A 110,618-nucleotide genomic window follows, 5' to 3' on the forward strand; every position below is an offset into this window, starting at 1 on the left:
CGTGGAAATCCTCGTGGACGAGGGCATTTCCAAGCGCCTGGATAACAAGCAGTGGAACGGCATCGTGCGCAACTTTACCCAGCAAGTCCGCCAGGGCCAGACCTTGCAGGGCTTCCTCGACTGCATCGAAGCCAGCGGCGAGCTGCTCAAGGCCCATGTGCCCCTGACCCAGGTACGCAACGAATTGCCCAACCGCCTGGTGGTGCTCAACTGAGCCCGCCGCCGGCGAACAGGCCCCGAGTCTTGCACCGCCCTTGAGGGCGCCTTCGCTGGCAAGCCAGCTCCTACGGCGGTGCGATATCGGTGTTGTTCATGCAGGAGCCGGCTGGCCGGCGAATGGCCCCTGAGCCCGGCACCGCCCTCGGGCGAGGATTTTTTACCGTCGGGTGAATAACTTCGTGCCCCGACGCGGCTTGCTCCCTAAAATACCCGCCACTCCCTGATTCACACCCCGCATCGCCCGAGGCACCTGCCCCCATGTCTGTGACCGCACCTTCCGCCCGCCCCGCGCCGGATCATCACGCCCAGTTCCTGCAATTGCTCGACACCAGCCTTGCGCAAAACGCCTTTATCAAGCTGGTACTGGCCAAGCACGTGGGCCCGGAGGCGGAGTTGCAACGCCTGATCATCAAGCAGCTGACGGTCAAGGAGCAGCCGTGCCTGTCCTTCGTCTATCGCTACAAGACCCGCGATATCACCAAGAACTTCCCCCTGGACGAAGGCATCGCCGCCATCGCCGAGCTGCTGCCGGCGGCGTTCAAGAACGCCCACCTGCTGACCCTGACCGACGAAGTGCAGCTCGAATACAGCAAGAAGGGCAAGAGTTCGCTGTTCAAGGGCAAGCCGCAAACCCAGCGCGATGTACCGTCGGCCGAGCACAACCGGGAGAAGAACCGCTTCCTCGACCTCAGCCGGCCGTTTCTCGCCGATCTTGGGGTGACCAACCAGCAGCACGAACTGATCCCGGCCATGTCGCGCAAGTGGAAGCAGATCAACAAGTTCATCGAGGTCTTCAGCCACGCCCTGGGCAGCTCGCCGATCAAGCTCGACCAGCCAGTGCGGGTCGCGGACTTCGGTTCCGGCAAGGGCTACCTGACCTTTGCCATCCATGACTACCTGCGCAACACCCTCAAGGCCGAGGGCGAAGTCACCGGCGTCGAGTTGCGCGAGGACATGGTGACCCTGTGCAACGCCGCCGCGCAGCGCCTGGAGCACCCGGGCCTGGTGTTCAAGTGCGGTGACGTGCGCAGCGTGGCCCCTAGCCAGCTGGAGGTGATGATCGCCCTGCATGCCTGCGACATCGCCACCGACTATGCGATCCACACCGGCATCCGCTCCGGCGCGGCGATCATCATGTGCTCGCCGTGCTGCCACAAGCAGATCCGCCAGCAGATCCAGAGCCCGGCGCTGCTCAAGCCGATGCTGCAATACGGCCTGCACCTGGGGCAGCAGGCAGAAATGGTCACCGACAGCCTGCGAGCGCTGTTCCTCGAAGCCTGCGGCTATGAAACCAAGGTCTTCGAGTTCATCTCCCTGGAGCACACCAACAAGAACAAGATGATCCTCGCGGTCAAGCGCGCCGAACCGGTAGACCCGACTCAACTGCTGGCCAGGATCGAAGAACTCAAGGCCTTCTACCAGATCAGCGAACACTGCCTCGAAACCCTGCTCAAGGCAGACCAGCAGCTGTAAGCGACAAGCGGCCAGCCGTAAGCGAGAAACCTGCAGCCAGCCACTTGCAGCTATCCACTTGCCGCTTGCCGCTGTAGTAAGCGGCTATTACCCGGACTGGCGCAATGGGACTACCTTGAGTACTTCTTCCGCCCACGTCTTTCCCTGAAAGGAGTCCACTCCATGGCCGCGAAAAAGATCCTCATGCTGGTTGGCGATTACGTCGAAGACTACGAAGTGATGGTGCCGTTCCAGGCGCTGCTGATGGTCGGCCACACGGTGCACGCCGTGTGCCCCGACAAGCGCGCCGGGCAGACCGTGCGCACGGCGATCCACGACTTCGAGGGCGACCAGACCTACAGCGAGAAACCGGGGCACCTGTTTGCCCTCAACTTCGACTTCGCCCAGGTCAGCTCCGCTGATTACGACGCGCTGCTGATCCCCGGCGGACGTGCTCCGGAATACCTGCGGCTGAACGCCAAGGTGCTGCAACTGGTCAAGGAGTTCGACCAGGCCGGCAAGCCGATCGCCGCGGTGTGCCATGGCGCGCAACTGCTGGCCGCGGCCGGCATCCTCGAAGGCCGCGAGTGCAGCGCCTACCCGGCCTGTGCCCCGGAAGTGCGGCTGGCGGGCGGCACCTACATCGATATCCCGGTGACCGAAGGCCACGTCCAGGGCAACCTGGCCACCGCCCCGGCCTGGCCGGCGCACCCTAGCTGGCTGGCCGGTTTCCTGGGCCTGCTGGGCACCCAGATCACCCTGTAAGCGAGGACCACGCCATGTGCGAGCTGTACGTCAAGGCCGACCCGATTCTCTACGAGTCCCGTTCCCGCTCGCTGCGCATCTGTGGCGTGGTCACCACCTTGCGCCTGGAAAACCAGTTCTGGGACATCCTCAGCGAGATCGCCGAAGCCGACGGCATGACCACCAACCAGCTGATTGCCAAGCTGTATGAAGAGGTCATGGATTACCGTGGCGAAGTGGTGAATTTCGCCTCCTTCCTGCGGGTCAGTTGCACCCGCTACCTGAGCCAGCGTCGCACCACCGCGCCCGATCTCAGCCTGGTGCGGCGCAACGCACTGTAGCCGCTGCCGCAGGCTGCGAACGGCCAGCAGGGACGCGGGTTCTCAAGGCCGCCGGAGGTTTGGCGGGCGATCGCCAAGCAAGGTCCTGCGGACCTTTGCGCAGCCTCGCAGGCTCGGCAGCGGCTACAGGGTTCAGCTGATTTTGCTGAGGAAGCCCGGGAGTTCCGGTTCCGGGAGCACCGAGAGCACCTTGAGGCGTTGCAGCATGCGCTGGCCGGCGCGTTGCAGGTGTTCGCGAAGGTTCAGGGCGGCGGCGTCGAAGGCGCCGTGCAGCAACAGTTCGAGAATCAGTCGGTGCTCGGCAAGCATCGCCGGGTCGGCGCCGATGCCCAGCAGACGGTAGAAGATCCGGTTGATGATCATCGGGCTCTGGGCCTGGCGGATCAGCGCCGCCATCTTGCGGTTGTGCAAGCCGCTCAGGCAGTGCTGGTGCAGGTCTTCTTCCAGGCGCTCCAGCACCTGCAGGTCGCAATGCTCGGCCTGTTGCGCCTGGGTCACCCGTTCCAGCATCTGTTCCAGCCATTCACGGCCCAGGCCCGGCGCGCTCTGGCGCAGGGCTTCGGGTTCCAGGCAGGCGCGCAGTTCGTAGTCTTCGGTGACTTCGCGGGCGGTCAGCGGCCCGGCCAGCCATTGGGAGTAGGGCTCCTTTTCCACCAGGCCGCGGTCGCGCAGGCGCATCAGCGCTTCGCGGACCACCGCGCGGCTGACGCCGTAGTGCTCGGCGGCGGCCTGTTCGTCGAGGCGAAAGTGACCGAAGGCGATGCAGGTGGAGAGGGCGCTGCCCAGTTCTTCGTAGATCCGTTCCCCCAGGGGCCGGGTGTCCACCAGTTCTTCGTCGCTGGCCAGTCCCAGGTGGGCATGGCTCAGGGGCAGGCGCAGCGGTTCGATTTCCAGGCCCTGGGGGTTGATCAGGTAGCCGCGGCCGTCAAAACGGCTGATCAGGCCTTCGCCATGCAGCAGGTCAAGGGCCTTGCGCACCGGCACCCGGCTGGTGCCGAACAGTTCCGCCAGCGGCGCTTCCAGCAGCACCAGGCCCTGCAGGGCGGTGCCCTGGAGGATGGCGTCGCGCAATACCTGACGGATCATGGCGTAGCGCGATGCGGTGCGCGGGTCCTCTGCTGACACTGCTTTCATCGGTTCCTCTAGGGGCTGGGCGGCGATGGCCGGGGATTCTCTCACAGTTGCCGAGTGTCACTGAGTGCCACGTTTGGCTGCCCCGTCCTGGGGCCGTCAGGGCTGAGTTGTTACCTTTCTGCACCAAAATGTACTTTTTCATAAAAGATACATTATTTCATTGGCGAAACCAGGCACGAGGATTTTCTCCATCGATCGCCTCGTGGTCTGTATCAGCAACCCACTCTGGCTCGATATTGCAGAGGGATTTGCGAGTTTTCAGAGTCGCTGGAGCGGTGCGCGTGCTCCTGAGCTGGCACGGAATCTGCTCTGGATAAAATGTACATTTTAATAATTAGTACATTTTATCGATTTGCGGAGTGAACCATGCACGCTGATTCGTTGAACGATGCCACGGCCATGGCCCAAGCCTTTGCCCAGGGCCGCACCGATCCGGTCCAGGTTCTGGAGCAGGCCCTGGCGTTGGCCGAGGCGACGCCCCATGTGTTCATTTCCCTGTGCCCGGCCCGGGCCCGGCGCGAGGCCGAGGCGGCTGCCGCCCGTTGGCGCGATGGCCAGCCGCTGAGCCTGCTCGATGGCGTGCCCCTGGCCTGGAAGGACCTGTTCGACCTCGCCGGCAGCATCACCACCGCCGCCGCCCAGGTGCGTCGCGAGGCACCGCCGGCCAGCATCGATGCGCCCAGCGTGCGGCAGTTGTGCCGCGCCGGGCTGGTCAGCCTGGGCAAGACCAACCTCAGCGAATTCGCTTATTCCGGGCTCGGCCTGAACCCGCACTTCGGCACCCCGATCAACCCCCACAGCGATGCCCAGCCACGGATTCCCGGTGGCTCCTCGGCAGGCTCCGCGGTGGCGGTGGCGGCCGCTATCGTGCCGATCGCCATGGGCACCGACACTGCCGGTTCGATCCGCATTCCCGCGGCCTTCAATGGCCTGGTGGGCTACCGCGCGACCTCCCGGCGCTATGACCGCGAGGGGGTATTTCCCCTGGCCGAAAGCCTCGACAGCCTCGGGCCGCTGACCCGCAGCGTGCGTGATGCCTGGCTGATCGACGGCCTGTTGCGCGGTGGCGATCCCCGGCAATTGCCGGCGCCCCGCAGCCTGGCCGGGCAACGCTTCTGGGTCGATTCGCAAGTGCTTGACGACAGCCGTACCCAGGCCGCCGTGCGGGCCAATCTGCGGGTGGTCATCGACAGCCTGCAACAGGCCGGGGCGCTGGTGGAACAACGGCCGCTGCACAGCCTGCAGGCGACGTTGCAACTGATCCAGGAACAAGGCTGGCTGGGCGCCGCCGAGGCCTTCGCCCTGCACCAGCCGTTGCTCGACAGCGAGTACGCCGAACAGCTCGATCCACGGGTCCGCCGGCGCCTGGAAAGCGCCCGGCAGATGCCGGCCAGCCAACTGCTGCGGCTTTACCAGGCGCGGCGCCAGTTGCAGCAGCAGATTCACGACGAACTGGACGGCGCCGTGCTGATCACCCCCACCGTGGCTCATGTGGCGCCGCCCCTGGCGCCTCTGGAGCAGGACGACGAGCTGTTTGCCCGGACCAACCTGGCGACCCTGCGCCTGACCATGCCCGGCAGTTTTCTCGATATGCCCGGGGTGGCCCTGCCCAGCGGCCGCGATGCCCAGGGCCTGCCAACCGGGCTGTTGCTGAGCCTGCCCCAGGGCCATGACCAGCAGTTGCTGAGCGCGGCCCTGGCGCTGGAGGCGGCGCTGCCGCGCTAAGCCCCGACGACTTTTTTCCAACAACAAGCAATCACTGGAGGCCGCTCATGGCTAAAGAAATTCTCTGTGCATTTGGTGTCGATGTGGACGCGGTGGCCGGCTGGCTCGGCTCCTACGGCGGCGAGGATTCGCCCGACGACATCTCCCGCGGCCTGTTCGCCGGCGAGGTCGGCGCGCCGCGCCTGCTCAAGCTGTTCGAGCGCTATGGCCTGCGCACCACCTGGTTCATCCCCGGCCACTCGATGGAGACCTTTCCCGAGCAGATGAAGGCCGTGGCTGATGCCGGCCACGAGATCGGCGTGCACGGCTACAGCCACGAGAACCCCATCGCCATGACCGCCGAACAGGAGGAGATCGTCCTCGACAAGTCCATCGAGCTGATCACCCGGGTCACCGGCAAGCGCCCCACCGGCTACGTCGCGCCCTGGTGGGAATTCAGCAAGGTAACCAACGAGCTGCTGCTGAAAAAGGGCATCAAGTACGACCACAGCCTGATGCACAACGACTTCCATCCCTACTACGTGCGGGTCGGCGACAGCTGGACCAAGATCGACTACAGCCAGCACCCCGACACCTGGATGAAACCTCTGGTGCGCGGCCAGGAAACCGACCTGGTGGAGATCCCGGCCAACTGGTACCTGGACGACCTGCCGCCAATGATGTTCATCAAGAAGGCGCCCAACAGCCACGGCTTCGTCAACCCGCGGCACCTGGAAGAAATGTGGCGCGACCAGTTCGACTGGGTCTACCGCGAGCACGAACACGCGGTGTTCACCATGACCATCCACCCCGACGTCTCCGGCCGCCCGCAAGTGCTGTTGATGCTCGAACGCCTGATCGAACACATCCAGAGCCACGCCGGTGTGCGTTTCGTCACCTTCGACGAGATCGCCGACGACTTTATCCGCCGCCACCCGCGCAACCGCTGATCCCGGCCACTTCATCGAGGCGTGATTGATGTCTATCTATAACAAGCTCGACCTGACTGGCTGGAAACCCCAGCAACTGACCCCGGACCAGGTGCGCTTCGCCACCTGGATCGCCTTCTTCGCCTGGGTCTTCGCGGTGTATGACTTCATTCTGTTTGGCACCCTGCTGCCGGAGATCGGCCGGCACTTCGGCTGGGGCGAGGTCGAGCAGGCCGAAATCGCCACCTGGGTGGCGGTGGGCACCGCGGTGGTGGCCCTGGCCATCGGGCCGCTGGTGGACAAGCTGGGGCGGCGCATGGGCATCATTTTCACCGTCAGCGGCTCGGCCATCTGCTCGGCGCTGACCGCCATCGGCGGCGCCTGGGGCAAGTCGCCGCTGATCCTGATCCGCTCCCTGGGTGGCCTGGGGTACGCCGAGGAAACGGTGAACGCCACCTACCTCAGCGAGCTGTACGCGGCCTCCGATGATCCGAAGCTGGCCAAGCGCCGGGGCTTCATCTACAGCCTGGTGCAGGGTGGCTGGCCGGTGGGGGCGCTGATCGCCGCCGGGCTGACCGCGGTGCTGCTGCCGATTATCGGCTGGCAAGGCTGCTTCATCTTTGCCGCGATCCCGGCCATCGTCATCGCGGTGATGGCGCGCAAGCTCAAGGAGAGCCCGCAGTTCCAGATCCACCAGCGCATCAGCCAACTGCGCAAAAGCGGTTCGGTCAGCGAGGCGCAGGCGGTGGCGCTGACTTACGGCGTGGACTACGACGAGCACAGCAAGGCCGGCCTGGCCGCGGCCTTTCGTGGCCCGGCGCGGCGCGCGACCCTGGTGATCGGCGCGGCGATCCTGCTCAACTGGGCGGCGATCCAGGTGTTCAGCGTGCTGGGCACATCGGTGATCGTCAGCGTGCACCACATCTCCTTCGAGAACTCGCTGATCATCCTGGTGCTGTCCAACCTGGTGGGCTACTGCGGCTACCTGAGCCACGGCTGGATGGGCGACAAGATCGGCCGGCGCAATGTCATCGGCCTGGGCTGGATGCTCGGCGGCCTGTCGTTCGCCGGCATGCTCTACGGCCCGAGCAACCTGCCGATGGTGGTGGGCCTCTACAGCCTGGGCCTGTTCTTCCTGATCGGCCCGTACTCGGCGGCGCTGTTCTTCATCAGCGAAAGTTTTCCCACCAGCATCCGCGCCACCGGCGGCGCGATCATCCACGCCATGGGCCCGATCGGCGCGGTGGTGGCGGGCTTCGGCGCCACCCAGGTGCTGTCCGCCGGTGGCGACTGGCAGACCTCGGCCCTGTATTTCGGCGCGCTGCCTTGCTTTCTCTCCGGTGCGCTGATGTTCGCCGCGCGCCATGTGCGTCCTGAAACCGTTCAATAAGGAAAGAGATCCATGACTCAACAAGTCGCCTTGATCACCGGTGCCGCCAGCGGCATCGGTCAGGCCCTGGCCGTGGCCTATGCACGGGCCGGTGTGGCGGTGGTGGGCGGTTATTTCCCCGCCGACCCCCATGACCCGCAAGCCACCCGCGAGCTCGTGGCCGAGGCGGGCGGGCACTGCCTGATGCGGCCCCTGGACGTGACCGACAGCGCCTCGGTGGACGCCCTGGCCGAGCAGGCCGTGGCGCACTTTGGCCGCCTCGATTACGCCGTGGCCAATGCCGGCCTGCTGCGCCGTGCGCCGTTGCTGGAGATGACCGACCAAGCCTGGAACGCCATGCTCGATGTCGACCTGACCGGGGTCATGCGCACCTTCCGCGCGGCGGTCAAACACATGGAGGAGGGCGGTGCCCTGGTGGCGATTTCCTCGATTGCCGGCGGCGTCTATGGCTGGCAGGACCACGCCCACTACGCCGCGGCCAAGGCCGGGGTGCCGGGGCTGTGCCGCTCGCTGGCGGTGGAACTGGCGGCCCGGGGCATTCGCTGCAACGCGGTGATCCCGGGGTTGATCGAGACCCCGCAGTCGCTGGACAGCCGGAACTCCCTGGGCCCGGAAGGCCTGGCCAAGGCGGCCCGGGCGATTCCCCTGGGCCGGGTCGGGCGGGCCGACGAAGTGGCGTCGCTGGTGCGCTTTCTCACCAGCGACGAGTCCAGCTACCTGACCGGGCAGAGCATCGTCATCGATGGCGGCCTGACGGTGCGCTGGCCGGACTGAGCTGCGGTTGCGACCTGTAGCTGCCGCCGAGGCTGCTCACCGCTCTAGCGCCAAACCTTCAACGTCCGCAAATCAGCCGCGCCCCTTCGGGGGCGTCCAGGGGCTGAGCTTTTTCAGGAGTGCTGCACATGCAACACCTGCACAACCGCCGCGCCGTGATCACGGGTGCCGGCAGCGGCATCGGCGCCGCTATCGCTCGGGCCTATGCCGTCGCCGGCGCTCGCCTGCTGCTGGCCGACCGCGACCCCGCGCGCCTGGCCGAGAGTGTTCAAGCCTGCCGCGAACTGGGTGCCGAAGTCGTCGAATGCCTGGCCGATGTCGGCAGCGTCGAAGGCGCCCAGGCCGGGGTCGATGCCTGCGTCGAGCATTTCGGCGGCATCGATATCCTGGTCAACAACGCCGGCATGCTGACCCAAGCCCGTTGCGTCGACCTCTCCATCGAGATGTGGAACGACATGCTGCGGGTCGATCTGACCAGCGTCTTCGTCGCCAGCCAGCGGGCCTTGCCCCACATGCTGGCGCAACGTTGGGGGCGGATCATCAACGTCGCCTCGCAACTGGGGATCAAGGGCGGCGCCGAGCTGACCCACTACGCCGCGGCCAAGGCCGGGGTCATCGGTTTCACCAAGTCCCTGGCCCTGGAAGTGGCCAAGGACAACGTACTGGTCAACGCCATCGCTCCGGGGCCGATCGAGACGCCGCTGGTGGCCGGCATCAGCAGCGCCTGGAAAACCGCCAAGGCCGCCGAATTGCCCCTCGGGCGTTTCGGCCTCGCCGATGAGGTGGCGCCCACCGCGGTGCTGCTGGCCAGCGAGCCGGGGGGCAACCTGTTCGTCGGCCAGACCCTGGGCCCGAACTCCGGGGATGTCATGCCATGAAGGAGGACTGAGCATGTGCGGCTTATGCGGGCTGCTGGGCGAAGACGTGCACTGGAGCGATCCGCTGGGGGATGAGCTGCCCCTGCGTCGCGAACGCTTGCGCAGAATCGCCGCGATCAATCGGGTACTGGCGCCGTTGCGGCTCAAGGTCGAAGACTTCCAGGGCTCGGCCTACTTGCTGCTCGGCGCCACTGGCCGCCAGGAGCTGGCCAGCGGCCTGGAGCAGCTGTGGAGCCTGGCCGAATCCATGCTCGGCCGACCCCTCGATCCTCTCGACCCCGTGCTTCTCAAACACCTGGAGCAACAGCCATGAGCATGCCGCTGAACGTCATCACCGGGTTTCTCGGCAGTGGCAAGACCACCTTGCTCAACCGCCTGTTGCAGGATCAGAGCCTGGGCGACACGGCGTTGCTGATCAACGAGTTCGGCGATATCGGCATCGATCATCTGCTGGTGCAGGAGGTCGCGCCGGACACCGTGCTGCTGCCCAGCGGCTGTGTCTGCTGTTCGGTTCGCGGCGAGTTGAAAGAGGCGCTGCTGGCGCTCCTGGCGCGGCGCAGCCGGGGCGAGGTCCCGGCCTTTCGCCGGGTGCTGCTGGAAACCACCGGGCTGGCCGACCCGGCACCGATCCTGGCCACGGTGAATAACGACCCGCAATTGCGCGGGCGGGTGCACATCGGCCTGCTGGTGACCCTGGTGGATGCCAGCCACGCGGAGTTGCAGGAGCGCCTGCACCCGGAGTGGCTGGCCCAGGTGGCGGCCGCGGATCGCTTGCTGCTGAGCAAGACCGATTGTGTCGACGAGGCGACCCAGGCGGCGTTGCGCGAGCATCTGCAGCGGCTCAATCCCGGTGCGCCGCTGTTGCTGACCCAGCAGATCCAGAGCGGTGACCAGCTGTTGCTGGGGGAGGGGCTGCGCGGTGCGACGGCCGAGCGGGAAGTGGCGCGCTGGCAATTGCAGCGGCCACTCAAAGCGGCTGCGCCACAGCATGGCGCGGCGCAAGTGTGCAGCCTGGAGTTCGAGCAAGCGCTGGATTGGGTGGGCTTCGGGGTCTGGTTGTCGATGCTGCTAAGATGCCACGGCGAACGAATTCTGCGGGTGAAAGGATTGCTCAATATCAACGCCAGCCAGGCCCCCATCGTCATTCATGGCGTGCAGCATTGCCTGCACGCTCCCGTACATCTGCCGCGCTGGCCCAGTGCCGATCATCGCTCGCGGCTGGTGTTTATCCTGCGCGGGCTGGAGCCTGAGCCACTGCGTCATTCTTTCGAGGTGTTTGCCCGCAGCTTCGCTCCGCTCGCTGGGGAGAGTGCCTGATGGCGGCGACGCAACCGGTCACCCTGCGGGTACTGGGCACCTCGGTGACCCTGCTCGAATCCCTGCGGCTGCGCGCCGAGCAGGACCTGGGCATTCGCCTGGTGTATCAGGTGCACGATGTGGAACAGGCCCAGCGCATCGCGGTGATGCAGCCGGACAGCTACGACCTCTATGACCAGTGGTTTCACAACGTCGATTTCGTCTGGCCGGCCCAGGCGATCCAGCCCATCGATACCCGGCGCATTGCCCTGTGGCACGAGATCAACGACCTGCCCAAGCGTGGACGCTTGTCGCCCAGCGATCGCCTGGGCAGTGGCAGCGTGCCCAGCGAACGGCTCTATGTGCAGCACGACGGCAGCCTGGGCAGCACGGTCAGCGAGCGCATCAGCATGCTGCCGCTGACCCACAACGCCGACAGTTTCGCCTATCGCCCGGAGCGCCTGCCGGCGGGGTTTTCCAGCGCCAACGAGAGCTGGGGCTGGCTGCTGGAACCGGCCTGGAGCGGGCGTATCGCCTTGCAGAGCGACGCCGCGATCGGCGCTCTGGACGCAGCCCTGGCGGTGCAGGGTTGTGGCCTGGAGTCGTTCAAGGACATCGGCAACCTGAGCATCGAGGAGATCGACCGGCTGGCGCAGATCCTGGTGCGCAAGCAGCGCGAAGGGCATTTCGCGGCGTTCTGGTCGGACGACGAAGAAGCTGCGCAACTGATGCTCAGCCCGCGCATCGATATCCAGAGCCTGTGGTCGCCGACCCTGATGCGCTTGCACCGTGCCGGGGTCAAATACCGTCTGGCGGTGCCGCGCGAGGGCTACCGCGCCTGGTTCGGCGGCCTGTCGTTGTCGCGCCATGCCCAGGGTGCGGTGCTGGACGCGGCCTACGCCTATCTCAACTGGTGGCTGTCGGGCTGGCCCGGAGCGGTGATGGCGCGCCAGGGCTACTACATCGGCAACCCGGCGCGTACCCGCGATCACCTGAGCAGCGCGGAATGGGATTACTGGTACGCCGGCAAGCCGGCCCGGGAAGAGTTGCCGGGCAGCGATGGCGCGCCGCTGATCGATATCGGCGAGACTCGCGACGGCGGTTCCTACCCGCAGCGCATGGGGCACATCGCCGTGTGGAACTCGGTGATGGACGAGCACAACTATCTGGTGCGCCGTTGGGGCGATTTCCTGCGGGCGGGCCGTGCGGCGGGCCGCGGCAAAGGCTGAGGGCTAGAGCCCCAGGCGTGCCAGCTGGCGCAGGTCGGCGATCACCGCCGGGTTGCCGCCTTCGAGCACATCCAGGCGCATCTGCGCGATCAGCGATTTGAGCAGCTCGGTCTGGGTCATCCGGGTGGCTTGCAGCAGGCGCGCAAGATCCTCGGCCACATAGTGGTTGACCTTCAGCGACAGGCGTTTCATGGCCTGCACGGCAGGCAACTGGCGGGCCTCGGCCTGCTCGACCAGGTACGCGGCGAAGCCGCTGTGCACCTGCTCCAGGGAAGATGCCGCGGGGGCGCTGAAGTAGTAGCCGAGGAACAGTTTGCGCATCTGCACTCCGGCATCCGGGACCACGCAGTGCATCGCCGCATCCAGTACATCGAGGTAGACCGCTGGCAGCCGCGCCTCGATGGAGGTCAATGACTGCTTGCGCGCTTCCTTGATCGCCGGTGTCGACTGGGGCGGAATGGCCACGGTGGTGGCGCACTGGTCGCAGACTCCCACCAGGATGTCCCGGGCCAGGCCGTTGCCGTCGCTGAAGGGGACGTCGCGCCGCAGGTAGGTGATGCCGACCACCTGTTGGCAATGCTCGCAGAGCGCCTTGCCCCGGTCGCCTTGCAGAAAGAGTTTCATGGGTTGCCCTCATCGGTGAACGCTGATGAACCACACATCTGGCTCGATAAAGTAGAACTTGATGTACCAGCCGGCCTTTTTCAGCACGTGGACCGCGATGCCCGGCACGCTGTGGTGGGCGCTGCAACTGTGGTCCTGGCCCTTGCAGGCGCCTATGACCTCGATCAGTTGACCGGCCGAGACTTCGCCCGTGGCCAGCAGGTTCTTGACCTCGATCGAACCGCGCGCGGCATGCAGATAGTTGCCGTCCTGTAGTGCATTGATCAGGTCCCGCCTGACCTTCCTGAAGCCTCTGTCCATGATGTCTTCTCGGTTGTACGACAACCGTCGTACATAATCAATGGGAAGTTGACTGAAAGCGCCCAAAGGCATTTCAGCGGTTTTCAGGGGGGCGTCGATCTTAGCCCGGCAGGTGCGGGCGGCAGGGCCGGGCTAACGGCTTGCAATACATCCGTGATGGCCAACGGCTGGCCTGCTGCGGTGCGTTCGCTGCACCGCAGCCCTTTATCGTCAGAAGAAGCGGGTCACGCTGATCTTGGCGTTGCGCCCCAGGCTGGAGGCGTTCTCGCCGCTCAGCGGTGGGCGATAGTCACGGTTGAACATGTTGTCCAGGGTGAAGTTGACTTCGGTGCCCTTGAGGTAAGGCTGCTGGGGTTTCCAGTTGGCGAACAGGCCGTGCACGTTGTAGCGGTCGTTCTTGTACTGGTCCCAATAAGAGTCGCCCAGGGCGCTGCCCGGGCCGCCGGAATAGATGTCGCTGGGCACCCGGTCGGTCTGGCGCACCCACTGGCCCTGCCAGCCCACTTGCGCATCCCACTGCGGAATCTTCACCCCCAGGCTGGCCACCCACTTGCGTGGCGGAATGTCCCGGGCCCAGACGTTCGGCCCCCAGGGATTGGTGTAGGCCCCTTCATGCTTGCCGGTGATCCACGAGTAGGACAGCGAGCCGAACAGGTAGGTCGAGTCGTAGAAGCTTTCCACCTCGAAGCCCTTGATGGTCAGGTCGCCGATGTTGCGATAGACCCCGATGGTCGGCTGGTTGCACACCTGGCTGATGCTCTTGCCGCTGCTGAGTTGCTCGGGGCAGCCGATCCCGAGGTTCTTCATGATTTCGTCTTTGATGGTGTTGTGGAACAGCGTGGTGCGCACCTGTACGCGGTCGGCCTGGGTGAACACGTCGGCGAAGCTGGTGATGTTACCGGCGCGCAACGCGGTGATGCGTTCCGGGTCGAGGTCGCGGCTGGTGGCGGAACGGGTGGAGGCGGCCGACTGGACCTCGTACTGCTCGTCGATCAACGGCGCGCGCCAGGTCTTGCTGTAGTCGGCGAACAGGGCGAATTGCGGAGTCACCGTCCAGAACGCCGACAGCCGAGGCGACCAGCCGGTGTAGGTCTTGTCGCCGTAATCGTGGCCCGCCACCGGGTCGGGGCTGTTGTAGATCGGTGCGTCGTTCTTCTGGCCGCGGTTGCGCACATGGTCGTAGCGCAGGGACGGGGTCAGGGTGAAGTCCCCCAGGGTGATGGCGTCCTGGATGTAGAAGGCATTGTTGTCGACCTTGCCGTGGGGCATGAAGCCCGGCTGGTAGTGGCCGTAGTTGTACTTGGGCACTTCATAGGTCTTGCCCGGCATCCACATGTCGACTTCGCGGGTGTGCTTGCGGATCTGGATGCCATTGGTCAGCGCGTGCTCCAGCGGGCCGGTGCTGAAGCGGCTGGTGTTTTTCAGGGCCAGGATCTTGTCGTCATAGCCCACGGTGATCTTGCGGCCACCGGAGGCCGGCTGGAAGAAGGCGTTCGGCCCGCGTTCGTCGGTCTGGTCGGTGGTGGAATCGGAGTACTTGGCCTCGAAGTCGATCCAGGGATTGTCCACGGGGGTGTACTGGTACTTGGCGATCCAGGTGGTGTCGATGGTGTTGCGCTGGGCCAGGAAGCGCCGGGTGGCGCCGTCATAACCGTACTTGTTGATATCGCTCTGGCTCGGCGGCGTCGGGTAGCTCTTGGCCGAGAAGGGCGCCCAGATGTCGCTGTTGGAGCGCATGTAGCTCAAGCCCAGGCGATGCTCGTCAGTCAGTTGCATGTTCAGCTTGAACAGCTCGCCTTGCATGTCCTGGGCGGTGTTGGGCAGGCGCTTGGGGTTGATCGGGTAGGCGTTCTTCGGGTCGGGCTGGGCGCTGGCGATCTTCATGTCGTCGCCGTCGCGCTTGGTCCAGTAGGCCAGGGCATCGAAGCGCTGATCATCGGTGCGGCCGTACACCGCGCCGGTGTAGGCCTGTTCATGGCTGTTGCTGCTGTAGCCGTACTTGAGCATGGCGCCGCTGTTGCGCCCGTCTTGCAGCAGGTCCGGGGCATCCTTGGTCTCCATGTGCACGGTGCCGCCGAAACCGCCGTTGCCGGTCTCGGGGGAGTGCGGGCCTTTTTCCACTTCGATGCGCTTGATCAGTTCCGGCTCGATGAACACCGAACCCTGCTGGTAGCGTTCGAAGCCGCTTTTGGTGGCGCCATCGACGCTCATCGGCACGTCTTCGGCATCCCCCAGGCCCCAGATGTTGATGGTCTGGCCGCCGGGTTTGAGCGAGCCGCCCAGGCTCACGCCGGGCAGGGTGTCGATCAGGCTGACCACGTTGGTGGCCTGGTGGCGATCGATTTCCGCCTGGTTCAGGGTCGAGCGACCGACACTGGCGGCGTCCACCTCGGTGCCGTTGCCGATCACGCTCACGGCCCCCAGTTGCAAGGCCGAACCGCTGCTCAGGTTGGTCTCGGCAGGGCGCACGATGTAGGTGTTGTCGACTTTCATCAGGTTGAACCGGCCGTCCTGCAGCAAGGTGCGGATCGCCTCTTCCGGGCTGTAATCGCCCTGCAGGGCCGGGGCCTTGGCGTTGCGCAGCAGTTGCTCATCGAACAGCAGCTGGATCTTCGCCTGCTGGGCGATCTGGCTCAGGGACGCGGCCAGAGGCTGCGCCGGCAGCTGGAAATGCAGCGGCCCGGCATAGGCTTGCAGGCTGAATGCCAGGCAAGCGGCGAGCAGGGTCGGGCGGGTACGGACTAACGGAACAGGCAAGAACGCGCGAAACATGACTTCCCCCAGAGCGGCTTAAAGGCCAGAAAGGCGCTGCGCACAGAGCGCAGACAGGAGGAAGACGCGGCAGTGAAAAAATACCTCATATGCGAATGCAAAATATTCTCATATGTCGTTCAGCGGGCTTCGATCTTCAACTGACCGTTGGCCTGAACCCGGGTTTTCACCGGAATCAGGGCGGGCAGGGCCTTGACCAGGGCATCCGGGTCGTTGACGTCGAGGTTGCCGGACACCTTGTAGGCGCCGATGGAGCCCTCGGCCAATTGCACCGGCTGCCGCCGGTAGAGGTTCAGCTCGTCCACCAGGCTGGCCAGGTCGCGGTTGCGAAAGGCCAGGCGCCCGCTGCGCCAATCGGCCACTGCATCGCTGTCCAGGGTCTGCTGGCGCAGGGTGCCTTTTTGCAGGTCGTAGGTGGCTTGCTGGCGAGCGCCGAGCAGGGTCAGCTCGCCGGGCCGGCCATCCGGACTGAAGGCCACCTGGCCGTGGGCCACGCTGACCACCAGTTGGCGCTGGCCACGGCGCACATCGAACGCGGTGCCCACCACCCGTACCTTGGCCGCGCCGCTGTGCACCCACAGCGGCCGCTCCTGATCGGCGGCGACCTCCAGGAACAGCTGGCCCTGCTGCAGGTAGATATCCCGTTGCCGGGCGCTGAAATCCACCTTCACCTGAGTATTGGCATTGACGTAGAGGGTGCTGCCGTCCGGCAGCTTGAAGGTTCGCGCGCCCTGTTCCTGTGCCGCGATCTGCTGCCGGTACGGCGCCAGTGGCGTCCCCAGGTTGAGCGCCAGCACCGCGCACACTACGGCAGCCGCCACTGCCAGGGCCGGCCGCCAGTGGGAGGCCTTGCGTCGGGGGAGCGGCATTGGGCGGCTCAGTTGCTGCAACTGCGCCAGATCGACCCACAACTGTTCGAATTCGGCATAGGCCCGGGCGTGGGCCGGCTCACTGACCCAGTTGTCGAACGCCTTGCGCGTGGCCCGATCCGGATCATTGCGGTTACGGGCGAACCAACTGGCGGCCTGGGCATCGATCTGCTCGCTGTCGAGGTCGTCCTGTGGGCCGGAAAAGCGGGTCATTCAGGCTGCTCCTTGCCATTTTCTCGTTGTAGGTGTTGCTTGCAATGCAGCAGGGCAAAGGCGATGTGCTTCTCCACCATGCTCACGGAAATCCCCATGCGCTCGGCGATCTGCGTCTGGCTCAGCCCCTCGAAGCGGTGCAGCATAAGGGCTTCGCGACGCCGCTGCGAGAGCTGGGCGAGGACTTCCTTCAATTGTTCCAGGCGTTGCAGGCGCTGGGCGGCGGGCAGTGGTTCGTGCTGTTCGTCGGCCAGGGGCTCAGTGTCCAAGGCGGATTCGGCATGGGCCGGGTGATGCACCCTGGAGCGCACCTGCTGGCGCCGCCAGTGATCGCGCAGCAGGTTGCGTGCCATCTGGAACAGGAAGGCCCGGGGCTGTTCGACCTGATCCCGGTCCCGGTAATCGAGCCATTGGGTGAACACGTCCTGGGTCATGTCCGCCGCGTCGCTGGCGTTGTCCGTGCGTTTACGCAGGAAATGCAGGATATCCGCATAGAACCCGCGGACGGAGTCCGCCAGTGCAGAGTCGGGCTTGGAGCGAGACATGGATATCCTTCTTGACGACGCGTTGAGCACAAGGTCGCAAATGATATCGAGAATTATTGCTATTTGTCACTTGAGCCGATTGAGCATCAGCCTTGGCCGTCGACGCTCCTGAGGGCAGGGCACGACCGGAGTGCTTGTTCGCCGGCAAGCCGGCTCCTACGGAGGTGGCAACCAACCCGGGAGTGTAGGAGCTGGCTTGCCAGCGAAGGCTCAGATCACGAAGAAGCCGTGGGTGCCGTCGCGACGCAGTTGTTCCACCAGGCCGAATTCCCAGTCCAGGTAGCCCTGCATGGCCTCCCGGGGATTGTCGGTGCCCTCGTAGGGCCGGCGGTAGCGGTCGATCCGCGGCGAGGCCAGTTGCTGACGGCTTTCCTCGACGGGCAGGCCGGCGTCGATCCAGGCCGTGGTGCCGCCGCTGAGCAGGAACACCGGGCGCTGGGTCAGGGCCTGCAACTGGGGCACCACAAAACGCGCCAGCAGGCTGCTGCCGCAGGTCAGCACATAGCGTTCGGGCTGGGGCAACCGGGCCAGGGATTCCTGCAACTGGCTGGGCAGCACCCACCAGGCCCCGGGGATGTGGCGTTGCACGTAGTTGGCGCTGGCGGTGACATCCAGCACCAGGGTGCCGGGTTGCTCCAGCCAGGCGGCCAGGGTCCGGGGGCTGATTTCTTCGGCCGGCGCGGTGTCCGGCAGCGGTGCCTGCCAGGCGCCGCGCACGCTGAAGTCGCTGGCGCGCAGGCCGTCGAGCACCGCCACCTGCCAGCCCATCTGGGCCAGCCAGGAGGCGCTCATGTTGGCCCGCACACCGTCGTCGTCCACCAGCACCAGGCGTGCGCCGCGCACGCTGGCGAAGTGATCGGTTTCCTGCACCAGTTGCCCGCCGGGCGTGGAGCGGGCACCGGGCAGGTGGCCGGCGGCGAATTCCTCCGGAGTGCGCACATCGAACAGGTAGTGGGTGCGCTTGGCATCGGCCTGCCAGCGCCGCCACTGGGCCAGGTCGATGCGCGCCACATCGGCCCGGTCCGCGACCGCCCGCGCCGCGGTTTGCGCTTCGGCCCGCTGCTCCTCGTCGACCGGGCGGAAGCGCCGATTCTGGCCGTGCTCCAGTTTTTGCCCGGCCAGGGTCCAGCCGATGGTGCCGTTGCGCAGGGCCGCCACCGGGTTGGGGATGCCGGCGTTGACCAGGGACTGGGTGCCAATGATGCTGCGGGTGCGTCCGGCGCAGTTGACCACCACCCGGGTGCGCGGATCGGGAGCCAGCTCGCGCACCCGCAGCACCAGTTCGGCGCCGGGCACGCTGGTGCTGCCGGGGATGCTCATGGTCTGGTATTCGTCGAAGCGCCGGGCATCCAGTACCACCAGGTCGGCCTGCTGGTCGAGCAGTGCCTGGAGTTCCTCGGCGGCCAGGGACGGAGTGTGGCGCTCGGCTTCCACCAGTTCGCCAAAGGCCTTGCTCGGTACGTTGACGTCCTTGAACAGCTCACCGCCGGCGGCGCGCCAGCCCTCCAGGCCGCCTTCGAGCAGGGCGACATCGCGGTAGCCCAGTTGCCCCAGGCGGGTCGCCGCGCGCTGGGCCAGCCCTTCGCCCTGGTCGTAGAGGGTGATCGGGGTGTCGCGCCGGGGGATGCGCGCATAGACCTCCAGCTCCAGTTTCGACAGCGCGATATTGGCCGCGAACAGCGGGTGGGCTTCGGCGAAGGGCGCCTCTTCGCGGACATCGATCAGCGCCAGTTCCTGGCGCTCGAGCAGGGCCTGACGAATCTGCGCCGGGCTGCGGGTAGGGAAATCGGTCATTGCAGGGGCTCCTTCGACAAGTCCCAGAGGTTAGGCAGCAAGCGGTTGGAATAACCGGAGACAAAGGGCTTCTCGTGACCGTCCGGAGCGTATACGGCACGGCGTACCGCACCGATATTGGCGCCGTACACATGGATGCTGATGGACACCCGGTCGGCGTAGGCGTTGGTCACCTGATGGATGTCGCCAATGCGCGGCGACACCGCTTCCACTTGCCCCGGCACCAGGCGAATCGGAGCCCCCGCAGGTTGCAGGCGGCCGTCCGCCAGGCGTTCGAAACCCTGGGAGTCTTCGGCGCCGCGGAGCATGCCGATCAGGCCCCAGACCCGGTGATCGTGGATCGGCGTGCGCTGCCCCGGACCCCAGACAAAGCTGACGATGGAAAAGCGCTGGCGCGAGTCGGCATGCAGCAGGAATTGCTGGTAGCGCTGCGGGTCGGGCTGGGCGAATTCATCGGGCAGCCAGTCGTCCTGGCTCACCAGACGCTGCAGCAGATCGGCGCCGTGCTCCAGTATCCGGGCCTCGTCGGGATGGCTGTCCAGCAGCTCGGCCAGGGCGGCGATAAAGTCCCGCAGGCGGGCCAAGTTGGGTGTATCGATAGCGACTGTTGCGGCGTTGTGGGGCATGGGCTCCCTCCGTGGACACAAGGCAAATGACGCAAACTACACGGGCGAGCTAAAAGGTATTATTCTTCTCTAACATTTTTCCAGTCATTTATTATGCGAAAAAAGAATGAAGATAGATGATCTGAACGCGTTCGTGGCGGTGATCCGCTGCCAGACCATCAGCCAGGCGGCCGATGCCCTGCAATTGACCCAGCCGGCCATCACCCGCCGGGTGCAGAATTTCGAGGAAGCCCTGGGGGTGGAGTTGCTGGACCGCAACACCAAGCCGCTCAAGCCCACCAGCATGGGCTTGCGGGTTTACGGCCAGTGCCTGGAAGTGCTGCGCAGCATCGATGCCCTGAACGAGCTGGTGGCCAATGACGGCGCCCCCAGCGGCGCCCTGCGCATCGGCGTGCCGCAGACCATTGGCGACGTGGTGCTGCTGGATGCCCTGAGCCAGCTGAAGAACCTCTATCCGCAGTTGCAGACCTCGGTGGCTACCGGCTGGGGCAGCCACCTGCTGAGCAAGGTCGAGAACGGTGAGCTGGACGTGGTGGCGGCGCTGTTTCCCGCCGGCAAGGTGTTCCCCGAAGGGGTGGTGGGGCGCTCCCTGGGCAGCATGAACCTGGTGGTGGTGGCGGCCAAGGTCGAGGTGCGCAAGCGCTCCTGCAAGCTGGCCGACTGCTACCAGCGCGGCTGGGTGCTGAACCCCGATGGCTGCGGTTTCCGGGCCGGCCTGCAACGGGCCTTGAGTGCCCAGGGCCTGACCTTGCAGATCAACCTGGAAACCTTCGGCACCGAGCTGCAACTGGGGCTGATCGCCAATGGCCTGGGTTATGGTCTGGTGCCGCTGCCGCTGCTGGAAAACAGCAGCCACCGGGACAAGCTGGAGATAGTGCCGGTCAGCGACTTCAAGCCGGTGATCGACCTGTGGCTGGTGCACCCGCGCTTCCTTGGCAACCTGCAGGAGCCGGTGAGCCTGTTTGGCGAAATGGTCGCTGCGCGCGTCGGCTAGCCGCGGGTGCGGGGCAAATCGGCGCCTGCTGGTTTATCCTTTGTTTGCATATATCTCTATTTGCTGAATGCATTTTTTGTATATTAAGTTAGAACCAAAACGAATTTCACGGACGTTTTTTATGTAGTTAGCATGGGGCTCGAACGCGCTGAAATAGGGATGTTGAAATGCCTGCGCAAGCCCCGCTCTCCTTGTCTGCCCGCTGGACCGAGCGCCCCGGAGTGAAGTTCCTGGGCAATCTGTCGCTGCGCCTGATCAGCCCGCTGTTGCTCCTGCTGCTCTGGGAACTGGCCTCCCGCAGCGGGCTGTTGCCGGCGCGGATCATCGCCGCCCCCAGCACCATCGGCGACACCCTGTGGCAGATGCTCGGCAGTGGCGAGTTGGGCGGGCACCTGTGGGTGTCCCTCAAGCGCGCCCTCAGCGGACTGGCCATCGGTGTCAGCCTGGGCACTGTCCTGGCCCTGCTGGCGGGGTTGTCGCGGCGCGGCGAGATCGCCATCGATTCGCCGATGCAGATGCTGCGTACCCTGCCGTTCCTGGCCATCGTGCCGCTGTTCATTCTCTGGTTCGGCGTGGGCGAGACGCCGAAGATCGCGCTGATCGCCCTGGGCACCACCTTTCCCATCTACCTCACGCTGTTCTCCGGCATCCGCAGCCTGGATCCCAAGCTGCTGGAGGCGGCGACCCTACTCGGCCTCAAGCGCTGGGAACTGGTTGTCCACGTGATCCTGCCCGGGGCGCTGCCGGCGTTCTTCGTCGGCCTGCGCTACGCCTTCGGCATCAGCTGGCTGGGGCTGGTGGTGGTGGAGCAGATCAACGCCAGCGCCGGTATCGGCTACCTGGTCAACGACGCCCGGGATTTCATGCGTACCGACGTAATCGTCATCTGCCTGCTGGTCTACAGCGTGCTCGGCCTGGGCATCGACGGGCTGGTACGCGGCCTCGAACGTTGCGCCCTGGCCTGGCGCCCGACCTTTATCAGGAACTGACCATGACTGTGTCATTGCCCCAACCGCGCCCTGTGCGCACCGCCGTCGAATGCCGCGGAGTGACCCGACGTTTTGCCGGGCAGGCGGTGCTCGACGGCCTGGACCTGGACATTGCCCCGGGGGAGTTCGTCGCCCTGCTGGGCAGCAGCGGTTCGGGCAAGACCACCTTGCTCCGGGCCCTGGCCGGGCTGGAGCCCATCGATGAGGGCCGCTTGCAGGTGCCCGCGGCCATGGCCGCGGTGTTCCAGGAGCCACGGCTGATGCCCTGGAAGCGCGTATGGCGCAACGTTGCCCTGGGCGTGCGCGGGGCAGGAGTCCGCGAGCGGGCCGAGGCGGCGCTGGGCGAGGTCGGGCTGGCCCATCGGTTGGGCGCCTGGCCCGGCACCCTGTCCGGCGGCGAAGCCCAGCGCGTGGCCCTGGCCCGGTCCCTGGTACGCGAACCGCAGCTGTTGCTGCTGGATGAGCCCTTCGCCGCCCTCGACGCCCTGACCCGGATTCGCATGCATCAACTGATCATCCGCCTGTGGCGGGCGCACACCCCGGCGGTGCTGCTGGTGACCCACGATGTCGATGAGGCCTTGCTGCTGGCCGACCGGGTGCTGGTGCTGGCCAACGGGCAAATCGCCGAACAACTGCCGATCCGCCTGCCGCGTCCGCGTCAGGCCGCCACTCCGGGCTTCCAGCCACTGCGCGCGCGGCTGCTGCAACTGCTTGGAGTCGAAACCGAGGCCGAGCCGGCCGTCGACCTTTCCCACCCCTTGAGCAGGACTGCCAGCCGATGAGCCTTTCCAGCGTGCAACCGTCTCCGTCCGTGTCCCGTCCCGTGCCTGATCCGGATTCCAGCGAGTTCGCCGACCTGCTGCAGCGGTTGAGCGAGGAGTTCGCCGCCACCGCGGCCCATTACGATCGCCACAGTGAGTTTCCCCACGCCAACCTGCAGCGCCTGCACCAGCATGGCCTGCTGGCCTTGACCGTGCCCCGGGCCCTGGGCGGCAGCGAGGCGACCCTGGCCCAGGCGCGGCGGGTGATCGGCGCCGTGGCCCAGGGCGAGCCCTCCACCGCGCTGGTGCTGGTGATGCAGTACCTGCAGCACACGCGCCTGCAACAGAACACGGCCTGGCCCCTGCACCTGCGCCAGCGCGTGGCCCGCGAGGCGGTGCACGAGGGCGCGCTGATCAATGCCCTGCGGGTCGAACCGGACCTCGGCACCCCGGCTCGGGGCGGCTTGCCGGCGACCCAGGCACGACGGGTCGAGGGTGGCTGGTTGCTCAGTGGGCGCAAGATCTACTCCACCGGCATTCCCGGGCTGACCTGGCTGGCGGTCTGGGCCCGCAGCGATGAGGCCGAGCCGCAGGTGGGCACCTGGCTGGTGCACCGCGACAGCCCCGGCATTCGCATCGAGGAAACCTGGGACCACCTGGGGATGCGCGCCACCGGCAGCCACGACGTGATCTTCGACGAGGTGTTCGTGCCCGAGGAACACGCGGTGGACATCCAGCCGGCCAATGTTCCGCGCCCCTCGGAGCTGGACAGCAAGGGCGTGCTCTGGCTGGCGGTGCTGCTGTCGGCGATCTACGACGGCGTGGCCCGCGCGGCTCGCGACTGGTTGCTGGGCTGGCTAGCCCAGCGCGCTCCGGCCAATCTCGGCGCGCCGTTGTCGAGCCTGCCGCGCTTCCAGGAACTGATCGGGCGCATCGACGCCTTGTTGCTGAACAACCGGGTGCTGCTGGATGCCGCCGCCGAAGGGCGGATCGCCCCGGGCGAGGCGACCCAGATCAAGTACCTGGTGACCAGCAACGCCATCAGCGCCGTGGAGCTGGGCATCGAAGCCATCGGCAATCCCGGGCTGGCCCGGGGCAACCCCATCGAGCGGCATTATCGTGATGTGCTGTGCAGCCGCATCCACACCCCGCAGAACGACGCGATCCTCGGCGCCGTGGGCCGCGCCGCCTTTGCCTTGCCCAGCCGGGGAGCCCAGGTGTGATGCGCATTGCCAGCCAGTTGGATGAAGCCTTCAACCAGCAACTGCGCCAGGGGTTGCCGGGTGTCGAGGTACTGAGCCTGCCCCGGGGGCTGCCCCGCGCGCTGCCGGGAGATGTGCAGGTGCTGCTGGCCGCGCCCCACGCTGATTTTCGTGATGCGCCAGAGCCGCCCGCGGGCTGGCCCTTCGGTTTGGGCTTCGTGCAATTGGTGACCTCGGGCCTGGATTATTTTCCCCGGTGGCTGTTCCAGGATCTGCCGGTGGCCAGCGCCCGGGGCAGCACCGCCGAGAGCATTGCCGAGTTTGCCCTGGCGGCGATCTTCGCCGCCGCCAAGCAACTGCCCCAGGTGTGGATCGAGCACGCCGAACACTGGCAGCAACGGCCGCTGGCCTCGGTGGCCGGCAGCACCCTGGGGCTGTTCGGCTTTGGCAGCATTGCCCGCGAACTGGCGCCCAAGGCCCAGGCCCTGGGCATGCAAGTGCTGGCCCTGCGCCGTTCGGCACAGCCGTTCGAGGTGCCCGGGGTTCAACCGGTGGCCGACCTGCATGAGCTGTTTGCCCGCGCCGATCACCTGCTGCTGGCGGTGCCCCTGACCGAGCACACCCGGCGGATCATCGACGCCGATGTCCTGGCGGCGGCCAAGCCGGGATTGCACCTGATCAATATCGCTCGCGGCGCGCTGATCGATCAGCCGGCGCTGTTGCAGGCCCTGGATACGGGGCGCATCGGCCTGGCCAGCCTGGACGTGGCCGACCCCGAGCCGCTGCCCGCGGGCCACGCGTTCTATCGCCATCCACGGATTCGCCTGTCGCCCCACACCTCGGCCAACTCGCCGCGGGTCTACCTGAATATCGCCCGTTTGCTGGGGCGCAATCTGCAGCGCTGGAGCGATGGTTTACCCCTGGAAAACCCGGTGGAGATCCAGCGTGGCTACTAACGCGCAGTTACAGCCTTGGCCTGCAGCGCTTCGTGTAGCCGCTGCCGCAGGCTGCGCAGGAGACGCAGGGGGCTTGAGGTCGCTGGAGGTTCGGCGGGAGATCGCCAAGCAAGGCCCTGCGGGCCTTTTCGCACAGGGTGTTGATGACAACTTCAAGGAGAGCGGACATGACCGCACATTTTCGTCCCGCGGTGTATGACTTGCCCCGCGATGGCCATACGGTGTTTCGCTGGGAGCACCCGCCGCAGCAGGCGACGGTCGAGCTGGAGCGTCGGCAGCGCAAGCAAAGCCTGGCCGCGGCTTTCCGGGTGTTCGCCCGGCTGGGCTTCGACATGGGCGGCGCCGGGCATATCACCGTGCGCGACCCCGGGCGCCCGGACCATTTCTGGGTCAACCCGGTGGGGGTGTACTTCGGCCATGTGCGGGTGTCGGACCTGCTGCTGGTCAATCCCCAAGGGGCGGTGATCGAAGGCGAGGGCGCGCTGAACCTCGCCGCGTTCGCCATTCACGCGGCGTTGCACGAAGCCCATCCCGAGGTGGTGGCCGCGGCCCATGCCCATTCGCTGCATGGCAAGGCCTGGTCGAGCCTGGGCCGTCTGCTGGATCCGCTGACCCAGGACGCCTGCGCTTTCTATGAAAGGCACGGGCTGTTCGACAACTTCTCCGGGGTGGTGCTGGAGGCCAGCGAAGGCGCGCGGATCGCCGCCGCGCTGCAGGGGCACAAGGCGCTGATCCTGCAGAACCACGGCCTGCTCACCGTGGGCGAAACCGTCGAAGCGGCGGTGTGGCGTTTCATCGCCATGGACAACGCCGCCCAGACCCAACTGCTGGCGGAAGCCGCCGGCACCCCGCGACTGATTCCCCACGAGGTGGCGCGCCACACCGCGCGCCAGGTCGGCAGCGAGTTCGGTGGCTGGTTCAGTTTCCAGCCTTATCGCGAGCGGATCGTGCGCGAAGAAGCGGACTTTCTCGATTAAGGATCCTTGCCCATGCAGCGTCGTCACTTTCTCCAACTCTCGGCCCTGGCCGGTCTGGCCGCCGCCTTGCCGCGCCTGGGCCTGGGGGCCTCGGTGGATCTGTCCGGGGTCACCCTGAATGTCGCCACCTACAAGGGCGCGGCGCCGAGCTTCTTTGCCGAGGCGGGCATCGAGCCGCCGCCCTACAAGGTCAGGTACGCCGAGTTCACCGGCGGCAACCTGAGCTTCGAGGCCCTGGTCAGCGGCACCCTGGACATCTCGCCGATGAGCGAGATCCCACCGATCTTCGGCATCAAGAACCAGGCCCCGGTGAAGCTGATCGCGGTGCTCACCGGCGACGTCAACAACCAGGCCTTCATCGTGCCCAAGGGCTCAGCGGTGCAGTCGGTGGCCGAGCTCAAGGGCAAGCGCATCGGCTACATCCGCTCCACCAGCTCGCACTACTTTCTGCTCAAGGCGCTGAAGGAGCAGGGCCTGGGCTTTGCCGACATCGTGCCCATGGCGCTGACCCCGCAAGACGGTTTCGCCGCCTTCCAGAACGGCGCCCTGGATGCCTGGGTCAGCTTCGGCTACTTCATCCAGCTGGCGGAACTGCGGGCCGGGGCCCGGGTGCTGAAGACCGGCCAGGGCTACCTGTCCGGCAACTACGTGATCGCCGCCAACCAGAACAGCATTGCCGACCCGCTCAAGCACGCGGCGATCACCGACTACATCCTGCGCGAGTACCGCGCCTGGCAATGGATCGCCAGCCACCCCGAGGAATGGGCGACCAAGAGCGCGCAGATCCTCGGCATGCCGCGCGAAGTGTTCCTCGCCCAGTACCGCGCCCAAAGCGGCCCGCGATTGCTGCAACCGGTGGACGACGCGGCGGTGAAATCCCAGCAGGACGTTGCCGACCTGTTCTTCGAAGCCGGCGTCCTGCCCCAGCAACTGGATGTTTCCGGCCTGTGGGACCGCAGCTTCCACTGGTCCTGACCCCTTGTAGGAGCCGGCTTGCCGGCGAATAGGTCCTTGAGCCTTGCATCGATCTCGGGGCCGCCTTCGCTGGCAAGCCAGCTCCTACGGTCAGGTGGGGCGATTTCTTTGATTGGCCAGGAGGCCCGATGTTTTCTCGAACCTTGCTCTGCCTGGCGCTGGTCAGCCCCTGGGCGCTGGCCGCCAGCCCGGCGCAATCGTTGCACCAGCGCCTGACGGTGCTCGACAGCCACCTCGATACCCCGATGCAACTGGCCCGCCCCGGTTGGGACATCACCCAGCGCCACGACTACCGGGACGATCTGTCCCAGGTCGATCTGCCACGGATGAAAGAGGGCGGCCTGGACGGCGGCTTCTGGGCCATCTTCACCCCCCAGGGGCCGCTCAACGCCGAGGGCCGGACCCTGGCCAGCGAGCATGGGCTGGCGGTGCTGGCGCGGATCCGCGACCTGATCAGTGCCCACCCAGATGACTTCGCCCTGGCCCTCAAGGCCAGCGATGTACCGGCCATCGTCGCCCGTGGTCAGCGGGTGGTGTTCATCAGCATGGAAAACGCCGAGCCCCTGGCCGCCGACCCGGCCCGCTTGCACACCTATTACCGCCAGGGCCTGCGCATGCTCGGCCTGGTGCACTCGGCCAACAACGATTTCGCCGACTCGGCCACCGCCTTGCCGCAGTGGCACGGCCTGAGCCCGGCGGGGCGCGAACTGGTGACCGAGGCCAATCGCCTGGGCATCCTGCTGGATGTGTCCCATGCCTCGGATCAGGTATTCGACCAGGTCCTGGCCTTGTCCAGGGCGCCGCTCATTGCCTCGCATTCCAGTAGCCGGGCGATCACCGCCCATCCGCGCAACCTGGATGACCAGCGCCTGCGCCAGTTGGCGGCCAGGGGCGGAGTGGTGCAGGTCAACAGCTTCCCCAGCGACCTGATCGACCACGCGCCCAACCCCGAGCGCGACAAGGCGCTGGGGCCGCTGTACCGCGAGTTCCGCCTGGCGGCGAGCCTGAGCCCCGGGCAGGTGGCGGACCTGGCCGAGCGGATTCGTCAGGTCGAGGCGCGTTACCCGCAGCCCAGGGCCAGCCTGGACGACTACATGCGCCACCTGCTGCACATCCTTGACGTGGTGGGGCCGGACCATGTGGGTATCGGTGCCGACTGGGATGGCGGCGGCGGGGTGCAGGGGCTGGAGGATGTGACGCAGCTACCGCAAATCACCGAACGCCTGCTGGCGGCGGGTTACAGCGAAGCGGATCTGGCGAAGATCTGGGGTGGGAATCTGCTGCGGGTGCTGGCTGCGGCGCAGGCCGCTAGCGCTGGTTAGGAGGCTGACTGTTTCAGGCCAGATGAAAGGCTTGTCTGATTCGCCAAATCGTCTGTTGCAGGCTTTCTGTCAGCCCTATGGCGGCAGGATCCACGTCTTGTTCGGCCAGTTGCAGCAGGAACTGCTGCAGATCTTCAGCTATCGGGCCGGGCAGCTGGGTTGAGTGGGGAGCAAGCAGGACCGAGAGGCTCAAGATATCGTTACGGTGTTTGCGAATGTTCTTGCTGTCGATCCGCTCCCCTTTGCCCAGACGCTCGGTCAGGTTCAGCCAGGCATGGGCCTTGAGGGGAATCAGCCGATCCGCCCCGATGTGGGTGATAGCGTCGATCTGCTGCATGCCGGCGAGTAAAAATTCGTAGTACTGGTCGTTGAGCAAGATGGCCGACAGGCTTGAGACGGCTTCGTCGACAGGAATAGGGCTCAAGGTCGCGTCCTCTGCCAGATCGATGCCTTGCGGGCTGCGCGAGAACAGTTCGATCTGTACAGGGAAGCGGGTATCGGCCGGCGCCATGAAACGATAGAAAATCGGCCTTTGGTCATTGCGTTGCTTGATCTGATAACCGCCGGCTCGTATGAACTCCCAGAACCGAGCGACAAACGAAGGGTCCAGCGCTTCGATGATCAGGACGATGTCCAGGTCTCGGGTGGCTCTGAACGCCTGGCCGGCTTCTTCCATGCTCAGGTAGGCGGCCACGCCTCCGATCATCACGTAGCGGTCTGTGTAGTCGGTGAAGTACTCACGGAAGCGATCCAGCCCCCTTACCATTTCAAGCCTCCTTCCACTTGGCTCAAGCCGATCTGGATCCGTTCATCCTTGCTGTCCTGCAAGCTCAGGAGCAGCGAGAAAGGATCGACACAGCCATCCTTTGTCCGAGCATAGACGGTGGGTTCGTAGGACCAGATCTGCAACGCGCAGACAGCGTCCTCGGGGGCAACTTCGCTCAGCGCCGGGGAGTCCTTCAGGAGCGTGGCCAGGGTTTCACTGGAGCAGGCGTAAACCGGCAGCCGGGGTTCCATCAGCAGGCTGTGCTTATTCAGCGCCGACTCGCCTGCCAGCAGCAGTGGCGTGTGATTCAAGTGCGGGATCTGGTTCAGCCACAGGGTCTTTTTCAAGGGGGAGCGCATGTGCTTCCTGGCGTCTTCCCAGAGTTGATGCGACGAAATCTGGATCTCGATATGGGCTTGCCGGTCGTTGTGGACCACGATCAAACCCAGGTCTTTCAGCTCTTTGACGGCGCGGGAAACGGTCATCTTGGAGTACTTGAACGGGTAGCCCAGCGTCGATTGGGACAACTGCAACGAGGGCGGCGAGGGGTTCATCAACAGGTGGATCAGCATGGCCTGGGTGGCCGGACTCATGAGCGTGATTTTTTCCTGCCGGGCGCGGAAGTACTCCCTCAGATCAAGCCCCAGTTCAGGGATGAACAGCTGGTTGCCGGGGACGATGAACTGCACGCCTTTGTCAATCAGGCGCTTGCGCTCATAGGAGGCCAGAGCCTCGGCCACGAAGATCAGGGGGGCCTGGGTCAGTTTGCGCAGCGTATCCATGTGCTTTTTCACCTCCGGCAAGCTGGCCGATTGCTGCGGGTTTTCCAGCAAGACCACGCAGGTTTGTCCGAGCAGGGTCATGTGCAGAAGGTAATAGTGGCTGGTGAGGTAGTAGGGAAGACTGGGGGCCTGATCCCAGGGACTGAAGCTTGGGGTATCGCCGAGCACGGTCTCGATGTAGGAAGCAAGCGCAGGCAGTTGGGGGGCCGCGTGCTGGAGTTCGGAGTTCATGGCGGGTGTCCTTTTAACATGATTTTTGAACGGTATCATTTGCAGTGTTACCGTTCAATAAATATGTTACAGACGGCTTTTTCCTGTACAGGTTCTCCGACCAAGGTGGATGGTCCTGCGACTGGCTAGTCACTGTCGTTCATGCGTCTTGTGCAATATCTACGCGGCTGAATATGAAACAAAGTAATATTTGCATATGCTTAAAATGTATTTCTCTTATTAAATGAGCGCCCCTAGGATGGCTTCCCATAGACCCAAGTGACTGCATAAGTCCGCGGGCTATAACCGAACGCACTATCCATCCGCAGCAGGGAGCGCTGGCATGCCACTGACCAGAAGACAATTGATCGCCCGTATCGCCGCTGTCGGCGGGGTCCAGGCGGCGAGCGCGGTCATGGGCCTGTTCGGCGGTTCGGGCAAGGCCGAGGCCTTCGAGGAAAACTATGCGTCGCTGCCCGCAGCCGCCGTGGGCAAGGGCGCTTCGGTGGTGGTGATCGGCGCCGGGATCGGTGGCCTGGTCAGTGCCTATGAGCTGAACAAGGCCGGGTTCAAGGTCACGCTGCTGGAAGCCCGGGACCGGGTCGGCGGGCGCAACTGGACGGTGCGCGGCGGCGATCGGGTGGAGTACAGCGACGGCAGTGTGCAGGTCGCGGAGTTCGACGACGGCTTCTACCTCAATGCCGGGGCCGGCCGTCTGCCCAGCCACCACCAGTTGATGCTCGGCTACTGCCGCGAACTGGGGGTGGAGCTGGAAGTGCTGGTCAACACCAGCCGCAATGCCCTGGTGCGCCCGGACCTGAACCAGCCGGCGTTGCAGATCCGCCAGGCGGTCAACGACAGCCGCGGGCACTTTTCCGAATTGCTGGCCAAGGCCGTCAACCGGCATGCCCTGGATCAGGAGCTGACGGCCGCCGATCGCAGCAACTTGCTGAGCTTCCTGAAAACCTGGGGCGATCTCTCGGACAAGCTGGAATACCTGGGCTCGGCGCGCTCCGGCTACAAGGTCTGGCCCGGTGCCGGCGACCAGCTGGCGCAGAAGAACGACCCGCTGCCGTTGCAGACCCTGCTCAACCCGGCGCTGACCACGGCGCTGATGATCGATGAATACCCGGAGTTCTCGCCCACCATGTTCCAGCCGGTGGGCGGCATGGACCGCATCCCCCAGGCGTTTGCCCGGCGTCTGCAGGGGCAGTTGCGGCTGCACAGCGAGGTGCGTTCGATCACCAATCACAGCGACAGCGTCGAAGTGGTCTACCTGGACCGGCGCAGCGGCCGCACCCAGAGCCTCAAGGCCGACTACGTGATCAGTTCCTTGCCCCTGCCGCTGCTGGCCAAGGTCGAGAACAACTTCAGCGCCCCGGTGCGCCAGGCCATCGGCGCGGTGCAGTTCGGCTACGCCAACAAGGTGGCCTGGCAGTCGCGGCGCTTCTGGGAAAGCCAGTACCAGATCTATGGCGGGCTGTCGTTCATCAACCAGGAAGCCTCCGGGCTGTGGTACCCCAGCGGCGGGTTCAACCAGGCCGAGGGGGTGCTGGTGGCGGCCTACAACAACGGTGAAACCGCGCGCCGCTTCGGGGAGAAAAGCCTGGCCCAGCAGATCGAGATTTCCCGTCAGGCGGTGGAGCTGCTGCACCCCGGCCACAGCCATGAACTGCGCAAGCCGCTGGTGATTGCCTGGGGCAAGATCCCCTACAACTTCGGCCCCTGGATCAGCCATGAAGTGGCCGAGCCGGACTACAGCCTGCTCAACCAGCCCCAGGGCCGGGTCTACCTGACCAGCGACGGCTTGGCCCACAGCGGCGTGGGCATCTGGCAGGAAGCCGCCGCCGGCGCCGCGCGGCGGGTGGTGCGGCACCTTTTTCAACGGGCGCAAGGCTCGTCGCTACAGCAAACGGCCTGAAAAAGCCGAGCACTCATAAAACAGCAGTCACCCATTGCCGGGTAGCGGACCTCCGAGGCTGGCAAACACAACCTTGGAGCGTCTTTGCATGTCTTTGAAAAACACCGTCGTAGGGCTGGGGCTGTTGTGCGCCGCCAGCAGCAGTTGGGCCGCCGGCATCCAGCGCGTGCCGTCCAGCTATCCCCATTCGCCGATCCTGCAATCGGTGACCTTGCCCGCCAACAGTGAGGTGACCTACCTCTCCGGCCTGCTGCCGGACCCGCTGGACCCCAAGGCGTCCAAGGAGCAGATCCACGCCGCGGGCAACACCGAGAGCCAGGCCCGTGAGGTGCTGCGCAAGGTGCAAACCATCCTCGCCAGCCAGGGTTTGACCCTGGGGGATGTGGTGCAACTGCGCATCTACCTGGTGGGCGATCCGGCCCTGGGCGGCAAGCTGGATTTCGACGGCCTGCAAGTGGCCTTTCGCGAGTTCTTCGGCACCGAGAAACAGCCGCTCAAGCCCGCCCGGACCACGGTGCAAGTGGCGGGGCTGGTACTGCCCGGTGCCCTGATCGAAGTCGAAACCGTCGCCGCCCGAGCGCGCTGAGGCGCCAGTCAAAGGATCTGAAGTCATGAGTATGTCCTTGCATAAAATCGTCCTCGGCGCCGCGCCCCTGAGCCTTGGCCTGCTGAGCCTGGCAACCCCGGTGGAGTTGCTGGCCGCCGATGAAACCCTCGGCACCGTGGTGGTCACCGGCGTGCGCGGCAGCCAGCAGCGCACCGTCACCAATAGCCCGGCGCCGATCGATGTGATCGACAGCGAACAGCTGCGCAGCATCGGTCAGAACGGCCTGAAAGAAATGCTCGGGCGCCTGCTGCCATCGTTCAACGTCCCCACCATCAACGGCGGCGGCACGGCGTTCCTGGTGCGCGGGGTGAGCATGCGCGGCCTGGGCGGCGATCAGGTGCTGGTGTTGATCAACGGCAAGCGCCGGCACAACTCGGCGCTGATCAACAACGGTGCGCGGGTCGGCAACGCCTCGGTGCCGGTGGACCTGGACCTGATTCCCACCGCCGCCATCGAGCGCATCGAAGTGCTGCGCGACGGCGCCGCCGCGCAGTACGGCTCCGACGCCATCGCCGGGGTGATCAACATCATCCTCAAGCGCAACGCCGAGGGCCTGACCTCGGACACCACCCTGGGCCAGTACTACGACGGTGACGGCACCACCGGCCACGAGGCCTTCAACTGGGGCAACAAGCTGGGGGAGGACGGCGGCTTCTTCAACCTGTCCTGGGACGCCAAGCTCCAGGAACCCTACGAGCGCTCCAGCGCCGCCAGCGGCCAGCTGTACTTCAAACAGGCCGACGGCTCGCCGGACCCGCGAGAAAGCAATCGCCAGGGCTGGGGCACCGAATACGGCCTGGGCCGCGACCGCACCACCAGCCTGGCCTACAACGCCGAGCTGCCCCTGGCCGACGACCTCAAGCTGTATTCGTTTTCGACCCTGAGCTACCGCAACAGCAACAAGAACCTGGGCCACCGCAAGCCCACCGACATCACCAGCCTGGCGGGGGTGCCCAATGCGCCGTACCCCAACGGCGGCCAGGCGCGACGCGAGATCCGCGAGACCGACTTCCAGGTCGCCGGTGGCGCCAAGGGCCTGGCGGGCGGCTGGGATTGGGACCTGTCGAGCACCTATGGCAAGGACCGCGGGGTGCTGGACACCGCCAACAACCTGAACATTTCCAACGGCCCCTACACTCAGCACGACTTCCACCTGGGCAATCTGGTGTTCGACCAGTGGACCAACAACCTGGACTTCTCCCGGGCCCTGGACATCGGCTGGAGCAGCCCGCTGGAGACTTCCTTCGGGGTCGAATACCGCTGGGAGAAATACGCGCTGGAGGAGGGCGAACCCAACTCCTACAACCAGGGCAGTTATGTGCCGGCCACCGGCCCCTTCGCTGGCGTGGTGCCGGACCCGGGGCTGTTCTCGGTCAACGGCACCACCCCGGAAGACGCCTACAGCCTCAAGCGTCACAGCGAGGCGGCCTATGTGGACCTGGGCCTGAACATCACCCCCAACTGGTACGTCGGCGCGGCGGCGCGCTATGAGAAGTACAACCTCGGGGTGGGCGATACCACCAGCGGCAAGCTCACCACCCGTTATGAGTTCATACCCGGCTACGCGGTACGGGCGGCGGTGAGCAACGGCTTCCGCGCGCCGTCCCTGGCCCAGAGCGTGTTCTCCACCACCAGCACCGTGACCCAGTTCGGCGCGGGCGGCACCACCAGCTCGGTGCGCACCAAACAGATGCGCCCCAACTCGCCGGAAGCCATTGCCCTGGGGGCCAAGGACCTGGAGCCGGAAACCTCGCGCAACTACAGCCTGGGCTTCACCGCCGAACCCACCGAGCGCCTGCGTCTGACCGCCGACTTCTACCTGATCGACATCGACAAGCGCATCCTCCAGACCGGCATCCTCAAGGGCCCGGCGGTGTCGCAGATCCTGGTGGAGAACGGCCTGTCGCCGAACCTCGCCGGGCAGTACTACACCAACGCCGCCGATACCCGGACCAAGGGCGTCGACCTGGTGGCCGATTACAGCCAGTCGTTCGGCGAGTACGGCACGGCCAAATGGAGCGTCGCCTACAACCACAACAAGACCAGCATCCGCGACCTGGCGGACACCCCGGCGGCCCTGTCGCGCCTGGGGGCCGGTTATGTGCTGTTCGACCGTCAGCAGCAGATCGACCTGACTAAATCCACGCCCAAGGACAAGTGGATCCTCTCCACTAACTACAAGGTCGGCGACTGGACCACCAACCTGCAGCTGACCCGCTTTGGCGAGTACACCGAAGGCTCGAACATCCCGGCCAACGACCGTACCTACAGCGCCAAGTGGATCACCGACCTGGACGTGGCCTACGACGTGACCCAGAACCTCACCGTGGCCGTGGGCGCCAACAACCTGTTCGACGTGTACCCGGACAAGATCGGCCTCAAGGCCTGGGCGGGGACCTATGAATACGGGATGTTCTCGCCTTATGGACTGGGCGGCGGCTACTACTACAGCCGCGTCAGCCTGGCGTTCTGAACGATGATCAAGCAGGCGAGCGAGCACCCTGTAGCCGCTGCCGCAGGCTGCGATCGGCTGCGCAGCAGACGGCGGCTGGCGATCCTGGCGCTGCTTCTGTTCGGCAGCCATGCCCTGGCGCAGCCGGCGCTGCGGGTGTCCAGCCAGAAGCAGTCGCTGAAGATCCTGCTCGAAGCCGCTGGCGAATTGGAGCAGGTGCCGTACCCCATCGAGTTCGCGTCCTTTGCCGCCGCCGCGCCCACCGCCGAGGCCCTGGCCGCCGGGGCGGTGGATATCGGCAGCCTGGGGGATGCGCCGTTCGTGTTCGCCGCCGCCGCCGGAGCGCCGATCAAGACCGTGGGGGTGATCAAGCTCAAGGTCACGCCCACGGCGGTGGCCATGCTGGTCAAGGATGACTCGCCGCTACGGGATGCCGCCGACCTCAAGGGCCGGCGCATCACCACCACGCGCGGCTCCATCGGTCATTTCCTGGCCCTGGCCGCCTTGCGTTCGGTGGGCCTGCACGGCGTGGATGCGCAGTTCATCTTTCTCCAGCCGGCCGAGTCCCGCAGTGTGCTGAGCAACGGCCAGGCCGATGCCTGGTCGACCTGGGACCCCTACACCAGCATGGTGCAGATGGAAGGTGGCACCCGGGTGCTGGTCAGTGGCGAGGGGCTGTTCGCCGGGCACATGCTGCTGGTGGCCAATGACCAGGCGATCCGCGACAAGTCGGCACAGATCGCCGATTTCCTCCGGCGCCTGGACCGTGCCTATGCCTGGGCCAACCAGCACCAGCGCGAGTTTTCAAAGATCCAGGCCGGTTACAGCGGCCTGCCGTTGGCGGTGCATGAACGCTCCAATCGCTACTCGCTGCCCCGGCGCATCGCCGTGGGCCCGGCCGTGGTCGAGGACGTGCAGCACACCGCCGATCTGTACCGTGAAGAAGGCATCATCCACCAGTCGTTCGATGCGGCGGCTTACATGGATGCTTCATTCAATGAAGTTGAATGAAGTGATGGCACTTTTATTAATTAAGCTCGGGAGGTGTTGAATAAATAAAGAGCAATGATGTGCTTCTTTTAAGTTAACTATCAGCGAATTTAATAATCCTCTGTCGGTACTTGCGAAAGTGCCGGTAATGGCCGCTATTTGCCTGTTTTTCGATACGTTTTTAAGTTTGGAGATTAGAGATAAAGGATATTTCACAAGGCTTTCGCAACTGCCTAAGGTGGCTTTGAAACAAATTATTACCTTCTGCAAAACCGCAACTTCGTCGCTACTTCCAGGGAATTAAGGGAGCTTGCATGTTCACAGTCACTACCGCCGACAAACTTGAAGCGCGGCATATTCTCGATGTCGTGGAAAAACGTTCTTATGGTGTCCAGCTCAAAGGCTTCTGCCCGCCGGACACCTTGCAGGTGGCGCGGGATCATCTGTACCGGCAGGAGCTGCGCAGTGCCTTCAGCCAGCAGCAGGAGTTCGTCCGGGTCGGCAAGGCCTATATCGAGATCCAGGACGAGCAGAGCCGGGCCGAATACCACGCCCTGGCCCTGCCCAACATCCGCAAGATCCGCAACCTGTTCCGGCCCCTGGCCTCGCCCATCGACGAGCTGCGCCTGTTGCTCGACGAGGTCTGGCCCCAGGGCGCGCACCTGCTGCAGGTGGACGGGCAGAAGTGCTTCGTCGGCATCGCCCGCTTCCAGGGCTCGGGGGTCGATCTCACGCCCCACACCGACAAGCTCGAACGCAATGCCCCCGAGGGCCACAGCCCGCAGTTGCTGACCCAGCTGTCGACCAACATCTACCTGGAGATTCCCGAGGACGGCGGTGAACTGGAGATCTGGGGCATCGAGCCCGACGAGCAGGAGTACAACCGCCTCAAGGGTGAACGGGCCTACGGCATCGAGCGCCACCTGCTGCCGCCGCCGGACTTCGTGGTCAAGCCCGAGCCCGGCGACCTGATCCTGCTCAACCCGCGGCTGATCCACGCGGTCCGCCCTTCGGCCAGCAGCACCCGGGTCACCCTCGGGGTCTTTATCGGTTACTACGGCGAACACCAGCCTTTGGCCTACTGGAGCTGAACTCATGAGCAAGGTGCAGGAAATCAACCTCAAGGCCTATTTCAACAAGGGCGGCGAGGAGCACGAATTCGACGGCAAGCGCGTGGTCCTGGCGGTCAGCGTCGGCCAGGAATACCACGAGGACCAGAAGCTGCGGTCCACCATCCACCTGATCAACCAGTCCGGCTTCAGCCACGTCAAGGTGGTGGTGGCCGACACCCTGCAACGCCACAACAAGCACGGCAAGTCACCGGGCGAGGCGCTGTCGGCGGCGATCCGCGACGGCGATGCCTGGCTGGCGCGCAACCAGAGCATCCTCGACGGCCTGCGGGTGCCTTACCACATCACCCGCTGGAACCAGGAGCTGGCCAGCGACCGCTATGCCGAACTGCGCCAGCAACTGGACCAGATCTATCAGCAGCGCGAGGAATTGCGCCAGGCCATCGACAGCACCATCAGCGTGTTCACCGAGCGCCTGCGCCTGCGGGATGAACAGGCGGACATCGAGCGGGCGGCGGCCCAGTGCCGGGAATACATCCTGGAAGAGATCCCGATCATCCTGCCGCTGTGGGCCGACGAGGGTTACCACTACGTGCTCTATCCGCAGCAGATGACCACCGCCATGGCCACCAGCCGCGAGCTGCTGATCGAACCCCACAGCCCGGACCGGGTGCGCTGGCTGCCGCTGAAGTTCAAGAAGCGCGGGATTCCGATTCCGTTCACCTTGCCCGGCGCCATCCACCCCAACTGGACCAGCGGCGCCATCGCCATCTGACCCACCGCAATCAATGTAGGAGCTGGCTTGCCAGCGAAAGCGCCCTTGCCGGCGATGCAGGACTCAAGGGCCTGTTCGCTGGCAAGCGGGCGCCTACAGAGCGGTTTTTTTGACTGACAAGGAGTTTCCATGAGCGTTTTTGCGCAACAGCAACGCAAGTGGTGGGCATTGCTCGGTGTGAGCATCGCCAGTTTTCTCGGCTGTGTGGATTTCACCATCGTCAACACCGCGCTACCGGCGCTGCAGGCCGATCTCGGGGCCTCGGTGGACAGCCTGCAGTGGGTGATCAACGGCTTCATCCTGACGCTGTCGAGTTTCATGGTGCTGGTGGGGCGCCTGGCCGACCTGCATGGACGCAAGCGGGTGCTGTTCATCGGCTTGAGCGTGTTCGGCCTGGCGTCCCTGGCGGCCGGACTGGCGACGCAGATCGACACCCTGATCGGCGCGCGGGTGATCCAGGGGCTGGCCTGCGCGGTGCTCTACACCGCCTCCGGGGCGATTGTCTCCAGCACCTTTGACAGCGCCGAACAGGGCAAGGCCTTCGGCGTGCTGTTCGGGGTCAACGGCGTGGGGCTGGCGATCGGACCGGTACTGGGGGGGCTGATCACCAGTGGTTTTGGCTGGCAGTGGATCTTCCTGATCAACGTGCCTTTCGTGCTGCTGAGCCTGGGCATCTGCAGTTTCAGCGTGCAGGAATCGCGCTCGGCCGAGGCCGGTGCGCGGCTGGATGGCTGGGGTGCCTTGCTGTTGCTGATCGGCTTGCCGAGCCTGGTGCTGGTGATCGTCCAGGGCGGGGCCTGGGGCTGGGGTTCAAGCCTGACCCTGAGCCTGATCGTCCTGGCGCTGCTGGCCCTGGTGGCGTTCCTGGCGGTGGAGCGACGGGTCGCGGCGCCGATCATCGACCTCAAGCTGTTCGCCAATCGGCGCTTTGTCGCCGGGGTCGCGGCCAGTTTCGGCCTGGCGCTGTTCTACTGCGTGGCGTTCTTCGTCATGCCGCTGTACCTGGCGCAGATCCGTGGCGAGTCGGTGCAGGCCAGCGGCTTGCTGTTGTTGCCCACCACCTTGGGCGTGGCGCTGCTGTCGCCGCTGGTGGGGCGGTTGGTGGACCGCAAGGGCCCGGCGCTCTTGATCAAGACCGGGTTGCTGCTGTTCGTGCTCTCGGCGCTGTTGCAGGCCGGTTTCGATCGCCAGACTTCACTGCCTTATCTGCTGGGGGCCTTCGTCATCATGGGCCTGGGCTGGGCCAGTATTCTCGGGCCGTCGACGGTGCTGGGGATTTCCTCGGTGCCTCAGGAAGTGGGCTCGGTGGCCATGGGCTCGCTGATGACCCTGCACAACGTTGGCGGTGGCGTCGGGTTAGCGCTGGGGGTGGGGCTGTTCCACCACTTTTCCGCGACGCCGCTGGACGATGCCCAGGGCGCCTTTCTCAACGGTTATCGCGGGGTGATGCTGTTCTTGGCGCTGGCGACGCTGCTGGTGTGGACGGCGGTGAGCCTGTTGCTGCGCGCCGCGCCGCTGCCGGTGGCGGCGGCCGAGGAGGGCGCCAGCCGTGGCTGAGCGCGGCGGGCAGATGGGGCTGGGGGCCTTTCTCTCCGGCTCCGGCGCCCACGGCGGCAGTTGGCGCCATCCCCGGGCGGATGCCGATGCCTCGTTGAATTTCCAGCGCTACCGGCACTACGCGCAAACCCTGGAGCGGGGCTGCTTCGACGCGCTGTTTCTCAACGACAACGTGGCGGTCGGGGATCTCGATCCGCGGGTGCTGGCCCGCAGTTCCCACAGTTTGCGCTGGGACCCGCTGACCCTGCTGCCGGCCCTGGCGGTGGTGACCCGGCACATCGGCCTGATCGCCACCGCCAGCACCACCTACAACGAGCCCTATAACCTGGCGCGCAAGTTCGCCTCGCTGGATCACTTGAGCGAGGGCCGGGCCGGCTGGAACCTGGTGACGGGGCTGATCGGCGGCGAGAACTTCAATCAACCCGAGCCCATGAGCCACGCCCAGCGTTATGCCCGCGCCGAGGAATTCTTCGACGTGGTCAGCGGCCTGTGGGACAGCTGGGCCGATGACGCCTTCCCCCGGGACCAGGCCAGCGGCCAGTGGCTGCGCCCGGAGCGGATGCACTTGTTGCAGCATCGCGGGCCGCACTTTGAGGTGCAGGGGCCATTGAACGCACCCCGGCCGGTGCAGGGCTGGCCGGTGATCGCCCAGGCCGGTTCCTCGGGCCCCGGCACTGAACTGGCGGCGCGTTGCGCCGAGCTGGTGTTCACCGCCCAGGTCGAGCTGGAGCAGGCCAAGGCGTTCTATCGCGAACTCAAGGAACGGCTTCCCGCTTACGGGCGGCATGCCGGTCAGTTGAAAATCTTCCCCGGCATCGCCCCCACGGTGGGCCGCACCCTCAACGAAGCCGAGGAAAAGTATCAGCAGTTGCAGGAGTTGCAGGACCCCCAGGCCCAGCTCAAGGCGCTGTCCTACCTGTTGGACCTGGGCATTGACCTGTCGCACCTGCCGCTGGACGCCCGGGTGCCGCCGTTGGCGGATGCGGCGCCTACCGAACGGCATAAGAGCCGTCGGCAACTGGTGGTGGAGCTGGTTCGCCGCGAGCGGCCAACGCTGGCGCAGTTGCTGCGCAGCCTGTCCGCCAGCGGGCACAAGGTGCTGGTGGGCACGCCGGGGCAGATCGTCGACGAGATGGCCAGCTGGTACGAGGAATACGCCGCCGATGGCTTCAATGTGCTGTTCACCCACCTGCCGGGGGCCATCGAGGATTTTGTGCAATGGATCACCCCCGAGCTGCAACGCCGGGGCCTGTTTCGCCAGCGCTACACGGGGCGCAGCCTGCGTGAACACCTGGGGCTGGCACGGGTGGAAAACCGATTTTTCAGCCACCGGGGCAATGGCTGAATCGCCGAAAGAGGCTTTACTCCCCAGGCGCAACGCCCATCGAAAACCCCAAGGAGCAACAGCATGTCCGGATGGTATGAGTTGAAGAAAAGCAGCAGCGGCCAGTTTCGTTTCGTGCTCAAGGCGGCCAACGCCGAGATCATTCTCACCAGCGAGCTGTACACCACGCGCGGAGCCGCCGAGAACGGCATTGCCTCGGTGCAGGCCAACAGCCCGCTGGAGGAGCGTTACGAGCGCAAGAGCGCCAAGGACGGCAAGCCCTATTTCAACCTCAAGGCGGCCAATCACCAGATCATCGGCAGCAGTGAAACCTATTCATCGGAGGCGGCCCGGGACAAGGGCATCGCCAGCGTCAAGGCCAACGGTCCGAGCCATAACATCAAGGACCTGACGGGCGTGTAAAACCGGTTCGACAAAGCCTGAGCCGCTCGGCCCGGTCAGGGGCCAGGCGGCGCCGCTATCTGCCCGGCGATAGCGGGACGTGCGCAATGCTGGCGAGCCCAGGTGCGAGTCCCTGGCGCGCCAGCCGATTGGCGACTGAAATATGGCGAAGTGACATTACTTGCTTTATCCTCCGCGCCCGTCACCGGGCGCTCGGCATGCCTGGCACCTTGGGTGACGTTATCGATCATTGTCCAAGGGATCTGCGACCTCATGATTCGCCCTTTCGTTTTACTCGCCGCGCTGCTGGCGCTGAGCGGTTGCTACAGTCTGCCTTCCACGAAAATCGCCGAGAACATGCGCCCGGATTCGCAGTCGGGGGTGGCCTATGTGGTGGGCGTGGTGGGTATTTGGCCGAAGGCGGTGCACACCGCCAACGAACAGATGCTGCTGATTCGCCCACGAGGCGGTGAGGGATTCGCCTCGGCACGCTTGTACAACCAGATCTACGGCCGCACGCCACGGGATGTGCGCGAGACCTGGCACGGCATCGGCAGCTTGTTCGTGATGCCGCTCAAACCCGGGCGCTACGAGATCTACAACCTGCACTTCGACCGCGGTAACGCCACCGCCTGGAGTCGCGAAGACTTCTCCATTCCCTTGGAACTGGAAGCCGGAAAGGCCTATTACGTCGGTGATTTCCGCGCCGGCTGCCTGTCGGCGACGGGGGCCAAGTGCGTGTTTCTGCACAGTGACCACCTGGAGCGCGACGCCGCCCTGGTGCGCGCCAAGTACCCGCAGGTGCCGAGCCTGCAGCGGGTCGATCTAGAGAAGATGGAAGACGTCACGTCGTTGATCGTCAAGGAGCAGGGGCCCAAGGCGTCGATGCTCAAGGCCATGCTGTCGGGGGATCTGTAATGAGCAGTCGGTTGTGGTTGTTGCTGGTGCTGATGCTGGGACTTGGCGGTTGCCAGACCAGCCATAGTCTCAAGCCGGCCGAGGTGGATTATCAGCAGCGGTTGCCGGCGATCAGCGTCAGTGTGATGGGAGCCATCCCTGCCGGCCTGATCCGTGACAACCTGCGTCGTCGCGGCACCTTCGAGCAGGTGCAGTCGGGGTTCAGTGCCGATGGCTACAACGTGATCGTGATGGCCAACAGTGATTACTTTGGCTGGCAGAACATTCCCATGGGGCTGCTCAGTGCGATGACCTTGTTTATCGTGCCGGGCCGGGCCACCTGGGACAGCCAGGTGATGTTCCACGTCAGCCGTGGCGACCAGCCTCTGGCCAAGTACCGGGTCAGCAACCACACCCGTTCCTGGCGCGGTTGGGCCAATCCCGATGGCGGTCAATACCAGCATGTGCAGCGCATCACCGACGAGTTCATTGTGCAGATGCTGCAAGACCCGCAGTTCAAGGCCCAGGCCCCGGTGGCGCTGAACCGCCACTGAGCCACGCGTGAACGCGGCCCATGCCAAAGCCCGGACGGTGTCAGCCGCCCGGGCTTTTTTGTCAGGGCTTCAACCCAGGGTCTGCAGCAGCGTGTGCAACTGTTGGCGACCGCCCTCGTTCAGGGCAAACACCGGCCGGCGCGGCTCGCCGGCGTTCAGCCCGGTCAGTTCCAGCCCGGCCTTGACCGTGGCCGGCAAGCCGCCCTTGAGGATGAAGTCCAGCAGCGGCAACTGGCGGTAGAACAGCGCCCGGGCCCGTTGCAGGTCTTGCTCGAGCACGGCCTGATACAGCTCGAGGTTGAGTTGCGGGATCAGGTTCGCCGCGGCCGTGCACCAGCCGCTGGCGCCGGCGGCGAAGGCTTCCAGGGCCAGGGGGTTGCAGCCGTTGTAGAACGGCACCTGGCCTTCACCCAGCAGGTGCAGCTTGTGCATGCGCTGGATATCGCCGGTGCTTTCCTTGACCAGGGTGACGTTCTCCACGGCGTGGAAGATCTTCAGGATCAGTTCCACCGACATGTCGGTGCCGCTGGTGGCCGGGTTGTTGTAGAGCATGATCGGCACGCCGATGCTGGCGCCGATGGCCTGGTAGTGGGCGAGGATCTCGGCTTCGCTGAGTTTCCAGTAGGAGGTGGGCAGCACCATCACCACGTCGGCGCCCTGGGCTTCGGCAAAGCGCGCGCGGCGGATGGCCTTGGCGGTGGTCAGGTCGGAGACGCTGACGATGGTCGGCACGCGCTTGGCCACGTGGCGGATGCTGAACTCGGCGACCTGATCCCATTCCGCGTCGCTGAGGTAGGCGCCTTCGCCGGTGCTGCCCAGGGGCGCGATGGCGTGGACGCCGGCGTCGATCATGCGGTCGATGGAGCGCCCGAGGGCGCCCAGGTCCAGGCCTTCGCCGTTGGCGCCGAAGGGGGTGACGGTGTAGCCGATGATGCCGTGGATCTTGGGGGTAGGCATGGTGCAACTCCTGCAAGGCATAAGGGGTGGATCAGTTCAGGCAGTCGGCGTGTTTTTTCAGGTTTTGCCGAGCGTAATAGTTGAAGGCGGCGCTGTGGCGCTTGGGCCTGGAGATCCAGTCGTGGGCTTCGCGGCCCAGCTCTGGAAGGATCGGCTTGATGGTGCCGGCAGCCATGGCCAGCAGTTGCAGCCTGGCCGCGCGCTCGATCAATTGAGCGATCACGCAGGCTTCCTCGATGCTCGCGCCGGTGGACAGCTGGCCGTGGTGGGAAAGCAGGATCGCGCGCTTGTCGCCCAGGGCCGCGGCGATGATTTCGCCTTCTTCGTTGCCCACCGGCACCCCCGGCCAGGCTTCGAGAAAGGCGCAGTCCTCGTACAGCGGGCAGAGGTCCATGTGCGACACCTCAAGCGGCACTTCCAGCATCGACAGCGCGGCAACGTGGGTCGGGTGGGTGTGGATGATGCAGTTCACGTCCGGCCGGGCGCGGTACACCCAGCTGTGGAAGCGGTTGGCCGGGTTGGGCATGCCGTGGCCTTCGAGGACCTCCAGGTCTTCGTTGACCAGCAGCAGGTTGCCGGCGCTGATTTCATCGAAGCCCAGGCCCAGTTGCTGGGTGTAGTAGGTGCCCGGTTGCGGACCGCGGGCGGTGATCTGCCCGGCCAGGCCCGAGTCATGGCCGTTCTCGAACAGAATGCGGCAGGTCAGGGCCAGCTTTTGCCGGTCGGTCCACGTATTATCCGCCAGGGTGTTTTGCATCTGGGTCAGGGCTTGCTTGACCAGCTGGTCTTTGGGCAGTGCTAATGTCTTGGCCATGTCGAAGGTCCTTTGAGAAGTGCAATGGACGTCGGATCTGCGTTTCACCTGCTGCTTGCGAGGTCGTTGGGTGAGTCGCGATGACACTTAAAAGGCTATATGACACTTTGTGTCATTGGCAAGCGCCAATCGTTGTTTTCTAGATGGATTAACCGTTCCAGATGTCTATCCGTTTGAAATTATTGAGAAAAAAACTTGGCGTGACCCTGGAGGCGCTGGCCGAAAAATCCGGGATGACCAAGAGTTACCTGTCGAAGGTCGAGCGCGGGTTGAACACCCCGTCGATCGCGGCGGCGTTGAAACTGGCCAAGGCGCTGAACGTCAAGGTCGAGGAGCTGTTCGCCGAGGACAGCCTCAGCCTCGACAGCTACAGCCTGGTGCGCAGTGACCAGCGCCAGTCGCTGGCGGCCAACGACCAGGCCCCGGGCTATGCGGTGCTGGCCCACCAGGTCAGCGAGCGCAACCTGCTGCCGTTCATCATCTACCCGGCCAAGGAGTTCAGTGACAAGACCTTCAAGGAACACCTGGGGGAGGAGTTCCTGTTCGTCCATGAAGGCCAGGTGGAAGTGGATTTCATGAACGAGCGGGTGATTCTCAACCGTGGCGACGCGCTGCACTTCAACGCGCAGAAACCCCATCGCATCCGTTCCTTGGGGGACGAGCAGGCGCAGTTGCTGGTGGTGGTACACAGCAGCGAAGAATAAGCCCTGTAGCCGCTGCCGCAGGCTGCGAACGGGCCGCAGGCCCGCGGCGATCCCAAGGACGCCCGCGCCCGGCGCGGTCAGCGCTCCACAGGCACCGACAGCGCCGGGTTGCCCAGGGCGTGGGTCTTGGCATCGAAGAAGCGCAGGCTCAGGTCCAGGCCTTCGAACAGCTTGGCGTAGTGGCGCTTCTGGTGCTGGATGAACGCCGCGCTGCGCGGGTAGATGGAGATCGCCAGGGTCGTGACGGCCGACTGGCGGAGCGCCTGCACCAGATGCTGGTCCTGGGGCCCGAGGTTGTGGCCGAAGAGGCACAGGGCGCCGCTGTGATCCTGCAACTGCTGGTAGCAGAACGACAGGTAGTCCGAGCTGCGAATGGTCTTGAGCTTGTCCGCCAGCGGCCCTTCGCTGACGAACAGCGGCACGTCATCCAGGGTCTTGAGGGTGTTGTTGATGGCGAAGCTGCCCAACAGGGTGCCTTCGGTGGCCGTCAGTTTGCGTGCGCTGCCATCGAGGTTGCGCACCAGGTGCAGGCCACCGTGCAGGTAGAGGATGCGGGTCGCGGCACGGGGTGTGGTGCCCAGTTCGAAGGCCGGATCGGCGCCGTGGAACAGGTCGTCGATGCCTTGGCTGTCATGCTGCACGGCCCAGTAATTGAGCAGGTCGTAATTGCTGGTGAACACCGTGGGGTAGCGCCGCAGTTCCTGGTTGATGGCCGCCAGGCTCTGCTCCTGGACCAGGCGCCAGGGAATGTGCACCGTGTGCACGGTATTGATCAGCGCTTCCTTGATCGCGTAGTAGCGATTGCGCGGCGCCGCCGAGCTGACCGCCAGGGCCTTGTTCACCCGGCTGGTGGTTTTCAGGGCGCTGAGCACCTGTTCGAAGCTGCGGGTCTGCAGGGCTTCGAACACGCTGAGTTCGGATGGGCTCAGGGGTTTTTCTTCCACGGTGCGGGCGTTTTCGAACAGCGAGTCGTAGGCAAAGTCTTCCCACACGGCGCGGCTGGCGCCATTGCCGATCAGCAGGCCGCTGAACGCCATGCTCGTGCCCAGGGCGTTCCAGTCTTCAAGTTCGGCGTCAAATTCCTGGAAATCCGTCATCGCGGTCATTGGTCTCAAGGCAGAAGGTGATCAGGGCGCCGACTTTATCACGACCGACCCTTGAGCCAGATCAAGATCGCCCGTGACCGATGAGTCGATCCTGTCGGGCATACACCGCATCGACACCCGCATTGGGCCTTCGCCCGGAGACTTCCTCATGAGCAGCACCTTCTTCATTCCCGCCGTCAACATCATGGGTATCAACTGCCTGGACGAAGCCATGGAGGCCATTCGCAACTATGGCTTTCGCAAGGCGCTGATCGTCACCGACGCCGGCCTGGCCAAGGCCGGGGTGGCCGGGATGATCGCCGAGAAGCTGGCCATGCAGGACATCGATTCGGTGATCTTCGATGGCGCCAAGCCCAATCCGAGCATCGCCAACGTCGAGCAGGGACTGGCGCAGTTGCAGCAGTCGCAGTGCGATTTCGTCATCTCCCTGGGCGGCGGTTCGCCCCATGACTGCGCCAAGGGCATTGCCCTGTGTGCCACCAACGGCGGACAGATTGGCGACTACGAAGGGGTCGACCGCTCAAGCAAGCCGCAGTTGCCGCTGATCGCCATCAACACCACCGCCGGCACCGCCAGCGAAATGACTCGCTTCTGCATCATCACCGACGAGTCGCGCCACGTGAAAATGGCCATTGTCGACCGTAACGTCACGCCGTTGCTGTCGGTCAACGACCCGGCGCTGATGGTGGCCATGCCCAAGGGCCTGACCGCCGCCACTGGCATGGACGCCCTGACCCATGCCGTGGAGGCCTACGTGTCCACCGCCGCCAACCCGATCACCGACGCCTGCGCGCTCAAGGCCATCAGCATGATCAGCGCCAACCTGCGCCAGGCAGTGCACGACGGCAGCGATCTGCAGGCGCGGGAGAACATGGCCTATGCGCAGTTCCTCGCCGGCATGGCCTTCAACAATGCGTCCCTGGGTTTCGTGCACGCCATGGCCCACCAGCTGGGCGGTTTCTACGACTTGCCGCACGGTGTGTGCAACGCCGTGCTGCTGCCCCATGTGCAGAGCTTCAATGCCTCGGTGTGTGCCCAGCGCCTGACCGATGTGGCCCATGCCCTGGGCGCGGACATCCGTGGCTTCAGCCCGGAAGAGGGCGCCCAGGCGGCGATCACGGCGATTCGCGCCCTGGCCCGGGATGTGGAGATTCCTGCCGGTCTGCGTGAGCTGGGGGCCAAGTTGCAGGACATTCCGCTGCTGGCGGCCAACGCCCTGAAAGACGCCTGCGGCCTGACCAACCCGCGTCCGGCGGATCAACGGCAGATCGAGGAGATTTTCCGTAGCGCGTTTTGAGGAACGAGTAGGTCCGTTTCGCTGGCAAGCCAGCTCCTACAGGTGAAGCGTTCACCAACGCGCCGGGGGCTGGCGGCGGGTATGGAAAATTCGCAGTATCTGTAGCCGGTCTCCCCGCACCCGATAGGGAATCAAGTAGGGCCACCCCGGTACCACCCACTCCCGGGTGCCGGGCAGGCGGCCTTCGCGGCCGCTTGAGGGGAAGCGGGCCAGTTGCTCGATACTGGCCAACAACGCCTTGACAAACTCCCCCGCGGCCCGGGGATCGTCCTGGGCGATATGACGCGCCTCGGCGTCCAGGTTGTGCAGGGCGCTACGCAGCCATTCAATGCGCATTGTCGGTCCACTGGCCAGTGACGGCCGCGACTTCTTCGGCACTGGCGAAGTCACCCGCATCGGCCTCCTTCAGTGCTTGCTGGATTTCCTCGATCTGCCAGGCTTCCCGCGCCAGGTATTCACGCAGGGCATCCACGGCGAGAAACGATTTGCTGCGCCCAGTGGCCTTTGCCAGCAGGGCCAGGGTTTCAGCGAGCTCATCGGGCAGGCGCAGGGACATGATGGACATGGCGGTCTCGTTGTAGTGGTGTGTAATACAACATACTACCTCGTCATACCTTGGCCTGGGGCCGGTCATTCGTCAGACCTGTGATTGTTACCAGGTAAGGCCACTCCGAAACGCCCGCTTCTAGCGTTGAAAGCGCCCGCGTGGCAGAGGATAGTGCGACCTGAAATCGCGCTGTATCCGCCTGTCACAAGGAGTCGTGAATGTTCCGTCGTTCTTCCCTGATCCCGCTGCTGGGCAGCCTGGCGTTGCTGGCCGGCGCCACCTCGGTGGCGGCGCAATGTCTGCCGCCACCGCGCAATGCCGAGGTCCCGGGCTTTTCCCTGTGCAAGGACTGGCCGGCGTTTGCCGACCAGAGCATCAGCCTGCTCTCGGAAATGGTTCCCGACCCCAGCGACACCGGCAACGGCGACGGCACCTACAACCTGCAACTGGCCGTGCTGGAGCGCAACAGCGGACAGGTCCTGGCTCGCTATGCGCAGCCTGCGGCCTTTGTTTCCGACGCGGTTCGCCTGGAGAGCGTCAAGCTCGACACCGGGCGCTTTCAATTGACGCCAGAGGTGCGGGCGTTCGGGGTCCGGGCCGGGTTCGAGGGCTCGTCCCGGGTCAACCCCTTCAGCCAGGTCTGGCTCAGCCTGTATGTGCGCGAGGGCAGCACCCTGCGCCCGGTGCTGGAGAAGTTCCTGGCTCACTCCTACAACGGCGAATGGGATGGCCAGTGTGCCGGGGAGGGGACGAAAACCACCCGTACCCTGGAGATCGCCAAGACCCGCAGCCACGGTTATGCCGACCTGATCGTGCGTTCGGTCAGCGTCAGTACCCGCAGTGAGCAAGTCGGCGACCAGTGCCAGTCCAAGTCCGTGACCGCCAAGCCGGTGCTCGTCACTCTGCATTACGACGGCCAGCGTTACGTGCTGCCCAATGGCTACAGCGGTATCTGAGGGAGTTTTGATGAAGTGGCTTGAGTCATGCGCCCTGGGCCTGGCCCTTTGTGTCGGGTTGGGGGGCGTCATGGCGGCGCAGGCGCGGCGCGACAACCGCAGCGAGGGCGCGTCGTTTTATTTTCTCGATCCCGATGGCCATCGACTGGAGGCACATGTCGGTGACTTGGCCTCGCGATTACGCACCTGTCGCGAACATCCTTATGCGGGAATGCGCTTTTACCCCAGCGACTGAGGCGCAACTGCCCGTGAGCAGCTGACGAAAGCTGCTGGTGGCAAGGTGCCTTGATCGTGCAGAATCCGCCAGATTCGTTCTGTGCCTGGCGTTCCCGTGAGGTGCATCCGCTCTGGAGTCTTGTCGATGACCTCATCGCTGTTGCTGGCCGTTATCGCCTCGGGTTTCATTTATGCCATCACCCCCGGACCCGGGGTCCTGGCGGTGTTCGGTATCGGTGCGTCCCGAGGCCGCAAGGCCGGCGCCGGGTTTCTTGGCGGGCACATGCTGGGGGATGTGCTCTGGTGCAGCACGGCGCTGATCGCCATTGTCGGCGCCCGGGAAATCGGCAGCGATGCGTTCAATGTCCTCGGCCTGCTCAGTGGCCTGTACCTGCTCTGGCTGGGAGTGCGCGCGATCCGCGCCCGTCGCGGCAACGGCGACGACCCCCAGGGCGCCGCGCGCCATCCGTTCTGGCACGGCGTGCTCTTCGGCCTGACCAACCCCAAGGCTTATCCGGTGGCGGTGGCGACGTTCACCGCCTTGCTGTCCAGCCGCGCCGAACTGCTCAGCTGGTCGATGCTGCCCGGCCTGATTGCCCTGAGCTTCCTGGGTGGCCTCGGCGCTTACGCTATTCTCATCGGCGTGGTCGGTGCGCGGCAGGTACGCAGTTGGTATCAGCGTCACGAGCTGGCGATCACCCGGGTCTGCGGGGTGATGTTCATCGGTTTCGCGATCAATGCCCTGCTGCATGCGGTGCCGGGGCTGATCGGCAACAAGGCATAACGCCGCTCGCGGGTTGCGAGGGTGTAAGGCCGGTGCTCGACACTGGCCGAACAGGCTCAAGGGATGGGTACTCAGCGTATTTTTCATGGGTAGTAGCTTTCTCTGATGGCAACCAACAACTCCGCGCCTCTGGCCAGTTTCATCGACCTGCTCCTGGATGCCGTGTGCGCCGTGGATATCGAGGGTCGCTTCGTCTTCATCAGCGCTGCCTGTGAACGGGTCTTCGGCTACACCGCCGATGAGCTGATCGGGCGGCGGATGATCGAGCTGGTGCACCCGGATGATCGTGAACGCACCCTGCAGGCCGCCCGGGAAATCATGGGCGGTGTGCCCAAGCCCAACTTCGAGAATCGCTACCTGCGCAAGGATGGGCGCGTGGCGCATATCCTCTGGTCGGCGCGCTGGTCGGAGGTGGACCAGTTGCGCATTGCCGTGGCCCGGGACATCACCGAACGCAAGCTGGCCGAGTCGAAACAGGCGGCGCTGTACGCCATCTCCGAGGCGGCCCACGCCACCGAAGACCTGCTGGGGCTGTTCAAGCGCGTGCACCGGATCATTGGCGAGTGGCTGCCGGCGCTCAATTTCGTCCTGGCGCTGTACGACGAGCGCAGCGACAGCCTGAGCTTTCCCTACCACGTCGACGATTGCGAAAGCAGCCCGGAACGGCCCGGAACCCTGATCGGGCGTTTTTGCGCCCAGGTGCTGCGCCACGGCCAGTCCCTGCTGCTGGCGCCCACCTGCCCGTTGAGCCGGGATCTGTGGAACGAGTTCGCGGGCATTCAAGGCCCGCGGTGCTGGCTGGGGGTGCCGCTGAATTCGCAGAAGGGCACCATCGGCGTGCTCATGGTCAAGAGCGCCCCCGGCGCGCAAGGCTACGGTGAGGCGGAGCTGGAACTGCTGCAGTACGTCAGTGCCCAGCTGGCGGCGGCCATCGAACGCGCGCAATTGCATGCGCGCCTGCACTACATGGCCGAGTACGACCAACTGACCCATCTGCCCAACCGCGAGCTGCTGCGCGAGCGCTTGCGTTCGGCCCTGGCCCGGGCCCGGCGCGATTCGGGACGCATGGCCCTGCTGTACGTCGACCTGGACAAGTTCAAGGAGGTCAATGACACCTGCGGGCATGCCGTGGGCGACATGCTGCTGCAAGCGGTAGCCAACCGCCTCAAGGGCTGCGTGCGGGAAACCGACACCGTGGCGCGCATGGGCGGCGATGAATTCGTGGTGCTGCTGGAAAGCGTGCAGCACAGCGACGATGCCCAGCAGGTGGCGGAAAAAATTCGCCATGCGCTGAACGAACCGCTGCGCCTGGACGGCCATTGGCTGAATATCCTGCCGAGCATCGGCATCGGCCTGTACCCCGAACATGGCCTGGAAGAAAAGCAGCTGTTCAAGCATGCCGACGAGGCCATGTATGCGGCCAAGCGTGAGCGCAAGAGCCGCTCCAGCGCCTGAGGCCCGCGGCCTGATCCAGCCCCGGGATCACACCGGGGAGCGTCGCCGTTCGTCGTCTCGGCGCCGCTCCTGGTAAACCTTTGGCGCTCAGGGTTTTCCCAATGCAGGCGGGGGCGCGGGCTCCCGCCGGATTGATTGGCAAGAGGAGAACCCACCCATGAACACGCTGGCCACTGTCCTGGGCCGCGCCGGCCTGGCCCTGTTGCTCGGCCTTGGCGCCGGCCGCGCCCTGGCCCAATCCCCGGCGGCCTTCATCGACGCGGCCTCGACCCAGGCCATGGCCGATATCGAAGCCAGCCGCCAGGCACATCGGCAGAGCTCATCCAAGGCGCTCAAGGAATACACCATCCAGGTGATCGACGATCGCACCACCGCCAATCAGCACCTGGCGAAAATCGCCAGGCAGCTGGACCTGCCGGTGGCCCCCCGGGAGCAGCTGCTGGAGCAGGCCAAGCGCCTGGTGCCGGCACTTCCCGCAGACGAAGATAGCGACCGCGTCTACGCCACGAACCAGATCAAGGCCACCCAAGCCGCGATCCGGCAGATCCGCCAACAGGCGCAAACCAGCGAGCTTCCCGAGCTCAAGGCGTTCGCCGAGGAAACCCTGCCCAAACTGGAAAGCCACCTGCAGATGGCCAGGGCGCTGCGCGCCGGCCGCCCGATCGATCGGCTGGAGGGGTAAGCCTCGGCGCCTGTTTGCCCCTTAAAGCAGAATGGTGCTGGAGCTGCCGGGGCTGCGGGCTTAACGTGGCCCGCAGTCGGCGTCGATCCTGGCGCTGCGAGGCTCAAGGAGGCAGGACATGGCGCCGGCACCGCGCGCTGCGATCAGCGATCTGTACCATCGGGCCGAGGATTATTTCTTCGGTTCCATCTCGCAGTTCCATCGACGCTTTGGTGATGACCTGAACGCCTATTGCACCGGCGTGGCCGCCAGTAGCCTGAACCTGCTGCTGATGCAGGGCAGCGAGCGCGACAACGCCGGGCCTCTGGCCGAGGGCGTGGCCTTTCTCAAGGGCGCCGGCGTGCCGTTCTGTGTGGTGATGCCCCAGGCCCAGGTGGCGCGCTACAGCCCGCAGTTGCTCCAGCAGCAGATGCTGGCGGCGGACCAGACCTGCTGTATGGCGCTCGATCTTGCAACCTGCGTCCCGCGCCAGGTCGCGCCGGGGCTGGGCCAGGTGCGCTGCACCGATCGGCATCTAGAGGATTGGGCGCGGCCGGTGGCAAGTGCCTTCGAGTCGGGGGACGCTGCCATCGAGCAGTACCTGGCGCGGCATCGGGCGGCGTTGCAGGCCGGCCGGGCCTTGCACCATTTCAGCCTGTATGTCGGTCAGCGTCCGGTGAGTGCCTTGACCCTGTCCCTGGGGCCGGAGGTGGCGCGGCTGGACGATATCGGCACGCTGCAGGGCTTCCAGGGGCGCGGCTACGCCACGGCGCTGATCCACGCGGTGCTCGGTTTGGCCCAGGCCCGGGGCGCCAGGTGGTGCGTGCTGGAGGCCTCGCTCGACGGTCTGTCGATCTACCGCAAGGCCGGCTTCAATGCCCTGTTCGACTACCGCACTTTCTGTCAGGCGTGAGCGGGGCCGCGGCGTTCTGCCGGAACTGCCGCGGGCTGAGTCCGGTGAGGGCCTTGAATTGCCGGCTGAAGGCGCTGTGGTCGGTGTAGCCGCATTGCAGTGCCACCTCGGTGATCGGCTCCTGGGTCAGCAGCAGTTGTGAGGCCTGTTCCAGGCGCGCCTTGTGGATCATCTGCCGCGGCGTGAGGTGGAAGATGCGCTTGCAGTAGCGCTCCAGCTGGGCCGCGGACAGCTTGGCGATGCGGGTCAGGTCCTGCAGGCGGATGGCTTCGCTGCAGTGCTCGCGGATATGCCGGTCCACCGCCGCCAGGCGTGCATAGGCCGGATGGGTGTCGTGGGCGGCCTGCAGGTCCAGGGAGATCCCGGCCATGCCGATGATCCGGGCGTCGCGGTCATACAGCGGCAGCTTGTGGGTCAGGCACCAGCCCGGTTCGCGGCTGCCGTACAGGTGCAGTTCCAGCTGGCCCTTGATGGTCACGCCCTGCTGTAACACGCGCTGGTCCTGCTCGGTGTAGACCGGTCCGAGCACCGCGGGAAAGACCTCGGCGGAGGTCTTGCCCAGCAGCGGGCGGATGCTCTTGAAGCCGCAGCGCTGGGCCAGGGTCAGGTTGGCGATCAGGTAGCGGGCCTGCAAATCCTTGATGAAGAACACCGCGCTGGGGATGCAGTCCAGCAGCGGGGCGAGGGGCGCCATGTTGGCCAGCAGGCTGTCGATGTCCCCGGGGGATTGGGCGGCGATGGCCCTGGGCAAGTGGTGGAGCTGTGCGCTATCGATCATCGTCGGCCTCTCTCTGTGGGGGGCTTGGGGGATGGATCTGTGTCGATAAAGCCAGGGTCTGCAAAGGGCTTGGGTCAGGGGCCGACCAGCGTCGGCGCCGGTTTTCAGTCTGCCGCGTGCGGCGGGCAGGCGTCGAGCATCAAGGTGGCAATTCGGGCCGGCACCAGGGGTGAACGCGGCGCCACTTCGGGCCAGTCGAACAGACGCCGGGCGGCGCTGGCGCAGACCCGACCCTGGCAGGCGCCCATGCCGCAGCGGCTGTGCAGCTTGGCGCTGTTCCAGTCCGCCGCGCCGGCGACGGCGGCGTAGGGCACATCTTCGCAACGGCAGAACAGGGTATCGGGACGGGCCAGTTGCAGGATCTGCGGTTGCAGTGCGAAGTGCCGTTGCAGCCGTGCGGCGAAGTCCTGCCAGTGCCGGCGCCGCTCGATCAGCGTGGCGGCCCGGGCACTCTGGCCGCTGACGACGCAGCCGGCAATCTCGCCTTCGATCAAGGCCAGTTCGCTGCCACCGATGCCGGTGCATTCACCGGCGGCCAGGACCTGGGGCAGGCTGCTGCGTTGCTGCGGGTCGACGACTATGGCCCCCTGTTCCAGGCGACAGCCCAAGTGACTGGCTAGCCGGGTATTGGGCACCAGGCCGAAGCCGCAGGCCAGGTAGTCGCAGGCCAGTTCCGCGAGGTGCCGGCCCTGGCGGATGCGTACCCGTTGCAGTTGTCGGTCGCCCAGGGCCTCCACCACGTGGGCGTTGCAGCGGTAGGCCGGGGTGAGCAGTTGCACCGCCTGGGCCAGCTTGCTCGGCCAGCGCCACAGTTGGCTGGCGAACCCCAGCACCGCCGTGGCGGGCGCCTGTTCCAGCACCCGCAGCAGCCGCGCCCCGGCCTGGCGCGCGGTGGCGGCGGTGGCCAGCAGCAAGGGGCCGCTGCCGGCGATCACCAGGGTTTTGCCGCGCAGGGACAGGCCGTTTTTCAGCAGGGCCTGCAGGCCTCCGGCGCCGGTGACCCCGGGCAGGGTCCAGCCGGGAAAGGGCAGCAGCAGTTCCTGGGCGCCGCAGCACAGGATCAGTTGTTCGAAGTCCAGCTGCCAGGCCTGGCGGGCATCCTCCAGCAACAGGCTGTGCGGGCCCAGGGCGGCGATCACGCGGGTCGCGCCCAGATAGCGCACCGCCGGGTGCTGCACAACCTGGAAGCGTTCGGCGGCGGCCGGCGACGGTGTCGGACCCTGGCGCCAGATCTGCCCGCCGGGCCGCGGGTTGTCATCGATGAGCACGATTGAGCGCGCGCTGTGGCTGGCGGCCCGGGCCGCGGCCAGCCCCGCCGGGCCGCTGCCGACAATCAGGATCTGGCAGCTCAGGCGCTGGGCGTTCATTGGCTGCGCTCCACCTGCATGCCGTCCCGGCACAGGGTCTGGCAGGCCAGTTGGCGCAGGCCGTCGATGCTCATCCGGCATTCCTGGCATATGCCCATGCCGCAGAACGGTGCCCGTGGCGCGCCGTTGCAGGCGTTGCGGGTCCGCGGGTCGCCGCTGGCGGCTACGGCGGCGGCGACCGTAAGGCCGGGGCGCACGGCCAGTGCCTGTCGGTCCAGGTAGATGATCATGGGGACTCTCCAGTCAGGGGGGCGAAGCGCCCGGGCAGATAAGGTCGCGGATCGAGCGCCGGGCATTCGCCGAACATCTGCTGCACCAGCAGCCGGGCGCTGCCGGGGGCGGTGGTCACCCCCAGGCCTTCATGGCCGAGCGCCAGCCACAGCCCCGGCTGCTGCGGGTGTTCGCCGAGGATCGGCAGGCCGTCCGGGGTGGCGGCGCGAAAGCCGGTCCAGGTGCGGATACCGTTGAGCTGCGCCAGGGCCGGCAGGTACTCCACCGCGCGCCGCAGCATCGGCGCCAGCACCTGGGGCTCGACCTCGGGCTCCAGGCTGTCGAACTGCCGGGACGAGCCGATCAGCAGTTGCCCGGTGGGCCGTGGCTGGACATTGAATGCCACCGAAGTGCCGTGGTTGGCGTGGGCGCTGGCGGCATAGCCCAGCTCCACCAATTGATGCCCCACCTGCTGCGGGTAGCGGTCGGTGATCAGCAGATGCCCCTTCTTCGGCCGCAAAGGCAGGGCCGGCAGCAGCTCCCGGGCGCCGTAGCCGTTGGCCAGCAGCACCTTGTGCGCCTGCAGCACCTGGCCGTCGTCGAGTTCCAGTCGATTGCCGGCGACGTGGCGCACCCGGGCGCGTTGACAGCGGATCAGCGGCTGGCTGTCGAGCAGCCAGCGGGCGGTGGCCGGGGCGTAGAGGATGCCGTCGCCGGGGACTTGCAGGGCTCCGCCCAGGCCCTGGCGCAGCATCGGTTCCAGGGCCGCCAGTGCCGGGCCATCGAGCAGTTGGCTGGTGACGCCCTGTGCGGCCAGGGTCTGCTGCTTGATCCGGGCCAGATCCATTTCCGCGCGGTCGGCGGCCAGCCACAGGGTGCCGCAGTTGCGGTAGGCGCAGGCTTCGGGCAGGCGGTCGCGCAACTGGCGCCAGAGGCCGATGGAGTAGTGACTCAGGGCCAGTTCCGCCGGGTTGTCGTCCATGGCCACCAGATGCCCCATGCCGGCTGCGGTGGCGCCGCCACGGGCGTCGTCCAGTACCTGCACCCGCAGGCCGCGGCTGGCCAGTTCGTGGGCGCAGGCAGCGCCGATGATGCCGGCGCCGACCACGATCACATCGGCCTCGGCCTGCACCTTCACGAGCCGATGCCCCAGGCGAACGGGTCGCTGTCGTCCAGCAGCAGGGTGGCTTCGGCGCTGATATGGGCACTGCCGCGCAGGGTGGGAATGATCCGATCGCCGGCCAGTTCGTAGTGGGCGCTGAACTGGCTGCCGATCACGCTGGCCTGTCGCCAGGTCTGGCCCGGAGCGAGTTTGCCCTCCGCAGCCAGGCAGGCCAGCTTGGCGCTGGTGCCGGTGCCGCAGGGCGAGCGGTCGTAGGCCTTGCCCGGACACAGGACGAAGTTGCGGCTGTCGGCCTCCGGGTCGTCGGCGAACAGTTCGATGTGGTCGATGAGCCCGCCCCCGGCGCCGGTGATTCCAGCGGCCTCCAGCGCCGCGCGCACGCTCCAGGTGTAATGGGTCAGGGCTTCGACATTGTCCAGGGCCAGGCGCTGGCCGTGGTCGCTGATCAGGAAGAACCAGTTGCCGCCCCAGGCAATGTCGCCGTGCAGCGTGCCGTGCCCCGGCACCTGCAGCGCCACCTGGCGGCGGTAGCGATAGGCGGGCACATTGCGCACGCTCACCGACAGGTCCTCATGCAAGGTGGCCTGCACCGTGCCCACCGGGGTTTCGATGCGGTGCACGCCGCAGTCGATGCGTCCCAGGTGGTACAGCGAGCGCACCAGGCCGATGGTGCCGTGGCCGCACATGCCCAGGTAGCCGCTGTTGTTGAAGAAGATCACCCCGGCGCAGGCATCGCTGGCCTGGGGCGCGCAGAGCAGGGCGCCCACCAGCACGTCGCTGCCCCGGGGTTCGAGGACGCAGGCGCGGCGCCATTGATCGTGGTCGCTGCGCAGGGCCTGCAGGCGCTCGGCCATGGAGCCCTGGCCCAGGTCGGGAAAGCCGTCGATGACCAGGCGGGTGGGTTCACCCCCGGTGTGGGAGTCGATCACGGTTATTTTTTTCATGGCGGCACCTGCGGGGAAAGAGCTACAGAGTGGCCCTGGCAAGAGGGCGGCCGCTTGTGGGTTTTCCCTGGCGCGGATGACGAAATCGGCACAGTTGTGCGTGCGCACCCGGGCCCGGGCAGGCACCGCGCGGGCGATCGGCGAATGTGCCGATTTCGTCTCCCGCGGGGGTGAAAAGCTTCAAGCTGCAAGGGGGATAAAAGGCGACTCTGGATAGCGTCTCCAACGCCTGTCGGCCCGGCCGACTTCAAACAAGGACAAGACCATGAGCCGTAAAGCCATCCAGTGGAGCGGTGTATTCCCCGCCGTGACCACGCAATTCAAAGCCGATTTCTCCCTCGACCTGCAGGCCACTCACCAGGTCATGCGCAAGCTGGTGGACGATGGCGTGTCCGGCCTGGTGGTGTGCGGCACCGTGGGCGAAAACACTTCCCTGAGTACCGCCGAGAAACTCGCGGTGATCGAAGTCGCCAAGGACGCCGCCGGGGGGCGGGTGCCGGTGATTGCCGGGGTGGCCGAGTTCACCACCGAGTTCGCCCGCCATACGGTGCGCGAGGCGGCCAGGGTCGGGGCCGATGGGGTGATGGTGATGCCGGCGCTGGTGTACTCGGCCAAGCCCCATGAAACCGCCGCGCATTTTCGCGCCGTGGCCACCGGCACCGACTTGCCGGTGATGGTTTACAACAACCCGCCGATCTACAAGAACGACGTCACCCCCGAGGTGCTGATCGCCCTGCAGGACTGCGAGAACATCGTCTGCTTCAAGGACTCCTCCGGTGATACCCGGCGCTTCATCGACCTGCGCAACGCGGTCGGCGACCGCTTCGTGCTGTTCGCCGGGCTCGATGACGTGGTGGTGGAAAGCGTCGCGGTGGGCGCCGAGGGCTGGGTTTCGGGCATGTCGGTGGCCTTCCCCAGGGAGGGCGAGACGCTGTTCCGCCTGGCCAGGGTCAAGCGCTTCGAAGAGGCCCTGGCCCTGTACCGCTGGTTCATGCCGCTGCTGCACCTGGATGCCCGTCCGGATCTGGTGCAGTGCATCAAGCTCTGCGAAGAACTGGTGGGCCGCGGCTCGTCGATCACCCGGCCGCCGCGCCTGGCGCTGCAGGGGCAAACCCTGGACGAGGTCAAAGCCATAGTCGCCAAGGCCCTGGCCACGCGGCCAAGCCTGCCGGACGTCGGCCTGTAGTCCCTTGCCGGGCGCCCCGGGTGGGGCGCCCGCCTGCGCAACAGCGCATGTGCTGCAAGCGTCGGGCAACCCCGCCGACGTGACATACGACCTGCCTATTCCAATAACCCAAAAAAGGCGCAGCCCCATGTCAGGCAACGGCAAATTCAAGAAGCAACTCTCTCTGGTGGACCTGACCTTTATCGGTCTGGGTGCGATCTTCGGTTCCGGCTGGCTGTTCGCCGCCAGCCACGTTTCGGCGATTGCCGGGCCGGCGGGAATCTTTTCCTGGCTGCTGGGCGGCTTCGCCGTGCTGCTGTTGGGCATCGTCTACTGCGAGCTGGGGGCGGCCCTGCCCCGGGCCGGCGGGGTGGTGCGCTACCCGGTGTTCTCCCACGGCCCGCTGCTGGGCTACCTGATGGGGTTCATCACCCTGATTGCGTTTTCCAGCCTGGTGGCGATCGAAGTGGTGGCGGCCCGGCAATATGCGGCGGCCTGGTTCCCGGTATTGACCCACGAAGGTTCCAGCAACCCGACCATCATCGGCTGGCTGCTGCAGTTCGCCCTGTTGTGCCTGTTCTTCTGGCTCAACTACTCCAGCGTCAAGACCTTCGCCAAGTCCAACAACTTCATCAGCCTGTTCAAGTTCATCGTGCCGCTGCTGGTGATCGTGGTGCTGTTCACCTTCTTCAAGCCGGACAACTTCCACATCCAGGGCTTTGCTCCCTTTGGCCTCTCGGGGATCGAGATGGCGGTGTCGGCCGGGGGCATCATCTTTGCCTACCTGGGGCTGACGCCGATCATTTCCGTGGCCAGCGAAGTGCGCAATCCGCAGCGCACCATTCCCATCGCGCTGATTCTCTCGGTGCTGCTTTCGACCCTGATCTACGGCCTGTTGCAACTGGCCTTTCTGGGCAGCATTCCCACGGAGATGCTGGCCAACGGCTGGAGCGGCATCAGCAAGGAGTTCTCCCTGCCGTACCGCGACATCGCCCTGACCCTCGGGGTCGGCTGGCTGGCCTATCTGGTGGTGGCCGACGCGGTGATCTCCCCCAGCGGCTGCGGCAACATCTACATGAACGCCACGCCGCGGGTGGTCTATGGCTGGGCCCGCACCGGGACCTTCTTCAAGATCTTCACCCGCATCGATGAACAGTCCGGCATTCCGCGCCCGGCGCTGTGGCTGACCTTCGGCCTGTCGGTGTTCTGGACCTTGCCGTTCCCCTCGTGGGAGGCGCTGATCAACGTGGTGTCGGCGGCCCTGGTACTGAGTTACGCGGTGGCCCCCATCAGCGTCGCGGCGTTGCGCAAGAGCGCACCGCAGCTGCCGCGGCCGTTCCGGGTCAGCGCGTTTGCGCTGCTGGGCCCGGTGTCCTTCGTGATCGCCGCGCTGATCGTCTACTGGTCCGGCTGGGGCACGGTGTCCTGGCTGCTGGGGTTGCAGATCCTGATGTTCGTGATCTACCTGCTGTGCAAGCGCCTGGTCCCCACCGACCACCTGAGCATCGGCGAGCAGGTGCGCTCATCGCTGTGGCTGATCGCCTTCTATGCCCTGACCATGGTCATTTCCTACCTGGGCAGCTTCGGCGGCATCGCTGCCCTGACCCATCCCTACGACACCTTGAGCGTCAGCCTCATGGCCCTGTGCATCTACTACTGGGGTGCCCACACCGGGGTGCCCGAGGCCAAGCTGCTGCTGGACGGCGATGAGGCGCAATGACCCGCAGAACGTTCACCAGACGAGGTAATCCATGACTGTTACAGGACACATGCTGATCGGCCAGAGCGCCGTGTGGGGCAGCCATGGCCGGCTGCATGCAGTGGCCGCGGCCAGCGGCGAGCGCCTGCAACCGGCGTTCGGCGGAGCTGGGGCGGCCGAGCTTGAGCGGGCCTGCGCCCTGGCCGAGGCGGCGTTTGATGAGTATCGCCAGCGGCCCCTGGTGCAGCGCGCGGCGTTTGTGCTGGGCATTGCCGAGAATATTCTTCAATTGGGTGATGAGCTGATCGAACGCTGCCACCTGGAAACCGGCTTGCCCCGGGCCCGCCTGGAAGGCGAGCGCGGGCGTACCGTCGGCCAGTTGCGGCTGTTTGCCGAGGTGCTGGGCGAGGGCGGTTTCCTCGGGGTACGGATCGATCCGGCGCAACCGCAACGTCTGCCAATGCCCAGGGTCGATCTGCGCTTGCGGCAGATTGGCCTGGGGCCGGTGGCGGTGTTCGGCGCGTCGAACTTTCCCCTGGCGTTTTCCGTGGCCGGCGGCGATACTGCCTCGGCCCTGGCGGCGGGCTGCCCGGTGATCGTCAAGGCGCACTCGGCGCACCCCGGCACCTCGGAACTGGTGGGCCGGGCCATCGCTCGGGCGGCCCGGCAGCACGGGATGCCCGAGGGCGTGTTTTCACTGCTGTTCGACAGTGGCCGGAGCATCGGCCAGGGGCTGGTGGCGGACCCGCGGATCAAGGCCGTGGGCTTCACCGGCTCGCGCAGCGGCGGGATGGCGCTGATGCAGATCGCCGCGGCGCGCGCCGAACCGATTCCGGTCTATGCAGAGATGAGCGCGATCAACCCGGTGCTGCTGTTGCCCCATGCCCTGGAGGAGCGCGCGGAACCTATTGCCTCGGCATTTGTTGCCTCACTGACCCTGGGCGCCGGGCAGTTCTGCACCAATCCGGGGTTGATCCTGGGCGTCGATGGGCCGGCGTTGCAGCGTTTTGAGCGGGCCGCCGCCGAGGCCCTCGGTCACGTGGCGGCGCAGACCATGCTCACGCCGGGCATTTACCGCAGCTACTGCCAAGGCGCGGCCATCCTCGCGGCACATGCCCGGGTGCAGACCCTGGCCCAGGGCCCGGAAGGGCAGGGCCAGCAGGCGCGCGGGGCGTTGTTCGCCACCTCGGCCGCGGCGTTCATGGTGTGCCCCGAATTACGCGAGGAAGTCTTTGGCCCAGCCTCGCTGATTGTCCGCTGCGCCGACATGACTGTTTTGCAGCAGGTCCTGCAGAGCCTGGAAGGCCAACTGACCATTGCCGTTCATTTGAGCGAGGGCGATCAGCCGCAGGTGCAGGCGTTGTTGCCACTGCTGGAACGCAAGGCCGGGCGAGTGCTGGCCAATGGTTTTGGCACCGGGGTCGAAGTCACCCATGCCATGGTCCATGGTGGCCCGTTCCCGGCCACTTCCGACAGTCGCAGCACCTCGGTGGGCAGCCGGGCGATCCAGCGCTTCCTGCGCCCGGTGGCCTACCAGGACCTGCCCGAGGCGCTGTTGCCGGCCGAGCTGCACCGGGCCAATCCGTTGCAGGTGCCGCAACTGCTCGACGGTCGGTTCCCGGGTTGATCCGGGGCACGGCGGCGCGCTTTCCGGGGAGTGCCGTCGCGCCCGCCCCTGTTGCCCCGTCCATCCACCAAGACACTCCCACAGGAGCGTTCCCTACCTGCCATAGAGGTTCTAGCATGTCTGAATACATCACCTTGTCACTGGATGAAGTCCGCGCCCTGTCGTATCGGGTCCTTACCCATCATGGTCTGTCCGAGGCCCATGCTCGGGTGATCGCCGAGGTCATTACCCAGGGCCAGCGTGACGAGTGCCACTCCCACGGTGTGTACCGCCTGCTGGGCTGCGTGCGCTCGGTGCGCGAGGGCAAGATCGATCCCCGGGCTGCACCCAGCCTGCGGCACATTTCGCCGGCGGTGCTGGAGGTGGATGCCCATTACGGTTACTCGCTGCTGGGCTTTCACAGCGGCTTGCCGCTACTGGCGGACAAGGCCCGCAGCCAGGGCATTGCGGCGATGGTGATCAAGCGCTGCTTTCACTTTTCCGCGCTGTGGCCGGAGGTCGAGGCGATTGCCGACTGCGGCCTGGTGGGTATGGCGATGAACCCCAGCCACAGCTGGGTGGCCCCGGCCGGCGGGCGCCATCCGGTGTTTGGCACCAACCCCCTGGCCTTTGCCTGGCCGCGGCCGGGGGGCCATCCCTTTGTCTTCGATTTCGCCACCAGCGCCATCGCTCGCGGCGATATCGAGCTGCATGCGCGCCAGGGCAAGCCGATTCCCAGCTATTGGGCCCTCGATGCCCAGGGCCAACCGACCACGGATGCCAAGGCGGCGCTGCAGGGCGCCATGCAGACTTTCGGTGGGCACAAGGGCTCGGCCCTGGCGGCGATGATCGAGTTGCTGGCCGGGGCCTTGATTGGTGACCTGACCAGTGCCGAGTCCATGGCCTTCGACGAGGGTGTGGGAGCCACGCCTTGCCACGGCGAACTGGTGCTGGCGTTCGATCCCCAGGTGTTTTTGGGCGAGGACTATCAGCAGGGGCTGGAGCGGGCAGAAGGGCTGTTTGCGGCGATCACCGAACAGGGCGCGCGGTTGCCGTCGCAGCGGCGTTTTGCGGCCCGGGCCCGCAGCCTGGAGCAGGGAGTGCAGGTCCCTCGGGCGCTGTGGAACGATATCCAGGCCTTGTTGCCATGACGCGCTGGGGGCGATGGAGTTTCCATCGCCCCCCAGGTATTGCGGCTCGTGTCAGAAGCGCAGGTTGGCCGCCAGTTCGGCGGAACGCCCCGGCGCGACAATGGCGAACATCCCCACGTGGGAGGCGTCGTAGTACGTCTCGTCGGTGAGGTTGAGCACGTTGAGTTGCAGGTCGAGGTTCTTGTTCACCCGGTAAGCGACCATGGCGTCGTAGCGCCAGTAGGAATCGAGGCTGCGGGTGTTTTCATCGTTGGTGTAGCGCTTGTCCACATAGTTGGCGCCGCCGCCGACCTTCCAGCGGTCGGTGAGGGCGTAGGTGGTCCAGACCGAGCCGCTGTTGGGGGCGATGAACTTGGCCTGGTTGCCATCGAAGTTGGTGTTTTTTCCGGACGCATACTTGACCGTCTTGGCATCCAGGTAGGTGTAGCCCGCCATCACTTCCCACTGTTCGGTGAGATGGCCGGTGGCTCCCACTTCAAACCCCTTCACCTCGACGTCGCCATCCAGCGTGACCTCGTTGCTGATCGGGTCGTAGGTCCGGGCGTTGGTCTTCTCGGTCTTGAACAGGGCAGCGGTCAGGGACAGGCGTTCGTTCAACAGGTCCCACTTGGTGCCCAGCTCGATGCTGCGGCTCTTTTCCGGGTCCAGGTTGCTCAACCGGCCGCCCGCGGCGCCGTCGGCACCGCCCGATTGCCCGGCGGTTTCCCCGGATGGGTTGAACGAGGTGCCGTAGGACAGGTAGATGCTGCCGTAGGGCAAGGGCTTGAAGACGATGCCGCTCTGGTAGGTCCAGATGTTGTTGCGGTTGCTCTGGGCGTCATCGCGCACATGGTAGTTGTCGAAGCGCGCTCCCAGGTTCAGGTCCCATTGTTCATGCAGGGCCAGGGTGTCCATCACGTACAGGGCGCGGTTGTTGTGCCGGGTGACGTCGTGGCTGCCGTCGCCGCGTGGCACGGGGGCGTAAGGGGCTTGCGGGTTGGGGTGGTTGAGGTCGCCCGGGTCGGTCTCGGTCTTTTTCGGCGCATAGCGGTTCTTCACGTCGATCCGCTCGCGGGAGAATTCCAGGCCGGCGCTGTAGCTGTGGCCGATGGAGCCGGTGTCGAACTTGCCGAAGAGGTCGGTCTGGTTGATCAGCGAGGTGTTGACCACGTTGCGCCCCCGGGCCGGGCCGCGAAGTACCACCCCGGCCAGCTCATTCTTGACGCTGTCGCTGTCCGCCCCGAAGGTCGGGCGGCTCATGATGTAGTCCTGCATGCTGCGCCCCTGGCGGGTGGTGTTGCGCAGGGTCAGGTGGTCGTTGATGTCGTGTTCCAGCTGCAGGGTGAACAGGTCGGCCGAGGTCTTGCGGAAGTCGCGTTTGCTCAAGCCGTAGAAATTGTCCCGGTCAACCTTGACCGGCTTGCCGCTGATGGCCGATACCGGAACACCCTGGTCGGGAATGTCGTCGCTCTGCAGGTGGTAGTAGCTCAAGGTGGCGCGGGTCTCGGTGTTGAGGCCGAAGGACACGCTCGGCGCCAAGCCCCAACGAGTCACTTCCACCTCGTCGCGCCCGGGGGTATCGGCTTCATGCTTCATGGCGTTCAGGCGCAGCGCCATGTGCTGTTCGGGCAGGTACTGGTTGAGGTCGACGGTGCTGCGCCGCAGTTGATCGGTGCCCAGGGTCAGGCTGCCGGCGGCAAAGGTTTCCTGTTGTGGCACCTTGCTCACCAGGTTGATGGTGCCACCGGTGGAGCCGCGTCCCGAGTAGGCTGAGCCCGGGCCCTTGACGATCTCGATCTGCTCGACGTTGAACGCTTCGTGGGTCATGCGCCCGACGTCGCGGATGCCGTCGATCATGATGTCGGTGCTGGCTTCAAACCCCCGGATGAAGGGCCGGTCGCCCAGCGGCGTTCCGCCTTCGCCGGCACCAAAGGTGATTCCTGGCGTGGTGCGCAGGGCATCGGCCAGGGTCGACACCGCGCGTTCCTGCATCAGCGACTCGGTGATGATGGTCACCGATTTCGGAGTTTCTCGCAGCGGCGCGGTGAATTTCACCGAGTCCGAGGCCTCGCGTCTGTATCCCGGCTGGTGTTCGCCCTTGACCTGGGTGGTGCCGAGAGTGACGGACGTCGGCCCGGACGGGGCGGCGGCGTCTTGCGCACTGGCGCCGATGCTGGCTTCGCTGAGCGCCATCAGGCCAAGGGATGTGGACCATAGCTTCCAGGGATGTGGACGGGCAGAACTGGACATTGAGAAAAGACCTCCGTTTTATTTGGAAGCGATTCTCATGTGCGAATCTGTGTCATTCAATCAGAACTGTCTGAACAATCATGTCGAAAAGTGTATGCGTGGCTGCCGGCCGCTTGCTGCCTCTTCTGTTTTTTCGCCCGATGCGATTTCATGGGCGCCCGACTTTCCTGGACGCTCACGGATGAACCTGCACCTTGAAACCCCCCGGCTATTGCTGCGCCCACGCACTCTTGAGCATTTCCAGGCCTGCCTGCGCATGGACCTGGACCCCGACGTCACGCGCTTTGTCCCGGGCACCTGGGACGGCGGCCAATGGCACCGGGATTTCCTGCACTCGCGCATGACCCAGGACTTCGGTCCGCGCTGCGGTTATTGGGCGATCTTCGCCAAGGACGCGCCGGATGAATTGCTGGGCTGGGTGTCGTTCATTCCCTTTGACGCCGTCGGGCCCGAGCTGGAAATGGGCTGGCGCCTGGTACGGCGGGCCTGGGGGCAGGGTTTTGCCAGCGAGGCCGCGCGGCGGATTGTCGAGCATGCGTTTGCCGATCCAGCCGTGGAGCGGATCGTCGTCGATGCCCATGTCGATAACGCGGCGTCGTTGGCGGTGGCGCGCAAGATCGGTTTTCGCTTCACCCACGAGGCCGACTTTGAAGGCTTGCCTTGCCGCTTCTTTGCAATGACCCGCGAGGATTTCCAGCAACAAGCGGTCGCTGGCTGAGGCGCGTTCAACTGCGGGGCACCGCTAGCTGGTGCCCCGCAGGCTCGACGGTGGCCTCAGAGGTGACGGCTGACCCACCACAGCACCAGGAAGGCGATTGCGGCGGCCAGGGCCGCGAGCTGGAACAGATTGATCAGGCACTTCAGGCCCAGGGGGAATTTCCGGTAGTCCTTGGCGTTCATGCCGCCGCTGCGCAGGAACAAGTGGGGCATGGCGAACATGGCGCCGATGCACAGCAGCATGAAGAAGCGGCTCAGGGGATCCTTGCCCAGAAGTGGCAGGCGGATGGCGATGACCCGGCAGCGCGCCAGGTGCCTGACCATGTCATCGAGCCTGAAATAGCCCAGGTACACCTGGATCATCAGGGACACCAGCCCGGACATGACCACCAGGACCCAACCCGCTGTGTAGATGTCTTTGGCGTTACACATATCTCTTCAGTGACCTCCTCAAGCTTCACGACCAGGCGTTCAGCGTATTGCTCCTCCAGTGAGCCCCGGCACGCAGGGCAGCCGGCCACCATACCACCCCGGGACGCGCGGCGGGCCGGGGCAGCGGCGCGCAGGCCAGTAGCGCGCGTTGCGCAGTCGGGCCGTTGCGACCATAGGCGCGGGTTTGTCCGGGCAACATGAGACGAGTACCAAAGCTGCGGGCGAGGACCTTGGCGTGCCCGCAGAGCGTTGTCCTAGAGCTTGGCGCAACGCTCCACATCGGCTTGGGTGGTGACCTGGGTGTCGATCCCCAGGCGGTATTTGCAGTAGTCGATGATCATCTGCCGTTGTTCGTCGCTGAGTTTTTCCACGCGCCGGTAATCACCGTCATTGGCGTGGATGTTGAAAAACTCCAGGCGCAGGGTCGGGGCTTGCTTGAGAAACCAGCGGGTGTGGGTTTCAGCCTCTTCCAGCTCGGTGTAGTAGCCGACATTGAGCAGCAGCAACAGGATGAGGGCGAGCAGAAACAGCAGTTTTTTCAAGGTTCGGCTCCTTCCGTGAGCGAGGGGCGCCCAGGGCGCGGGCGGCGCATGCTTGGCTGTTTTGCGCCGTTTGGCAAGCGTCTCGGGTCGCTGGGTGGGCGCAGGCATCCTGGCCCGGGTTGCATCCGGGTTCAGCAAGCAGACAGTTGCCAGCTGCTAAAAAGATCGGCACGCCAAGCAGGAGCGAGGCGCTAACAGGGGGCAAATGGCTTGCTGCGGATGCACGGCAGATCGCCAAGAGTCTGTCGTGGCCAGTGGCCCGAGGCATCGGCTGGCAAGCCTCAAGGGCGATCTTCGGATCGCTCTTTTTTTTCGTGTTTATCCGGCTACCTGGCCGAGACTTCAGACCAGCCCCAGGGCGTTGGGCCGGGAGTGGGGGAACACTTCCTGCACCTGGGCGCCCGTCAGCCCCCAGGTTTTGGCCAACAGGCCACCGAGCAGATCACGGTAGTTGTTGAGCACCGGATAGTCGCGGTTCTGCAGCAGGCTCTGGGCATTCACCGCCACCTGTTCGCCGGCCAGGCGCCCACCGCGTACAGCGCCGCCGAGCACCCAGTACACCGTGCCGTGGCCGTGATCGGTGCCCTTGGCGCCATTCTCGCGAAAGGTCCGGCCGAATTCGGACACCACGATCACCAGGCTGTTGTTCCAGTGCTCGCCCATGGCTTCTGCATAGGCCGCCAGCCCCTGCCCGAGGTTGGCCAGGTTGTTGGCCAACGGGCCCTGGGTGCTGCCCTGGTTGACGTGGGTGTCCCAGCCGCCGACGTCGACAAAACCCAGGCGGTATTGCTCGCGCATCAGGCTGGCCATGCGCCGGGTCTGGGTGGCGAAGTCCTGCGCATTGGCCGCCCCGCGATTGGCCGCGAGCATCTCTTGCTGCAGTTCCTGGGAGACTTTCTGGCGCAAGGCCAGACCGTCGCTGGCCGCCGCGGCGTAGGGCGTGTGCTGGTACATGGACGACAGAATGTTCGCCTGGCGCGCATCGAAGGGCACCTTGCCGGCACTGCGCAGGGACAGGTTGGGAATGTCCCGGCCACCCTGGAAGCTCAGGGGCAGGGCGTCGGTGAAAGCCATTGGCGCGCTGTCGGGCACTTGCCGGGCCAGGCGTGCGAGAAAGCCCGAATCGTAGCGCCGGCCTGGCTGGCTCGGCTGGCCGGCCTCGATGCTGTCCTGGGTTTCGAAGTGGCTGCGCGACAGGTCGTCGGTGCCGGCAAAGGGCACGAAGGCCATTTCCTTGCGTTGCCACAGCGGGTACAGCGAGTCGCGCAGCACCGGGTTCAGGCCCCAGTGGCTGTCCAGGGCGATGGCGCTTTGCGGGTTGTGCGCGTCAGGTCGGGCGATCGCCAGGTTCGGCCGCGACTCGTAGTAGAAGTCGCTGCTGTAGGGCGCCAGCAGGTTGTTGCAGTCGTAGCCGCCGCGCAGGAACACCAGCAGGGTACGCGGCGCGGCGGCCGGCGCGGCGAACAGCCGGGCGGAAAACGACAGGCCGGGCAGGGCGGCTGCGGCGGCTGCGGCAATCAGCAGTTGGCGACGATTCATGGCGGTTCCTGGTCAGGTGGCGCGCAGCCGGTTGGCGCGTGCTCAGCGGTTGTTGAAGTCCGGCGAGGACAGCAGGAAGGTGTTCCACTCCTGGGGCGAGACGGCCTGTTCCAGGGCGTTGCGGGTGGCGCTGGAAAGATGCGGTGCGATCGCCTGGTAGTACATCGGCGTGGTGATCATTGGAAACCCCGGCCCCGGCACCGTGCTGCCTTCGGCGGTGAACAGCCGGTTGTTGCCCGAACCTATGGCCCGGGCGATTTCAAAGCGCTTGGCCATCTGCCCGGAGCTCGACCAGCCACTGGCCAGCAGTGGCCAGCCGTCGGGGGTAATCCGCCCGAACACCGGCTGGCCCAGCTGATTCAGCCAGTTGAGCAGTGGTCGCGGGTTGGCCACGGGCTTGCCGTCATAGGTCAGGCGCAGCGCCGACACCACGAACTGTTGCGGGTCCTTGAATTTCTTGCCGGCCGCTTGCAGCAACTCCGGCGACTGCATCAGCGTGCGCATGACCTGGGCGATGTCGCCGTCGCTGTCGTGGAAGGTCTTGGCCATGCGGGCCACCAGGGCCGCTGGCGGTTCGTCGGCGACAAAGTACTGGGCCAGCTTGCGCGAGATGAACTGGGCGCAGGCCGGTTGCCGGGTGATCAGGTCGATGGCCTGGGTGATCTCGTCGTAGCCGCTGCCTTTGATGGAGTGGCCGAGCAGGTGCTTGTCGCTGAAGTCATGGCGCTTGGGGTTGAACTGGAACAGACCCTGTTGCACCACCAGTGGCTGCAAGGGCCGGGGGAAGCGTTGTTGGCGACCGTCCAGGGGCATCAACCCGGCGCCGGTCAGGATCAGTGCCAATTGCTGCACATCCTCCTGGCTGTAGCCGGCCGCCACGCCCAGGGTGTGCAACTCCAGCAGCTCACGGGCGTAGTTTTCGTTGAGCTGGCCCTTGGCGTTCTGGTTGTTGTCGAGGTATTCGAGCATCGCCGGGCTTTGCAGGGTGGCCAGCAGCAGGTCCTTGAACTTGCCCAGGGCATGGGGGCGAATCGCCTCGTTCACGTAGTCGGCGCTCAGCAGCCGCACCTGGCCCTTGCCCTGGAACACGCTGAAGTGATTGAGCCAGAACAGCACCAACTGCTCCTTGAGCTGGTTGGGGCCATAGATGGCCTGCAGCAGCACAGCGGACTGGGTCTGCTCGGCGAGCTGGTTGGCCCGCTGGCGAAGGTCCTGCTTGGCCTGGTTGCGGGCCTCGCCTTCGGGCATGGCCTTGAGCTGCTCCTGATGTTGCTTGAAGTCCTGGAGCAAGGCCGGGGTCGAGCCGTTCAGCGCCGGGTAGCTGCGCAACAGGGCGTCGATTGCCGCTGGCAACGGCTCGCGCAGGCGGTCTTGCAGTTGCGCTTCGAGCAAGCCGTTGCGGCCCAGTTGGCGCAGGCGCTGGAGTTGCGCGGTGTCCAGATCGAAGCCGTCGCGCCTGAGCCAGGCGATGTCGGCGGCGCTGGGGGGCTGGGGCTCGGCGGCCTGGGCGAGGATCGGCAGGAGCACGGTCAGGGCGCTCGCCAGGTACAGGCAACGATGCAACGTATGGGGCCTTGGCATGGGGCGGTTTTCCGGATGGAGAGGGCAGCGGTATAGCGTCGCAGCGCGGCCTGGCTGAGCTTTACCTTCCTGGGTAGATCGCTCTAGATCAAGTGTTTCAACGAAGGGTTCGGACGCTTGCCGTCGACCGTTCGTCCGACGGATGGAATTGGCAAGCACTAGTCACTGCGTCATGCTGTCGATGGATATCGTAATGCCATTACTTCAAGGTTCGGCCCGGTTTCCGGGTGTCGTTATATCCCCGCGTGAGTGAGATAGGTTGCTGATGAGTGTGTTGATCCTGCCCGAGACGGCGTATGCCCGATAAGGCGTTGGCCGAGGAGCAGCGCCTGGCTGCCCTGTATGCCCTGGAACTGCTGGATACCGCCCGCTGCGAGCGCTTCGACCGCATCTGCCGGTTGGCCGCCGAGTATTTCAAGGTGCCCACGGCGTTGATCACCCTGGTGGACCGTGATCGGCAGTGGTTCAAGTCGCGGGTGGGGTTTGCGGCCGAGCAGACCCCCATCGAGCAATCGTTCTGCGCGTACACCATCAGAAACGATGATGTGTTCGAGGTGGAAAACGCCCGCCAGGATGTGCGTTTTCACGCCAATCCCCTGGTGACTGATGATCCGAGCATCGGTTTTTATGCCGGTGCGCCGCTGATCACTTCCACCGGGCATGCGATTGGCAGTCTGTGCGTCATCGACAAGCAGCCCCAGCGCCTGAACGCCGCCGAGCGCCAGCAATTGCGCGACTTGGCATCGCTGGTGATGGAGCAGATCGAGCATCGCCAGCGCCTGACCCGGCGTGACCCGGTGAGCTGCCTGCCCAACCGTGAACAGTTCCAGAGCGACCTGTACGACCTGGCGGATGAACACCCGGGAGAAAGGCGCGTGCTGGTGCTGGTGGATGCGGTGGACATGGCCGTGGCCCACGAACTGACCCTGGCCATGGGCCTGGCGCCGTTCGAAACCATCGTGCGTTTCCTGGCTCAGCAACTGCTCGCCTACCTGGGGCGGCATGTGCGGGTGTACCACGTATCGGTCAAGCGCTTCGGGTTCCTGCTGCCGGCGGCCCCGGGGATCGAGCGCTTTCTGGAAGGCTTGGTGCGCCGCCTGCGCCGTCAGCCGCCGGGCCTGGAATTGCCGATGATTCCCGGGGTGTGCGCGGGCACGGTGGAGTTTTCCACGGACCGCGACGCGGTATCCGACGTGCTGCGCAAGGCCATGTTCGCCCTGGAGCTGGCGACCCTCAACCGCAGCACCTGGGCGCCTTACGATGGGGTGCGTGACCAGGCCTATCGGCGCGCCTTCAACCTCGCCTCGGACATCAGCGAAGCCCTGGACAGCGGGCAGATCTACCTGATGTTCCAGCCGCGCTTTGCCCTGCCCGACGGCGCCCAGGTCAGCGCCGAGGCATTGATCCGCTGGGATCATCCGTGGCTGGGGCCGATTTCACCGGCCGAGTTCATTCCGGTCATGGAGCGCAATGCGCTGATCCACCGGGTGACCCATTGGGTGATCAATGCCGTGCTGGAGCGTCTGCACCGCTGGAGTTCCAGCGACGTGCAGCGTCTGTCGATCAACCTCTCGCCCCAGGATTTTGAGGATCAGGACATCGCCGATGTGCTGCGCGATGCCTGCCGGCGTCATCGCATCGACCCGCAGCGCCTGGAGGTGGAAATCACCGAAGGGGCCTGGCTGCGCTCCAACCCCAAGGTGCTGGATCAGCTGAGCAAGATTCGCGGCCTGGGCATGGATGTGGCCATCGACGACTTTGGCACCGGCTACAGCAACTTCGCCTACCTGCACCAGATCCCGGCCAATGTGGTGAAGCTCGACAAATCCATGGTCACTGACCTGGAGAGCAGCGCCCAGCACCAGAAGATCACCCGCTCGGTGATCGCCCTGGCCCGGGAACTGGGCTACCGCACCGTGGCCGAGGGCATCGAGAGTTTCAAATGCTTGCAGATGCTGCGGTCCTTTGGTTGCGACGAGGCCCAGGGCTACTTCCTGGCCCGGCCCATGGCCCAGGAAAAATTCCTCGCCCGCAGCGGCGCCCGGCGCTTTCCCTTGCAGCAGGGCTTCTGAGCCATGCCGGACAAGCCTGCCGGGGCGGTCGCGCCATGGCGGCCGCTTCAGCGTTGGGCGGCCACCAGCAACATCATCGGTCGCTCGCGCTCTTCTTCCAGGGCCGGTTGATCCAGCACTTGCTGGGCGCTCGGTCCCCATTCCTCGACGTGGCGAATGTTGAACCCCGTAGCGATCAGGGTGTTGAGCAGGGTGCCCAGGGTGCGGTGCTGCTTGATCACCCCCTCGGCCAGCCAATGGGTGATCCGTTCGCCTTCCTGCTGGTAGCTGTCCAGGGGCCAGGACTTGCGGCCCTGGTCGTCCACCTGCCAGCCCGGATTGCGTGGAGCCATGAAAATCGGGTGCTCGATGGAGAACACCAGACGCGCCCCGGGCACCAGGGCGGCGTAGACCTGGGCGAACAGGCCGCGCAGGTCCTTGATGTAATGCAGGGCCAGGGAGCTGTAGGCCAGGTCGCAGCTGCAACTGGGCAGGCTCAGGTGTTCCAGGTCGGCCTGCTGATAATCGATGTTGGGCGCCGAGGTGCGGGCGCGGGCGGTCGCCAGCATCTTCTGCGAAACGTCCAGACCCAGCACCTGCTGGGCCCCCTGTTCGCTGGCCCAACGGCTGAACCAGCCATAGCCGCAGCCCAGGTCCAGCACCCGAAGGCCGTTCATCGGTGGCAGCAGGGCTTGCAGGGCCGGCCATTCTGGTGCCGCATTCAGGCCGCCGATGGAGCGGCCCAGTTGGCTATAACCCTGGAAAAAGCTCGGGTCGTCGTAAATGTTCTGGGTCATCTCGCAGTTCCTTCAGGTTCGTGTGCAGCCCGTGATGTCGGGCGAATCATGCAAAAGAAGCGGCTGAGGGGCTTGTCCCTCGGAGGGCGCGACGCAGGTATCGTCGATGGCCGGGCAGGGGGTACGGGGAAACAGGCCGGATATCTTAGCCAATTGGCCAGGCCGGGCTATCGCCGGGTGCTTTGCGCGCGCCGATTGTCAGGAGCACAATCGCCGGCCAAGGCCTGCCGAATCTTCCCGATGGCTGGCCTGTAGCCAGCGAGGATTCATGGGCAAAGCGAGAGTGATAGGCACGACCATCGAGGCGATCCGTTCTGCCGAGACGGCATTGGGGCGAACCTTGCCCGGATCGTTCGTCGAGTGGCTTCTGGATCACAACGGCAAGGCACTGGGGGCTCTGGAAGTGTTTCCGGTCTTTGATGCGCGCGATCCGCGCAAGACCTGGGAGTCGATAGTCCGGCATTTCGAGGGTGGCTGGCAGGCGTGGCAGGACAGCGTCTGCACTGATTCGGCGGGCTTCTCCCGCTGGCTGCCGTTCGCTCAGTTCGGCACCGGCGACTACTACTGCTTCGATTACGCCGTACTGGGCCAGGCCGCGGAGCCCGTGGTGGTGCTGTGGTCGCATGAGACTGGCCGGACAACCGTTGTTGCAGATAACTATGCGGCTTTTCTGGCCAGCAGCGATCGGCCGGGCTAGGCACAAGGCTGGGGCTTGAGTCGTCAGGCTTGAAGCTTGGAAGAGAAGTTGTCGCTTGAGTTCAAGGACTGAAAAGCGGTTTTGCGGATCTGCGCTAACTCGCAGATTGGGGGAAGTGGAGCGGGTGAAGGGAATCGAACCCTCGTTATCAGCTTGGGAAGCTGGAGTAATGCCATTATACGACACCCGCTCGAACGGCTGACTTTGTACCAGATGTGGCCGCAGATTTGAAGTTTTTCTTTATCTGACCTGTGCTTGCGTGTCATCGCTGTTCGCCGCAGGTGGGCCATGCGCCAGGAAAAACAGGGTTTTTCAAGGACGGCCGGCCCACCTGTGACGCTGCACGGTCAGATCGCCCGTGCATGCTGAGGCTGATCATAGTGCGCGCGCGTTCGACCGTCGTACTGACCCGGCTTGAGGAATCCCAGCAGTGCCTGGCGGCTGTCGCGGCAGGCGGCCTTGTGTTCCATGTCGAGAAAGTGCCCGGTGGCCTGGATGGTGCTGAAGCTTGCGTGCTGCACATGGTCGGCGAACAGCTTGGCGTCGTTGGCCGAGGTGTACTCGTCCCACTCACCGTTGAGAAACAGCACCGGCACCTGGATGTTCTTCGCCGCCCGCAAGTAGCACTGCCGGTCGCCGTTGAGCACATGGCTGATGTGGAAGTGCATCTGCCCGTACTCGTGCTCCGCCAGGCTGCTGACGTGGCGATAGTTGTAGCGCTTGAACAGCGAGGGCAGGTGCTTGCCGATGGTGTCGTTGACCAGGTGGCCGACGCGATGGCGGTCGAGGTTGCCGAGGTAGTCGACACCGCGCTCCAGATAGTCGCGCATCGGCTCGTTGATCACCGGCGAGAACGAGCTGATCACGGCTTTCTCGATGCGCCGCGGACGCTGGGCCAGGGCCTGCAAGGCGGCGGCGCCGCCCCAGGAAAACGACAGCACGTGCTCGGCGGCAAAGTGCTCGATCAACTCCAGAAGGATCTGTCCCTCCACTTCCTTGGTGAGCATCCGTTCGTGTTTGTTGTGGGCCTTGGAGCGGCCCGCGTAGGGCTGGTCGTAGAGCACCACGTTGAACTGCGGGTGCAGGTTCTTCACGGTCTGGGCAAAGGACGCAGTGGTGGCCATCGAGCCGTTGACCAGAATGATGGTCTTGTCCGCGGCGTCTGCGCGATAGAACTCCGTGTAAACCCGATACTGACCCTGTATATCCAGCACAGCGATTTCTGGCCTCATGTCATAAGACTCCTGGCAAGCGGGTATGCGCGCAACTTGAGTGTGCACGGGCAATGTGACAGGTAGGCATACGCCTTGAATGGGAGCCCATGTCGATCCGGTAAGGCAGGTCGACGGGTGTTGTTATAGGCGGGCGATTTGCCGGGGGAAATGCAGAGCAGGCAGGGCTCAGGCCGGCAAAAGGTTTCTTAGATGTCTGTTCGTGACTCATCGGTCACAATTCGGCCGACGGACTGATTCAAGCAGGGCAATCGATAACCTGCAAGTCGATTGGGCAAATTGTTCGACAGCTTCTGCTCAGCGGTCGTCCGGGCATGGCGAGCCTCAGATCAGGCGGATTTCGTCGCCGCTCAGGGGCCGGTACTCGCCGGGGGCCAGCCGCTCGTCCAGCACCAGCGGCCCCATGCGTTCGCGGTGCAGGCGCAGCACCTTGTTGTTGAAGTGGCCGAACATGCGCTTGACCTGGTGATAGCGCCCTTCGACGATGCTCAGCCGGGCGCTGCGCGGACCGAGGATCTGTAACTGCGCGGGCAGGGTGGTGAGGTCCTCGAAGGCGAAATACAGGCCGCGGGCGAAGGTCTGGATGTACTCGGGGCCCATCTCGTCTTCGGTTTCCACGTAGTACAGCTTGGGCAGTTTGGTCTGCGGCTGGGTCAGGCGCCGCGACCACTGGCCGTCGTTGGTGATCAGCATCAGCCCGGTGGTGTTGTAGTCCAGGCGTCCGGCGATGTGCAGCTCCTGCGGGTCCGGCTCGTGGATCAGCTCCAGCACGGTCTGGTGCTCGGGATCACGGGTGGCACTGACGCAACCCATGGGCTTGTGCAGCATGAAGTAGCGCGCCGGCTTGCCGGCCTGCAGCACCTCCTCATCCAGTTCCACCCGACTGAATTCGCGAACCTCGGCCCGGGGATCGCTGACCGGCTGACCGTCGATGCACACGCGCCGCTGCACCAGCAGCAGGCGCACCTGTTGGCGGTTGAAGCGCGGCAGGTTGCTGAGGAAACGGTCAAGGCGCATGGCAGGCGATCGCAGGCAGAGGGTGGGCGGGTTTCAAGAGCGCGGCAGGGTGCCGGCGCGCAACTGCGCCTCGACCCCGGCGCAGCGCGGGCACAGGCAGGCACGGTCGCGCAGGTGGGGCGCCAGGGCCTCGATGATGGCCGGGTCGATGCTCACGCTGTAGCACCAGCAGGCGCGGTCCGCCGTGCGAGGGTCGGCCAGGACGCAATCGTTGCGGGCACCGCAGGCCGGGCAAAGGTCAGGTTCATTCATGGCTGGAGTCAGGCATTTCCACGCAGGTTCGATTACGTCCACTTTGCTTGGCGCGGTACATCGCATGATCGGCACGGGACAGCAGGCTGTGCAGGGTGTCTGCCGGTTGCAGGGCGGTCAAGCCGATACTGACGGTCAGTTGCAGGGACTGCCCTTCATAGTGGTAGCGCTGCCGTTCGGTCAGCTGCCGAATCTTTTCGGCGATCTGCAGGGCGGGCCCGCTCTGGGTGTCCTTGAGCAGGACGATGAATTCCTCGCCGCCCCAGCGACAGACGATATCGGACTGGCGCAGGCAGTCCTGCAGGTCCCGGGCGAAGCCGCTGAGCACCTGGTCCCCGGCCAGGTGGCCGTAGGTATCGTTGAGGCGCTTGAAGTGATCCAGGTCCAGCAGCAGGGCGCAGAGCGGCGTCAAGTCGCGTCGCGCCTCTTGCAGGGCCTGGGCCGCCAGCAGGTCGAAGCCGCGGCGGTTGGGCAGGCGGGTCAGGCTGTCGAGGGTGGCCTGGGTTTCGATCTTGCGCTGGTAACGGCGCACCACGCCGCTGAGCAGGATCAGCACGATGGCGGTGATCACCAGGCAGATCAGCAGGTTCAGGTACAGCGACTGGCGAATGCCGTTGAGGGCGCCATCTTCGCGCTTGTCGACGAACAGGTACCAGTTCAGCTCGGGAATGAAGCGCACATTGAGAAAATGCCCCTGGCCCTGGGTCGAGTATTCATAGCTGCCGCTGTGGGGCTTGGGCAGTTGGGCCATCAGTTCCTTGAGGCTTTCCAGGTCATGCAGGGACTGGCCGCTGCGGGCGCCCTGGGGCCCACCGTCGGCACCGGTCAGCACGATGCGCCCGAAGGTGTCGACGAAGTACACGCTGCGCTGGTAGCGCTGCTGGTACTTGTCGATCAGCTTGATCACCGCGTCCACCGTCAGGCCGACGCCGGCGGCGCCGATGAAACGCTCCTGGTAGTCGTAGACCTTGTAGTTGATGAAGAAGGTCAGCTTGTCCTGGTTGGCCAGGTCCGGGTCGACGTTGATCTCGTAGGGCGTGGCCATATTGCGCACGCGAAAGTACCAGGCGTCCCGGGGTTCATCGACCTTGACCTTCTTCAGCACGCCCTTGGCCTGGTAGTAGGTGAGGCTGGTGTTGGAGACGAAAAAGGCGGTGTAGGCGTCGTAGTGGGTCATGACCTCGTTGAGGTAGCGGGTCATCTGGCTGGGGTCGCGTTCACCGGCCACCACCCAGTCACGCATGAAGGTGTCGCGGGCCATCATCGAGGAGATGAGCACCGGTCGTACCAGGTCCTTCTGGATTTCCGAATACACGGTGTCGGAAGTCAGCGGCAGTTCGGTGTTGACGATGTTGTCGCGGATCGAATCCCGCGAGGCGTAGTAGCTGAGCAGGGAGGTGGCAAGGAAGCCACTGCCCAGCAGGGTGATCAGGACCAGCACCAGCGAACGTTGCGAATACAGGGGAGAACGAAGCGCCATGGTAATTCCGTGATAGTGGCCCGATGACGCATTCTAGTGGCACGGCGGGCAAATGACTCGTTCATCCATGCACTGAATTGTCTTGGCGTTGATACGTTGCCAAGGCCTCTTTCGCCGCCGCCATTCCAAGCCTTGAGACGCCGCGGGCGGGGACCTGCCAGCGGTCGCGTGACTTGTATCAATGTGTTGCCGGAATCGCACCAGAAGGCAATTTTGCGGTCAGATATTTCGTCAGTCAGCCTGTTGCTGATTGCCGCCTGCCAGCGTCGCTGGCGTGGCTTCTTCGCGGTCCAGGAGGCCGCCATGTATCGTCGACTTCTGCTTGTTGCATTACTGGGTTTGAGTCTTGGCGCGTGCGTCCCTTATTACGATGGAGGCTCAAGCTATTACAGCTCCGAGGTCTACAGCTCCCCGGCGCCGGCTTATTACTACGGTGGCGGTTCATCCTATTACTCCACCGGACGCAGCTACTACGCGCCACGCTATTACCAGCCGGCGCCGCGCTACTACTCACCGGCTCCGCGTTATTACCAGGTCCCCCGGGCGGTCTACCGACCTTATCCCGCCCAGGGCTGGGGCGGGCATGAGCGCCACGGCAACTGGAACAATGACAACGGCGGCAATCAGGACTGGGGCGGTCACGGCGGGCGTGGCCGCGGCGACCATGGACGTGGTGGGCGCGGCCACTGATTCGGCCAGGGTCGGGAGCCCGTAGCCGCCTCGGGCGGCTACGGGCTTTTTAGTAATCGGTCAGGTCCGCCAGGGGATGGCGACCTTCCCAAGCTTTGTGGAAGTGCGCTTCGACCACGGCCTCAGGCACCTGAGTGATATCCGCCCAGTGCCAGTGCGGCTGATGATCCTTGTCGATCAGGCGCGCACGCACGCCTTCGGCGAACTCCGGATGCCGGCAGCAGTTCAGGCTCAGGGTGTATTCCATCTGGAATACCTCGGCCAGCGACAGGTAACGGGCGCGGCGGATCTGTTCCCAGACCAGATGGGCCGTCAGCGGGCAGCCCTGGGTCAGGGTCTGGGCCGCGCGTTGGTAGAGGGCATCGTGGTGATGCTGCAACTGGCTGATGGCGCGCCAGGCGCAGGCCACGTCACTGACATCCAGCCATTCGTCGATCTGCGCCCGGCGCGGCAGCCATTGGGCTTCGGGCAGTTGCGCCGATGCTTCCTGCTGCAAGGCCTTGAGCAGGCTGTTGAGCTGCCGCGGGGTCTGCTCCTGCCAGTTCAACTGCAGCAAGCCTTCGATCAGCGCCTCCTGTTGCTCATCCAGCAGGAAGCGATCGGCGAGACCCAGGTCCAGGGCGTCACGGCCATTCATATGGGCGCCGGTGAGTCCGAGAAACAGGCCGAGCTTGCCGGGCATGCGTGAAAGGAACCAGCTGGCGCCCACATCGGGATACAAGCCGATGCTGATCTCCGGCATCGCCAGGCGACTGCTGGGAGTGACGATGCGGATACCGGCGCCTTGCAGCAGCCCCATGCCGCCGCCCAGTACATAGCCGTGGCCCCAGCAGATCACCGGCTTGGGGTAGGTGTGCAGGCGATAGTCGAGGCGGTATTCCGCGGCGAAAAAATGCCCGGCCAACGCCGGTACTTCGCCCGGATGATCCAGGCAGGCCTGGGCCAGGCTGCGCACTTCGCCACCGGCACAGAAGGCCTTGGCGCCGTTGCCGCGCAGCAGCACGCAGACCACTTGCGGGTCCTTGGCCCAGGCGTCGAGGCGTTCGCTCAACTGCTGGATCATCGGCAGCGACAGGGCGTTCAGGGATTTTTCCGCGTCCAGGGTGGCAATGGCGATGCGTGCGCCATCGGTGCCGGTGAGTTCTTCGACGTGCAGGTTCATCGTGACCTCGATGGGGAAATTTGAGCGCTCAGTATGATCGCTGTAAGGGAAACTGCCGGTTCTGTGTCAGATCAATTGACAAGCGAAGTCGGCTTTCCTAGGGTGCGGCCATTGTTTTTTCACGGGCCTGGCCATGACTGCTGACGATCGTATCAAACTCGAACCGAGCTGGAAGGAGGCCCTGCGGGCCGAATTCGAGCAGCCCTACATGAGCGAACTGCGCGAGTTCCTGCGCCGGGAACATGCCGCCGGCAAGGAAATCTACCCGCCGGGTCCAATGATCTTCAATGCCCTGAATTCCACGCCGCTGGACAAGGTCAAGGTGGTGATTCTCGGCCAGGACCCCTACCACGGACCGGGCCAGGCCCACGGCCTGTGCTTCTCGGTGCAGCCCGGGGTGCCGGCGCCGCCATCGCTGGTGAACATCTATAAAGAGCTCAAGCGCGATCTGAATATCGACATTCCCAACCACGGCTACCTGCAGAGCTGGGCCGACCAGGGTGTGCTGATGCTCAACACCACCATGACCGTGGAGCGGGCCAACGCCGCATCCCATGCGGGCAAGGGCTGGCAGTTCTTCACCGACCGGATCATCGAAGTGGTCAGCGAGCACCAGCCGCATCTGGTGTTCCTGCTGTGGGGCGCCCATGCCCAGAGCAAGCAGAAGCTGATCGACGCCACCAAGCACCTGGTGCTGACCTCGGTGCACCCCTCGCCGCTGTCGGCCTACCGTGGCTTCATCGGTTGCGGGCACTTCAGCCGCACCAACAAATACCTTGAGCAGAACGGCGAGACGCCCATCGAGTGGCGCCTGCCGCCGTTGTAACTATTGCTCGATGGGGGGGCTGCTTGGCGGCCACCCCACTCGCGACTTGAACCAGGGCATATCTGTAGCCGCTGCCGCAGGCTGCGAACGGCCCGTAGGGACGCGGCGGTGGCTCGGCCACTGAAGGTCCTGCGACTACAGCGGGCCTTTGTTCCAGTGGCGGAACAAAGGCTCGGCGAGAAACAGCACGAACAACAACCTCATGACCTGCATCGCCGTCACCAATGGCACCGACAGTTGCAGGGTTTCGGCCGTCAGGCTCATCTCCGCAATACCGCCGGGCATCATGCCCAATGTCAGCGAGCGCAGGTCGAGGCGGGTCAGCACGCTCAGGCCCAGGGCCGCAAGGCCGGCGATCAGCATGGTCAGGGCGGTGCCGATCAGGGTGCGGCCCATGAACGACGGTGCTCGACGAAAGAACTGCCGGTTGAAGTGACAGCCCAGGCCGCTGCCGATCAGCCACTGGCCCAGCTGGCTGGCGCCGTCGGGCAGGCCGATGTGCAGGTCCCAGGCGATGCTGGCCGACGCGCTGAGCAGCAACGGGCCGAACAGCCAGGGATTGGGCTGGCGCAGGCGTTGCCAGAGCCAGGCCAGCAGCGCTCCTGCCGGGAACAGCAGGGCCAGCCACTGCCAGTCCACGCTGCTTGCGTGCAGGGACGGGGCGCCGTCCCCCAACAGGTACTTGAACGCCGCCGGCACACAGAGCACCACCGTCAGCACCCGCAGGCTCTGCCCGGCCGCTACCCGACTGAGCACCGCGCCGTTACGCGCGCCGAGATTGACCATCTCCCCGGAGCCGCCGGGCATGCTGGAGAAGAATGCCGTGGCCCGGTCTTCCCCGGTGCGCCGCAGCAACCACACCCCGACCACGCTGGACAGGCTGGTGACCAGGGCGCCGCAGAAGATCAGGCCGAAATGGCTCAGCACCTGCTCCATCACCAGCGGCGTGAAATGCAGGCCAATGCCGATGCCGACCACCCATTGTCCGCATTTGCGCCCGCCGGGGATTTCCGCCAATTGCCAGGGTGTCAGGCAGCGCACCAGGATGATCGCCAGCAACGAGCCGACCATCCACGGCAGCGGCCAGCCGACCTGGCTGGCGAGGTAGCCGCCAGCCAGGCCCACCAGGGGCGTGCCCCACCATTGCCTGAAGCGGGCTTCAGACATCGGCCACGGCACGTTGCTCGGCCGCGCGCTTGCGCCAGATGCGCAGCAGCGGCATCAGCAGCATGATCACGGTCAGCACCCAGACCCCGACGGTGATCGGGCTCGACCAGAGAATCTCCATGGCACCGTTGGAGATCGACAGCGCCCGGCGCAGGTTCTGTTCCATCAGGCCGCCGAGGATGAAGCCCAGCAGCACCGGCGACAGCGGGAAGTCCAGCTTGCGCAGGATGTAGCCGAAGATGCCGATGCCCACCATCAGGAACAGGTCGAAGGTGGTGGCGTGCACCGCGTAGACGCCGATCCCGGTAATGATCGCGATCACCGGCACCAGGGCCCAGTTCGGCACCGCGAGGATGCGGGTGAAGAGGCGGATCATCGGGATGTTGAGGATCACCAGCATGATGTTGGCGATGAACAGCGAGGCGATCAGGCCCCAGACGATGTCCGGCTGTTGCTGGAACAGCAGCGGGCCGGGGGTGATGTTGTACAGCGACAGCGCGCCGATCATCACCGCGGTGGTGCCGGAACCGGGCACGCCCAGGGTCAGCATCGGCACCAGGGCACCGCAGGCCGAAGCGCCGATCGCGGTTTCCGGGGCCGCCAGGCCGCGCTTGTCGCCTTCGCCGAAGGTGCCGCTGGCGCCGGCGATGCGTTTCTCGGTCATGTAGGCCACGGCGCTGGCCAGGGTCGCACCGGCGCCGGGCAGCACGCCCATGATGAAGCCCAGCAGGCCGCAGCGGATGTTCACCGCGAACACCGAGGCCGCTTCCTTGAGGTTGAACATCATGCGTCCGGTGGCCTTGACCGCTTCCTGGCCGCGATGGGTTTTTTCCAGCAGCAACAGAATCTCGCTGATGGAGAACAGGCCCAGCACCAGCACCACGAACTGGATGCCGTCGGTGAGGTGGATGTTGTCCCCGGTGAAGCGATACACGCCGCTGTTGGCGTCGATGCCCACCGCCGACAGGAACAGCCCGATCAACGCGGCGATAAAAGTCTTCAATGGCCGGTCGCCGGCCATGCCGCCCAGGCAGACGATGGCGAACACCATCAGCACGAAGTACTCCGCCGGACCGAAGGCGATCGCCCACTTGGCCAGCAGCGGGGCGAACAGCACCATGCCGCAGGTGGCAATGAAGGCGCCGATGAACGAACTCCAGGCCGACAGCGACAGGGCCACGCCCGCCAGGCCCTTGCGCGCCATGGGGTAGCCGTCGAGGGTGGTCATCACGGTGGAGGCTTCGCCGGGAATGTTCAGCAGGATCGAGCTGATGCGGCCGCCGTATTCGCAGCCCAGGTACACCGCCGCCAGCAGGATCAGCGCCGATTCCGGCGGCAGGCCCAGGGCGAAGGCGATGGGGATCAGCAGCGCCACGCCGTTGATCGGGCCCAGGCCCGGCAGCAATCCGACCACGGTGCCGATCAGGGTGCCGCACAGGGCGGTGACCAGGTTGTAGGGGGTCAGCGCTACGCCGAAGCCCTGGCCCAGGTAACTGAGGGTATCCATATCAATTCTCCAGAACGTCGAGCAGGCCGAGGGGCAGTGGTACGTCCATGACCCGGTCGAACAGCCAGTAGAGGCCGACACTGAGCAGGCTGATGATCACCAGGCTGGGCAGCCAGCGGCCGCCATAAAGCCGGGCCATCGGCACGCCGATGAGGATGCTGGCGAGGATGAAGCCCAGGGGTTCGAAGGTGCCGGCGAACACCAGCAGCAAGGTCACGCAGAGCGTGATCTTGGTCAGGGTCTGCCGGTCCAGGGGCGGTTCGTCTTCGCTGTGCTTGATGGGTGCCGGGCGAAACAGCATGTACAGCAGGGCCAGGCCCATCAGGCCGAGCATCAGCAAAGGGAAGGCCCGCGGGCCCACGGGTTCGTAGGAAAAGGCCGCCTGATACGGCCAGGCCATCAGTGCCAGAGCGGCACAGGCCAGCAGCAACACCGCGGCGAAGAGACGTTGAACGAGCATGGTTAACTCCCGGGCGCGGCCCTCGATGCGCGAGGGCCGCGCCGTCAGCAAGGGACGGTCACTGGATCAGGCCGAACTCTTTGGCCAGGGTCTTGTAGTCGGCCACCTGCTTTTTCACGTAGGTGTCCAGCTCGGGGCCGGTCAGGGCGAAGGGGAACAGCTCGCGCTGATCGCGCAGCTTGGCGAAGTCTTCGGAGGCCAGCAGTTTGTCGAAGGCGTCTTTCCACCAGGCGTATTCCTCGTCGGTGACCTTCGGCCCGAGGTAGAAGCCGCGCACTACGGGCCAGACGATGTCGTAGCCCTGCTCCTTGGCGGTGGGGATGTCCTTCATTTCCGGCTCGTCCAGGCGCTGTTCGGAGAACACCGCCAGCAGGCGCATATCGCCGGCCTGGATGTGTGGCATGGAGTCGGAAATATCGGTGCTGCCGACCTGAATGTGCCCGCCCAGCAGGGCAGTGGCGATCTCGCCGCCGCCTTCCAGGGCGACGTAGCGCAGGTCCCGGGGGTTGATCCCGGCGGCCTTGGCGATCAGCGCGGTCTGCATCCAGTCCTGGCTGCCGACGGTGCCGCCGGAACCTATCACTACTTTGCTTGGATCTTTCTTAAGAGCCTGGACCAGATCGTCGAGGGTCTTGTAGGGCGAATCGCTTTTCACGGCGATGGCGCCGTAGCTGGTGCCCACCGCCGCCAGCCAGCGCACCGCGCTTTCATCGAAACGGCCGAACTTGCCCTGGGCCAGGTTCAGCAGCGAGCCGCTGGACCAGGCCACGAGGGTTCCGGCGTCGGCCGGGCGCTGGGCCACCACCGCGTTGTAGGCCACCGCACCGACGCCGCCGGGCATGTAGGTCACGCGCATCGGCTTGGTCAGGATTTTCTCGTTGACCAGGGCGCTTTGCGCCAGCTTGCAGGTCAGGTCGAAGCCGCCGCCCGGGGAGGCCGGGGCGATGCATTCCGGGCGCTTGGGCTCGGCGGATGCGGCCAGCAATTGGCCGGCGAACAGCATGCAGCCGGCGGTGAGGGCGAGGTTACGCAGTGAAAAGTCCATGATTGTCTCCACAGGAGTTGTTGTTATCGGTCTGTCCGGGTCATCCCCGAGCCTTTTTTCCGTAGGAGCCGGCTTGCCGGCGAAAGAGCCTTGAGTTCTGTGCAGGGCTTGCGGGCCTCTTCGCTGGCAAGCCAGCTCCTACGAAACAGCGAAACGTTGAACGACGAGGCGGGCTCGCTGGCTTACCACAGGGCTACGGCGTAACTCACCAGCAGGCGCACTTCATCCGCGTCGCGAGCCGAATAGTTGGAGCGGTAGGTGGCGTTGCGCAGGCGCACGGCAACGTCCTTGAAGGTGCCGCTTTGCACCACGTACTTGATCTCGGTGTTGCGCTCCCATTCCTTGCCGGTGTCGCCGTTTTTCAGGGCGATATTGTCGCCGCTGATGTAGCGGGTCATGAAGCTCAGGCCGGGCACCCCGAGCTTGGCGAAGTCGTAGTCGTAGCGGGCCTGCCAGGAGCGTTCCTCGGCACCGGCAAAATCGTTGATCTGCACGAAGTTCACCAGGTACGGGTCGCTGCCATCGACATAGGGGAAGGCGCTGTCGCCGGACATGTGCTGGTAGCCGGCGCTGAGTTTGTGGCCGTTGAGGGCGTAGCTCAGCAGGCCGTTGAGCGAGCGGTTGTCGATCTTGCCACCCCGGGCCTGGCCCTGGTCGTCGCTGATGGCCAGGCGCAGGTCGCTGGCGAAGGTGCCAGGACCCAGGGGGCGCGACGCCACCAGGCCGAAGAAGTGCTGGTTGTAGACGTCGTCCAGTTGGGCGAAGTGGTAGCTGCCGGTGATCTTGTCGGTGAACTTGTAGTCCAGGCCGCCGAAGTTGAAGTGCTTGCCGGCCACGGTGCCGGCGAAGCGGCTGTTCTTGTTGTTGAGGCGGATGTCCTCGTAGTTGCTGTCGTCGCGGTCCTTGGCCTTGTCCAGGCGGCCGCCGGTGAAGGTCAGGTTCTTGATCTCCTTGGAGGTCAGCAGGCCGCCTTCGAAGGTCTGCGGCAGGATGCGCCCGTCGTTGGGCTTGAGGATCGGCAACTCGGGAATCAGGCTGCCGATTTTCAGTTCGGTGGCGGAAATTTTCACTTTGCCGGTCAGGCCGAGCTTGGAGTACTCATTGGCGGCGCGCCCGTCATCGTGGGTCGGCAGCAGGCCGGTGCCGGTGCGGTCGGGGCTGGAATCGAGCTTGACCCCGAGCATGCCCAGGGCGTCCAGGCCGAAGCCCACCGTGCCTTCGGTGTAGCCCGACTGCAGGTTGAGCATGAACCCCTGGGCCCATTCGTCGCGCTTGGACTGCTGGGCGCTGGTGCCCTCGCGGAAGTCGCGGTTGAAGTACATGTTGCGGGTTTCGAAGGTGGCGCTGCTGTCTTCGAAAAAGGCGGCCTGGCTCAAGGGGGCGACACCGGCGAGGGCCGCGGCGCTGGCCAGGGCGGTCGGGGTCAGGCGGGGAAAAGATACAGGTGTGACGGCGTGAGGGCGCGTGGACGGCATCCAGGGGTACTCCGTTATTGTTCTTATTGTTGACGAAAACGCTTCGAGGCGTTTTGCGTGTCAGCGGTCATTGAGACCAGGGCAGTCGAGACTGTCCGTAGCGGGACTCTAAAGGGCCAACCTTTCGCTAACCTTTCAGCGCACTTTCACGGTTTTCGGGCTTCACAGCGGCGGATGCGGCGGTACACTCCGCGCCAAAGAGCGGCGTCGATCCCCCCTGAATCGAGGTAATCATCCATGCGAGTCCTGCTCGTCGAAGACCATCTGCAACTGGCCGAAAGTGTCGCCCAGGCGCTCAAGAGCACCGGCTTGACCGTGGATGTGCTGCACGACGGCGTGGCCGCCGACCTGGCCCTGGGCAGCGAGGAATACGCCGTGGCGATCCTCGATGTCGGCCTGCCGCGCATGGACGGTTTCGAGGTGCTGGCGCGCCTGCGGGCCCGGGGCAAGAATCTGCCGGTGCTGATGCTCACCGCCCGCAGCGACGTCAAGGACCGGGTTCACGGCCTGAACCTGGGGGCCGATGACTACCTGGCCAAGCCGTTCGAACTGACCGAGCTGGAAGCCCGGGTCAAGGCCCTGTTGCGCCGCAGCGTGCTGGGCGGCGAACGCCAGCAGCGCTGCGGGGTGCTGGCCTATGACCTGGACACCCGACGCTTCACCCTGGGCGAGGAGCTGCTGAACCTGACCTCCCGCGAGCAGGCCGTGCTGGAGGCGTTGATTGCCCGTCCTGGCCGGGTGATGAGCAAGGAGCAACTGGCGTCCCAGGTCTTCGGCCTGGACGAGGAGGCCAGCCCGGACGCCATCGAGATCTACGTTCACCGCCTGCGCAAGAAGCTCGATGGCCATGCGGTGGCGATTGTCACCTTTCGCGGCCTGGGCTATTTGCTGGAAAGCCGCGATGCATAAGCCCAGCAGCCTGCGTTGGCGGTTGCTGTGGAACCTGGCGCTGCTGCTGGTGGTGCTGATGCTGGCCAGTGGGCTCAGCGCTTATTGGAATGGCCGCGAGGCCGCCGACACCGCCTATGACCGGACCCTGCTGGCCTCGGCGCGGACCATCGCCGCCGGCCTGTCCCAGCGCGACGGCAGCCTGAGTGCCAACGTGCCCTATGTGGCCCTGGACACCTTCGCCTACGACAGCGCCGGGCGCATCTACTACCAGGTCAACGATATTCACCAGCAACTGATTTCCGGTTACGAAAACCTCCCCGGTCCTCCGCCGGGCACTCCGCGTACCGATGACTACCCGGCCCTGGCGCGCTTCTATGACGCCACATACCTGGGGCAGAACGTGCGGGTGGTGAGCCTGCTCAAGGCGGTCAGCGAGCCGAACATGAATGGCATGGCGGAGATCCGCGTCGCCGAGACTGACGAGGCACGGGTCGCCATGGCCCGCAGCCTGATGGCCGATACCTTGCTGCGCCTGGGCATGCTGGCCATCGGGGCGTTGCTGCTGGTGTGGTTTGCGGTGAGTGCCGCGCTGCGGCCACTGGAGCGTTTGCGCGGTGCGGTGGAAGAGCGCCAGCCCGATGACTTGCGGCCACTGCCGCTGGTGTCGGTGCAGCGCGAGTTGTGGCCCCTGGTGCGGGCCTTGAATCATTTCACCGAACGTCTGCGCGGGCAGTTCGAGCGCCAGGCGCAGTTCATCGCCGAGGCCGCCCATGAGTTGCGCACGCCCTTGGCCGCACTCAAGGCCCGCCTGGAACTGGGCTTGCGCTCCGGCGAAGCGCAGACCTGGCGTTCGACCCTGGAAAGCGCGGCCCAGGGCACCGATCGCCTGACTCATCTGGCCAATCAACTGCTGTCCCTGGCTCGGGTGGAAAACGGCGCTCGGGCCATTGCCGAAGGCGGTGCGCAGTTGCTTGACCTCAGCCAGCTGGCTCGGGAGCTGGGCATGGCCATGGCGCCCCTGGCCCATGCCCGGGGCGTGGCCCTGGCGCTGGAGGCCGACGAGCCGGTGTGGCTCAAGGGCGAGCCGACCCTGCTCAACGAGTTGCTGAGCAACCTAGTGGACAACGCCCTGGCCCACACGCCGCCGGGTGGCAATGTGGTGCTGCGGGTCTTTGCGCCGGGTGTGCTGGAGGTGGAGGACGATGGGCCGGGGATTCCCCTGGAGGATCGGGACCGGGTCTTCGAGCGTTTCTACCGGCGCAATCAGCAGGTGGCCGGCTCGGGATTGGGCCTGGCGATCGTGGGGGAAATCTGTCGCGCCCATCTGGCCCAGATCAGCCTGCATGACGGCGAGCCTTCGGGGCTCAAGGTGCGGGTGAGTTTTATTGCCGGATGAGGATCAGTAGAGCATTGAGCGGGATGCTTGCAGATCGTTGCACATGGCCTGGTTTTCCGGGTCGATCCCCAGCTTCTTGAAGGCCGGCACGCTGAAGGCGTCAATCCGCGAGAGAGGGTGATCAGTGTCCTTGTGGCAGTACAGGGTCGCCACCTGCACCAGATCGACGTAGTCGATCCCGGCGCTCTGGCGGTCGAAGTGCAGGTACTGCCCGGGGATGGCCACCAGTTGCTCGGGGAACTCCCAGACCCGCAGCAGCTTGTCTCCCAGCAAGGGGTGGATCCGCTCGATCACGTGGTTGAGGCTGACCGGGTCGGACAGCAGTTCGTAATGGTCTTCGGCGTAGGTCAGGATCGGCAGCACGCCGATCTGGTGCACCAGGCCGCCAAGGGCTGCCTGGTCGGGCTTGAGCTGGGTGTAGCTGCGACACAGGGCGTAGCTGACCCCGGCCACTTCCAGGCTGCGGCGCCAGACATCGTGCATCTTTTGCGCTACCACTTCGGAGCGGGCGTTGAAGATCTGCTCCATCACCAGGCCGATGGCCAGGTTGCTGCTGTAGTTGACCCCCAGGCGGGTGATCGCGGTGTGCAGGTCGGTGACTTCCTGGGTCGCCCGCAGCAGGGGGCTGTTGACCACCTTGATCAGCCGTGCCGACAACGCGGTGTCGCGGCCTATCACTTTACTCAGGGTGCTGACGCTGATTTCCGGGTCTTCGGCGGCCTGGCGAATCTGCATGGCCACCTCCGGTAGGGTTGGCAGGACCAGGTCATCGTTGTCGATGGCCTCCACCAAATCCCGTTGGACCTTTTGCGCCAGCTCAGTCATTTCAGTTCTCTAGGGTGTTGCAGGAAAGGGGAATCGATCAGCGCTGGATTTCGCGATCGCGGTCCAGCTCGTACGGCAGATCCAGCAAGTGCAGACCGGGCCCTTCGAGTGTCCCCAGATGCAGGTTGCCGTCTTCCACCGCCTCGGCCTGCAGCACGGCCAGCAGTTCCACTTGATCGGGTGCCTGGGCGGCCAGGACCACTTCGCCGATGGCGCTGTTGTGGGTCGGGGAGAACATTGGGGTGCCGGGGACGGGAAGCTCGCCTGCGGGCAATGCGAGGCGGTAAAGGCGGCGCTTGAGCTTGCCCAGGTACTGCATGCGGGCGACGATTTCCTGGCCGGTGTAGCAGCCCTTCTTGAAGCTGACGCCACCCACGGCCTGCAGGTTGAGCATCTGTGGAATGAACAGCTCGCGGGTCTGTGCCATGACCTGGCCCAGGCCGGCGCGGATCTGGCCCAGCAGCCACTGGTTGAGCTCGCCCTGGGGCAGTTGCGCGGCCAATTGTCGAGCCAGGTGCTCGGCCTGTTCTGCCGGGCCCCAGAGTTCGGCGCGGTCGCTGGACACGCGTATGGCGATCAGGTCGCCGGCTCGGACCACAGCGCCGTCTTCCTGTGGCAGTTCGAGGCTCAGGTCGCGGAGGGTGGCGTCGCCGCCGGCCAGGCCGAAACGCACCCAGCTGGCGCTTTCGTCGCTGAGCTTGGCCTTGGAGAACACGGCGTATTTCTTCAGGTCGGCCAGTTGCGGTTCGAGCAGTTCGCTGGCCATGGCCAGCAGGCAGCCGTCACCTTGCACAAGGATGCGGAAACTCGACTGCATGCGACCTTTCTGGTTGCAGCGCGCGCCGAGGCTGGATTGGCTGTCGCTGAGGTAATTGAGGTTGCAGGTCAACTGACCCTGAAGGAATTTGCTGGCATCAGGGCCGCGGACGGCGAGGACGCCTTCGTGGGACAGGGGGCAGAAAAAAGCGGAGTCAGCCATGGTTCATCGCAGGGTAAAAAAGTCTGGGGCACATCATAAGGGGGCGCCCCTGAAATGGATAGTTCACAAAGGATAGCCGGTGGCCGACCAAAGCCGACTGTTCTCGTGTGCCCCTGGCTGTATACTTGCGCTCTATTTGAGGAGCGCTCCATGGTTGAAGATGTTGAACTGAATCGCCTCTACTGGCACAGCCGTCGCGGCATGCTTGAGCTGGACGTGTTGCTGGTGCCGTTCGTCAGGGAGGTGTACCCGCATCTCGATGAGACTGATCGCGAGTGCTATCGCAAGCTGCTGGAATGCGAGGATCAGGACATGTTCGGCTGGTTCATGGAGCGCAGCGAGTCCGAGGACCCTGAGCTGCAGCGCATGGTTCGCATGATTCTGGATCGTGTCCAACCCAAGTAGCGTGTTCGAGTGCCGCTGGCGTGCTTCAAGGCAACTGCTGGCGGCCTACCTGATGGCCCAGGCATTCGCCGTGGCGGCCATTGTTCTTTTGCAGTGTGCGCCTGTCGCCAAGTTCCTGGGGCTGTTGTTGTGCCTGTTGCATGCCGGCTGGGTGCTGCCTCGACAGATTCTCCTGACTCACCCCCGGGCGTTCACGGGCTTGCGGTATTCGGCAGAGGGTTGGCAGTTGTGGAGCCCGGCCAAGGGCTGGCAGGCGGTGCAGTTGCGCCCTGACAGCCTGGCGTTGCCGCTGATCGTGGTGCTGCGTTTTCGCGTGTGCGGCGAGCCGTGGGTGCGTTCTCTGTGTGTGCCGCGGGATGCGCAGGCGGCCGATGTGCATCGGCGCCTGCGGGTGCGGCTCAAGTTCGGCCGGCGTAGGTGGGCGGCTGCAGAATAGTGTCCCGGGCCTCGGGCAACTGCTGCGGGTAGTCGAGGGTGTAGTGCAGGCCGCGGCTTTCCTTGCGCTCCATGGCCGAGAGGATCATCAGCTCGGCGACCTGGGCCAGGTTGCGCAACTCGATCAGGTCGCGACTGACCTTGTAGTTGCTGTAGAACTCGTCGATCTCATCCAGCAGCAGGCGCACCCGGTGCTGAGCCCGTTGCAGGCGCTTGTTGGTGCGCACGATACCCACGTAGTCCCACATGAAGCGCCGCAGTTCATCCCAGTTGTGCGCAATGATCACGTCTTCGTCGGAATCGGTGACCTGGCTGGCGTCCCAGGCGGGCAGGGCGGCGGGAATCGAGACCTGGGGCAGTTGCTCAAGGATGTCGGCTGCCGCCGAGCGGGCATAGACGAAGCACTCCAGCAACGAGTTGCTGGCCATGCGGTTGGCCCCGTGCAGCCCGGTGAAGCTGGTTTCGCCGATGGCGTACAGGCCGGGCACGTCGGTGCGGCCCCGCTGGTCGACCATCACCCCGCCACAGGTGTAGTGGGCCGCCGGTACCACCGGGATCGGCTGCTGGGTGATGTCGATGGAAAACTCCAGGCAGCGTTCATACACCGTCGGGAAATGGCTTTTGATGAACGCGGCCGGCTTGTGGCTGATGTCCAGGTAGACGCAGTCAATCCCCAGGCGCTTCATTTCGTGGTCGATGGCCCGGGCGACGATATCCCGCGGAGCCAGTTCGGCCCGTGGATCGAAGCGCGGCATGAAACGTTCGCCATTGGGCAGCTTGAGGTGGGCGCCTTCGCCGCGCAGGGCCTCGGTGATCAGGAAACTCTTGGCCAGCGGGTGATACAGGCAGGTGGGGTGGAACTGGTTGAACTCCAGGTTGGCTACCCGGCAGCCCGAGCGCCAGGCCATGGCAATGCCGTCGCCACAGGCGCTGTCGGGATTGCTGGTATAGAGGTAGACCTTGGCCGCACCGCCAGAGGCGAGAATCACGAAGCGTGCGCCGAAGGTGTCGACTTGGCCGGTGCCGCGATTGAGCACGTAGGCCCCCAGGCAGCGGTCGCCTTCCAGGCCCAGGCGCTTTTCGGTGATCAGGTCGACGGCGACCCTTTGCTCCAGCAGCTCGATGTTGGGGTGTTGTCGGGCCTTGGCCAGCAAGGTCTTGAAGATCGCCGCGCCGGTGGCGTCTGCGGCATGGATGATCCGCCGGTGGCTATGGCCGCCTTCGCGGGTCAGGTGGAATTCGAAGCCGCTTTCATCGCTGCCGGCGTCTTCGTCGCGGGTGAAGGGGACGCCCTGGTCGATCAGCCACTGGATGGCTTCACGGCTGTGCTCGACGGTAAAGCGCACCGCATCTTCATGGCACAAGCCGCCACCGGCATTGAGGGTGTCATCGACGTGGGATTCGACGGTGTCGGTATCGTCCAGCACGGCGGCTACACCGCCCTGGGCCCAGTAGGTTGAACCGTTGGCTAGGTCGCCCTTGCTCAGGACGGCAATACGCAGGTGGCTGGGCAGGTTAAGGGCCAGGCTCAAGCCGGCGGCGCCGCTGCCAATCACCAGAACATCGTGTTGAAACTGTTGGCTCATTTGAAGGATTCCGCTCAAAGCGACCCAATATGGGGTTGGCGCAAGACGCCTGAATCGGCGAGTCAAAGCAGCCACACAGCCCACTAGTATATAGAGGGGGGGATCGGCACAATAGTCGCGCCTTCATGGCGTTGTGCGACTTCGCTGAGCAAAAGCGTTGCTCTCGACCAGCCTCTTCTCGCGGCATTCCAGCTTCCGCGCGGGTTGATCGAAGAAGTAAGGCGGTTTTTCTCTTCACCGTTACACAATCTTCGTTCGGCACAGCTATAAAGATTGGGAACTTTTGCCAAGGCCTCAAACTCAATAGAAGGTTGCCTGAAAGAAGGGACAGCGTCGGTTCTGGCCAGGGTTTGCAGTCTGTTCCTTGTGACAGAAATCGACGACAGGATTATTCGCGCAGCCGGCCTTGCCCGCGCTGCGTTTTTCGTGCGTGCCGGATCAGAGCCCGCAGGAAACTTGCTTGGAGGGGGAGAACTTTTGCGAAAAGCCCGAGTCTATGTTTGCAAGCCTGATCGATTAGTGATGCAAGCCTCCTCCGAGCTTATCGAGGAGTGTTCATGCTAACCCAGGAAGAGGATCAGCAGCTGGTCGAGCGCGTTCAGCGTGGCGACAAGCGAGCGTTCGATCTGCTCGTGCTGAAATACCAGCACAAAATTCTCGGGTTGATCGTGCGTTTCGTGCACGACACCCATGAAGCCCAGGATGTCGCACAAGAAGCCTTTATCAAGGCTTACCGTGCACTAGGTAATTTTCGGGGGGACAGCGCGTTCTATACGTGGCTGTACCGTATCGCCATCAACACGGCGAAAAACTATCTGGTTTCACGCGGCCGTCGGCCGCCGGATAGCGATGTCAGTTCTGAGGATGCGGAGTTCTATGACGGCGATCATGGCCTGAAGGATCTCGAATCGCCGGAACGTGCATTGCTGCGGGATGAGATCGAAGGCACCGTCCATCGAACCATTCAGCAACTACCGGAAGATTTGCGTACAGCCTTAACTTTACGTGAATTCGATGGTCTGAGTTACGAGGACATTGCCAGCGTCATGCAGTGTCCGGTGGGTACCGTGCGATCCCGGATTTTCCGCGCTCGGGAAGCCATCGATAAAGCCCTGCAGCCGTTGTTGCAGGAAACCTGAGACAGCGGCGACAGCCAAGAGAGGAACCGCCATGAGTCGTGAAGCCCTGCAGGAATCGCTGTCCGCGGTGATGGATAACGAAGCGGACGAACTGGAATTGCGTCGGGTATTGAATGCCGTCGACGAAGTGGAAACCCGTGAGACCTGGGCTCGTTATCAAATCGCCCGGGCAGCCATGCACAAGGAGTTGCTGCTTCCGCGTCTGGACATCGCCGCTGCGGTTTCTGCAGCCCTGGCCGATGAAGCTGTACCGGCCAAAGCGTCTCGTGGACCTTGGCGCAGCCTGGGTCGTCTGGCGGTCGCTGCGTCTGTGACTGTAGCGGTACTCGCGGGTGTACGTCTGTACAACCACGATGAGATCGCAGGTGTTGAGCTTGCTCAGCAAGCGGGTCAGCCAACCCTGGCCGCCCCACAAGTCAAAGGCCCTGCCGTTTTGGCCGGCTACAATGAAAGCTCGGAAGCCACCGGCCCCATGGCCAATGGCGTATTGCAAGGTCAGCCCGGCTGGCACGACCAGCGTCTGCCAAGCTACCTGCGTCAACATGCGCAGCAAGCTGCACTCAAAGGCACTGAAAGCGCACTGCCTTATGCCCGTGCGGCAAGCCTGGAAAACCGCTAAGGAGGATCATGCGCGCCATCCCTCTACTCTCGCTTCTGCTCAGTGGCTGGTTTGTGGTTCCAGCCCACGCCGACGAAGCCCAGGACTGGTTGCAGCGTCTTGGGCAAGCGGAACGGCAGCAAAGCTTTCAGGGCACCTTCGTCTACGAGCGCAATGGTAGTTTTTCTACCCATAACATCTGGCATCGCGTCCAAGATGGAAAGGTCCGTGAGCGTTTGATCCAGCTCGACGGATCCGCTCAAGAGGTTGTGCGCGTCGATGGTCGTACCCAATGCGTCAGCGGTACGCTGGTGGCAGGCTTGGGGGATGCCCCGGACTCTGCGGCGCGTGCGCTGGATCCGCAGAAACTCAAGAATTGGTATGAACTTGCCGTTATCGGCAAGTCACGCGTGGCCGGGCGTCAGGCGGTGATCGTTGCGGTCACGCCGCGAGACCAGCATCGTTACGGCTTCGAATTGCATCTGGATCAGGAAACCGGCTTGCCGCTCAAGTCCCTGTTGTTGAATGACAAGGGACAGTTGCTTGAGCGCTTTCAGTTCACCCGTCTGGATACCGCCGATGTACCGGATGACAACGAGCTGCGTGCCAGCCTGGACTGCAAACCGGTGGTTCTGGATAGCGACAAGGCCTCGGCGATCAAGAGTACCCAAGCTTGGCACTCCGACTGGTTGCCTCCGGGGTTCGAGTTGACCAGCAGCAGCGCCCGCAAGGATCCGCAAACCAAGTCCGTGGTCAACAGCCTGCTGTATGACGATGGTTTTGCGCGTTTTTCCGTGTTCCTCGAGCCCCTCAATGGCGAGGCGGTAACCGACACTCGTTCGCAGTTGGGGCCGACTGTCGCAGTATCGCGGCGCTTGACCACCCCCGAAGGCGAAATGATGGTCACGGTGGTCGGGGAAATTCCGATTGGCACCGCCGAACGTATTGCCCTGTCCATGCGTTTCGATGCCGCCACCAAACAATGAACCTTTATTGGTTGTGTAAGAGGTCAATCATGGCTGATCCACAATTGAGAAGATGAAATGTTTGGTGAGCAATTTCATTTGCAAAATCCACAAAGTTTTTTTATAGGTCAGAACCCCCTCGGTTCTGACCTTATTTGTCGTTCCTGGAGCAAAAGTGCCACCCCTGTCTTTTCGGCATTTGCTGCTTCATATCGCTTAACCACGCTCGTCGTAACGGGAGCCGTATGTCGATACCACGCTTGAAGTCCTACTTCACCATTCTTGCCACCGTACTGGTGCTGGGTCAGGCCGTGTCTGCCCAGGCAGCCGAGTTGCCCGATTTCACCCAACTGGTCGAGCAGGCCTCGCCCGCAGTGGTGAACATCAGTACCACGCAGAAACTGCCCGATCGCCGGGTTTCCAACTCAGCGCAGATGCCCGATCTGGAAGGCCTGCCGCCAATGCTGCGGGAGTTCTTCGAGCGCGGCATGCCCCAGCAGCGCTCCCCGCGTGGTGATCGCCAGCGCGAGGCGCAATCCTTGGGTTCGGGCTTCATCATCTCCCCGGATGGCTACATTCTCACCAACAACCACGTGATCGCCGATGCGGACGAGATCCTCGTGCGCCTGGCCGACCGCAGCGAATTGAAAGCCAAGCTGATCGGCACCGACCCGCGCTCCGACGTGGCGCTGCTGAAGATTGATGGCAAAGACCTGCCCGTGCTGAAACTGGGCAAATCCCAGGACCTCAAGGCTGGCCAATGGGTCGTGGCCATCGGTTCGCCGTTCGGTTTTGACCACACTGTGACCCAGGGCATCGTCAGCGCCATCGGTCGCAGCCTGCCGAACGAAAACTATGTGCCGTTCATCCAGACCGACGTGCCGATCAACCCGGGCAACTCCGGTGGTCCGCTGTTCAACCTGGCCGGTGAAGTGGTGGGGATCAACTCGCAGATCTACACCCGTTCCGGTGGCTTCATGGGCGTGTCCTTCGCCATCCCGATCGATGTGGCGATGGACGTCTCCAATCAGCTGAAAACCGGTGGCAAGGTCAGCCGAGGCTGGCTGGGCGTGGTGATTCAAGAGGTCAATAAAGACCTGGCTGAGTCCTTCGGCCTGGAAAAACCTGCCGGTGCACTGGTGGCTCAGGTTCAAGATGGCGGTCCGGCAGCCAAGGGTGGCTTGCAAGTGGGTGACGTGATTCTCAGCCTCAATGGCCAGCCCATCGTCATGTCTGCCGACCTACCGCACCTGGTGGGCGCGCTGAAGGCCGGGGCCAAGGCTAATCTGGAAGTGATCCGCGACGGCAAGCGCAAGAACGTCGAGCTGACCGTCGGTGCCATCCCCGAGGAAGACAAGGACCTGAGCATGCTGCCCAAGTCCGGAGTCGAGCGCAGCAGCAACCGTCTCGGCGTGGCCGTGATCGAACTCAACGATGAGCAGAAGAAAGCCTTCGACCTCAAGGGTGGCGTTGTCATCAAGGAAGTTCAGGATGGTCCTGCGGCGCTGATCGGCCTCCAGCCGGGCGACGTGATCACTCACCTGAACAACCAGGCGATCACCACCGCGAAGGAGTTCACTGAAATCGCCAAGGCGCTGCCGAAGAATCGTTCGGTGTCCATGCGTGTTCTGCGTCAGGGGCGAGCCAGCTTCATTACCTTCAAGCTGGCCGAATAACCCGCCAGCCTTAAGGGTTGCCCAATAAAAAGCCCGCCTCGTATGAGGCGGGCTTTTTTATGGCCGCACTCAAGGTCAGCGCATCATGTCCTTGACCATCTGCTCCTGATCCATCATCTCGCGCTGACGCGCATCGATTCTCGAGGAAAGCGGGAAGTTGCTGCCGGCCCGGCGCTTGGCGAAGTCCAGCTGCTGGATGGCCTGGCGATAGTCGCCGACCAGGGCAAAGTACTCGGCTCGCGCCTGGTGCAGGCCGATGATGTTGCCGGACAGGCCGCGGGTTTCCGCCACCAGGTACCAGACGTCCGGGTCATCCGGGCGACTTTTCAACAGGCCCTCCAGGGCTTTTTCCGCGTCCGCCGGGCGGTTCTGCTTGAGCAGAAGATCAACCCGGACCTGGTTCAGCGGATAGTTGCCGGGGTACAGGTTGAGCATTCGCTCGACCCGACTTTGCGCATCCGGCAGGCGGCTGTTGGCCATGTCCAGCTCGATCTGGGCCAGGTTGTAGGTGATGTCATTGGGCGACTTGGCCAGCAACGGCTTGAGGTTTTCCCGAGCCTCGTTCCACTGGCTGCCCTTGATCTGGGCGATAGCCAGGCCGTAGCGCGCAATGTCGTTCTTCGGATTTTCGTCGAGCTGCGCGCGAAAACGCTTGGCGGCCAGGCCCGGGGACTCTTCATAGTTGAGTTGCACTCGGGCACGAATCAGTTGATAGCGCAGGCTGTCTTCGGTACCGCCCTGCTTGGCCTGTTCGGCACGGTTGCGGGTGTCGGCGATCCGCGACTCGGTGACCGGGTGGGTCAAGAGGAATTCCGGCGGCTTGGCATCGAAGCGGTACTGGCGCATCAGGCGCTCGAACATGGTGGGCATCGAGCGCGGATCGTAGCCGGCCTTCTCCAGATTGAGGATGCCGATACGGTCGGCTTCCTGCTCGTTCTGTCGGGAGAAGCGCCGCTGTTCCTGGATCGCCGCGGCCTGGGTGCCGGCGATGGTGGCGATCCCGGCATCCCCGGCACCGGCGGCGGCGATCACGATCCCGGCCAGCAATGCGGCCATCATTGGCACCTGCATGCGCTGCTGGGCTTCGACGCCGCGGGCAAAGTGGCGTTGGGAAAGGTGCGCCAGTTCGTGAGCCATCACCGAGGCGTACTCTCCCTCGGTCTGGGCGTTGAGAAACAGACCGCCGTTGACCCCGACAATCCCGCCGGGAGCGGCAAAGGCGTTGAGCTGCGGGCTGTTGATCAGGATGAACTCCAGGCGCCGGTCGTTGACCTGGCTGGTCTCCACCAGTTTGTAGACGCTGGTTTCGACGTAGTCCTTGAGCTGCGGGTCATTGAGCTGCGAGACCTGGCTGCGCAGCAGCGCCAGCCAGGCACGGCCCAGTTGGTGTTCCTGTTGCGGCGAGACAATGGCTGAACTGGCATCACCGAGTGACGGCAGGTCGTCGGCGAAGCCCGGTGAGGCGAGCAGGCAAGCGAGCGTCAGCAGGGTAGGGCGCAATAAATTCATGCACAAAGCCTTATTCGACAAAGGCTCTACTGTAGCTGGCCGCTGGTCCGGGGACCAGACAAAGGCGGTGAAAACTCTGCGGATCCAAGGTGCTTTCTGGCAAATTCCAGCGTCTACCCCATAAGCCCTTTGTCACAGCGGTGTGTGTTTGGGGCAAGGCTTGTTTATTGCCGGGGGCTTGAGCTTGCAGGGTATTCTAGGCGCCTGAATTCATGATCGGAGTAAGTTCAATGACCGATGTTGTCGCCCATGATGCCGAGCTGGACGCCAGCGGGCTCAATTGTCCGCTGCCGCTGCTCAAGGCCAAGATGGAACTCAATCGCCTGGCCAGTGGCGCGGTGCTCAAGGTCATTGCCACCGATGCCGGGTCCCAGCGCGACTTTCGCACCTTTGCCCGTCTGGCCGGTCATACCCTGCTGCACGAAGAGGACGATGCCGGGGTCTATCGTTACTGGCTGAAAAAGGCCTGACGGCCGCTCATCGATTTCACCTAAGGATCATTGATGTTCAAAGTGCTACGCGACTGGATACAGCGCTACTTCTCGGATGAAGAGGCGGTGGTGCTCGCCGTCCTGCTGTTCCTGGCCTTTACGGCGGTGCTGACCCTGGGCGGCATGCTGGCGCCGGTGTTGGCGGGCATGGTCCTGGCGTACCTGATGCAGGGGCTGGTGGTGAGCCTGGAGCGCCTGCGCCTGCCGGGCGGCGCGGCGGTGGGACTGGTATTTGCCTTGTTCATGGGCTTGTTGCTGGTCTTCATCCTGGTGGTGGTGCCGTTGCTCTGGCACCAGTTCGTCACCTTGTTCAACGAGTTGCCCGGGATGCTCGCCAAGTGGCAATCGCTGTTGCTGCTGTTGCCCGAACGGTACCCGCACCTGGTGTCGGACGAGCAGGTGCTGCAGGCCATCGAGGTGGCCAGGGGCGAGATCGGCAAGTTCGGGCAATGGGCGTTGACCTTCTCCCTGTCCAGCCTGCCGTTGCTGGTGAACATCATGATCTACCTGGTGCTGGTGCCGATCCTGGTGTTTTTCTTCCTCAAGGATCGGGCGATGATCAGCCGCTGGGTCATCGGCTATCTGCCGCGGGAGCGGACCCTGATTACCCGGGTTGCCCACGAAATGAACCGGCAGATTGCCAACTACATCCGCGGCAAGGTCATCGAGATTGTCATCTGCGGCGGCGTGACCTACATCGCCTTCGTCGCCCTGGGCCTCAACTACGCGGCGTTGCTGGCGCTGCTGGTGGGCATTTCGGTGGTGGTGCCTTATGTCGGCGCTGTGGTGGTGACGGTGCCGGTGGCGCTGATTGCGCTGTTCCAATGGGGCTGGAGCGACCAGTTCATCTATTTGATGGCGGTCTACGGGATTATCCAGACCCTGGATGGCAACGTGCTGGTGCCGCTGCTGTTCTCCGGTGCGGTGAACCTGCACCCGGTGGCGATCATCTGTGCGGTGTTGTTGTTCGGCGGGCTGTGGGGCTTCTGGGGGATTTTCTTTGCGATTCCCCTGGCCACCTTGTTCAAGGCGGTGCTGGATGCCTGGCCAAGGAAGGATCCGGTGGTGGCGCCTTTACTCTAGATACGCGGGGCGGCTGATTCAGCCGCCCCGGTCATTTCAGGCCTTGTTCAGGGCCTGGGCCGCGGCCAGTACGGCGTCGACGTGGCCCGGAACCTTCACCCCGCGCCATTCCTGGCGCAGCACACCGTCCTTGTCGATGAGGAAGGTGCTGCGGTCCACGCCCAGGTATTCCTTGCCGTAGAGCTTCTTCAACTTGATCACGTCGAACAGCTGGCAGACGGCTTCGTCCTTGTCGCTGATCAGTTCGAAGGGGAATTCCTGCTTGCACTTGAAGTTCTCGTGGGACTTCAGGCTGTCGCGGGAAACGCCGAAGACTTCGGTGTTGGCAGCCTGGAAGGCGGCGTATTGATCACGAAAGCCCTGGCCCTCGGTGGTGCAGCCCGGCGTGCTGTCCTTGGGGTAAAAGTAGATCACCACTTGCTTGCCCTTGAGGCCGGACAGGCTGACGGTCTGGCCGCTGGTGGCAGGGGCCTGGAAATCGGTGACGGGTTGGTCGATAGCAACGGCCATGGGAGCTTCCTTACATGGGGTTCTGTGGGCGCCAGGGTTCGATCAGCGCATCGAGGTTCATGGCATCGGCAAAATCCAGGAACTGATCGCGCAACCAGCTGATCTGGGTGCCGGCGGGCAGGGTCACGGTGAAGGTGGCGTTGAGCATGGTGCCTCCGGTCTGCGGAGCCTGGTAGGTATCGCAGGTGAGGTTTTCCAGCTCGACATGGTGGTCGATGAAAAACTGGCACAGCTCGTTGACGATGTCCGAGCGATAAGCCGCGCTGACATAAGCGACGTAAGGCAGAGCCTGAGGGCGGCTTTCCAGGGCTGCGCTGCGCACCACATTGACGGTGAAGGCGTGCTTCTTGGCCAGGAACGGCAGGCTGCTCTCCAGGCGTGCCAGGGCGTCCCAGCTGCCGGAAATCTCCAGCACCAGGGCGCTGCACTCGCCATGCCGGGTCAGGCGCGAGGTCACGACGGCGCAGCGGTTTTCATGGCTGGCGCGGCACAGGACGTTGGTCAGCTCCATGGGGTTGGCGCCGAGGGCACTGATGACAAGGAATTGTTCGCGAACTGTGGGGGTGGACATGCAGCATTCCTAAAGCGATGAGCGGTCGATACTTTTGACAAGTCGGTGTCGGGCAAACGCTGCCAGCGACTTCTCAGGGCCCCGGACCACCAGCCGGCGACAGGTCCCGGAACATCCGGAACACGGGCTGACAATGCAGGAATGGGGCTTTGGAGAAGCGACAGGCAGGCGATAACCCGGTTTACACGCTTATCGGTAGCGATCAAAGCCTGAAGGGTAGCGAAAACCATCGCTCAGGGGAATGCTCACGGCGCGGGACTTCGCTTGTGCAAGGAACTTGGCGCCAGTACCATTACCGCTCTCTTTTTCCGGCAGGAGCGGTTGCATGATTGCGGGCAGTATGGTGGCACTGGTCACACCCATGGATGCACAGGGAAATCTCGACTGGGACAGCCTGAGCAAACTGGTGGACTTCCACCTGCAAGAGGGCACCAACGCCATCGTGGCGGTCGGCACCACAGGTGAATCGGCCACTCTGGATGTCAACGAGCACATCGAAGTGATTCGTCGGGTGGTGGCCCAGGTTGCAGGGCGCATTCCGGTGATTGCCGGTACCGGCGCCAACTCGACGCGTGAAGCGATCGAACTGACCACCAACGCGAAGATCGCCGGCGCCGATGCCTGCCTGCTGGTGACTCCGTACTACAACAAGCCGACCCAGGAAGGCCTGTACCAGCATTTCCGCGCCATTGCCGAGGCCGTGGACATTCCGCAGATCCTCTACAACGTTCCCGGCCGTACCGCATGCGACATGCAGGCCGAGACCGTGATCCGCCTGTCCAGCGTGAAGAACATCATCGGCATCAAGGAAGCCACCGGCGACCTGCAGCGGGCCAAGGCGATCCTGGCCGGCGTGCCCAGCGATTTCCTGGTGTACTCCGGCGATGACGCCACCGCGGTCGAGCTGATCCTGCTGGGCGGCAAGGGCAATATCTCGGTGACCGCCAACGTCGCCCCCCGAGCCATGAGCCAGATGTGCGCCGCCGCCATGGCTGGCGATGCCGCCAAGGCCCGCGAGATCCACGAAACCCTGATGCCGCTGAACAAGACACTGTTCATCGAATCCAACCCTATTCCCGTGAAATGGGCCCTGCACGAAATGGGCTTGATGCCGGACGGTATCCGTCTGCCGCTCACCTGGCTCAGTGCCGCCTGTCACGAACCGCTGCGGCAGGCCATGCGCCAGTCCGGCGTCTTGGTTTAATTGAGGAAGTACAACGCATGAAGCGAATGGCCGGACTTTCCGCACTTGCCTTGATTATCTCCAGCACCAGTGGCTGCGGTTGGATCTGGGGCCCGGAAGGCTACTTCCGTGACCGGGGTAGCGATTACCTGCAAGCGCAACAAACAGCACCTATGCAATTGCCGCCGGATGTCCAGACCTCCAAGCGTCTGGATCCGTTGCTACCAATCCCGCGTAACGTCGCTGACGACAACGTCAAGGGCGAGTACCAAGTGCCGCGTCCGCAGCCGCTGTCGGCGATTGCCGATGCCAGCGACTACACCCTGCAGAAAAGCGGTGATTCGCGTTGGGTCATGGCCCAGCATCCACCGGCCGAAGTATGGCCCGTGGCCGTGCAGTTCTTCCAGGACAACGGCTTCCGCCTGGATCAGCAGCGCCCGCAAACCGGCGAGTTCACCACCAGCTGGCAGCGTTCCGACGAGCTTTCCGCGGCCGTGGCCAAGCGCCTGAGTAGCGCCGGCGTCGCCGCCGACAGCGAAACCCGCGTGCGGGTCCGCATCGAACCGGGCGTGCAGCGCAACACCAGTGAAGTCTACGTGGTCAGCGCCGAGCGTCCTGCCGGCAGCACCGCCGACGTGGAGTTCACCAACCGTTCGCTCAACACCGGCCTGGACGCGGCGCTGGTGGACGACATGCTGGCCAGCATGAGCCGTACTGCCGAGAAAGGCGGTTCGGTGTCCCTGTTGGCGGCTCGTGATTTCGATACCCCAAGCCGGGTCAGCCTCAGCGAAGACGGCAGCGGCAACCCGGTGCTGAACCTGGGCGCCGACCTCGATCGCGCCTGGTCCAGCGTGGGTCGCGCCCTGGAGCAGGGCGAATGGCGGGTTGAGGACATCAACCGCAGCCTGGGTCTGTACTACATCAACCTGGCGGAAAAAGCCGAGAAGAAAAACGACGAGCCGGGCTTCTTCGGCAAGTTGTTCGGCAGCAAACCGGCCAAGGAAGAGATCGAAGCTCGCGCCGAGCGCTATCAGGTTCGCCTGAGCAAGGTCGGCGACAACGTCCAGGTCACCGTCGAGAAGAACATCAACACCGTGGCGCCGGCCGATGTGGCGCGCAAAGTGTTGGGCGTGATTCAGGACAACCTGGGCTGATCAGATGCGTTTTGCCGTTCTCGGCAGTGGTAGCCAAGGGAATGGCACGCTGATCGCCAGTGCTGACACCTGCATCCTGGTGGATTGTGGTTTCTCCCTGCGGGAAACCGAGCGGCGCCTGCTGCGCCTGGGAGTCCATCCCTCGCAGTTGAGCGCCATCCTGGTAACCCACGAACATGCCGACCACGTGCATGGCGTGGGTTTGCTGTCTCGGCGCTACAATTTACCGGTCTACCTCAGCCAGGGCACGTTGCGCGGGATGCGCAAGCCGGTGGAGGCGGCGGGTTTTGTCCGCGGTGGCGAGCAGTTGCAGATCGGCGACTTGTGCATTGACGTGATTGGCGTCGCCCACGATGCCCAGGAGCCTACCCAGTTTGTCTTCAGCGACGGCCAGCGGCGTTTTGGCCTGTTGACCGACCTGGGCTCCTACTGTGCCGACGTACTGCAAGGCTACCGTGGCCTGGATGCCTTGATGATCGAGGCCAATCACTGCCGTGACCTGCTGGCGCGCGGTTATTACCCGTACTTTCTCAAGCAGCGGGTCGGTGGCGACCAGGGACATTTGAATAACCATCAGGCCGCAAGCCTGGTGGCCGAATTGGGATGGCAGGACCTGCAGCATCTGGTCCTGGCCCATCTGAGCAGCAAGAACAACCTGCCGCAGCTGGCCCGGCAATGTTTTGTCGACACCCTCGGGTGCGACCCGGACTGGCTGCAACTGGCCGATCAAGATTCAGGGCTCGACTGGCGTCACATCGCCTAGCCCACCTACGTAGCAAGCGGAGCCCATCATGGAAAAACGTGAAGAACTCTACCGCGGCAAAGCCAAGTCGGTTTACAAGACCGATGACGCCGACCGCTTGATCCTGCTGTTTCGCAACGACACCTCGGCGTTCGACGGCAAGCGCATCGAGCAGCTGGACCGCAAGGGAATGGTGAACAACAAGTTCAACGCCTTCATCATGCAGAAACTCGAAGCCGCCGGCGTGCCGACCCAGTTCGACAAGCTGCTGGGCGACAACGAGTGCCTGGTGAAGAAGCTCGACATGATTCCGGTGGAGTGCGTGGTGCGCAACTACGCGGCCGGCAGCCTGGTCAAGCGCCTGGGTGTGGAAGAGGGCATGAAACTCAACCCTTACACCTTCGAACTGTTCCTCAAGGATGACGCCAAGGGCGATCCGTTCATCAACGAATCCCACGTGGTGGCGTTCGGCTGGGGCACCGCCGAGCAACTGGCGCGCATGAAAGAGCTGTCGCTCAAGGTCAACGAAGTGCTGAGCAAGCTGTTCGATGACGCCGGCCTGCTGCTGGTGGACTTCAAGCTGGAGTTCGGCGTGTTCAGCGACGGCTCCATCGTCCTGGGCGACGAGTTCAGCCCGGACGGTTGCCGTCTGTGGGACAAGGCCACCAAGAAGAAAATGGACAAGGACCGCTTCCGCCAGGGCCTCGGTGATGTCATCGAAGCCTACGAAGAAGTGGCCCAGCGCCTCGGCGTACCGCTGTAATCGACGCAAGCATCTGATAGCACGGAAAAAATTCGCTTAAGGGGCTTCGCTTCAAGCAAATGTGCTGTTATGATGCGCGCCGTTGGAGAGATGCCAGAGTGGCCGAATGGGACGGATTCGAAATCCGTTGTACCTTCACCGGTACCTAGGGTTCGAATCCCTATCTCTCCGCCATACATGAAGTAGATAAAGCCCCCGTAAACGTCGACGTTTGCGGGGGCTTTTTCGTTTCAACCGGTCGACACCACGGTGCCAGGCGCCGATTTTTTCAGGTGGGTCGTAAACCATTTGCTTAGGGGCTTGGGGTCCCAAAGCATGGCGCTTTTTGAGTTGCGGAACAGGAGCCGGACCTACTGTTTTTTCGCTGTGACGTTATCGCGCTGCATGACGTTGATCTCAACGGTCGCTGCTGCCCAGGCAGGCTCATGCGCTGTCCAGTCGCCTTCGATGACCCAAGATTCGCCAGCGGCGAGTTCACCGGCAGTCGGGATGCTTGGCGGGGCTGGACCTGGATGATGTTCGTCAATCCGCAGCTTTCGGCAATATCCAGGTGGTTGTTGGCCACGATCAGTGGGGTGACGAGTAACGAAGGGCGGCCCAGCTGATACCGGGGCCGGTCTTGGGGGGCGTCATGGCCATTCATGGCGTACCCGATGTGTCCCGGCTCGCAGAAGCCGAAAACCTGCCCTGGCGTCTGCTTCAGACGCCGAGGCTTTCCAGGTCCCGGGCCAGCATCACCAACTGGTGGGCCAGGGAGCTTTCGAGTTTTTCGCTGGACAGCTGAAAGCTCGGAGCACCGCAGGTCAGGGCCATGATGCTGCCGTCTGCCAGGCGCAGCGGCACGCCGGCGCCATTGACGTTGCGATCCCATTCTCCCAGTGACAGGCAGAAGCCAAAGGCCTCGTATTCACGGAAGGAGTCCTCCAGGGACTTTTCCAGGGCCGGCCATTCATCTCCGACTTTTTTCGCCACTTCCCGCAGCAGATGGTCACGCTCGATTTTCGGCGTGGCCGCCAGGTAGGCCCGTCCCGCCGCGCTGGTGGCCAGGGGCAGGCGCAGTCCGGGCTCCATGCGCAGACTGGCCACCTCCGGTGGGCGGCTGCTGTCTACATGAATCATCGACAGGCGATCGCGGCAGGTCAGGCTGACCGTAGTGTTGGTGCGCCGGGAGAACTCGTCCATGAAGGGTTTGCCCAACTGGCGAACCCGCAGGCTGGCGGAGTAGGCGTAACCCAGGGCCAGTACCGCCGAGTCCAACTGGTATTTCTCCAGGTCCTGGTTGTACTTGAGGTAGCCCAGCTGCGTCAGGGTGTAGGTCAGGCGGGACACCGTGGGTTTGGGCAGGCCGGTGATGCGGGCGATGTCCTGGTTGCCACGTACCGCGTGACCGTGGGTAAAGGCCCGCAGGACTTCCAGGCCACGTGCCAGGGCTTCGACGAACTTGCGGTCTTTGGGCGCTGGCTCCGGGGCGTCTTTCGGGTCGTGCATGGGGTCTTCCGGTAGGGGGCTGGTGCCGGGCGCAATGCCAGTTGACCACACAGCGAGTTCTTGGAAACAAGGCAAAAATGTTATCCCGGAACCGCTTGAATTGAAATCGACGATTGCCTATCGGAATGCCATTGCACCAGGCAGTCAGCCATCTCGTCACGCGGTCGCGACCTGCTCGATCCGCAGTCAGCGCCGTATCGCTTTAGCGGCTGTCGAGGCGCAGGCGGCCGCGCTTGAAGAGGGAGACCTGTGGTTGCGGCCAGGGTGGCGTGCTGGACGCGGCCATCAGCACAGCCAGAGGGGGCACGCTGCGCTCCGCGCAAGTAAGGCGGCGACACCAGCCGCCCTTTTGGCCAGGGCCTGTGGTGGCCAGTCCGGGAGACTCATGGGTTCGGTGCTTGGCCGAGGGCGATGTAGCGTTGCAGGTGATGATCCTCGTCCCCCAACTGGTGGTCGATCATCACCAGCCGCTTGGCGTAATGGGCCAGTGGCAGTTCCCAGGTCATGCCGATACCGCCATGCAGCTGGATGCATTCCTCCGCCACCAGGGCACCGATGCGACCGATGCTGACCTTGGCCGCCGACAGGCTGCGTTCGCGGGTCAGGCGGTCGGCGTCCAGGGCCGCAGCGGCGTTGATCACCGCCGAACGCGCCTGCTCGATCTCCAGCAGCAACACCGCCATGCGATGCTGCAGCGCCTGGAAACTACCGATAGGACGGCCAAATTGTCGCCGGGTGCGCAGGTAGTCCAGGGTCGCCAGCTTGGCCACTTCCATGGCGCCAAGGGCTTCCGCGCAGAGCGCCAACAGGCCGCGGCCTACGGCCCGTTCGAGGATCGCATGGCCCTGATGCAAGGGCCCCAGCAAGGCCTGTGCCGGCACTATTGCATGGTGCAGGCGCACTTGCGCGACGGGACCGCTATCGAGGGTTGGACAGGCCTGGATCTCCAGGCCCGGGGTGTCCGTCGGCACCAGGAACAGCGAGATGCCCTGGCTATCGTCCAGAGCTCCGGCCGTGCGTGCCACGACCACCAGCAACCCGGCCTGGCGGCCGTTGAGGACCATGCTCTTGATACCGTCCAGGCGCCAGCCGGCAGGGTCCGCCTCGGCGCGGCAGGCGACCCGGTCGGTTGCATAGTGGTTGCCGGGTTCTTCATGGGCCAGGGCGGCGATCAGGCTGCCGTCGATGATGGGCCCCAGGTGCATTTTCTGTGCTTCGGTGCCGGCGCTGGCGATGGCCTCGCCGGCCAATACCGCACTGCCCAGCAGAGGTTCCACCAGCAGTCCGCGGCCTATTGCCTCGAAGACCAGGGCCAGGTCGAAGCCGCCGCCACCGAAGCCGCCGTCGGCTTCACTGAACAGGGCGGCGATGACTCCCAGGTCCGCCAGCTGGCGCCAGATATCAGGATTGAAACCCAGCTCGGACTGTAGGCTCTGCTGGCGCTTCTCCAGGTTGTATTGCTGGGCGATGAAGCGGTTCAAGCTGTCGGCGAGCATGCGTCGTTCTGCGCTGTGTTCGAAGTTCATGGGCGCGCCCTCAGAGTCCGAGAATCATTTTTGAGATGATGTTTTTCTGGATTTCATTGGAGCCGCCGAATATCGACAGCTTGCGATTGTTGAAGTACTGCGCCGCCGCGCTGGCCGCGAACCCGGGGCCGGTGTCCAGCGCTTCGGCGTTGCTGTCATCGAGCATGAGCCGGGCTTCGGGGCCCATGGCCCGGCGCAGCAGGGCGGTCAGTTCCTGGCGGATTTGCGTACCGCAGATCTTCAGCATCGAGCTTTGCGCCCCGGGCGCACCGCCGTCGGCCACGGACGCGATCACCCGCAGGTTGGTGGTCTGCATATTGGCCAGATCGATCTCGACCCGGGCCAGGCGGGTAGCGAACTGAGGGTCCTGCAGCAGCGGCTGGCCGTTGCGGCTGCGCTGCGCGGCCAGCTGCTTGACCCGTTGCAGCGCCGCCATCGACAAACCCACCCCGGCGATATTGGTGCGCTCATAGGTCAACAGGTACTTGGCGCAGGTCCAGCCCTTGTTTTCCTCGCCCACCCGATTGGCCAGCGGTACTCGCACATCGCTGAAGAACACCTCGTTGATTTCGTGATCGCCCTCCAGGGTGATGATCGGCCGCACCTCGACCCCGGGGCTGGCCATGTCGATCAGCAGGAAGCTGATGCCTTCCTGAGGCTTGGCTTCGCGGTCGGTGCGCACCAGGCAGAAAATCATGTTGGCGTGCTGGCCGAGGGTGGTCCAGGTCTTCTGGCCGTTGACCACATAGTGATCGCCGTCGCGCACGGCGCTGGTGTTCACCGCGGCCAGGTCCGAGCCGGCTCCGGGCTCCGAATAGCCCTGGCACCACCAGTGGCGGCCATCGAGAATCCGTGGCAGCCAATAGTCCTGCTGCTCTGGGGTGCCGTACTTGATCAGCACTGGCCCCAGCATGTTGACGCCGAACGGTACGATGCGCGGCGCGTTGGCCAGCCCGCACTCCAGTTCGAAGATGAATTTTTCCACGGCGCTCCAGCCCGGTCCGCCAAAGGCTTCGGGCCAATGGTTGGCCAGCCAGCCGCGGCTGTTGAGGAGCGCATGCCAGTGCTCCATGTCGGCCTTGGACAGACGCTCGCCGTTGGCCACCTTGGTGCTCAGATGGGCGGGCAATTGCTCGGCGAGAAAGCTTCGCACCTGGTCGCGGAAGGCTTCTTCTTGGGGGGTGAAACTCAGGTCCATGGCGACGTCCTCAATAGATTTCGAACAGCGCGGCGGCGCTTATGCCACCGATGATGCACAGGCTGACTACGGCGTACTTGGCCCTGCGGCGTCGACCTTCGAGCAGCACGTGGCCGGCCAGGCGCGCGCCGCAAAGGCGGCGAGGGGGGATGTTGGACTCGCCCCGCTGGGCTTGGGTCAGGGGCGTGCGGGCGGTGCCGACGATGACGGCTTCGCGCATGGATCGGCTTCCTATGTCAGTCGAGGTGGTTGAGGCTGTCGAAGTCGGCGCCGCGTTCTACCAGTTCCACCAGCAAGGGCGAGGGCTGCCAGAACAGCGGGTCTGCTTCGGCAAATTCGCGGATGTCCGCCAGGACCCGGGGCAGGCCGTATTGGTCGGCATATTTGAGTGGGCCACCGCGATAGCGCGGGAAGCCGTAGCCATGGATAAAGGTGATGTCCACATCCAGGGGGCGCAGGGCGATGCCTTCATGCACCACGTTGGCCCCTTCGTTGATCATGGCCGCCATGTAGCGACGGATGATTTCCGGTTGGCTGAAAGAGCGCGGAGTGATTCCGGCTCGGGCCCGTTCGGCGTCGATGATCGCCAGGACTTCCGGGTCCTGGCTGGCGCTGCGTGAGCCTTGGACGTAGCGATAGTAGCCACGGCCGGTTTTCTGTCCGAACCAGCCGCGCTCGCAGAGGCGGTCGGCGATCTGTACATAGCGGGCCCGGGGATCGCGGGTGGCGGCCTTGCGCTGACGGGTCGCCCAGCCGATGTCGCCGCCGGCCAGGTCGGCCACTTGGAAAGGGCCCATGGGGTAGCCGAAATCCCGCAGGGCCTCATCGATCTGATAGGGCGAGGCGCCGTCTTCCATCATGGCGTCCACGGCCTGGCGATAGACCGCGAGAATGCGGTTGCCGATAAAGCCATCGCAGACCCCGGCGCGCACCGGCACCTTGCCGAGTTTTTTCGCCAGATCGAAGGCGCTGGCCACCACGTCCGCGGCGACCTTGGCCGGAACCACGATTTCCAGCAGCTTCATGATGTTGGCGGGGGAGAAGAAGTGCAGGCCAATGACGTCCGCCGGGCGCGAAATGCTCTGGGCAATTGCATTGATGTCCAGGTAGGAGGTGTTGCTGGCGAGCACGGCGCCGGCCTTGCAGACCCGATCCAGTTCGGCGAACACCGCGAGCTTGGCTGTCATGTCCTCGAACACCGCCTCGATCACCAGATCGGCCTGGGCCAGTGCCTGATAGTCGGTACTGGCGCTGAAGCGGGCCAGGGTTGCGGCTTTGTCCGCCAGGGTCAGGCGGCCTTTGTCGATCAAGGTGTCGTAGACCCTCTCGACGTTGCTGCGGCCGCGGTCCAGAGCGGGCTGGTCGCGTTCGATCAGGGTCACCTGCAATCCCGCGTCGAGGGCGGCCACGGCGATTCCGGCGCCCATGGTGCCGCCACCTACCACGCCCACCAGGGCGATGGCGCGAGGCGCTGCGGCGCGGGTTTCGGGGGCCTTGAGCACTTCCCGCTCAGCGAAGAAGGCATGCACCAGCCCGGCCCGTTGCGCACTGGCAAGGCATTCCTGGAACAGCCGGCGCTCTTCCCGCAGGCCGTCTTCGAAGGGTTGATCGAGGGCCGCTTCGACGGCCTGGATGATGAGCAACGGCGACAGCAAGCCGCGGGATTTTTCCGTAGCCCGCTGGCGGGCGCTAGCAATAGCCTGGCGCTGGACAGATTGTTCGCTCAGGGCCTGGGCATCCCGGGTGCGTCGCGGTCCGGCGTGCTCCGCCAGCAATTGACGGGTATAGGCCAGCCCCTCGGCCAGGGCGTCGGCGCTGTCCCCCAGGCGATCCACCAG

Annotated in this window: 107 protein-coding genes, 2 tRNA genes and 2 pseudogenes (2 of these 111 running past the window's edge); 63 read left to right on the plus strand and 48 right to left on the minus strand. The window is 64.6% G+C overall.

What is annotated here, in order from left to right; all coding sequences use genetic code 11:
* The 4 genes from GWQ44_RS01595 to GWQ44_RS01610 all read left to right on the plus strand — a co-directional run.
* Positions 1-214 carry the final stretch of a TPM domain-containing protein gene (locus GWQ44_RS01595; protein ID WP_016965472.1) on the plus strand. Its footprint begins 404 nt before the window's first position, so only the last 214 of its 618 coding nucleotides appear in the window; its start codon lies off the left edge, out of view; the stop codon is at positions 212-214.
* 263 nt (positions 215-477) lie between these two features.
* Entirely contained in the window at positions 478-1,692 is a 1,215-nt protein-coding gene (locus tag GWQ44_RS01600; protein ID WP_103739592.1) for an SAM-dependent methyltransferase, read from the plus strand.
* A gap of 162 nt (positions 1,693-1,854) precedes the next feature.
* A complete protein-coding gene (locus GWQ44_RS01605) occupies positions 1,855-2,436 on the plus strand; it encodes a DJ-1/PfpI family protein (protein ID WP_016965474.1) in 582 nt (193 codons plus the stop codon).
* Positions 2,437-2,450: 14 nt separating this feature from the next.
* Positions 2,451-2,756, plus strand: a complete 306-nt coding sequence (locus GWQ44_RS01610) for a ribbon-helix-helix domain-containing protein (protein WP_275926497.1) — start codon at positions 2,451-2,453, stop codon at positions 2,754-2,756.
* A 132-nt stretch (positions 2,757-2,888) separates the two neighbouring features.
* Here the strand turns inward: GWQ44_RS01610 and GWQ44_RS01615 are convergent, their stop codons facing one another.
* A complete protein-coding gene (locus GWQ44_RS01615) occupies positions 2,889-3,890 on the minus strand; it encodes a GntR family transcriptional regulator (protein WP_103739593.1) in 1,002 nt (333 codons plus the stop codon).
* A 366-nt stretch (positions 3,891-4,256) separates the two neighbouring features.
* Between GWQ44_RS01615 and GWQ44_RS01620 the strand changes: the two genes are divergently transcribed.
* From GWQ44_RS01620 to GWQ44_RS01655, 8 genes are all read left to right on the plus strand, one after another.
* Positions 4,257-5,615 carry an amidase gene (locus GWQ44_RS01620; protein ID WP_275926498.1) on the plus strand — a complete coding sequence of 453 codons (1,359 nt, stop codon included), beginning with the start codon at positions 4,257-4,259 and terminating at the stop codon, positions 5,613-5,615.
* Positions 5,616-5,662: 47 nt separating this feature from the next.
* Positions 5,663-6,544, plus strand: coding sequence for a polysaccharide deacetylase (locus tag GWQ44_RS01625; RefSeq protein WP_060837914.1), 882 nt, complete (start codon positions 5,663-5,665; stop codon positions 6,542-6,544).
* Positions 6,545-6,572: 28 nt separating this feature from the next.
* Positions 6,573-7,913: an MFS transporter gene (locus tag GWQ44_RS01630; RefSeq protein ID WP_060837915.1), complete on the plus strand. Its 1,341-nt coding sequence runs from the start codon at positions 6,573-6,575 to the stop codon at positions 7,911-7,913.
* 12 nt (positions 7,914-7,925) lie between these two features.
* A complete protein-coding gene (locus GWQ44_RS01635; protein ID WP_275926499.1) occupies positions 7,926-8,687 on the plus strand; it encodes an SDR family NAD(P)-dependent oxidoreductase in 762 nt (253 codons plus the stop codon).
* A gap of 128 nt (positions 8,688-8,815) precedes the next feature.
* Complete coding sequence (locus tag GWQ44_RS01640) at positions 8,816-9,565, plus strand: SDR family NAD(P)-dependent oxidoreductase (RefSeq protein ID WP_102878671.1); 750 nt, start codon at positions 8,816-8,818, stop codon at positions 9,563-9,565.
* Positions 9,566-9,578: 13 nt separating this feature from the next.
* On the plus strand, positions 9,579-9,878 hold the full coding sequence (locus GWQ44_RS01645) for a hypothetical protein (protein ID WP_275926500.1): 300 nt from the start codon (positions 9,579-9,581) through the stop codon (positions 9,876-9,878).
* Positions 9,875-10,882, plus strand: a complete 1,008-nt coding sequence (locus GWQ44_RS01650; RefSeq protein ID WP_275926501.1) for a GTP-binding protein — start codon at positions 9,875-9,877, stop codon at positions 10,880-10,882. The genes GWQ44_RS01645 and GWQ44_RS01650 overlap by 4 nt, the downstream gene beginning before the upstream one ends.
* A complete protein-coding gene (locus GWQ44_RS01655; RefSeq protein ID WP_275926502.1) occupies positions 10,882-12,090 on the plus strand; it encodes an extracellular solute-binding protein in 1,209 nt (402 codons plus the stop codon). Before GWQ44_RS01650 ends, GWQ44_RS01655 begins: the two co-directional genes overlap by 1 nt.
* Before the next feature lie 3 nt (positions 12,091-12,093).
* On the opposite strand, the gene GWQ44_RS01660 is transcribed toward GWQ44_RS01655, so the two are convergent.
* From GWQ44_RS01660 to GWQ44_RS01690, 7 genes are all read right to left on the minus strand, one after another.
* Positions 12,094-12,714, minus strand: a complete 621-nt coding sequence (locus GWQ44_RS01660) for a hypothetical protein (RefSeq protein WP_275926503.1) — start codon at positions 12,712-12,714, stop codon at positions 12,094-12,096.
* A gap of 9 nt (positions 12,715-12,723) precedes the next feature.
* The gene (locus GWQ44_RS01665) at positions 12,724-13,014 is read right to left on the minus strand and encodes a hypothetical protein (protein ID WP_233172442.1); all 291 of its coding nucleotides are present in this window, start codon (positions 13,012-13,014) and stop codon (positions 12,724-12,726) included.
* Positions 13,015-13,224: 210 nt separating this feature from the next.
* Complete coding sequence (locus GWQ44_RS01670) at positions 13,225-15,786, minus strand: TonB-dependent receptor (protein ID WP_275926504.1); 2,562 nt, start codon at positions 15,784-15,786, stop codon at positions 13,225-13,227.
* Between the two features lie 119 nt (positions 15,787-15,905).
* Positions 15,906-16,868, minus strand: coding sequence for a FecR domain-containing protein (locus GWQ44_RS01675; protein WP_275926505.1), 963 nt, complete (start codon positions 16,866-16,868; stop codon positions 15,906-15,908).
* Positions 16,865-17,413 (minus strand): RNA polymerase sigma factor, encoded by a 549-nt coding sequence (locus GWQ44_RS01680; protein WP_275926506.1) that lies wholly within the window; start codon positions 17,411-17,413, stop codon positions 16,865-16,867. The genes GWQ44_RS01675 and GWQ44_RS01680 overlap by 4 nt, the downstream gene beginning before the upstream one ends.
* Before the next feature lie 210 nt (positions 17,414-17,623).
* Entirely contained in the window at positions 17,624-19,207 is a 1,584-nt protein-coding gene (locus tag GWQ44_RS01685; protein WP_275926507.1) for a rhodanese-related sulfurtransferase, read from the minus strand.
* Entirely contained in the window at positions 19,204-19,833 is a 630-nt protein-coding gene (locus tag GWQ44_RS01690; protein ID WP_275926508.1) for a cysteine dioxygenase, read from the minus strand. The genes GWQ44_RS01685 and GWQ44_RS01690 overlap by 4 nt, the downstream gene beginning before the upstream one ends.
* A gap of 106 nt (positions 19,834-19,939) precedes the next feature.
* Between GWQ44_RS01690 and GWQ44_RS01695 the strand changes: the two genes are divergently transcribed.
* The 8 genes from GWQ44_RS01695 (at position 19,940) to GWQ44_RS01730 (ending at position 28,009) form a co-directional block, all read left to right on the plus strand.
* Complete coding sequence (locus tag GWQ44_RS01695; protein WP_275926509.1) at positions 19,940-20,827, plus strand: LysR family transcriptional regulator; 888 nt, start codon at positions 19,940-19,942, stop codon at positions 20,825-20,827.
* A gap of 167 nt (positions 20,828-20,994) precedes the next feature.
* Positions 20,995-21,816, plus strand: a complete 822-nt coding sequence (locus tag GWQ44_RS01700) for an ABC transporter permease (protein ID WP_275926510.1) — start codon at positions 20,995-20,997, stop codon at positions 21,814-21,816.
* 2 nt (positions 21,817-21,818) lie between these two features.
* The gene (locus GWQ44_RS01705) at positions 21,819-22,598 is read left to right on the plus strand and encodes an ABC transporter ATP-binding protein (RefSeq protein ID WP_275926511.1); all 780 of its coding nucleotides are present in this window, start codon (positions 21,819-21,821) and stop codon (positions 22,596-22,598) included.
* On the plus strand, positions 22,595-23,800 hold the full coding sequence (locus GWQ44_RS01710; RefSeq protein ID WP_275926512.1) for an acyl-CoA dehydrogenase family protein: 1,206 nt from the start codon (positions 22,595-22,597) through the stop codon (positions 23,798-23,800). Before GWQ44_RS01705 ends, GWQ44_RS01710 begins: the two co-directional genes overlap by 4 nt.
* Complete coding sequence (locus GWQ44_RS01715; protein WP_275926513.1) at positions 23,800-24,735, plus strand: D-isomer specific 2-hydroxyacid dehydrogenase family protein; 936 nt, start codon at positions 23,800-23,802, stop codon at positions 24,733-24,735. Before GWQ44_RS01710 ends, GWQ44_RS01715 begins: the two co-directional genes overlap by 1 nt.
* A gap of 167 nt (positions 24,736-24,902) precedes the next feature.
* On the plus strand, positions 24,903-25,712 hold the full coding sequence (locus GWQ44_RS01720; protein WP_016964580.1) for a class II aldolase/adducin family protein: 810 nt from the start codon (positions 24,903-24,905) through the stop codon (positions 25,710-25,712).
* 12 nt (positions 25,713-25,724) lie between these two features.
* Positions 25,725-26,687 carry an ABC transporter substrate-binding protein gene (locus tag GWQ44_RS01725; RefSeq protein ID WP_016964579.1) on the plus strand — a complete coding sequence of 321 codons (963 nt, stop codon included), beginning with the start codon at positions 25,725-25,727 and terminating at the stop codon, positions 26,685-26,687.
* 128 nt (positions 26,688-26,815) lie between these two features.
* Positions 26,816-28,009 carry a dipeptidase gene (locus GWQ44_RS01730; protein WP_275926514.1) on the plus strand — a complete coding sequence of 398 codons (1,194 nt, stop codon included), beginning with the start codon at positions 26,816-26,818 and terminating at the stop codon, positions 28,007-28,009.
* Between the two features lie 13 nt (positions 28,010-28,022).
* On the opposite strand, the gene GWQ44_RS01735 is transcribed toward GWQ44_RS01730, so the two are convergent.
* A complete protein-coding gene (locus tag GWQ44_RS01735; protein ID WP_047302324.1) occupies positions 28,023-28,775 on the minus strand; it encodes a hypothetical protein in 753 nt (250 codons plus the stop codon).
* Entirely contained in the window at positions 28,769-29,788 is a 1,020-nt protein-coding gene (locus GWQ44_RS01740) for a hypothetical protein (protein WP_275926515.1), read from the minus strand. Before GWQ44_RS01740 ends, GWQ44_RS01735 begins: the two co-directional genes overlap by 7 nt.
* Positions 29,789-30,110: 322 nt before the next feature.
* On the opposite strand from GWQ44_RS01740, the gene GWQ44_RS01745 reads away from it, so the two are divergent.
* From GWQ44_RS01745 to GWQ44_RS01795, 11 genes are all read left to right on the plus strand, one after another.
* The gene (locus GWQ44_RS01745; protein WP_275926516.1) at positions 30,111-31,688 is read left to right on the plus strand and encodes an FAD-dependent oxidoreductase; all 1,578 of its coding nucleotides are present in this window, start codon (positions 30,111-30,113) and stop codon (positions 31,686-31,688) included.
* An 88-nt stretch (positions 31,689-31,776) separates the two neighbouring features.
* Positions 31,777-32,274: a RidA family protein gene (locus GWQ44_RS01750; RefSeq protein ID WP_275926517.1), complete on the plus strand. Its 498-nt coding sequence runs from the start codon at positions 31,777-31,779 to the stop codon at positions 32,272-32,274.
* 25 nt (positions 32,275-32,299) lie between these two features.
* Positions 32,300-34,768 (plus strand): TonB-dependent receptor, encoded by a 2,469-nt coding sequence (locus tag GWQ44_RS01755; RefSeq protein WP_275926518.1) that lies wholly within the window; start codon positions 32,300-32,302, stop codon positions 34,766-34,768.
* 3 nt (positions 34,769-34,771) lie between these two features.
* Positions 34,772-35,758, plus strand: coding sequence for an aliphatic sulfonate ABC transporter substrate-binding protein (locus GWQ44_RS01760; protein ID WP_275926519.1), 987 nt, complete (start codon positions 34,772-34,774; stop codon positions 35,756-35,758).
* Between the two features lie 293 nt (positions 35,759-36,051).
* On the plus strand, positions 36,052-36,828 hold the full coding sequence (locus GWQ44_RS01765) for a 2OG-Fe(II) oxygenase (RefSeq protein WP_047284289.1): 777 nt from the start codon (positions 36,052-36,054) through the stop codon (positions 36,826-36,828).
* A 4-nt stretch (positions 36,829-36,832) separates the two neighbouring features.
* Complete coding sequence (locus GWQ44_RS01770) at positions 36,833-37,582, plus strand: tRNA-dependent cyclodipeptide synthase (RefSeq protein WP_016965353.1); 750 nt, start codon at positions 36,833-36,835, stop codon at positions 37,580-37,582.
* 129 nt (positions 37,583-37,711) lie between these two features.
* Entirely contained in the window at positions 37,712-39,139 is a 1,428-nt protein-coding gene (locus GWQ44_RS01775) for an MFS transporter (RefSeq protein ID WP_275926520.1), read from the plus strand.
* A gap of 13 nt (positions 39,140-39,152) precedes the next feature.
* On the plus strand, positions 39,153-40,484 hold the full coding sequence (locus GWQ44_RS01780; RefSeq protein ID WP_275926788.1) for an LLM class flavin-dependent oxidoreductase: 1,332 nt from the start codon (positions 39,153-39,155) through the stop codon (positions 40,482-40,484).
* A gap of 63 nt (positions 40,485-40,547) precedes the next feature.
* On the plus strand, positions 40,548-40,886 hold the full coding sequence (locus tag GWQ44_RS01785; protein WP_047302335.1) for a YegP family protein: 339 nt from the start codon (positions 40,548-40,550) through the stop codon (positions 40,884-40,886).
* A 252-nt stretch (positions 40,887-41,138) separates the two neighbouring features.
* Complete coding sequence (locus tag GWQ44_RS01790) at positions 41,139-41,783, plus strand: hypothetical protein (RefSeq protein ID WP_275926521.1); 645 nt, start codon at positions 41,139-41,141, stop codon at positions 41,781-41,783.
* Complete coding sequence (locus GWQ44_RS01795; RefSeq protein ID WP_275926522.1) at positions 41,783-42,316, plus strand: hypothetical protein; 534 nt, start codon at positions 41,783-41,785, stop codon at positions 42,314-42,316. The genes GWQ44_RS01790 and GWQ44_RS01795 overlap by 1 nt, the downstream gene beginning before the upstream one ends.
* A 69-nt stretch (positions 42,317-42,385) precedes the next feature.
* On the opposite strand, the gene GWQ44_RS01800 is transcribed toward GWQ44_RS01795, so the two are convergent.
* Entirely contained in the window at positions 42,386-43,273 is an 888-nt protein-coding gene (locus GWQ44_RS01800; RefSeq protein ID WP_275926523.1) for a dihydrodipicolinate synthase family protein, read from the minus strand.
* Between the two features lie 31 nt (positions 43,274-43,304).
* Positions 43,305-44,087, minus strand: a complete 783-nt coding sequence (locus tag GWQ44_RS01805; protein WP_103742257.1) for an aldolase — start codon at positions 44,085-44,087, stop codon at positions 43,305-43,307.
* 161 nt (positions 44,088-44,248) lie between these two features.
* Here GWQ44_RS01805 and GWQ44_RS01810 point away from each other — a divergent pair, with 161 nt between their 5' ends.
* Positions 44,249-44,791 carry an XRE family transcriptional regulator gene (locus GWQ44_RS01810; RefSeq protein ID WP_047302344.1) on the plus strand — a complete coding sequence of 181 codons (543 nt, stop codon included), beginning with the start codon at positions 44,249-44,251 and terminating at the stop codon, positions 44,789-44,791.
* Between the two features lie 77 nt (positions 44,792-44,868).
* On the opposite strand, the gene GWQ44_RS01815 is transcribed toward GWQ44_RS01810, so the two are convergent.
* Positions 44,869-45,888 (minus strand): DUF4917 family protein, encoded by a 1,020-nt coding sequence (locus GWQ44_RS01815; protein WP_275926789.1) that lies wholly within the window; start codon positions 45,886-45,888, stop codon positions 44,869-44,871.
* A 157-nt stretch (positions 45,889-46,045) separates the two neighbouring features.
* Between GWQ44_RS01815 and yiaY the strand changes: the two genes are divergently transcribed.
* Entirely contained in the window at positions 46,046-47,194 is a 1,149-nt protein-coding gene (gene yiaY / locus GWQ44_RS01820; RefSeq protein ID WP_047302347.1) for an L-threonine dehydrogenase, read from the plus strand.
* Between the two features lie 51 nt (positions 47,195-47,245).
* Here yiaY and GWQ44_RS01825 read toward each other — a convergent pair whose 3' ends face one another.
* Positions 47,246-47,530: a type II toxin-antitoxin system RelE/ParE family toxin gene (locus GWQ44_RS01825; RefSeq protein WP_275926524.1), complete on the minus strand. Its 285-nt coding sequence runs from the start codon at positions 47,528-47,530 to the stop codon at positions 47,246-47,248.
* Positions 47,520-47,759, minus strand: coding sequence for a ribbon-helix-helix protein, CopG family (locus tag GWQ44_RS01830; protein ID WP_016965657.1), 240 nt, complete (start codon positions 47,757-47,759; stop codon positions 47,520-47,522). Before GWQ44_RS01830 ends, GWQ44_RS01825 begins: the two co-directional genes overlap by 11 nt.
* A 200-nt stretch (positions 47,760-47,959) precedes the next feature.
* On the opposite strand from GWQ44_RS01830, the gene GWQ44_RS01835 reads away from it, so the two are divergent.
* From GWQ44_RS01835 to GWQ44_RS01860, 6 genes and pseudogenes are all read left to right on the plus strand, one after another.
* Positions 47,960-48,697 (plus strand): hypothetical protein, encoded by a 738-nt coding sequence (locus GWQ44_RS01835; protein WP_275926525.1) that lies wholly within the window; start codon positions 47,960-47,962, stop codon positions 48,695-48,697.
* A gap of 88 nt (positions 48,698-48,785) precedes the next feature.
* Positions 48,786-48,932: pseudogene (locus tag GWQ44_RS01840) on the plus strand (glutathione transferase); the annotation flags it as partial.
* A gap of 126 nt (positions 48,933-49,058) precedes the next feature.
* Positions 49,059-49,697 (plus strand): LysE family translocator, encoded by a 639-nt coding sequence (locus GWQ44_RS01845; RefSeq protein WP_275926526.1) that lies wholly within the window; start codon positions 49,059-49,061, stop codon positions 49,695-49,697.
* A 105-nt stretch (positions 49,698-49,802) separates the two neighbouring features.
* The gene (locus tag GWQ44_RS01850) at positions 49,803-51,152 is read left to right on the plus strand and encodes a diguanylate cyclase (protein ID WP_103742253.1); all 1,350 of its coding nucleotides are present in this window, start codon (positions 49,803-49,805) and stop codon (positions 51,150-51,152) included.
* Positions 51,153-51,309: 157 nt separating this feature from the next.
* Entirely contained in the window at positions 51,310-51,834 is a 525-nt protein-coding gene (locus GWQ44_RS01855; protein WP_275926527.1) for a DUF4142 domain-containing protein, read from the plus strand.
* Between the two features lie 118 nt (positions 51,835-51,952).
* Positions 51,953-52,726: a GNAT family N-acetyltransferase gene (locus GWQ44_RS01860; protein ID WP_275926528.1), complete on the plus strand. Its 774-nt coding sequence runs from the start codon at positions 51,953-51,955 to the stop codon at positions 52,724-52,726.
* Here the strand turns inward: GWQ44_RS01860 and GWQ44_RS01865 are convergent.
* From GWQ44_RS01865 to GWQ44_RS01885, 5 genes are all read right to left on the minus strand, one after another.
* A complete protein-coding gene (locus GWQ44_RS01865; protein WP_016965664.1) occupies positions 52,686-53,504 on the minus strand; it encodes an AraC family transcriptional regulator in 819 nt (272 codons plus the stop codon). The genes GWQ44_RS01860 and GWQ44_RS01865 overlap by 41 nt on opposite strands.
* Before the next feature lie 104 nt (positions 53,505-53,608).
* Positions 53,609-54,871, minus strand: a complete 1,263-nt coding sequence (locus GWQ44_RS01870; protein WP_275926529.1) for an FAD/NAD(P)-binding oxidoreductase — start codon at positions 54,869-54,871, stop codon at positions 53,609-53,611.
* The gene (locus GWQ44_RS01875) at positions 54,868-55,101 is read right to left on the minus strand and encodes a 2Fe-2S iron-sulfur cluster-binding protein (protein ID WP_103742250.1); all 234 of its coding nucleotides are present in this window, start codon (positions 55,099-55,101) and stop codon (positions 54,868-54,870) included. The genes GWQ44_RS01870 and GWQ44_RS01875 overlap by 4 nt, the downstream gene beginning before the upstream one ends.
* Positions 55,098-56,219: an FAD-dependent oxidoreductase gene (locus tag GWQ44_RS01880; protein ID WP_275926530.1), complete on the minus strand. Its 1,122-nt coding sequence runs from the start codon at positions 56,217-56,219 to the stop codon at positions 55,098-55,100. The genes GWQ44_RS01875 and GWQ44_RS01880 overlap by 4 nt, the downstream gene beginning before the upstream one ends.
* Positions 56,216-57,148 carry a 4-hydroxyproline epimerase gene (locus GWQ44_RS01885; RefSeq protein ID WP_275926531.1) on the minus strand — a complete coding sequence of 311 codons (933 nt, stop codon included), beginning with the start codon at positions 57,146-57,148 and terminating at the stop codon, positions 56,216-56,218. Before GWQ44_RS01885 ends, GWQ44_RS01880 begins: the two co-directional genes overlap by 4 nt.
* Before the next feature lie 265 nt (positions 57,149-57,413).
* On the opposite strand from GWQ44_RS01885, the gene GWQ44_RS01890 reads away from it, so the two are divergent.
* The 4 genes from GWQ44_RS01890 to GWQ44_RS01905 all read left to right on the plus strand — a co-directional run bounded on the left by GWQ44_RS01890 (position 57,414) and on the right by GWQ44_RS01905 (position 62,769).
* Positions 57,414-58,334 (plus strand): dihydrodipicolinate synthase family protein, encoded by a 921-nt coding sequence (locus GWQ44_RS01890; protein ID WP_275926532.1) that lies wholly within the window; start codon positions 57,414-57,416, stop codon positions 58,332-58,334.
* Between the two features lie 127 nt (positions 58,335-58,461).
* Entirely contained in the window at positions 58,462-60,033 is a 1,572-nt protein-coding gene (locus GWQ44_RS01895; RefSeq protein WP_016963781.1) for an APC family permease, read from the plus strand.
* Between the two features lie 31 nt (positions 60,034-60,064).
* The gene (locus tag GWQ44_RS01900) at positions 60,065-61,639 is read left to right on the plus strand and encodes an aldehyde dehydrogenase (NADP(+)) (RefSeq protein WP_275926533.1); all 1,575 of its coding nucleotides are present in this window, start codon (positions 60,065-60,067) and stop codon (positions 61,637-61,639) included.
* A 116-nt stretch (positions 61,640-61,755) separates the two neighbouring features.
* On the plus strand, positions 61,756-62,769 hold the full coding sequence (locus tag GWQ44_RS01905; RefSeq protein WP_275926534.1) for an Ldh family oxidoreductase: 1,014 nt from the start codon (positions 61,756-61,758) through the stop codon (positions 62,767-62,769).
* Between the two features lie 51 nt (positions 62,770-62,820).
* On the opposite strand, the gene GWQ44_RS01910 is transcribed toward GWQ44_RS01905, so the two are convergent.
* Positions 62,821-64,998 (minus strand): TonB-dependent siderophore receptor, encoded by a 2,178-nt coding sequence (locus tag GWQ44_RS01910; protein WP_275926535.1) that lies wholly within the window; start codon positions 64,996-64,998, stop codon positions 62,821-62,823.
* Positions 64,999-65,179: 181 nt separating this feature from the next.
* Between GWQ44_RS01910 and GWQ44_RS01915 the strand changes: the two genes are divergently transcribed.
* Entirely contained in the window at positions 65,180-65,716 is a 537-nt protein-coding gene (locus GWQ44_RS01915; RefSeq protein WP_016964210.1) for a GNAT family N-acetyltransferase, read from the plus strand.
* Between the two features lie 56 nt (positions 65,717-65,772).
* Here GWQ44_RS01915 and GWQ44_RS01920 read toward each other — a convergent pair whose 3' ends face one another.
* From GWQ44_RS01920 to GWQ44_RS01935, 4 genes are all read right to left on the minus strand, one after another.
* Complete coding sequence (locus GWQ44_RS01920; RefSeq protein ID WP_275926536.1) at positions 65,773-66,147, minus strand: hypothetical protein; 375 nt, start codon at positions 66,145-66,147, stop codon at positions 65,773-65,775.
* Between the two features lie 254 nt (positions 66,148-66,401).
* A complete protein-coding gene (locus tag GWQ44_RS01925; protein WP_016964208.1) occupies positions 66,402-66,689 on the minus strand; it encodes a hypothetical protein in 288 nt (95 codons plus the stop codon).
* Between the two features lie 342 nt (positions 66,690-67,031).
* A complete protein-coding gene (locus tag GWQ44_RS01930; protein WP_275926537.1) occupies positions 67,032-68,228 on the minus strand; it encodes a DUF1501 domain-containing protein in 1,197 nt (398 codons plus the stop codon).
* Positions 68,229-68,270: 42 nt separating this feature from the next.
* Complete coding sequence (locus GWQ44_RS01935) at positions 68,271-69,809, minus strand: DUF1800 domain-containing protein (RefSeq protein WP_275926538.1); 1,539 nt, start codon at positions 69,807-69,809, stop codon at positions 68,271-68,273.
* A 296-nt stretch (positions 69,810-70,105) separates the two neighbouring features.
* Here GWQ44_RS01935 and GWQ44_RS01940 point away from each other — a divergent pair, with 296 nt between their 5' ends.
* Entirely contained in the window at positions 70,106-71,881 is a 1,776-nt protein-coding gene (locus GWQ44_RS01940) for a sensor domain-containing phosphodiesterase (protein ID WP_275926539.1), read from the plus strand.
* A 47-nt stretch (positions 71,882-71,928) separates the two neighbouring features.
* Here the strand turns inward: GWQ44_RS01940 and GWQ44_RS01945 are convergent, their stop codons facing one another.
* Entirely contained in the window at positions 71,929-72,657 is a 729-nt protein-coding gene (locus GWQ44_RS01945; RefSeq protein ID WP_275926540.1) for a class I SAM-dependent methyltransferase, read from the minus strand.
* 268 nt (positions 72,658-72,925) lie between these two features.
* Between GWQ44_RS01945 and GWQ44_RS01950 the strand changes: the two genes are divergently transcribed.
* Positions 72,926-73,354: an SMI1/KNR4 family protein gene (locus GWQ44_RS01950; protein WP_179597692.1), complete on the plus strand. Its 429-nt coding sequence runs from the start codon at positions 72,926-72,928 to the stop codon at positions 73,352-73,354.
* A gap of 116 nt (positions 73,355-73,470) precedes the next feature.
* On the opposite strand, the gene GWQ44_RS01955 is transcribed toward GWQ44_RS01950, so the two are convergent.
* The 5 genes from GWQ44_RS01955 to GWQ44_RS01975 all read right to left on the minus strand — a co-directional run bounded on the left by GWQ44_RS01955 (position 73,471) and on the right by GWQ44_RS01975 (position 77,335).
* A tRNA-Gly gene (locus GWQ44_RS01955) sits at positions 73,471-73,544 on the minus strand.
* 157 nt (positions 73,545-73,701) lie between these two features.
* The gene (locus tag GWQ44_RS01960) at positions 73,702-74,586 is read right to left on the minus strand and encodes an alpha/beta hydrolase (protein WP_016964201.1); all 885 of its coding nucleotides are present in this window, start codon (positions 74,584-74,586) and stop codon (positions 73,702-73,704) included.
* A gap of 324 nt (positions 74,587-74,910) precedes the next feature.
* Positions 74,911-75,603, minus strand: coding sequence for a pseudouridine synthase (locus GWQ44_RS01965; RefSeq protein ID WP_275926541.1), 693 nt, complete (start codon positions 75,601-75,603; stop codon positions 74,911-74,913).
* Between the two features lie 33 nt (positions 75,604-75,636).
* Positions 75,637-75,855, minus strand: a complete 219-nt coding sequence (locus GWQ44_RS01970; protein WP_275926542.1) for a cysteine-rich CWC family protein — start codon at positions 75,853-75,855, stop codon at positions 75,637-75,639.
* Positions 75,848-77,335 (minus strand): sensor domain-containing diguanylate cyclase, encoded by a 1,488-nt coding sequence (locus tag GWQ44_RS01975; RefSeq protein ID WP_275926543.1) that lies wholly within the window; start codon positions 77,333-77,335, stop codon positions 75,848-75,850. The genes GWQ44_RS01970 and GWQ44_RS01975 overlap by 8 nt, the downstream gene beginning before the upstream one ends.
* A 303-nt stretch (positions 77,336-77,638) precedes the next feature.
* Between GWQ44_RS01975 and GWQ44_RS01980 the strand changes: the two genes are divergently transcribed.
* A complete protein-coding gene (locus GWQ44_RS01980; protein WP_080963011.1) occupies positions 77,639-78,025 on the plus strand; it encodes a hypothetical protein in 387 nt (128 codons plus the stop codon).
* 49 nt (positions 78,026-78,074) lie between these two features.
* On the opposite strand, the gene GWQ44_RS01985 is transcribed toward GWQ44_RS01980, so the two are convergent.
* On the minus strand, positions 78,075-79,187 hold the full coding sequence (locus GWQ44_RS01985; protein ID WP_103741469.1) for an enoyl-CoA hydratase/isomerase family protein: 1,113 nt from the start codon (positions 79,185-79,187) through the stop codon (positions 78,075-78,077).
* 133 nt (positions 79,188-79,320) lie between these two features.
* On the opposite strand from GWQ44_RS01985, the gene ung reads away from it, so the two are divergent.
* Positions 79,321-80,013, plus strand: coding sequence for a uracil-DNA glycosylase (gene ung, locus GWQ44_RS01990; RefSeq protein ID WP_016964196.1), 693 nt, complete (start codon positions 79,321-79,323; stop codon positions 80,011-80,013).
* Positions 80,014-80,148: 135 nt separating this feature from the next.
* Here the strand turns inward: ung and GWQ44_RS01995 are convergent, their stop codons facing one another.
* From GWQ44_RS01995 to GWQ44_RS02015, 5 genes are all read right to left on the minus strand, one after another.
* Entirely contained in the window at positions 80,149-81,180 is a 1,032-nt protein-coding gene (locus tag GWQ44_RS01995) for an AbrB family transcriptional regulator (RefSeq protein ID WP_047302433.1), read from the minus strand.
* On the minus strand, positions 81,173-82,687 hold the full coding sequence (locus tag GWQ44_RS02000; RefSeq protein ID WP_016964195.1) for a tripartite tricarboxylate transporter permease: 1,515 nt from the start codon (positions 82,685-82,687) through the stop codon (positions 81,173-81,175). Before GWQ44_RS02000 ends, GWQ44_RS01995 begins: the two co-directional genes overlap by 8 nt.
* Before the next feature lies 1 nt (position 82,688).
* Positions 82,689-83,147 (minus strand): tripartite tricarboxylate transporter TctB family protein, encoded by a 459-nt coding sequence (locus GWQ44_RS02005; protein WP_047302436.1) that lies wholly within the window; start codon positions 83,145-83,147, stop codon positions 82,689-82,691.
* A gap of 58 nt (positions 83,148-83,205) precedes the next feature.
* Complete coding sequence (locus GWQ44_RS02010; protein ID WP_047302438.1) at positions 83,206-84,192, minus strand: tripartite tricarboxylate transporter substrate binding protein; 987 nt, start codon at positions 84,190-84,192, stop codon at positions 83,206-83,208.
* A 182-nt stretch (positions 84,193-84,374) separates the two neighbouring features.
* Positions 84,375-85,667, minus strand: coding sequence for an OprD family porin (locus GWQ44_RS02015; protein WP_275926544.1), 1,293 nt, complete (start codon positions 85,665-85,667; stop codon positions 84,375-84,377).
* A gap of 237 nt (positions 85,668-85,904) precedes the next feature.
* Between GWQ44_RS02015 and GWQ44_RS02020 the strand changes: the two genes are divergently transcribed.
* Positions 85,905-86,576, plus strand: a complete 672-nt coding sequence (locus GWQ44_RS02020) for a response regulator (protein ID WP_275926545.1) — start codon at positions 85,905-85,907, stop codon at positions 86,574-86,576.
* Entirely contained in the window at positions 86,569-87,954 is a 1,386-nt protein-coding gene (locus GWQ44_RS02025) for a sensor histidine kinase (RefSeq protein ID WP_047302442.1), read from the plus strand. The genes GWQ44_RS02020 and GWQ44_RS02025 overlap by 8 nt, the downstream gene beginning before the upstream one ends.
* A gap of 3 nt (positions 87,955-87,957) precedes the next feature.
* Here GWQ44_RS02025 and GWQ44_RS02030 read toward each other — a convergent pair whose 3' ends face one another.
* Positions 87,958-88,779 carry an HDOD domain-containing protein gene (locus GWQ44_RS02030; protein WP_047302444.1) on the minus strand — a complete coding sequence of 274 codons (822 nt, stop codon included), beginning with the start codon at positions 88,777-88,779 and terminating at the stop codon, positions 87,958-87,960.
* Positions 88,780-88,816: 37 nt separating this feature from the next.
* On the minus strand, positions 88,817-89,758 hold the full coding sequence (locus tag GWQ44_RS02035) for a folate-binding protein YgfZ (RefSeq protein WP_275926546.1): 942 nt from the start codon (positions 89,756-89,758) through the stop codon (positions 88,817-88,819).
* 150 nt (positions 89,759-89,908) lie between these two features.
* On the opposite strand from GWQ44_RS02035, the gene GWQ44_RS02040 reads away from it, so the two are divergent.
* Together GWQ44_RS02040 and GWQ44_RS02045 are read left to right on the plus strand one after the other, a co-directional pair.
* Positions 89,909-90,163, plus strand: a complete 255-nt coding sequence (locus GWQ44_RS02040) for a succinate dehydrogenase assembly factor 2 (protein WP_016963899.1) — start codon at positions 89,909-89,911, stop codon at positions 90,161-90,163.
* Positions 90,147-90,599, plus strand: a complete 453-nt coding sequence (locus GWQ44_RS02045) for a protein YgfX (RefSeq protein WP_016963900.1) — start codon at positions 90,147-90,149, stop codon at positions 90,597-90,599. Before GWQ44_RS02040 ends, GWQ44_RS02045 begins: the two co-directional genes overlap by 17 nt.
* Here the strand turns inward: GWQ44_RS02045 and nadB are convergent.
* Positions 90,562-92,184, minus strand: a complete 1,623-nt coding sequence (gene nadB, locus GWQ44_RS02050; RefSeq protein WP_016963901.1) for an L-aspartate oxidase — start codon at positions 92,182-92,184, stop codon at positions 90,562-90,564. The genes GWQ44_RS02045 and nadB overlap by 38 nt on opposite strands.
* Before the next feature lie 557 nt (positions 92,185-92,741).
* On the opposite strand from nadB, the gene rpoE reads away from it, so the two are divergent.
* From rpoE to GWQ44_RS02070, 4 genes are all read left to right on the plus strand, one after another.
* The gene (rpoE, locus tag GWQ44_RS02055; RefSeq protein WP_007930230.1) at positions 92,742-93,323 is read left to right on the plus strand and encodes an RNA polymerase sigma factor RpoE; all 582 of its coding nucleotides are present in this window, start codon (positions 92,742-92,744) and stop codon (positions 93,321-93,323) included.
* A gap of 31 nt (positions 93,324-93,354) precedes the next feature.
* Complete coding sequence (locus GWQ44_RS02060) at positions 93,355-93,942, plus strand: anti sigma-E factor RseA C-terminal domain-containing protein (RefSeq protein ID WP_016963902.1); 588 nt, start codon at positions 93,355-93,357, stop codon at positions 93,940-93,942.
* 8 nt (positions 93,943-93,950) lie between these two features.
* Positions 93,951-94,907, plus strand: a complete 957-nt coding sequence (locus tag GWQ44_RS02065) for a MucB/RseB C-terminal domain-containing protein (protein WP_275926547.1) — start codon at positions 93,951-93,953, stop codon at positions 94,905-94,907.
* Positions 94,908-95,131: 224 nt separating this feature from the next.
* Positions 95,132-96,562, plus strand: a complete 1,431-nt coding sequence (locus tag GWQ44_RS02070; RefSeq protein ID WP_016963904.1) for a DegQ family serine endoprotease — start codon at positions 95,132-95,134, stop codon at positions 96,560-96,562.
* A gap of 75 nt (positions 96,563-96,637) precedes the next feature.
* On the opposite strand, the gene GWQ44_RS02075 is transcribed toward GWQ44_RS02070, so the two are convergent.
* Positions 96,638-98,071: a M48 family metalloprotease gene (locus GWQ44_RS02075; RefSeq protein WP_275926548.1), complete on the minus strand. Its 1,434-nt coding sequence runs from the start codon at positions 98,069-98,071 to the stop codon at positions 96,638-96,640.
* Between the two features lie 230 nt (positions 98,072-98,301).
* Here GWQ44_RS02075 and GWQ44_RS02080 point away from each other — a divergent pair, with 230 nt between their 5' ends.
* A complete protein-coding gene (locus tag GWQ44_RS02080) occupies positions 98,302-98,541 on the plus strand; it encodes a sulfurtransferase TusA family protein (protein WP_060837996.1) in 240 nt (79 codons plus the stop codon).
* Positions 98,542-98,574: 33 nt separating this feature from the next.
* Positions 98,575-99,645 carry an AI-2E family transporter gene (locus GWQ44_RS02085; protein ID WP_060837997.1) on the plus strand — a complete coding sequence of 357 codons (1,071 nt, stop codon included), beginning with the start codon at positions 98,575-98,577 and terminating at the stop codon, positions 99,643-99,645.
* A 36-nt stretch (positions 99,646-99,681) separates the two neighbouring features.
* Here GWQ44_RS02085 and GWQ44_RS02090 read toward each other — a convergent pair whose 3' ends face one another.
* Together GWQ44_RS02090 and GWQ44_RS02095 are read right to left on the minus strand one after the other, a co-directional pair.
* Positions 99,682-100,155, minus strand: a complete 474-nt coding sequence (locus GWQ44_RS02090) for a peroxiredoxin (protein ID WP_016963908.1) — start codon at positions 100,153-100,155, stop codon at positions 99,682-99,684.
* A 10-nt stretch (positions 100,156-100,165) separates the two neighbouring features.
* Entirely contained in the window at positions 100,166-100,726 is a 561-nt protein-coding gene (locus tag GWQ44_RS02095; RefSeq protein ID WP_016963909.1) for a glycine cleavage system protein R, read from the minus strand.
* Positions 100,727-101,051: 325 nt separating this feature from the next.
* Here GWQ44_RS02095 and dapA point away from each other — a divergent pair, with 325 nt between their 5' ends.
* The 5 genes from dapA (at position 101,052) to GWQ44_RS02120 (ending at position 104,742) form a co-directional block, all read left to right on the plus strand.
* On the plus strand, positions 101,052-101,930 hold the full coding sequence (gene dapA, locus GWQ44_RS02100; protein WP_047302470.1) for a 4-hydroxy-tetrahydrodipicolinate synthase: 879 nt from the start codon (positions 101,052-101,054) through the stop codon (positions 101,928-101,930).
* A 17-nt stretch (positions 101,931-101,947) separates the two neighbouring features.
* Entirely contained in the window at positions 101,948-103,063 is a 1,116-nt protein-coding gene (gene bamC, locus GWQ44_RS02105; RefSeq protein WP_047302471.1) for an outer membrane protein assembly factor BamC, read from the plus strand.
* A 4-nt stretch (positions 103,064-103,067) separates the two neighbouring features.
* Positions 103,068-103,826: an MBL fold metallo-hydrolase gene (locus GWQ44_RS02110; protein ID WP_253163082.1), complete on the plus strand. Its 759-nt coding sequence runs from the start codon at positions 103,068-103,070 to the stop codon at positions 103,824-103,826.
* Positions 103,827-103,854: 28 nt separating this feature from the next.
* Positions 103,855-104,568, plus strand: a complete 714-nt coding sequence (gene purC, locus GWQ44_RS02115; RefSeq protein ID WP_016963914.1) for a phosphoribosylaminoimidazolesuccinocarboxamide synthase — start codon at positions 103,855-103,857, stop codon at positions 104,566-104,568.
* 84 nt (positions 104,569-104,652) lie between these two features.
* Positions 104,653-104,742, plus strand: a tRNA-Ser gene (locus tag GWQ44_RS02120).
* A 525-nt stretch (positions 104,743-105,267) separates the two neighbouring features.
* Here the strand turns inward: GWQ44_RS02120 and GWQ44_RS02125 are convergent.
* The 5 genes and pseudogenes from GWQ44_RS02125 to GWQ44_RS02145 form a co-directional block, all read right to left on the minus strand.
* Positions 105,268-106,056, minus strand: coding sequence for an IclR family transcriptional regulator (locus GWQ44_RS02125; protein WP_199009894.1), 789 nt, complete (start codon positions 106,054-106,056; stop codon positions 105,268-105,270).
* Between the two features lie 383 nt (positions 106,057-106,439).
* Positions 106,440-107,582: an acyl-CoA dehydrogenase family protein gene (locus GWQ44_RS02130; protein WP_275926549.1), complete on the minus strand. Its 1,143-nt coding sequence runs from the start codon at positions 107,580-107,582 to the stop codon at positions 106,440-106,442.
* Between the two features lie 10 nt (positions 107,583-107,592).
* Positions 107,593-108,780: an acyl-CoA dehydrogenase family protein gene (locus tag GWQ44_RS02135; protein WP_275926550.1), complete on the minus strand. Its 1,188-nt coding sequence runs from the start codon at positions 108,778-108,780 to the stop codon at positions 107,593-107,595.
* 10 nt (positions 108,781-108,790) lie between these two features.
* Positions 108,791-108,916: pseudogene (locus GWQ44_RS02140) on the minus strand (acetyl-CoA C-acyltransferase); the annotation flags it as partial.
* Positions 108,917-109,016: 100 nt separating this feature from the next.
* A protein-coding gene (locus GWQ44_RS02145) for a 3-hydroxyacyl-CoA dehydrogenase NAD-binding domain-containing protein (protein ID WP_275926551.1) crosses the window boundary here: on the minus strand, positions 109,017-110,618 show its 3' portion. It continues 519 nt past the right edge of the window; 1,602 of the gene's 2,121 nt are visible here — the last part of the coding sequence; its start codon lies beyond the right edge, outside the window; its stop codon occupies positions 109,017-109,019.

It is taken from the genome of Pseudomonas sp. 3MA1 (genome assembly GCF_029237275.1).
Classification (GTDB): domain Bacteria; phylum Pseudomonadota; class Gammaproteobacteria; order Pseudomonadales; family Pseudomonadaceae; genus Aquipseudomonas; species Aquipseudomonas fluorescens_AP.

Coding starts and splice junctions, on each gene's coding strand:
- GWQ44_RS01715 (WP_275926513.1), top strand. CDS start 23,800: ATGCGCATTGCCAGCCAGTTGGATGAAGCCTTCAACCAGCAACTGCGC.
- GWQ44_RS01730 (WP_275926514.1), top strand. CDS start 26,816: ATGTTTTCTCGAACCTTGCTCTGCCTGGCGCTGGTCAGCCCCTGGGCG.
- GWQ44_RS02010 (WP_047302438.1), bottom strand. CDS start 84,192: ATGGACTTTTCACTGCGTAACCTCGCCCTCACCGCCGGCTGCATGCTG.
- GWQ44_RS01935 (WP_275926538.1), bottom strand. CDS start 69,809: ATGCCAAGGCCCCATACGTTGCATCGTTGCCTGTACCTGGCGAGCGCC.
- GWQ44_RS01690 (WP_275926508.1), bottom strand. CDS start 19,833: ATGCCCCACAACGCCGCAACAGTCGCTATCGATACACCCAACTTGGCC.
- GWQ44_RS01865 (WP_016965664.1), bottom strand. CDS start 53,504: ATGATCGATAGCGCACAGCTCCACCACTTGCCCAGGGCCATCGCCGCC.
- GWQ44_RS01795 (WP_275926522.1), top strand. CDS start 41,783: ATGAGCAGTCGGTTGTGGTTGTTGCTGGTGCTGATGCTGGGACTTGGC.
- GWQ44_RS02110 (WP_253163082.1), top strand. CDS start 103,068: ATGCGTTTTGCCGTTCTCGGCAGTGGTAGCCAAGGGAATGGCACGCTG.
- rpoE (WP_007930230.1), top strand. CDS start 92,742: ATGCTAACCCAGGAAGAGGATCAGCAGCTGGTCGAGCGCGTTCAGCGT.
- GWQ44_RS01710 (WP_275926512.1), top strand. CDS start 22,595: ATGAGCCTTTCCAGCGTGCAACCGTCTCCGTCCGTGTCCCGTCCCGTG.
- yiaY (WP_047302347.1), top strand. CDS start 46,046: ATGAGCAGCACCTTCTTCATTCCCGCCGTCAACATCATGGGTATCAAC.
- GWQ44_RS01645 (WP_275926500.1), top strand. CDS start 9,579: ATGTGCGGCTTATGCGGGCTGCTGGGCGAAGACGTGCACTGGAGCGAT.
- GWQ44_RS01835 (WP_275926525.1), top strand. CDS start 47,960: ATGTTCCGTCGTTCTTCCCTGATCCCGCTGCTGGGCAGCCTGGCGTTG.
- GWQ44_RS02135 (WP_275926550.1), bottom strand. CDS start 108,780: ATGGACCTGAGTTTCACCCCCCAAGAAGAAGCCTTCCGCGACCAGGTG.
- GWQ44_RS01635 (WP_275926499.1), top strand. CDS start 7,926: ATGACTCAACAAGTCGCCTTGATCACCGGTGCCGCCAGCGGCATCGGT.
- GWQ44_RS01885 (WP_275926531.1), bottom strand. CDS start 57,148: ATGAAAAAAATAACCGTGATCGACTCCCACACCGGGGGTGAACCCACC.
- purC (WP_016963914.1), top strand. CDS start 103,855: ATGGAAAAACGTGAAGAACTCTACCGCGGCAAAGCCAAGTCGGTTTAC.
- GWQ44_RS01855 (WP_275926527.1), top strand. CDS start 51,310: ATGAACACGCTGGCCACTGTCCTGGGCCGCGCCGGCCTGGCCCTGTTG.
- GWQ44_RS02080 (WP_060837996.1), top strand. CDS start 98,302: ATGACCGATGTTGTCGCCCATGATGCCGAGCTGGACGCCAGCGGGCTC.
- GWQ44_RS02060 (WP_016963902.1), top strand. CDS start 93,355: ATGAGTCGTGAAGCCCTGCAGGAATCGCTGTCCGCGGTGATGGATAAC.
- GWQ44_RS01700 (WP_275926510.1), top strand. CDS start 20,995: ATGCCTGCGCAAGCCCCGCTCTCCTTGTCTGCCCGCTGGACCGAGCGC.
- nadB (WP_016963901.1), bottom strand. CDS start 92,184: ATGAGCCAACAGTTTCAACACGATGTTCTGGTGATTGGCAGCGGCGCC.
- GWQ44_RS01920 (WP_275926536.1), bottom strand. CDS start 66,147: ATGTGTAACGCCAAAGACATCTACACAGCGGGTTGGGTCCTGGTGGTC.
- GWQ44_RS02075 (WP_275926548.1), bottom strand. CDS start 98,071: ATGAATTTATTGCGCCCTACCCTGCTGACGCTCGCTTGCCTGCTCGCC.
- GWQ44_RS01995 (WP_047302433.1), bottom strand. CDS start 81,180: ATGTCTGAAGCCCGCTTCAGGCAATGGTGGGGCACGCCCCTGGTGGGC.
- GWQ44_RS01675 (WP_275926505.1), bottom strand. CDS start 16,868: ATGACCCGCTTTTCCGGCCCACAGGACGACCTCGACAGCGAGCAGATC.
- GWQ44_RS01790 (WP_275926521.1), top strand. CDS start 41,139: ATGATTCGCCCTTTCGTTTTACTCGCCGCGCTGCTGGCGCTGAGCGGT.
- bamC (WP_047302471.1), top strand. CDS start 101,948: ATGAAGCGAATGGCCGGACTTTCCGCACTTGCCTTGATTATCTCCAGC.
- GWQ44_RS02015 (WP_275926544.1), bottom strand. CDS start 85,667: ATGCCGTCCACGCGCCCTCACGCCGTCACACCTGTATCTTTTCCCCGC.
- GWQ44_RS02000 (WP_016964195.1), bottom strand. CDS start 82,687: ATGGATACCCTCAGTTACCTGGGCCAGGGCTTCGGCGTAGCGCTGACC.
- GWQ44_RS02065 (WP_275926547.1), top strand. CDS start 93,951: ATGCGCGCCATCCCTCTACTCTCGCTTCTGCTCAGTGGCTGGTTTGTG.
- GWQ44_RS01685 (WP_275926507.1), bottom strand. CDS start 19,207: ATGACCGATTTCCCTACCCGCAGCCCGGCGCAGATTCGTCAGGCCCTG.
- GWQ44_RS02020 (WP_275926545.1), top strand. CDS start 85,905: ATGCGAGTCCTGCTCGTCGAAGACCATCTGCAACTGGCCGAAAGTGTC.
- GWQ44_RS01670 (WP_275926504.1), bottom strand. CDS start 15,786: ATGTTTCGCGCGTTCTTGCCTGTTCCGTTAGTCCGTACCCGCCCGACC.
- GWQ44_RS01630 (WP_060837915.1), top strand. CDS start 6,573: ATGTCTATCTATAACAAGCTCGACCTGACTGGCTGGAAACCCCAGCAA.
- GWQ44_RS01845 (WP_275926526.1), top strand. CDS start 49,059: ATGACCTCATCGCTGTTGCTGGCCGTTATCGCCTCGGGTTTCATTTAT.
- ung (WP_016964196.1), top strand. CDS start 79,321: ATGACTGCTGACGATCGTATCAAACTCGAACCGAGCTGGAAGGAGGCC.
- GWQ44_RS01750 (WP_275926517.1), top strand. CDS start 31,777: ATGTCTTTGAAAAACACCGTCGTAGGGCTGGGGCTGTTGTGCGCCGCC.
- GWQ44_RS01780 (WP_275926788.1), top strand. CDS start 39,153: ATGGGGCTGGGGGCCTTTCTCTCCGGCTCCGGCGCCCACGGCGGCAGT.
- GWQ44_RS01825 (WP_275926524.1), bottom strand. CDS start 47,530: ATGCGCATTGAATGGCTGCGTAGCGCCCTGCACAACCTGGACGCCGAG.
- GWQ44_RS01720 (WP_016964580.1), top strand. CDS start 24,903: ATGACCGCACATTTTCGTCCCGCGGTGTATGACTTGCCCCGCGATGGC.
- GWQ44_RS01890 (WP_275926532.1), top strand. CDS start 57,414: ATGAGCCGTAAAGCCATCCAGTGGAGCGGTGTATTCCCCGCCGTGACC.
- GWQ44_RS01985 (WP_103741469.1), bottom strand. CDS start 79,187: ATGAACCTGCACGTCGAAGAACTCACCGGCACCGATGGCGCACGCATC.
- GWQ44_RS01810 (WP_047302344.1), top strand. CDS start 44,249: ATGTCTATCCGTTTGAAATTATTGAGAAAAAAACTTGGCGTGACCCTG.
- GWQ44_RS02035 (WP_275926546.1), bottom strand. CDS start 89,758: ATGGCTGACTCCGCTTTTTTCTGCCCCCTGTCCCACGAAGGCGTCCTC.
- GWQ44_RS01910 (WP_275926535.1), bottom strand. CDS start 64,998: ATGTCCAGTTCTGCCCGTCCACATCCCTGGAAGCTATGGTCCACATCC.
- GWQ44_RS01665 (WP_233172442.1), bottom strand. CDS start 13,014: ATGGACAGAGGCTTCAGGAAGGTCAGGCGGGACCTGATCAATGCACTA.
- GWQ44_RS01800 (WP_275926523.1), bottom strand. CDS start 43,273: ATGCCTACCCCCAAGATCCACGGCATCATCGGCTACACCGTCACCCCC.
- GWQ44_RS01980 (WP_080963011.1), top strand. CDS start 77,639: ATGTATCGTCGACTTCTGCTTGTTGCATTACTGGGTTTGAGTCTTGGC.
- GWQ44_RS01760 (WP_275926519.1), top strand. CDS start 34,772: ATGATCAAGCAGGCGAGCGAGCACCCTGTAGCCGCTGCCGCAGGCTGC.
- GWQ44_RS01745 (WP_275926516.1), top strand. CDS start 30,111: ATGCCACTGACCAGAAGACAATTGATCGCCCGTATCGCCGCTGTCGGC.
- GWQ44_RS01805 (WP_103742257.1), bottom strand. CDS start 44,087: ATGGCCAAGACATTAGCACTGCCCAAAGACCAGCTGGTCAAGCAAGCC.
- GWQ44_RS01850 (WP_103742253.1), top strand. CDS start 49,803: ATGGCAACCAACAACTCCGCGCCTCTGGCCAGTTTCATCGACCTGCTC.
- GWQ44_RS01695 (WP_275926509.1), top strand. CDS start 19,940: ATGAAGATAGATGATCTGAACGCGTTCGTGGCGGTGATCCGCTGCCAG.
- GWQ44_RS01930 (WP_275926537.1), bottom strand. CDS start 68,228: ATGAATCGTCGCCAACTGCTGATTGCCGCAGCCGCCGCAGCCGCCCTG.
- GWQ44_RS02090 (WP_016963908.1), bottom strand. CDS start 100,155: ATGGCCGTTGCTATCGACCAACCCGTCACCGATTTCCAGGCCCCTGCC.
- GWQ44_RS01755 (WP_275926518.1), top strand. CDS start 32,300: ATGAGTATGTCCTTGCATAAAATCGTCCTCGGCGCCGCGCCCCTGAGC.
- GWQ44_RS01915 (WP_016964210.1), top strand. CDS start 65,180: ATGAACCTGCACCTTGAAACCCCCCGGCTATTGCTGCGCCCACGCACT.
- GWQ44_RS02130 (WP_275926549.1), bottom strand. CDS start 107,582: ATGAACTTCGAACACAGCGCAGAACGACGCATGCTCGCCGACAGCTTG.
- GWQ44_RS02070 (WP_016963904.1), top strand. CDS start 95,132: ATGTCGATACCACGCTTGAAGTCCTACTTCACCATTCTTGCCACCGTA.
- GWQ44_RS01705 (WP_275926511.1), top strand. CDS start 21,819: ATGACTGTGTCATTGCCCCAACCGCGCCCTGTGCGCACCGCCGTCGAA.
- GWQ44_RS02030 (WP_047302444.1), bottom strand. CDS start 88,779: ATGACTGAGCTGGCGCAAAAGGTCCAACGGGATTTGGTGGAGGCCATC.
- GWQ44_RS01970 (WP_275926542.1), bottom strand. CDS start 75,855: ATGAATGAACCTGACCTTTGCCCGGCCTGCGGTGCCCGCAACGATTGC.
- GWQ44_RS01775 (WP_275926520.1), top strand. CDS start 37,712: ATGAGCGTTTTTGCGCAACAGCAACGCAAGTGGTGGGCATTGCTCGGT.
- GWQ44_RS02125 (WP_199009894.1), bottom strand. CDS start 106,056: ATGCACGACCCGAAAGACGCCCCGGAGCCAGCGCCCAAAGACCGCAAG.
- GWQ44_RS01655 (WP_275926502.1), top strand. CDS start 10,882: ATGGCGGCGACGCAACCGGTCACCCTGCGGGTACTGGGCACCTCGGTG.
- GWQ44_RS02025 (WP_047302442.1), top strand. CDS start 86,569: ATGCATAAGCCCAGCAGCCTGCGTTGGCGGTTGCTGTGGAACCTGGCG.
- GWQ44_RS02095 (WP_016963909.1), bottom strand. CDS start 100,726: ATGTCCACCCCCACAGTTCGCGAACAATTCCTTGTCATCAGTGCCCTC.
- GWQ44_RS02085 (WP_060837997.1), top strand. CDS start 98,575: ATGTTCAAAGTGCTACGCGACTGGATACAGCGCTACTTCTCGGATGAA.
- GWQ44_RS01650 (WP_275926501.1), top strand. CDS start 9,875: ATGAGCATGCCGCTGAACGTCATCACCGGGTTTCTCGGCAGTGGCAAG.
- GWQ44_RS01870 (WP_275926529.1), bottom strand. CDS start 54,871: ATGAACGCCCAGCGCCTGAGCTGCCAGATCCTGATTGTCGGCAGCGGC.
- GWQ44_RS01950 (WP_179597692.1), top strand. CDS start 72,926: ATGGGCAAAGCGAGAGTGATAGGCACGACCATCGAGGCGATCCGTTCT.
- GWQ44_RS01830 (WP_016965657.1), bottom strand. CDS start 47,759: ATGTCCATCATGTCCCTGCGCCTGCCCGATGAGCTCGCTGAAACCCTG.
- GWQ44_RS01785 (WP_047302335.1), top strand. CDS start 40,548: ATGTCCGGATGGTATGAGTTGAAGAAAAGCAGCAGCGGCCAGTTTCGT.
- GWQ44_RS01610 (WP_275926497.1), top strand. CDS start 2,451: ATGTGCGAGCTGTACGTCAAGGCCGACCCGATTCTCTACGAGTCCCGT.
- GWQ44_RS01605 (WP_016965474.1), top strand. CDS start 1,855: ATGGCCGCGAAAAAGATCCTCATGCTGGTTGGCGATTACGTCGAAGAC.
- GWQ44_RS01680 (WP_275926506.1), bottom strand. CDS start 17,413: ATGTCTCGCTCCAAGCCCGACTCTGCACTGGCGGACTCCGTCCGCGGG.
- GWQ44_RS01615 (WP_103739593.1), bottom strand. CDS start 3,890: ATGAAAGCAGTGTCAGCAGAGGACCCGCGCACCGCATCGCGCTACGCC.
- GWQ44_RS01975 (WP_275926543.1), bottom strand. CDS start 77,335: ATGGCGCTTCGTTCTCCCCTGTATTCGCAACGTTCGCTGGTGCTGGTC.
- GWQ44_RS01740 (WP_275926515.1), bottom strand. CDS start 29,788: ATGAACTCCGAACTCCAGCACGCGGCCCCCCAACTGCCTGCGCTTGCT.
- GWQ44_RS01640 (WP_102878671.1), top strand. CDS start 8,816: ATGCAACACCTGCACAACCGCCGCGCCGTGATCACGGGTGCCGGCAGC.
- GWQ44_RS01905 (WP_275926534.1), top strand. CDS start 61,756: ATGTCTGAATACATCACCTTGTCACTGGATGAAGTCCGCGCCCTGTCG.
- GWQ44_RS01620 (WP_275926498.1), top strand. CDS start 4,257: ATGCACGCTGATTCGTTGAACGATGCCACGGCCATGGCCCAAGCCTTT.
- GWQ44_RS01860 (WP_275926528.1), top strand. CDS start 51,953: ATGGCGCCGGCACCGCGCGCTGCGATCAGCGATCTGTACCATCGGGCC.
- GWQ44_RS01900 (WP_275926533.1), top strand. CDS start 60,065: ATGACTGTTACAGGACACATGCTGATCGGCCAGAGCGCCGTGTGGGGC.
- GWQ44_RS01875 (WP_103742250.1), bottom strand. CDS start 55,101: ATGATCATCTACCTGGACCGACAGGCACTGGCCGTGCGCCCCGGCCTT.
- GWQ44_RS01600 (WP_103739592.1), top strand. CDS start 478: ATGTCTGTGACCGCACCTTCCGCCCGCCCCGCGCCGGATCATCACGCC.
- GWQ44_RS01945 (WP_275926540.1), bottom strand. CDS start 72,657: ATGACCCAGAACATTTACGACGACCCGAGCTTTTTCCAGGGTTATAGC.
- dapA (WP_047302470.1), top strand. CDS start 101,052: ATGATTGCGGGCAGTATGGTGGCACTGGTCACACCCATGGATGCACAG.
- GWQ44_RS01895 (WP_016963781.1), top strand. CDS start 58,462: ATGTCAGGCAACGGCAAATTCAAGAAGCAACTCTCTCTGGTGGACCTG.
- GWQ44_RS02040 (WP_016963899.1), top strand. CDS start 89,909: ATGGTTGAAGATGTTGAACTGAATCGCCTCTACTGGCACAGCCGTCGC.
- GWQ44_RS02005 (WP_047302436.1), bottom strand. CDS start 83,147: ATGCTCGTTCAACGTCTCTTCGCCGCGGTGTTGCTGCTGGCCTGTGCC.
- GWQ44_RS01660 (WP_275926503.1), bottom strand. CDS start 12,714: ATGAAACTCTTTCTGCAAGGCGACCGGGGCAAGGCGCTCTGCGAGCAT.
- GWQ44_RS01815 (WP_275926789.1), bottom strand. CDS start 45,888: ATGACGGATTTCCAGGAATTTGACGCCGAACTTGAAGACTGGAACGCC.
- GWQ44_RS01765 (WP_047284289.1), top strand. CDS start 36,052: ATGTTCACAGTCACTACCGCCGACAAACTTGAAGCGCGGCATATTCTC.
- GWQ44_RS01625 (WP_060837914.1), top strand. CDS start 5,663: ATGGCTAAAGAAATTCTCTGTGCATTTGGTGTCGATGTGGACGCGGTG.
- GWQ44_RS01725 (WP_016964579.1), top strand. CDS start 25,725: ATGCAGCGTCGTCACTTTCTCCAACTCTCGGCCCTGGCCGGTCTGGCC.
- GWQ44_RS01965 (WP_275926541.1), bottom strand. CDS start 75,603: ATGCGCCTTGACCGTTTCCTCAGCAACCTGCCGCGCTTCAACCGCCAA.
- GWQ44_RS01735 (WP_047302324.1), bottom strand. CDS start 28,775: ATGGTAAGGGGGCTGGATCGCTTCCGTGAGTACTTCACCGACTACACA.
- GWQ44_RS01960 (WP_016964201.1), bottom strand. CDS start 74,586: ATGAGGCCAGAAATCGCTGTGCTGGATATACAGGGTCAGTATCGGGTT.
- GWQ44_RS01770 (WP_016965353.1), top strand. CDS start 36,833: ATGAGCAAGGTGCAGGAAATCAACCTCAAGGCCTATTTCAACAAGGGC.
- GWQ44_RS01940 (WP_275926539.1), top strand. CDS start 70,106: ATGCCCGATAAGGCGTTGGCCGAGGAGCAGCGCCTGGCTGCCCTGTAT.